This is a genomic window from Roseivirga sp. (genome assembly GCF_034669765.1).
Taxonomy (GTDB): Bacteria; Bacteroidota; Bacteroidia; order Cytophagales; family Cyclobacteriaceae; genus Roseivirga.
The window spans coordinates 1-115,343 of sequence record NZ_JAXMOQ010000008.1 but is presented as its reverse complement, the minus strand read 5'-3'; the positions used below and the strand labels follow the sequence as shown (position 1 = coordinate 115,343).

Genomic DNA, 115,343 nt, shown 5'->3' with positions numbered 1-115,343 from the left:
AACCTAAAACTAAATTCATGATTTGAGGTTGGGAAATGCGACAAATCAAATTTATCAACCAAAGGTCGATTCAGTTCCTGCCAAAATATAGTGTCACCACTAATAGCTTTACTCTGTGATTTCAAAGAGGTTAAGCAAATGATCATTCCAGCTAGAATGTAGAGGCATCTCCATGTTTTATTTTTGTAGATAATCATTAGAACATATTATACCGAAATATGGAGCGACTCAGTTTGGAGTTTAGAAAACACTTTGTGTAGCGCTTCTAAAACACCTGACGGAATCTACGCCCTTATTTTTTCATGAAGTTACTCCTTATGACCAATTAGACTTTAATCAAAAAAGAAACCCCGACCATTCTGGGTTAGGGTTCAATTTTTTATCTCAAATGACAATCTAAAGTCTAAAGTCTAAAGTCTAATTTCTATTATCTAACAGTCTATTTAGCCCAATTATCCCTCAGCGTAATCGTTCTGTTAAACACCTTCTTCTCTGGAGTGGAATCTCTGTCTACCACAAAGTAACCTTGTCTTTCGAACTGGAAAATATCGCCTGCCTGTGCGTCTTTAATCGAAGGCTCTAGCATGGCATTTTCAACTACGGTCAGCGAATCAGGATTGATGTGATTCAAGAAATCATCGTCAATGCTGTTCAGGTTTTCGGTACTGAAAAGTCTATCGTATAAACGCAAGGTCGCTGGTACAGCATGAGGCACTGAAACCCAGCCCAAAGTTCCTTTTACCTTCTTGCCGCTGGTATCGTTACCGCTGCGGGTTTCGGGATCGTAAGTACAATGGATTTCCGTAATGTTACCATCGGCATCTTTCTCTAAGCCTGTGCATTTTACAATGTAACCGTACTTCAAACGCACTTCTCTGTCGGGACCTAAGCCAAAGAATTTCTTAGGCGAAGGCGGTTCCTCCATAAAGTCTTTACTTTCAATATAAACTTCGCGCGTAAATGGCATTTCACGTGTTCCAGCAGTTTCATCCTCAGGGTTATTGATGGCTTGCATCATTTCCGTTTTGTCTGCTGGCCAGTTGGTAATCACCATTTTTAGCGGCTTCTGAATTCCGAAAACACGGTTGGCTTTTTTGTTCAAATCCTCACGAATGCTATGTTCCAAAAGCGCGACATCGGTAATGCCATCTCTTCGGGCTACGCCCACTTTTTTCACGAAATTTTTGATTGAATCAGGCGTATAACCTCTTCTTCTAAAACCAGAAATGGTCGGCATTCTCGGGTCATCCCATGAAGTAACATGGCCTTCTTCCACCAATTGTAAAAGCTTACGCTTGCTTACGATGGTGTAGCTTAAGTTCAACCTTGCAAACTCAGTTTGGTTAGAAGGGAAAATTTCTAATTCATTGATGAACCAATCGTACAGCGCTTTGTGATCTCTGAACTCTAGGGTACAAAGACTGTATGTAACATGCTCAATTGAATCAGATTGGCCGTGAGCGAAATCATAATTCGGGTAAATGCACCAAGTGTCACCAGTGTTGTGGTGGGTCACTTTTTTGATTCTATAAATAATAGGGTCACGCATGTGCATGTTGGGCGAATCCATATCGATTTTAGCACGAAGCACATGGCTTCCCGCATCGAATTCGCCATTTTTCATTCGTTCGAACAAATCAAGATTTTCTTCTACCGAACGATCGCGGAATGGGCTTTTTATGCCCGGGATAGTCGGGTTGGTTTTACCAGCCGAAATTTCTTCAGCCGACTGATCGTCTATATAGGCTTTGCCTTTCTTAATCAGCTTGACAGCATACTCATACAGTGTATCGAAGTAATTCGAAGTATAGCGCGCCTCGTCCGACCAGGTATAGCCTAGCCATTTGATGTCTTCTTTAATCGAGTTGACGTATTCTTCACTTTCCTTTTCAGGGTTGGTGTCGTCAAACCGGAGGTTACAGCTGCCATTGTATTTTTCGGCAAGGCCAAAATTCAATACAATCGACTTGGCGTGACCAATGTGGAGGTAACCGTTGGGTTCAGGAGGGAAACGCGTCTGGACGAATGAGTTTTTTCCTGATTTCAAATCATTCTCAATCATTTGCTCAATAAAGTTGAGCGACTCTTTTGGGTCCTTTTCACTCATTTTTCCTGTATTCAAAAGTTTAAAGTGCAAGTTTAGTAAAAAGCATTCAGAAGGGATTGAAAAATCCGCTTATCCTTTCTTAAAAACCCTCCAAAAGTTCTCATTCATTTTTCAGGTGAATTCAATAACTCCTGATACCACAGAAACCTCAACTTTTGGAGGGTTCTCTTATTCAGTGTGAGTTTCTGACTTACAGTTACTTGGCTTGAAAATCGTGGATAACTAGGTGTATAACCCTGTGGATAGTTGGGTGGGAAAGTTGTTGAAAACTAACTAGTTACAAAGTTTGAGCGTAAAGTTAAGGAGAGTATCTTAGTTATATCAAGTGAGGGATAAAAGTCAGAAACTCGTTTTCAGTCTCTCTTCGGGAGAAGCCCGGAAAAATGTATGCGAAAGGATTATTCTTGAAAAAGATGATCTGAAACAGTCAGCTTAACTGATGGAAAATGCGTGAGCATAAACCAAAGTCCGATTCAGAAGCGAGCGCATTTGGGTGTGTGAGCAGAAATTGGAAAAGGTACAGGGTTCACCCTTATCTTTTCGGCTTGGTTCTTTCTTAGACTGAACCTTATAAAAAGACTGCAAAGCTGCGTTAAACTGTCTTAGCACTATGTGCGGGCAACGGACGAAGCTGAAGAAGACAGCGTTTTTTGTTTATAGCTTGGGCCAATAAATGAAGAGCAAAGACTTGAACAGTAACTTGATGTTGTGAAAAGGCCACGGCTTTTTCATGGCAAGTGGGGGCGAATCTTCGTCCCCCGCTTTTGTTTTTTGGGGGTATTTGTAAAAATACAGATCAAGACCGCTGCCAGGCGGTCTTTTTCGTTAGGGGAAGGCTAAAACTATTGGAGTTATTCTTGGGTATATCCGTAAATTGAATTGACAGCTTCGGCTGAGTTGAAGGAGCATTCCAAGTCTTTGATATTGCCATCTTTTAAGCTGTAGACCCAGCTGTGGATAAATGGAAATTCACCTTGCCGCCATTCTTCTTGTACAAAGGATATTTTGGCCAAATTTTTCGCCTGTTCAATGACGTTCAGTTCTACAAAGCGATCTAGTCGATCCTCTTCATCTACGAGGCCATTCAGTTCTTTGCTGTGATTTTTATAAACGTCCTTCAAGTTCAGTAACCAGTTGTCTAAAAAGCCAAAACTTTCATTGGACATGGCGGCTTTTACACCTCCGCAACCATAATGGCCACAAACGATGATGTGTTTTACCTTCAGTACTTTGACCGCATAATAGACCACGCTAAGCAAATTGAGGTCGGTATTAACGACTACGTTGGCAATGTTTCTACCTACGAAAATTGAACCCGGAGAAGTATTGGTAATTTCAGTGGCGGGCACTCGGCTATCGGAACAACCAATCCAAAGAAATTCTGGCTTTTGCTGATGCGATAACTTTGAGAAGAAGTCAGGATCAACTTTGGTAATGTTCTGGATGAACTGCTTGTTTCCTTCGAGTAATGCTTTGTGTTGATCAGCCATAGCCTAAAGATATAGTATTTTGAAATTGAATGGATGAAAATTTTAATAGACAAAAATAGGGTACAGGCGGCTTACATTCCCGCCCAAATCTTAAAATTTAGCACCCTTTCACGGCTAACAATCACTTCTTCTTTAAAAGTAGGAGAAAGTGTAAGCAGCAATCGGCTATTGAAATAGCTGTGGATTTCCTTGATGCTGGAGATTTTGATGATGAATTGGCGGTTGATTCTGAAGAAGAGCTTCGGGTCTAACTCGTCTTTCAGTTGATCTAAAGTATAGTCAATGGGCAAGGCACTTTCTTCGGTTTGAAGGTAGGTGAGGCCATCGGAGTAGAAGAAGTATTTGATGTCGTTTGTAGCAATGCTTTTGAACTGAGGGCCAATTTTTACCAAAAACCTTTCACGAATGCCAGCAGGGAATTGAGACTTTAGGTTGTCAATGTTCTCTTGGTATTGCGTGGTTTCCGTTGCCTTGATGTTTGCCAATTTTTCGAATGTGCTTTTCAGTTCACTGGCATCAATCGGTTTCAATAAATAATCAATACTGTTGTGCTTAAAAGCGTCCAGCGCATACTGCTCATAGGCGGTAGTGAAGATGATTTTTGGGTAGTCGCTCAATGCTTTGAGAATATCGAAACCGCTGCCGTCATTCAGTTGAATGTCCAGAAAAATAAGGTCGGGCTTAGGGTTTTCTTTGAACCAAACCAGCGATTCACTGACAGATTCTAGTTTGGCTAAAATCTGTGCATTTGGAATGATTTCAGTAATCATTTTCGCTAAGCGCTTGGCGGAAAGTTCTTCGTCTTCAATAATGACCAGTTTCATAGTTCGGCTTTAAATTGAGACACCAAGGGAAGCTTCACCGTAAAGCTATCTGCGTTTTCTTGAATGATAATGCTTTTGCTCAGCAAAAGTTCGTAGCGCTTATTAATGTTTTCCAAACCCAAATGTGTGGTCTTTTCTAAGTTAGGGCGTCTGTTCAGGTTGTTACTCACCACTAAATAATCCTTTCCTTCTGTGAAGATGTTGATAGTCAATGGGTTTTCTTTCGAAAAGTAATTATGCTTTAACGCATTCTCCACCAACATTTGAAGTGAGAGAATTGGAATTTGAGCAGTTCCTGCTTCTAAATCATAATTGACGATAATGCTTTGGCCGTGCCTTGTTTTCAAAACGAATACGTAGTGTTCTAAATATTCCAGTTCGGTACTGAGCAACACCAGTTGCGAGGTGTTTTCCATGAGGTACCTGTAAATTTTAGAAAGCCTGGATACAAAATCCACCGCCAATTTTGGGTCCTCCTCAATTACTGCTGTCAAAACGCTGAAGCTGTTGAATAAGAAATGTGGCTCTATCTGGTCTTTCAGACTTTCATATTTAGATAGCGCAAGTTCTTTTTGAATAATGTCTTTTTCATGTTCCGAGCGTTTGGTGTATTCTACATAAATCATAAATGATTTTGCAGAAATGATTAACCAAGAAAGCACCAAGCCTTGCGCAATGGTGGTGGCCAATGAAATTTCGACAGTACAAGTGGTGCAAGGAAAAGCGGGAATAAGAATTTCGGTATGGAAGGCTGCAGCGCCAATAACAAATGGGGCCGTAACAATACAGTTTCCAATATAAAACTTTGCAAGTGTACGATAGGAAGTGAGGCTACACTTGTAGTGCTTAATTAGGTACTTTCCCGTATACCCAATAATCTCAAAAACAATAAGTACCGTAAGCACGGTACTCGCCATAGATACAAAGGTGGATGTGCCCCATTCAGAAAGTTTGTAGGAGGTAATTTTGAAGAACATAAAGACCAAAAGCCCAATTGCAATTCTTAATCCATATACCTTTCCTTTAGACATGGCTCAATATAAGAAAAGCCCTTAAGTGTAAACTAAAGGGCTTCGATGAAATCAGATTTTTTAGTCGTTTTGAACGACTTTAATTTTAATGGTTGATCCTGTTATGGCGCTTCTTCCTTTGCCCGGCACTTTCAAGATGCAAAGATAATCGCCTACAGGAGTCGATGCGTCTACTTTTACTTTCATGTCGTATGTCAAAGGATCTTCTACTTCGGTTTTTTTCTCGAAGGTAAAGTGGATGCCTTCCTTGCCTGAAGCTTTTGGCTCTTCTACAACGAGATTGTATTTCTTCGCTTTTACTACCCACATTTGAAGATCGATTTCTTCACCTTGGGCTACAGTTACGGTGTAATCTTTCAAACGAATTTCGTTTCCAGATCTTGGCTTTTCAAGGTTTTGGGCGTTTAAATTCCCTAAACCTACAAAAAGGAGTATGACGAATAGTGGTATAATTCTTTTCATGATGGTGGATATTTTGTTTTACATATTTACTCATTAAGAAAAAAAATGAAACACCGCTTTTGGTGGGTTGTCGAAGAATTAGGCTGAACTGTTGAAGGAGATAGTTAAGCCGTTGGCTGGAGCATGATTTATTGATTTGCTTTTTGAATAATTGATACCTTAGCAAAATCTAAGAAACCGATCAAAGTATAAATGAGTAAACGCGCACTTGTTAAGTATTTGCAGACTTTAAAGAAGGATGAACTTGAAACACAGGTGTTGGAGCTTTATGATAAGTTTCTGCCCATTCGTAGCTACTATAGCTTTGTGTTCAATCCCAAAGAAGACAAGCTGATCGATGAGGCAAAAAAGAAGGTGCTCAAAGAGTATTTTCCTCAAACGAAACGAAAGCCCAAAGCCCGGAGGTCGGTAGCGCAAAAAGCGATAAAGCATTTTTCAACACTCGAATTAGATCCTTCGCTGTTGGCGGATTTTATGCTCTTTAATATTGAAACCACAATGCGTTTTAATGCCAGAAAGGAAGTACGGCAAGAAGCTTTTTTCAAGAGTGTTTACAACTCGTTTGTGGAGACTTCTGAATTTGTAATACGGAATGGCTTGAGAGGAATTTACTGGGATCGGTTGAATAAAATACTAGATGAAGCCGAAGCACAGAATTGGTTCAACGCTTCGGCTTTTGAAATTAAACTGGGCGAACTGGCTGACATAACTTAGCTTGAACTTGGGGTTCCGCACCATCCAACTGGCACTCTCTCAAAAGAAATTTCAGTAACGCAGTTTTCATTTGGAGCACATGGCTGAAAAGTGAAAGTGAGTTCCTGATTATTATTACCGAAAGAGATAGTGACCAACTCTTCACTGGTTTGTCCGTTCAAGGTTAAGTCGGTTGGGTTAGGGTATTGTACCTGACTGTCATCATGTTCATAGATTTCCTGAAAGAAAAGGCTTAGCTCATTGTCCTCCAAAGTGAATACACCTGTCGCGTAGTATCTATAGTCAACTATTTCGTTGGTGGATGGGCTGGTAATAACCCGGGCAGACCAGAATGTTCCATCGGATAGAAATGCATAAACGAAAGCACTATTGCCGTCAGTATTTGCCCATCTGGCTAACAGTAAGTTTTCAATGGTGTTGTCAGTCTTTGTATCTTCTAAGTCACAAGAGCTGAGAGCGCATAAGAGAACCAAGCCTAGCAGTTTGATTATTGAGAATTTCATAAGGAAGAACTTTTGGTTTGCCTAGCTCATTGGACACAGCCTTACAATTATTGGTTGTAACCGCACTCAGCTTTTTAGTGCTGAGTTTACCCATTAAGGGTTTCCAGACCAAAGGAGGCCTTGAAATGATTCATTCAAGGCCTCTAATAGCTGATTGATTTTATTTTTATTCACTCGTTTTTCCTTAATTCCCCTTCTTAATTGTTGGATAAGTAACTCCCAATTGCTCTAAGTAACTGCCGTATTTTGTTTCGTCATAGTAGAATTTCTCTAGCTGCGGACGGAATTCATCCATTATTTTCTTGTTCAGGTAAATAGGAGGGGCATCGCTGGCCGAGATCATTGGTTTGTACTGTGTTTCCTTGCTCTGCACATTGTTAAAGTAATCCCAAGCTTGGGTCACCAATTCGGGTTTTAAGAGAAAGTCCATAATGGTCATGGCCTCGGCTTTGGCACCAGCAGTAGCGCCTTTGTGGGCAATAGGAGTGGCCATAGCAATGGCATTGCTCCAGTGGTGACCTTGCAAACCTGGAATGTTGGAAGGAAAACGCATGGTGACTGTGGGTACTTTCCAAGATACATCACCAATATCATCAGAACCGCCACTTACGGGTCTTGTTACTGGCATTCCCAAGTCAGAAAGCTCGGTGCTTAAACCTCTAGGGCTAGAGCCTACTTCTGTTTGAGTAGCCTTGGCCAATTCCTGATCTTCTTCGCTCCAGGTGGGTAAACCTACTTGCTTGATGTTCTCATACATGGTTTCGGCTATCGTTTTGTTGAAGTGTCGCGGCCATGCAGTACCTAATATTTTTGAGCTCATTTCAGTGTCTGTCATTAAAGCCGCTCCTTTGGCAATGTTGTTGGCATCGGCATACATTTCCATAATACCTTCATAGGTTACATCGCGGAAATAATACCATATCGAAGCTTTTGAAGGCACCACATTGGGCTGGTCGCCACCATCTGTGATGATGGAGTGGGAACGTTTTAGAGTCGTCAAATGCTCGCGCTTGTAATTCCAGCCCACGCTCATTAATTCTACTGCATCCAAAGCACTTCTTCCACGCCAAGGAGAACCCGCAGAGTGCGCAGCTTCACCCTCAAAAGTATATTCAACAGAAATAAGCCCTGTACCCGAAGCTTGGCCATAAGAGACGGAAAGGTTGCTGCTTACGTGGGTGAAGATTGAAATATCTACATTATCAAAAAGACCATCGCGGGTGTACCAAGCTTTAGCGGCTACCAATTCTTCGGCAATGCCAGGCCACAAAATGAGTGTGCCTTGAATGCCTTCACGCTCCATGATTTGTTTTACCGCAAGAGCGGCTGTAATATTCAATGGAATCCCAGCATTATGGCCTTCACCATGACCGGGGGCTCCTTCTACCATAGGTTTGTGGTAGGCTACTCCTGGGTACTGAGATGCTTTTGGAATATTATCGACATCGCTGCCTAGGGCAATTGTGGGGCCATCACCTTGTTTCCAAGTGGCAAACCAAGCGGTAGGGATGCCAGAAACACCTTCAACTATATCGAAGCCATTGGCTCTTAAAATTCCTGTGAGGTATTTAGAAGATTCATATTCTTGAAATCCAAGCTCGGCAAAGCTGAAGATCTTATCGATCATCACCTGCGTTTGCTTGTGGTTGTCTTCCACAATTTGAGCAACTTCAGTTTTGAGTTTGGTGATCTGTTTCTCGGAGTATTTCTTTTGCGCAAAGGTGAAACTGTTCGTAAAAAGTAGCGCAATACACAGGAGGGATTTACTATTGAATGGTCTTTTCATGGTTGATTATTTTGGAAGTTGTTGGTTTTCAGTCCTTCCAAAATAATCAATTTCATTAAGAGTTAGAACAAAGTATTATTTGAGTTGTCAATCAGTCGTAATATCGGGGCGTAATTATTACGTGACCACTATTCTAGATGCCCGATTATTTTCTTTTGAGCGCGATACACTCAATTTCAAGTCTTGCGCCCAATGCTAAGCCACTGGTTCCAAAAGCACTTCTGGCTGGTTTGTTTTCTGCAGTAAAATATTTGATGTATTCTTTGTTGAACTCTCCCCATTCGTCAATATCGGCCATCATTACGGTAACCTTGATTACGTTATCAAGAGATGAACCATTGGCTTCTAAAACAGCTTTCATATTTTCTATAGCTTGTTTTGCCTCTGCTTGTAAGCCACCTGGAGCCAATTCTAAACTGCCGGGAAGGTTACCAATCTGCCCAGATAAGTAGATAATGTCATTCACAATTACCGCATCAGAAAAAGGTAGGCCTAGCGTTTTCATTTCTTCTGACTGATAATGCTCGAGCTTTTTCTCTTCTAAAGTGGTTTCTGTAGAAACACTACAGCTGGCTAAAAATAAGGTTAGAAATAGTAGTATGTAGTTTTTCATATGGGTTGGTTAAGGTTTTTTTTGGTTTTAAGGTGTTTGGCCACTGAATTCAATAGATTACTATGACCGCTCTCTAGTATTACCAACTCACTTTTAGGAAGAAGCTGATATAAAGGCTGAATCTCTTTGGTATTAATTACTTTATCGTGCTTACCTAAATAGAAAGTAACTGGTGTATTTCTTTCATTGATTTGGTTAGCGAGATCTTTTAAGCTGGGTAAAAAGTGCCTTAGGTTAACCCAAGAGTGATATACTTGAGATCGCTTAAACTCGGTATCCATTTGGCTTTCGGCAAACCTCAAGCTGTAATTGTTCATGATTTTCAAAGTACGCAATGTCTTTACCAAGGCTTTGAAGAGCCAAGGGTTTTCAATTTGAGTTTTGAACAGTTTTCTAAAAAGGAAGGGGTATGTAGAAAAACGATAGGAAAAATGGGTGGTGATGCCATCAGGTGCAATCAAGTGGAGGTGCTTGATTCGGTCAGGAAAAAGTTCAGCCGTAATCATGGCGTATTTTCCACCCATGGAATATCCCATGACTTCAAACTGGGATATTTCCTCGCTGGCTAAAAATTTCTCCATTAACGCCAACCAGTCTTTGGGTCTTATTGTATGTTCATTTTTAGAAAATTGACTCGTGCCATGATAGGGTAAATCGAAACTATAAATGGTATGTGTCTCTTTTATGGCTTTCCAAACGATCTTAAACGAGGAATGGTCGAGACCGAAGCCGTGAAAACAAAGCATTACATGCTCTCCACCATTCCAAATGGTATAATTTAAAGAGCAATGATTAATTGTAATATTTCTATGTGTTTCGTTTAACATCAATTCCTGTTGAATGTCTTTTGTAAAAATGTAGAATCAAAATTGTAACACAAGAACTTCGGGAGAATAATCTTTGGTTGATAGATGTGTAAGTGCTTGCATTTTTTGTGGGATTTGAAAATATGTAAAACAAAAGGTTAAAAATAAACGTCTGAATGCCGAAGGAAACTTTGGAAAACATTTAAGTTTCCGTAGTTTTGCGACCGAAATGGATGTTAGAGAGAATATTTTAGAGAAGGCAACGGAGCTGTATACCCAGTTTGGTATAAGGTCTGTGACAATGGATGACATCGCCAAGGAGTTGGGTATTTCTAAGAAAACAATTTACCAATACTACAAGGATAAAAGTGAGTTGGTGAGTACAATCACCAAGTTTCACCTTGATACTGAAACACAGCGGTTCTGCGGTTTAACAGAAGAAGGTAAGAATGGAGTACACGAACTCGTGTTGCTTTCAGTTTGCCTTCGAGATTCAATTAGAGATACCAAAATGAATCTCCTTTATGAACTTCAGAAATTCTATCCCAAGGCATGGAAGATGTATGAAGAGTTCAAAGGTAATGTGATGAAGGAATCTATTAGGAATGTAATAGAACGTGGAAAAAAGGAAGGTCTTTTCAGGCCCAGTATAGATGCCGAGTTGATTGCCATTATGAGGATAGAACAGGTTCAGACATTTCTTCTTGGCAATTTGATTCCACGCAACCAATACACATTAGAACAAATACAAATGCAATTATTCGATCATTTTATGCATGGTCTTTTTACCATAGAAGGTCACCAACTTTTTAATCAATACACAACAAACTCAAAAAACAATGAAGAGCAGAATTAACAAATACACGCTTATGCTCGCGCTTTTGCTGCCAGCCATTGCGGTAAAAGCTCAAACGGAATATTCTCTGAATAAGGCATTGGAATATGCTTTAATCAACAATGAGAATGTGAAGAATGCGCAACTTTCTACACTTGATGCAGAAGCACAGGTGTTCGAAACACGGGCTGATGGTTTACCACAGATTACTGCGGGCTTTAACTATACAAACAACATGTTTATCGCCAAAAGCCCAATCCCAACCTCGTTTATTACAGGCAATCCAAATGATGAAGGGGTAACCTTGGTAGGTTTTGGTGCTCAACACATCGGTAATCTTAATGTTGGCTTGGAACAAATGCTTTGGGACGGGTCATTCTTTATTGGCTTACAGGCTGCTAAAGTGCTCAGAGAAAAGGTGATAATAGATAAAGCCAAGGCTCAAATTGATGTTATCGAGCAGGTGACTAAAGCCTATTATTTGGTTTTAGTGAACCAAACACGTATTGATTTGATCAATGCCAACCTATTGACTTTGAACACGACTTTAGATGAAACCAGAACATTGTATGAAAATGGTTTTGCAGAAAGAATTGATGTGAGCAGACTTCAGGTACAAACCAATAACCTATTGGCAGAAAGAAGTGGTGTGGAACAAGCCGTAAAAACCAGCAAGGATCTACTCAAGTTAAGCATGGGCATGCCAGTTACAGAAGAGGTGACACTCACTGATGAACTCGAAGCTCTTGATTTTCAATATGATCTTTCAGAATTGGAAGACTTTAGCTTGGGCAACAGGCTAGAAGTACAGCAACTCAACTATTTGAAAGAATTGGCTGGCCTTCAAATTAAGAACACTACTTCTCAGTACATTCCTAAAGTGACTTTTAATGCAGGTTGGGGTAGAAATACAGGATCCAACGATTTTAGTGATTTAACCAACGGTAAAAATTGGTACTCTAACTCAAGAATTGGTCTGAATGTTAGTATTCCAATCTTTGATGGTTTAAGAAAGAAGTACACTATTCAGCGTAATAAAATTCAGCTAGAAACACTCAACAATCAATACAGTATACTGACCAATAGTTTAACTCAAGAATTTGAGAATGCTAAAAGAAATCTAGAGGTAAGCCTTGAACAATTGGAAGTACAAGAATCGAATATGGAATTGGCGCAAGAAGTAAGCGGTATTACAAAAGAGAAGTATAAAGAAGGGGTTGGTTCTAATCTAGAAGTTACCAATGCCGAAAAGGATTATAAAGAAGCAGAAACCAACTATTTGAATGCCTTATATAATGCCATTATAGCAAAAGTGGATTTAGATAAAGCACTCGGAAAACTACGAAACAATGACAACTAATAACTCAAAATATATCAATCACATGAAAGCTAAATCAATCGCCACAATTTTTCTTGCTGTGCTCACGGTAGCAGCATGTGGGCCTAAATCTGAAAGTGAAGGTCTTGACGCAAAGAAACAAGAACTCACGGAAGCGAGAGTTCAACTTCAAGAAATCAGAAGTAAAATCGAAACCATTGAGGCTGAAATAGCCGAAGCGGACCCTACTTTTTTCAACGGTTCAGGAGCGGCAACTTTGGTGACCACAGTAACCACTGAAAAGAAAAAGTTCGATCATAAAATCGAGGTAAGAGGAACTGTAATGTCTCGCACCAACGTGTATGTGAGTGCGGAGAGCATGGGCCTTTTGACATCTTTAAAAGTGATCGAAGGCCAATCGGTAAAGAAAGGTCAGTTGTTGGCTACTATCGACTCTGAGCAGTTGGAAAGAACTGTTGATGAAGTGAAAAATCAATTGCAGTATGCTACCACTATCTTCGAAAAAAGAGAAAGACTTTGGAAGAAGAATATTGGTACTGAGGTAGATTACCTTACTGCCAAAAACAATAAAGAGTCGCTTGAGAAGCAACTTTCAACTTTAAGTACCCAGTTGAGCAAAACGAATATCGTGGCTCCTTTTTCTGGAAGTATCGAAGAGGTGCCGGTAAAAGCAGGAGAAGTGGTGCAGCCGGGTTCGCCAATTGTATTTTTGGTGAGCAATAGCGATATGTACATTAATGCAGAGGTTTCTGAAGCCTACTTAGGGAAAGTAAAGGTGGGTGATTCGGTAGATATTCAAGTGCCTTCAATGGATGAGAATTTTACCTCAAAAGTTGTAAGCATTGGTAATGTCATTAATCCTGCCAGTAGAACTTTCACCATTGAAGTGAAATTGCCAAGCGCAGCTTCTGACGCAAAGGTGAACATTGTGAGTATTCTGGGTTTGACTGACTATACGAACGATGAAGCCATTACAATTCCTTCAAGAATTATTCAAGAAGACCTCGAAGGTAACTTCGTGTATGTGTTGGATGCATCGAAGAAAGCGAATAAGGTACATGTGAAATTGGGTCTTTCTCATGATCACGAAACAGAAGTGCTTTCGGGCCTTAAGGGTGGAGAAGTGATTGTTGATAAAGGCAATCGTACGATTGCAGATGGTACGACTGTAAAAGTGCAGAATTAATCTTAACCTCTGAATTAGAGCATTATGGCTGAAAATAATCAACAAAATGTGATTGATAAGGAGTTTGGATTAACCTCCCTGTCGATTCGAAATAAAATTACAGTATACGTACTTACGCTCATTATTGTAGCAGCTGGTGTGTATTCTTATATCACTTTACCGAAGGAGAGTTTTCCAGAAGTGGAACAACCAACAGTATATGTGAGTACAGCACACCCAGGTAACTCGCCTGAAGATATCGAGAGTTTGATTACTCGTGAGTTAGAAAAGGAAATCAACACCATTGAAGGTGTAGATAATATCCAATCTACTTCGGTACAAGATTTCTCTGCCATTGTGGTAGAGTTTCAAGTAGGAGTGGATGTAGACAAAGCCTTGAACGATGTAAAAGATGCTGTGGATAGGGCTAAATCAGAATTGCCTACAGACCTCAAGTCTGACCCTAGTGTAATCAAGTTTAGCTTTTCAGAGAACTTCCCAATTCTTAACCTTAACCTTACCGATCCTTCAAAATCTATAGACGAGTTGAATGATATTGCAGAATATCTTGAAGATGAGATTGAGAAGTTCAAGGAAATTTCTAAGGTAAATATTGTTGGGGTTGATGAGAAAGAAGTAGAAGTAAAAGTAGATCCTTTCAAGCTTGAAGCTAGAAAAGTGACTTTCACGGATATTGAAAATGCAATTTCAGCTGAAAACCTTACTCTTTCGGGCGGTAACGTGGTTGCTGATGGTTTAAGAAGAAATGTAAGGGTGATTGGTGAATTTGATGATCCAGCGCAAATCGAAGGAATTATCATTAGTACTGAAGACGGAAACATCGTTTACTTAAAGGATGTAGCAACGGTTACTTTTGGCTATAAAGATAAGATGAACTATGCGCGTTTGGACTTAGATCCGGTGGTGAAGTTGGATGTTATGAAACGAAGTGGTGAAAACCTTTTGATTGCAACAGACAAAATCACAAAGCTGATTGATGAAAGCTACGCAAGTGGTCAAATTCCAGAATCTACAAAAGTAACCACCACTAACGATCAGTCGAAGGACACAAGAGAACAAGTAAGCAGTTTGGGGAACAACATCATCTTTGGGGTAATTCTAGTAGTTACTGTATTGATGTTCTTTTTAGGAACCCGTAACTCACTTTTCGTGGGTATGGCCATTCCATTGTCTATGTTTATGGCTTTGATGATTCTGGGTTTATTGGGGATATCCATTAACACCATGACGCTTTTCGGTCTTATCATGGCCCTGGGGATGTTGGTGGATAATGGAATTGTGGTGGTTGAAAACGTGTATCGTTTAATGGAAGAAGGTTTGAGTCCAATGGCCGCCACTCGTAAGGGGGTAGGTGAAGTGGCTCTGCCAATTATATCTTCTACTGCTACTACTTTGGCTGCCTTTATGCCTCTGGCTTTCTGGCCCGGCATTATTGGTGAGTTCATGCTTTATTTACCAGTGACCTTAATTATAACCTTAGGTTCATCTCTGTTTGTTGCTTTGGTAATCAACCCTGTATTCATCTCATCTTTTATGAATTTAGATGGGAAGAAAGTATATAACCATAAAAAGATCATTATTAGATCTACAATCTCTATTGTGGCAGGGCTTGTTGTTGCTTTTGTTGCTGGAATTCCTGCATTGGGTAATCTTTTGATCTTAATCGGGGCGCTTACGCTGATGAATATTTACGTCTTAGGGCCATTGTCGAAAAGATTCCAATCGGGTTTTTTACCTGCGTTAGAAGGGCGTTATGAAAGAGTGTTAAAGAGTGCTGTGAAGAACCCAGGTCTTTACTTGGGTGGGGCATTTGTGGCGCTATTTATTTCTTTGAGTGTTTTTGCGGCTTTCCAACCTAAGGTATTGTTCTTCCCTGAAAACGAGCCTAAATACGTGAACGTATTTGTTGAATTTCCTGTGGGAACCGACATTGAAGTCACCAATGACTTTTCCAAGACTATTGAAGCACAGGTGCTTGAAATCATCAAGCCTTATGAAGCGGTAGTAGAATCAGTTTCTACGAATGTAAGCCAGGGTGCAGCCGATCCAAACGACCCAACTGCGGTAGGTCAATCGGAAGAGCCACACAAGGCACGTATCACGGTTAACTTTATTGAAAGTAAACTGCGTGGAGACATCAATACTCAAGATGTAATGAATGCTTTACGTGCTCAAATCAAGCCAGAGCCAGGTGTTACTTTAACCATTGATAAAGATGCTGCTGGTCCGCCAACAGGTAAGGCCATTAACCTAGAAATTATAGGTGAAGACCTAGAGACTTTGATCCATGTGAGTGAAGACATTCAACAGAAAATTGATGAGTCTGGAATTCGTGGAATTGAAGAGTTGAAGAGCTCTTTAGAATTGGGTAAACCTGAGTTGGTTGTGGATATCGATCGTGACAATGCCAGACGTTTTGGCTTGTCTACCTATGCAATTGCCAATGAAATTAGAACGGCTCTTTTTGGTAAGGAAGTTTCTAAATACAAAGAAGGTGAAGATGATTACGAAATCAATGTCCGGTTGAACCAAGACTATCGTTACGATATCGATGCCTTGTTGAACAAGAACATTACTTTCAGAAATCAGAACTCAGGTAAACTGGTGCAAGTGCCTATTTCTTCTGTTGCGCATGTGCGTTACGGTTCTACTTATGGTTCAATCAAAAGAAAAGATTTGGATAGGGTGGTGACTTTAAGTTCTAACGTTTTAGCGGGTGCAAACGCTACTGAAATTGTAGATCAACTCAAGGTGTTAATGGCTGATTACGACATGCCTACTGGCTATAACTTCGCCTTTACAGGAGAACAAGAAGAGCAGGCAGAAAACATGGCTTTCTTAGCCAAAGCATTGCTTATCGCAGTGTTCACCATCTTCTTGATCATCGTATCTCAGTTCAATAAAATTACCGCACCATTTATTATTATGGTGTCTGTGTTCTTGAGTACCATTGGTGTGTTCTTGGGCTTGGTAATTTTTAATATGGAATTCGTGGTCATCATGACCATGGTGGGGATTATTGCCCTGGCTGGTATTGTTGTAAACAACGCCATTGTACTTATTGACTACATTGAACTGACCAGAAAGAGGAGAAGAAGAGAATTGGGCTTAGGTGAAGATGATCGTTTACCAATGGAAGAAGTGGTGAACTCAATTATTATTGCAGGTAAAACGAGACTTCGTCCTGTAATTTTAACAGCCATTACTACCATTCTTGGTTTGGTGCCTTTGGCAGTTGGTTTGAACATTGACTTCATTGGTTGGTTTACCAGTTACAATGCAGACTTCTACGTAGGAGGTGATAACGTAGTGTTCTGGGGGCCAATGTCTTGGACGATTATTTTCGGACTTACTTTCGCCACTTTCTTAACACTGATTATTGTTCCTACCATGTATTTATTGGCTGATAAATTGATGTATAGAATAGCAGGGAAGAAGGAAGATAGAAAGGCGAGCGCTTTGAGTTAAAACATAAACAAATACCAAGTTTTGGCGTGATGTTTGTTTAAAATACTATGTGGTGATTTAGGTGTCTGTTTCTCAGACACCATCATAGTTAAGGTTGATTTGGTGGCTCTCGGGGTGGTTCCCGAGAGCTCTTTTTTTGAACTCATATTGGGTTCCTTTGGTTATTAAAGCACATATGAAGTTTAATGTTTTTAGTTTCGTTTTAATAGTTCTATTTCTGAGTTGGATAGAACTTTATGCCTACCAAGCCACGAAAACTCTTTTAAAGAACATTAAGGCCAGTCGGGCCAAATGGTTGAAGCGCATTTACCTTTTTCAAGCTCTGGTAATGATGAGTTTGGTGGTGTATCTCCGTTTTATGCAAACAGGAACCGTAACCTTTAGTTTTATCTTATCCATTATTTTCATGTCCTATGCTGCCAAGCTGGTGGGGTTGATATTTGTCTTTATTGATGACATCAGAAGGGCCATTGCACTTTTCTTTGCGGGGAAAAAACGTAGGAAGGAAAAGAAAATAGCTGCTGGTAAAAAAATATCTCGGTCTGAATTTCTTGCTAAAACTGCCGTTGCGGCAGCCACTTTGCCAATAGTGACCATGAGTTTTGGCATAGTGTCAGGTGCTTATGATTATAGAATCAGAAGAAAGAAATTATATCTTCCTAACCTTCCTAATGGTTTTAATGGAATTAAAATGGCACAGCTGTCCGATATCCATAGCGGAAGTTTCTTCGATAAAAAGGCTGTAGAAGGAGGTATCAATTTGCTGATGGCCGAAAAACCAGATGTTGTGTTTTTTACGGGTGATTTGGTGAACAACCAAACCAAGGAAGTAAACGAGTATTTCGATATTTTCTCTAAAGTAAAAGCGGACCTCGGAGTTTACTCTACTTTAGGGAATCATGATTACGGAGACTATTTGCAATGGTCTTCTGCGCAAGCCAAACAGAGAAATCTTCAAGACATGGTGTTGGCACATGAGAAGTTGGGCTGGAAATTGATGATGAATGAGAATAAATCATTGAAAGTAGGAGGGGATCAAATTTCCCTACTAGGCGTAGAAAATTGGGGTGCTGGCCGTTTTGCCAAATATGGAGACTTAGACCTTGCGCATAAGAACTCAGAAGGTGATGTTAAAATTCTGCTTTCTCATGATCCAAGCCACTGGGATGCGCAAGTAAGACCAAATTATAAAGACATTGACCTAATGTTTGCAGGCCATACCCACGGCATGCAGCTAGGAGTGGAGATTGGCAGCTTTAGATGGAGTCCTTCACAATGGATGTATCCGCAATGGGCCGATTTATATACCGAAGGAAACCATCACCTCTATGTAAACAGAGGCTTCGGCTTTTTAGGCTTTCCTGGCCGAATTGGGATTCTACCAGAAATCACCATTTTTGAATTGACGAATAGGCCTGTTTGACTGGTCTGAATAGCTTTGTGATACGGGGACTTGTCGTTTATCTTATATACCTAAAAATTCTTATAGAGGGATAGAGAGAAGTGTGAGAGGGTCACCCTTATATATAATTAGGTCCGACCTTTGACCTGTTGCGAAAGTGAGTTTTGCTGACAGTGTGAGGGTTAAAAATATGAGAGTTAATATCTTCATAGTGCAGAAGCACTTGCCAACAATTGAGCCAACACATCTATCCGCCATTCCTATTACGTTTTACGCTCAATTTACAGATTTTTGCTTTTATGGAAAGCCTTAACAGCCGTATGGTTCTGTATTTCTTTAACTTTTAAAGCGTTGTGACTTAATGAAGTGTATACCAGTATGGTTGAACCATTCACTTCTGTATTTTGAGGTATTTACATTATTTAATGCGCCACCATTTTTCTTGTTGATAGTCCTCATTTTTAGACCGATACTCTCTGTTTTTAATTACCAATTCATTTTTGTTTAGTCGTTTGCTTCGGTAGCCAAAAAGGTGGAGGATTTGTTTTGGAATTAGACGTGCTATCTTAAGGTCTACTAACATGGTCTCTTTCGAGTCTGAAGACCATTTTACACCGGGGAGTAAAACGAAGAATTTATCTACCATAAGTTTCCTTAACACCATAGATAACCATAAATAAAAGTGGGGGATTTTTCTGATAAGAAAATACCCATCGCTACCCTGTGATTGGTAAAGCGGCATGAAAATGATAGATTTCTCTTTAGCATAAAGGGCCTTACCATTAAGTGTAGCCAAACTTTGATTGCGTGCTATTGGTTGAAAATTTGAAAAACCGGGGTTCATGATGAATTGCTCGTTTTTCTTCACCTCAGTTCGGCTGTAAATTTCGTAGAACACAGAGTGACTTTGGGTAAAAGATTGCCATGCTTTCAGAGAGGAGTCATATTCGGTTAACTCATTTTTATTGAGTGCGCCTGTAAAAACAAGTGATAAATAAATGAAGGTTTTATGAGACTCAATCGAACTAAGTGTGTCATGCTGCCCACCTTCAAAGCCAAAAGAAACATAGCCTAATTCATTAACATAACTTAAAACGGGGCCATCAAGATATTCTTCAATACCTAAAATGAGAGGTACAGGGTATTGGCTTGTGAATTTTCTGTTTAACAAGCTGTCATTCACCGTAATGAATGGAATAGTGTTACTAGAGGTAGTATGAAGGTCAAAAAAGTAAAATGGGCCGTGTTCATTTTTTATAATGTCTTGTAGCAGATTGTATATCTCGAGTTGTTGCTTTTCGTCTTCATTTTTGGGTGTATAGTTTGCTTTATCGAGAGACGCTATTCTTTCTGAAGTCCACAATCGATTTAAGTCAGCTTTATGATATCTGACTGATCTTTCAAGAGCCCACATATTTCCACTTAGGGCAATACATGAACCTGAGAACTGTTCTTGTTTGTTTTTAATTTCCTGAAAAACCTGGTGTAGTGCAAACACACCTGCTGGCTCGTTGCCGTGAATACCTCCAAAAAAAATAAGACATGGTCCAGATTTTTTACCATCAACTCTTCCGATTAAACGGTTAATACTGATTGTCTGATTTAATGCTTTACTGTGAACATCAATCATTATCTAAATGCATTAAGTCCTTGACTGTCACAATCCCAACCAGTTGATCATCTTGTACTACAGGTAAGCAGCCTATTTCATTTTTTTTCATAAGATCTATGGCTTCTTTTATAGGTGTTGAGGTTTGAACTGTGATTGTGTTTTTAACCATTATTTCTTGAGCACTTATTTGGTTACCAGGGTCATTCACCTCTTCCCAAAATTGAATTAAATGCTTCCATGTTATTAAACCTACCAATACATCTCTATTGTCTACCACGGGTAAATGATGAATGTTGTTCCACTTCATATATTGAAGGGTCAGCAGTCCTAGATCCTTAGGGCTTGCTGTCACTAAATTAGTAGTCATAAGATGACCAATTTTACTTGCCGTGGATTTGAAAGATGCTAAGCCTTGAAGATCATCCCATTCACTTACAGGTTTACAAGAACTTTGTTTTTCATGAAGGGCCTCTGTTAAAGCTATTATTGCGTCATCGGTTTTAAGGTCTTGCTTGAGTTTACGGTAATTCTTTACTATCCATTGAGCACCGGTTTGGCCCAAAACTCTGGCTTTAATAATTCCTAGATACTTATTTACATCCTCTTTATCTATCTTCATTTGTTCAAGTCCAGATTTAGAAATTGGCAATAAGTGATTTAAGATTAACTCATTGAGTGGTATTAAATTCCCCATCCAATTTATTATTGACTCAGAACCAGTTCGTGCTGCACGAATAAAGTTGGATTTTGCGTCTCTAAAATCCATGACCTTAGTAAGGTCATCAAATTCAGATGGCCGGCCTTTCATCAACCCCACCCAAAATGCAAAATTTGCCATTTCGTCTATTATTGTTGGGCCAGATGGAATGTATCTATTCTCAATTCTAATATGTGCTTTGCCATTTCCTACCCCATAACAAGGGCGGTTCCATCGATATATGGTGCCATTAAGTAGATTGAGTGCACTTAATTTTGGAATTACACCTTCTTGTAATTCTTCAAAAGAGTTTTTTTCTATGTCTTTAGTAAGCAGCGTTTTAAAACAAGAAATTTCGTTTTTATAATAGTCAATTATATTTCCGGTCAACCACTCATTTCCAAAAGATACTCTGCCTTCTTGTTCGGTTTGAGCCATGGATATATGCCGCGTATCAATACTTTGCTGGAAAAGAGCTATGCGCGTTTCACTCCAAAGTTCCTTGCCTAGCAGCAGTGGGGCATTTGTGCAAACACCAAGCACGGGGCCGGCTATTGCTTGAGCCCAATTGTAACTAGAGGTAAAGTCGCTAGGGTTTACTTGTAAGTGCATTTGAAAACTTGTGTTGCAGGCTTCAAACATCACTGAATTGTGCTTGATAGAAATCTCATCTACGCCAGAAATATGCATTCCAAAATCTTCTCCACGAGCCTCTTTAAGCCGATCATTTAAAGCGTAATAGCGCTTTTCAGGGGTCATGAACTCAAACTCTAATTCATGTTTTGAAATGCTTGGGAGGATGCCTGTGAGTATTATTTTGCAATGGTTATTACTTGCCACTTCCTCTGCTTTTTTTAAAAGCGACCGAACCTGAGTTTCGGCAGCATTAAAAGCATCACCAGAAAGCGTTAATGGATCTAAGTTGATTTCTAAATTGTAACGGGCTAATTCAGCGGTGAAATGCGGCTCATTTATTTCTTTAAGTACCTTGGGTGCTTTTTTTGAAGGGCGCCATTGTTTATTTACAAGACAAAATTCTTGTTCCGCACCAATACGGATAATCCCACTTTCAATCATTTGGTGATCGAGCATGTATTCAAGACTCTTTAAATCAGCGATTAGATGACCTATAAATTTAATTCTGGCCTGATCATCAGATTTAATATTTATTCTTTGATCTCCCATAAGAAATTGCGTTAAATGTTTTTATCATTTTAAACGATGAGGGCAAAGGCTAAATCAGTGTAGGCCAAAAAATGGGCTAGGGTGTTAGTGTAATATCCCTCTATTTCCTAAGGTAGTAAATTAAGAAATAATGATTTCTCAAAAGTTGTTGAAGAGGCTTATTAGTGAAGAATACCAATAGGGGCAGAAATTACCAATTTTGAATTTACGAAAAGATCTGTTTAATGAGTCTTGTTGTGCCCCATAGGATATTGCTTATTTACTGTCCTTGTTGTTATTGTTTGAACTTCTCGTTATACATTTCAAAGCTCTCTTGAAGGATTTTAATGGCAGTTTGCTTGTCAAGAAAATCCTCTACTACCACAGTTTTTTTCTCGAGCTTTTTATAATCCTCAAAGAAATTCCTCATTTCTGAAATGAAATGTGAAGGAAGTTCGGAGATGTCATTGATATGGCTAACGCTTGGATCTCCTGCAGCCACTGCAATTATTTTATCATCTGCTTCTCCATTGTCTTGCATTCTCATAACACCAATTACTTTGGCAGGAACAATACACATGGGTACTATGTCGATTTGGGATAAGATAAGAATGTCTAATGGATCTCTATCTTCACAATAACTCTGCGGAATAAAACCGTAATTGGCCGGATAATAAACGGAAGAATATAACACTCTGTCGAGGATTAAAAGCCCGCTGTCCTTATCAAGTTCGTATTTTGCCCTTGTTCCTTTTGGGATTTCAATGATACCATTTACTATATCAGGCAGATGATCGCCAGGAGATACATCATGCCAAGGGTTGAATTTATTTTTCATAAAGTTGATTTTTCTATTCGTTCAATTTCCTTTGAGATTATACAGCGTAGGTTCTTAGCGCTATTCATTTCGGTATTATACGTAATTAGATCTAATTTGACGTTAAAGCCGCATATTATATACTTCAACGTATAGTTTAAGAATTAGGTGAGGCAAAGTGGGTTTAGGATGATGCTTGACTACTACTTGAAAAGTTAAGCTCAAATTCAATGAATTGCTAAGTGTGAGGCTTAGTGATGTAATAGGCGTACCTATAAAGTTATCACTGGTGGGTCCGTCTACTCAATTAGTATTTTGTTGTTTTTACTTACTTGGATCCTGTTTTTCTTTCAATAAATCGCCCAAGATAGTATGCAATAAGTATAGGTATAAAAGCAAAACTAAGATGTTTTTCTAATAGTCCGTATTGATTTATTATTATTAAAATCATGGTAGAAATTACAATGAAGATCAAATCAAATATTATTTTCTTTACTCTCATTGCTTAAATGATAATGGATTTAGACTCAATCTACTCAATTGTACAGCGTTTATTTTGTTAGTATCCAGTGTACTAGGTCTTTTTCATCAATTATTGCCCAGCTATGCGGGTGTCTATCTCCATTTGCACGGTAGCCTCTGTTTTTAGTTTTAATATAGGTGACTTTGTCTTTTCCGTACAATATGCTCAAATCATTGGCCAATTGTTCGATGTAATAAGCATTCATGTTTTCATATTCTGCCTGCCTATTTTCTTTCCACCACAAGGTGTCTGGTTCGGAATAGAGTCTGATTTTTAAACCGTCTAATTCGGATATATTAATAGTTTCGTTGGTTTTAGAAAGATATGGAGACTTCCTATTGTAGTTCGCAATGGCAGTGTCCCCAACTCCAAATTCTGAATCAAATGATTCGATAATCCAATTTGCTTCTTGTAATGCAGGTTCCGAAAAATTTTTCTCAATGGTTTTGTTAGCACTCTCATATAATGCTAATAAGTCGATAGGAGAGTCCACAATAAAGAGTCCTTTTGGTTGGATTGCGGACTCTGTTGATTTTAAATAATTCGTTAAAAGAAGAGAGATATTCCCACCACTTGAAAAGCCACCTATGTATATATTATTGGGGTTGATATTGTTTTTGGCAACAGCATCAATTATTACATTCTCCAGACCTTCTTTCTCTGTCTTTGAAAGCCATAAATGCTGATTAAAGTTCATCAGTAGAACAGTAATGTTATTAGCAATGGCTATGTCCACAATACTGAATTCAGTCCTTGTATTTTCAGCATTGCAAGGGTAACAGGGGAAAAGAATGAGGAGCCCGTCTTGTTTCTTAGGAATGATTAATTCGTAATCATCAGAAATCACTGTAGTTGATTCAGGAGCTGAAATTTGTTCTTTTTGCTTAACATCCTTATCCTGTGAACAGACCACAAAGACCAATAGCATTGAAATGACGAATAAGCGATTCATTTGAGTTGTGTTTTCAAAATTGAGTATAGGCGATATTTTTTAAGTTATTGGTTTTTAGGTATATGTACGCTCTGTTTAAGCCTATAATCATATTAAATCTTTTTAATAAGTCTCCGCCTATTACACTCATTTGTTGTCGGCCTATTTTCCCTTCAAAAAAGCCCACAGGAACAGCTGTTAGTCCTGTATTTCCTATCCTGAGCGATGGTAATGTGCCCTTTTTCACTTTTATCACATTTCCAAAAGAGTCTTTTAACTCCTGTTCGCTAGTGATCTCTATTCGATCGCCTATGTTGCTTTCCGAGGCAAACTGATCATCATACAAAAGCGCTCCTCCGTAACCTGAATGAATTAGAAATTCATTCTTGTAGTCAACACCAGCTATGGTACTTGTACCTTGAATAAAGAGGTTGTCATTTTTAAAAATGACGGGTATTTTTTCATATTCCGCTGCTTTGCTAGGGAGGGTGTTATGCAGGATCATTAAGCTTTTGTCAAAATCAATTTCGATGAAATACTCCTTAAATAGGTTTGGGCCAAACTTACCATCGGTTGTGGGGCCTGAGTTTTCGTCTTCCCATACCGAAAGACTATCCCAATGGAGTTTGCCTATCGTTAAGGAATTGCTTTCGCTAAACCTAGATGTAGCCCGTCCTCCCCAGCTGCCCACATCGCTTTCCGTTTTCCAATCAATGCTCTTTATTCTTTTTGTTGCTTTCGTGGTCAGATTTATTGAACCAGCTGCTGTATGAAACATTAAATTGAGCGTGTCTACACCTCCAAATACCGCTTTTATAGCGATGTTATTGTGACTAGTCAGTTCAAACGGAATGGTTTCAACGATTGTATTCGTAACGGTAGTTTCTAGCAGTTGTGCTTTACTAAGGTTAGAGGTTAGCAGTATTAATACGATCAAATAATAGTTTTTCATTCGTCTATTGTTGTTGTTTTGAATTCCTTCTTTATTAATCACACATAGGAGTTAAAACTTAAACCCGAAATGTAGCCCCGGTTCTCCAATGAAAAACTTAGACCATTGATCATCCATTAGTTTAAACGAGTTGGGCATTCTTGTGTGATAAGGCCGGTGAGTAATTGCAATTGACGGCTCGATGAAAAACCTGTCATTAAATAGCCTGAAATGATAACCGAGCCTATAAGTATTGAATACTTGAAATCCATTGTCTATTTTCTTACCGCTGTCATCTACGAAAGACTGCCATGCATTCATAACATGTACACCCGTATATAATCCTTTCCATAGAAACCTTTGATAGGTAAGGGCAAAGCCATATTCTCGAATGTATCCCGGAAATTTCTCTTCAGGAGCTTCGTATGATTTTCCATAAGGAATGCCAAGTGACCAAGCGTACTTCCAAGTTTTCAATTCCAGAGAAACTACATCCTTCCTGGTCAGGCGGTACCCTAGGTTAAGTTGTACGAAATCAGGTTTATTCTCTGGTAAAAAATTCCCGAGCATGGCAAAGGTACTGCCAGCAAACCATTTTTTAAAAGTGCTGTCTTGCTTGGTGTATTGAGCATGGAGTTGCGAATTGACAACTAGCATTAAAACGAAACTAAGTGCTAAAATCTTCTTTTGCATATCTTCAAATATTTCTTGTTAGGATATAGCAAAATTGGAAAGACACCTGGCTTCAAAACGTACACTTAAGTTAAGAAGTGAAACTTAGGCCTTACTTTTTTCAAGAATTCTGGCCCTTAGCCTGCTTAGCGATTGGGGCTTAATGCCTAAAAAACTTGCCAACTGATGCTGAGGCACTCGTTGAATAAGGTCAGGTCTTTTTTGCATCATACTCAAGTACCGCTGTTCGGGAGAAGAATTCTTAAAGTCATCGAAATTAACTTGCTCTTTGGCTAAAAGCTCTTCGGACAGTACCCGGCAAAGGGTTTCGAATTTTGGGAATTTCTCAAACATTTCGGCTTCTAGGTCTGGGTTTGAAACGGTAAGTATCGAATCTTCTGTAGTAGCCACATAGTATTCAGAAGGTGTTTTAGTTATTACACAGTTTGGCGTGATACCTTCCATTTCTGTATAGAATGCCGTTGTTTTTTCTTCTCCTTCTATTATGTAATAGCTCCGTATGCATCCTTTTAGAACAAAATAACCATCTTTTGAAGATTGTCCTTCTTCTAGTAAAACTGTGCCTTTCTTTACCGTTCTAAAAATATCTAATGAAGTGAGGACTCTCTTTTCTTCTTCGGTAAGCGAAATGTATTTTGATATAAAGTCAAATAGTATTTCCTGCATGGTTCTTTTTTGTTGTATCGTTTCGTGAGTTGATCTCGGTACCAACACACGAGTGTGTAGGCTTCCATTATTCTTTTGATTTTATAGAACGCTATTACAGCGCTACTCGTTGCTGTAATTTTCTAAACGGTTGGGTAAATAATGCTTGATTGGGTAGAGAAGTAGTTCTTTAGGCAGTCTGTTGACGAAGAGAGGCGGGGAAGAAAGGTCTAAATGGATTCTGTCAAAAGAGACCTGCATTACGCTGCAATACAGAAAAGGGACTTTTAGTGGTAGATTTTAGCCTGAAAAAGAAAAAAGCCAACCCCTTTGGGATTGGCTTTTGCGGAGGGAGGGGGATTCGAACCCCCGGTACGGTTTCCCGTACGCATGTTTAGCAAACATGTGGTTTCAGCCACTCACCCATCTCTCCGTGTTATTAGCTGATATATTGCCCTCGTTTAAGAGGAGTGCAAATATAGGTGATTAGATCAGACTTCACCAAGCGTATTTTAGAAAAATTACCATCAATGTAATTCCATTTTTATAACTCATTAAAATTGAGTCTATTCATTAAACGTTGGCCTCAAAAGGCTGTCTAAATCGAAAATCAACACAACTAAAATATGTATCAACCTAAATGTAAGAATGTCACGAGTTTCCGGACTGGAATGCTCGTGCTTTGCGCTTTGCTGATCAGTTCTTTGTCTTTTGGGCAAAAGATTGATTTCAGTAAGCTAGAAGCAATGAAACCTAGAAGTATAGGTCCTGCAAACATGAGTGGAAGGGTTACTTCTATTGATGTAGTAAACAGCAGCCCGGAAATTATTTATGCCGGTTCTGCCTCAGGCGGTCTGTGGAAATCTGAAAGTGGAGGAATTGCTTGGGAGCCTATTTTTGATGGCAACCTTGCCTTGTCTATTGGAGCTGTAGCCGTTTCTCAGAAAAACCCAAATATCGTTTGGGTAGGAACAGGAGAGGGGAACCCTCGAAACAGCTTAACAGGTGGTTATGGTGTTTACCGCAGTTTAGATGCGGGAAAAACCTGGAAGTTAATGGGGCTTGAAAAAACTAGAAACGTCCACCGTATCATCATCGATCCGAATGATCCTAATACCGTCTATATCGGTGCTATAGGTTCTCCTTGGGGTGATCACAAAGAAAGAGGTGTCTATAAAACTACAAATGGTGGTGAAACTTGGGATCATATACTTTATATAGATGAAAAAACAGGAGTTGGTGACATGGTGATGGACCCTTCCAACCCAAATAAGATTTTAGTAAACATGTGGCAACACAGAAGAGAGCCTTGGTTCTTTACTTCTGGTGGGCCAAGTTCAGGTTTATACATGACCGTAGATGGTGGTAAAAACTGGACAAAGCAATCAGCAAAGGATAATGGAATTCCTGAAGGCGACTTAGGTCGTATGGGACTAGCGTTTGGAACAAATAACCCAAACAGAGTTTATGCCCTTATCGAAGCCAAAGAGAATGCATTGTATCGTTCAGACGATGGTGGGTTTAATTGGGAAATGATCAACAATGGGAATGATATTGGGAACAGACCTTTCTACTACTTCGATATCTATGTAGACCCTAAAAATGAAAACAGGGTATATAGCATTTTCACCAACGTACACAGAAGTGAGGATGGTGGAAAGTCATTCGAAAACATCATTGGCAGAAACCTTATTCATGTGGATAATCACGCATTATACATTAACCCAGACGATCCTAAATATATGATCTTGGGTAACGATGGAGGTATGGCTATTACTCGTGATATGGGCAAGAAATGGCAGTTTGTAGAGAATTTACCTTTGGGGCAATTCTATCATATCAATGTCGATAACGAAATGCCTTACAATGTATATGGAGGTTTGCAAGATAACGGAACCTACACTGGTCCTGCCTATACTTGGAAAAGCGATGGAATCAGAAACGATTACTTCTTCACAATTGGTGGTGGTGATGGTTTTGATGTAATGGCTGATCCTGACGATTCTCGTTATGGTTATTCTCAGTCGCAACAAGGAAACGTAAGTAGATATGATAAACTTACTGGAAGTAGCAAGAGAATTAAACCTACTAGCGATGACCCTAAAGTGAAGTTACGTTTCAACTGGAACTCGGCTATGGCGCAAGACCCGTTTGACAATAGTACTATCTATTTTGGAAGTCAGTTTGTACACAAGAGTACGAACAAAGGCACTAGCTGGACAATTATTTCTCCAGATTTAACGACCAATGATACTACTAAACAAAATCAAGACAAAAGTGGTGGTTTAACAATTGACGCTACTGGAGCAGAAAACCATACAACGCTTTTAGTAATTGAGCCGAGTGCAGTAGAAAAAGGAGTGCTATGGGCTGGATCTGATGATGGTTACATTCATGTAACAAGAGATGGCGGTGCCACTTGGACAAACGTATCAAAAAATATTAAAGGTGTTCCAGCTGGATCATGGGTAAACCAGATCAAAGCTTCTAGATATAATAAAGGAGAAGCTGTTGCGGTAATTAACAATTACCGAAGGTTCGATTTCAAGCCTTACTTGATGAGAACTAAAGATTATGGAAAAACTTGGACTGCAATAGCTACTGAAAATGATGTTTTCGGTTACGCATTGTCTTTCATTCAAGACCCAGTAGAGCCTAAGTTGATGTTCTTCGGGACAGAGCATGGTTTATACATCAGTATTGATGAAGCTAAAACATGGACGAAGTTCGAGAACGGTTATCCAAGTGTTTCTACAATGGATTTAGTGATTCAAGAGCGCGAGAGTGACTTGGTTATCGGTACTTTCGGTAGAGCAATTTATGTACTGGATGATATTAATCCGTTACGTGTTTTAGCTGCTAAAGGACAAAAATCTATTACAGAGTCTGCTGTTACGGCCATTGACGCGGTTACTTCTTACATGGTAAGCACAAGAGCTTCTAATGGCCCTGCTAACCCTGGTAACTCTACTTTTGAAGGAGAAAACAGACAGTCTGGTGTTGCTACGATTAAATTCTTTGCTAAAAAACCTGAAACTCCTGCTGGAGGAGGTAGAGGCGCTGGTGCTCCTCAAGGCCAAGTTAGACCAGCTGGTGGTGGCGGTCAAGGTGGTGGAGGCGGAGGCCGTGGAGGCCGAGGCGGTGCTGGAGGAGGTAATGCTCCATCGGGACCTCAAGCTAAAATCGAAATCTTTGATATGAATGGGAATTTAGTAAGGACATTAAGCTCATCCTATACCGAAGGTTTGAATAGTGCTTCATGGAGATATGATGAAGATCCTCCAGAAGACACTGTTCAGCCAGAAGTGCCTGCTGGCGTTCCTGCTCAGTTTGCTAGTTTCTTTAGAAGAGGTGGTGCTCCTGCGTTGCCTGGTAAGTATACTTTCAAAGTAACAATAGGCAATAGCTCGGATGAGGGTACTATTGAGTTTCAAATGGATCCTAGAGATACATATGATATCAACAACTTAATTGCTAGAAGAGATTTACTGAGAGAAGTAAATGTGCTTACGACTGACGTATCTAATTTAGCTTCTAAAATCACGACTGACATGGCGTCTGTTGATAAAGTATTGGAAGCGCTAAAAACTAAACGTGGACCAGAAGCGAACGCGCTTAAAGCCAAGAGTGAAGCAGTGAAAAAAGAGATGAAAGAACTTTCTGACGCTGTTGGTAGCGGAGGTGGTTTCCGTTTCGGAGGAGGAGGTAATTCTGATGTTACTCCTTTAAACTCTAAAGTTTCTACTCTATCGCGGAGTGTCACAGGTTCATTTGAAGCGCCAGGTGCTGCTGACCGCAAGGACCTAAATGATTTCAATGCGGAGTATGAAGCATTAAAATCTAAAGTAGATGCATGGTTCGCTGCCAACTGGAGTGCTTATTTAGCCGCAGTTAAAACAGTAGATTTCTCTCCAATTGGAGGGTAATTAATAAGTCATCTACATAAATAGGGCCGACCTGTTTAGGTAAAAATGTAATCAAATAGCACCGAGAGAAATCTCGGTGCTATTTCTTTTTATGGCCTATCGACTGAATTTTGTAATACACCAAAAAGGACTTTGAGATCGATGGATTTGAAATTCCGATAGGAGAGTTTTATAAGGAATCCGTTTTCAAGAGACTAGGTTAAATGGCATCCGTTCTAAAAAACAAAAAGGCAACCCCAATCGAGGTTGCCTTTTAAATTGAATTGAGATTGAAATCTTTATTCGTACCGAAGTGCTTTCACAGGATTCTGATTTGCAGCTTTTAACGAATGGAAACTGACCGTTAAGAAGGAAATAACTAAAGCCAATACTCCCGACATACCTGCTGCAAGCAATATCACTTCCTGTAAATTCATTCTATAGGCAAACACATCTAACCAGTCATTAATGAGCCAGTAGGCTGCTGGAGCGGCCAAAACGAAGCCAATCAGCACCAGCACCATAATGTCTTTGAAAATCATGAATACCAGTTGTGGAACTGTGGCCCCTAACACTTTTCTCACACCAATTTCTTTTATTCTGGTGGCAGTGGTGAACGAAGACAAACCCAGTAAGCCCAAGCAAGAGATTAAAATACAGATGTATGAAAGTATACCTGTAAGCTTGCTTTGTCTTTGATCTCCACGGTAAAGCTCTTCTGCTTGTTGATCTAGAAATTCATATTCAAAAGGGTGATTGGGGTCTAACTCAGTAAACTTATTTTCTAAGAATTTCATGGTTGGGCCAACTGCACCGTCATTCATATGAACCATTAAGGTAGGTAGCCCTTGCGCTCCCGCATTTTGTAATTGGTATCTGTAAATAGCGGTAGGCTCTACCTTAACATGAAGCGAAAACGCATTAAAATCCTTAACCACACCAATTACCTTAGTCGGTTCTGGTAGCCCAATAGGAGAAACGGTTTGCCCTATTGGCTCATCCCAGCCCATTGCATCCACAACCGCTTGATTAACAATTACTCCTTGAGTAATGTCCGTAGCCATATTTTCGTCAAAATCTCTACCTTGAACAATTTCAATGTCCATTGTTTTAAAATAGTCTTTCCCAACAGTAAGTACATTGTAGGTATCTTGTGTTATGTTATTTTCGTTGTCGCTAACGCTTAATAGTCGTCTGCCTGCTCCTAAAAGACTGTTACCCACATTACCACCACCTCGACCCACTCCAAAGGCATCAGTAATACCTAAAATACTTGGGTTCTGCATTAGTTCTGCCTTAATGAACTCCATTCTGTTCCGAACAGTGGTGTCTTGCAAAGGAATTAACACCACATTGTCTTTATTAAAACCTAAATCTTTGGTCCTTAAAAAGTCGATTTGACTATTCATTAATAGGGTGGTAATTACCACGGCAATGGAGATAAAGAATTGAAATGCCACCAATACTTTTCTGAGGAAAACACTTTTTGGACCAGTTTTCACACTTCCTTTCATAGCGACCAAAACGGAAATGGCCGATAGGTAAAAAGCGGGATAAATGCCCGAAAAAAGACCGATAACTATGGCCACTCCTAGTGAGCCAAATAGTAGCAACGGATTGCTAAAGAAATGGAGTTGAAGGTCTTTCCCTAAAAGAGAATTTAAGGTTGTACCATGGATTAATATATTGACAATTAATATGGCCAGCATCAACGAAAGGAATGTGATGATCACCGATTCGCTTAAGAACTGAGCGCGCAGTTTTCCTCTGCTAGAACCCAATACTTTTCGCACTCCTACTTCCTTGGATCTGTTGGTGGCCCTTGCTGTGGCCAAATTCATATAGTTGATGCTGGCTAAAAGTAGGATGAAAATACCAATGGCGGTAAATGCCCTAGTGTAGGTTAAGTTACCAGTAGGTAAATCATACTGTACTTTTGAATTAAAATGTATATATGCTAAGGGCATCAATCGTGGGCTAAAACCAGCATCTCCTAGGCCAGCTTGTAGCACCAAAGGCTTCATGTACTTTTCGAAAAAGTCTGGAAACTTGTTATAAATATTGTTTACATCGTAGTTCTTCGGAAGCATGATGTACGAATAAAGAGAGATATTCCACAGTTGATTTGCTTTTTGTTGACTCGTTAGAGCAGGTTGACCAGAAGTAACGGTTGAGATGGAAATCAAGCCTTCAAAAGTGAGGTGAACGTTGTCTGGTAAGTCTTTAATAATACCCGTTACCTTCAAATTATTGTTGTCAGTTTCTAAGAGTTGCCCAATGGCTTCTCCATTACCAAAAATACGCTTTGCGGCTGTTTGGGTGAGTACTATACTGCTAGGTTCAACCAAAGCAGTTTTGGGGTTCCCTTCAATAAATTCATGCGTAAACATGCTGAACACAGAAGAGTCTGCGAAATAGAGATTGTCTTGATATATGTTCTTGTCTCCAATTCTGAATAGTTGCCTCCCAGCGCTCATAAACCTTGTGAAATTCTGAATTTCTGGAAACTCTTCCTTCATCATTTCGGCCAAAACAAATGAGCTAAGAGCAAATTCATCGTCCTTAGGTGGGATTCTGAATTTGGATTCAACCCTGTAGATCCGATCATACTTTTCATGGTGTTTGTCAAAACTCATGTCGCTTTGAACATATAAAAGGATGATAATAGCCACGGCTAAGCCCATAGCTAAACCGAAGATATTTAGGAATGAATAAAATTTATTTCGGAGTAAGACTCTGAAGGCATAGGAAAAATTCTTCATAGTGGTGGTTTATAGCTGATTAACAATAGATTTCTACCACTAAAGATGCCAAAGGATCGTGATAGTTGTAAGGCTTTGTTAATCAAAGGTTTGTGTTGTAGGTAAGTGGCAGCTTAAGTGTTTGTTGTTCGCAAACGAACTTGATTATGAACGTATACGTACATTTTTTTGCTGTATGAGATTTAACTTTTGATTTAGAGTAACGAATTTAAATTTGTGAAGTCTTACTAACAAGAGGGTTTCAGGATGCCTCATGTTTCGAAATATTGTTCACTATTTATTTCAATCTCTTTTGTGTTTAACGTGTTTCTTATATTATTTGCATAATAATAAAATATTAAAATGAAAGGAACGTACTTAGGTGAGTTTGAGGAGGTAGTGCTTTTGACAGTGGCTATGTTAGGAAATTTGGCTTATGGAATAACAGTGAAGGAAGAAGTGGAAACTCGGACCAAGCGTGAAATAAATTTAAGCGCTGTACATGCTACACTTTATAGATTGGAAAAGAAAGGTTTCTTGAATTCTGAATTAGGGGAAGCTACTAAGTTAAGAGGAGGAAAGAGAAAACGCATTTTTAATATAACTCCCTATGGAGTGAAAAGCTTAAAGGAAGCGAAAAGCCTAAGAGAAGGCATTTGGAGCTCCATACCGGAATATGTCTTACAATAACGATATACCAAAGCCGCCTAAATTTCCCTTGTGGTTCTTAAGGCAATTCTGTACTGAAAGATGGGTTGAAGAAATTGAGGGTGATCTCTATGAGGAGTACGCTTTGAATATTCGAAAAGTAGGGCTGAAGAAGGCAAGAAAGAAGTACTCAATTACAGTACTAAAATCTTTTAGGCCTTATCTGATAGTGGATAAAATACATAGTACTCAAAACAATAAACAACACGTCATGATCTCAAATTACATCAAAATCACAATTAGGTCACTAATGAAAAATAAGACCTATTCTTTTATTAACATTTCCGGTCTTGCCATTGGTTTGGCAGGGGCATTACTGATTCTTCACTACGTTACTTTTGAACTCAGTTACGATAACTTTCAGAAGGACTCCGAGAATATTTACAGGGTGAGTCTAGATATTTTTCAGAACAATGAAGAAGTATTCAATAGTGCTGAAAATTACCCAGGAGTAGGCCCAGCCATGGTTCAAGAATTTCCTGAAGTGATTGAATGGGCACATTTATATAATATGGGCTACAAGAATAATGTGGTAATCACTTATGAAGAGGGGGCTGGTCAACCCATTAAATTCAAACAGAGAAAATTTCTTTATGCCAGCCCTAATTTCCTTTCTCTTTTTTCAAATCAAATGTTATTAGGTGATGCCAAAACTGCTTTGGTAGAACCTTTTTCAATAGTCATCTCTGAAAGTACAGCAAAAAAATATTTTGGGGATGAAGACCCAATGGGTAAGCATTTACGATTAAAGGATGATGATTATAATGATGAGAACTGCATTGTCACTGGTGTCTATAAGGATTTACCACCCAACACCCATCTGAAATATGATGTCTTGATTTCTACCGCTACTCTTTACGGACGTTTTGATGGTGCCGTGACAAGGTACAAAACGGGCTGGGGAAGGAAAGATTTTTATACATACATCAAAGTAGCTGAGGGAACCAACGTAAACGCTTTGCAAGCTAAGTTTCCTCAAATGATAGATAAATATAAGCCTGAATTAAAGGAGAATGAAGGTAAAAATGTATTTACATTGCAACCACTTCAAAGAATTCATTTAGACTCCCACTTGAGCGATGAAGCAGAGTTGAATGGAAGCGGAGAACCAATTACTTACCTCTCCATTATCGCCATTTTTATTATCTTAATTGCTTGGGTAAACTATATCAATTTGGCTACCTCCAGATCGTTGGACAGGGCCAAAGAAGTGGGAATTAGAAAAGTACTAGGCTCTCTTCGAAGTCAATTGATTCGTCAGTTTATGTTCGAATCCTTTGTGATTAACCTCTTGGCTGTAGTCCTTGCTGTCGTCATTATAGCCTTGACTTTACCGAGTTTCCATAGCTTAAGTGGTATTCCAGCAGAAGTGAAAATTTGGCAAAATGAGATGATTCTTTGGTCGCTAATTGCGGCCTTCCTTATTGGTTCATTTGCATCAGGTATATATCCAGCTTTGGTGCTATCTTCTTTCAAGCCTGTCAGCACTTTAACTGGAAAGTTCAGGAACTCTGGAACTGGCGTTGTACTTAGAAAGGCTTTGGTTATCTTTCAGTTTGCCGCCTCTACGGCTTTGATCATAGGCACTTTCACTGTTTATAGGCAAATGCAGTATGTTAAAAATGCGGAATTGGGTTTTGAAATGGATCAGATTGTTGTAGTGGAACGCCCAGCAATTTCAAGCGCAGACCCAGAGTTAAGAAACCAGCAAGTTGTTGCTTTTAGTAATGAACTAAGATCAAATTCAAATATCAAAGAGGTAACCAGTAGTGGTATCGTTCCTGGAAAGAAAATTCGATTTAAGGCAGATGTTCGTGCTTATAATCAACCCGCTGGTCAGACCTACCCGCTCAATTTTGTAGGAGCTGATTTCGAGTTCATTCAAACGATGGGAATGCAAGTAATTGCTGGTAGAGATTTTTCTAGAGACTTCCCTAATGATTTGGACACTGCAGCTCTGGTAACAAGATCCGCTTTGCGGCAACTAGGATATGAAAGCCCTGAGGATATTATTGGACAGGCAATCGTGGCAGAAAATTTTGACGCAACGGTAGTAGTAATTGGGGTCGTTGAAGATTATAACCATGAATCTTTGCGTGAGAAAGCAATTCCTTCTGTGTTTATTTTACAGCCATTTTGGGCTGAATATTTTTTGATTAAAGTTCAAGAACAAAATATTTCACCAGCTTTGGCGGCCATCGAAAGTCAATGGGGAAGTACTTTTCCAGGGAATCCCTTCGAGTATTTCTTTCTCGATGAATTCTTTAATCAACAATATAAGTCAGAAGATCAATTTCAGTCACTCTTCTCCGTTTTTGCAGTTTTGGCTATTTTTATTGGCTGTATGGGACTTTTTGGGCTTTCGGCTTTTACCGCAATGAAAAGGACCAAGGAGATTGGAGTGAGAAAAGTACTGGGCGCAACTGTGCCCGGCTTGTTTTTTCTTCTATCGAAAGAGTTTGTTGTGCTTATTCTGATTTCAAGCCTAATCGCTTGGCCGCTAATCTATTTAGCAATGGACAGTTGGCTCCAAGGCTTTGAATACCACACTAGTATCAATTTGTTAGTTTTTGTCCTTGCAACACTGCTGATAATTGGAATAGCACTAATTACGGTAAGTTTTCAAACCGTTAAATCAGCGCGGCTTAATCCAGTAGATTCGTTGAGGTATGAATGATGAAATCGAAAGGAGGTTTTCAATTACCTCCTTTTAAATCCTTTTTTATTACCGAATGAACGTTTCCCTTTGCCCTTATTTTTGATAGGGTCATAAACAGGTGCTTCTCCTAAAAATTCAGGCAAAGCTATTTTACGTACAGGACTACCTAAGAGCTCTTCAATTTTAGAGAATTTGAATTGGTCTTCCTCGTTGATGAAAGTGACTGCCTCACCTTCAGAAGAGGCCCTGGCCGTACGGCCAATACGGTGGATGTAGTCTTCCGCATCGTTGGGTACATCATAGTTGATCACCATGTCGATATTGTCGATGTCAATACCTCTAGAGATTACATCAGTGGCTACTAAAATCTGAAGTTTTCGGCTTTTAAATTCACGAAGAATATCTTCCCTGTCTTTCTGTTCTAAATCGGAAGAAATGGGTTTAGCGTTCATTTTCTCACGCTGTAGTTCCCTAGTAAGTTCTTTTACCTTAATTTTTGTAGAGGCAAAAATTACTAAACTGGGAATGTCATTGAAGCGAAGCAGGTGCTTTACGAGGCCAATTTTCTGGTTATTGTAAGTGTTGAAAGCTACTTGAACGACCTTTTCGGCTGGCTTAGAGATGGCAATGCTAATTTCATGTGGGTCTTGTAGAATATCTTTGGCGAGCTTCCTTATTTTTGGAGGCATGGTGGCCGAAAACATAAGGTTTTGTCTATTCTTGGGTAAGAAGCCAATGATACGCATCAGGTCTTCATAAAAGCCCATGTCTAACATACGGTCGGCTTCATCAAGAATCAGGTGCTCTAAGTGATCGATTTTGGCATAGCCCAAATTGAGGTGGGAAATAAGTTTCCCTGGAGTTCCCACGATAATGTGAGCTCCAGTAGTCAATGCTTTCTTTTCTCTAGAGAATCCATCACCATCACCACCACCATAAATAGGCAATGAAGTGGCAGGAGTAAAGTATCCAAGGCCTTCCAATTGTTGGTCAATTTGGACAGCAAGTTCTCTGGTGGGACAAATAATTAATGTGTTTATTTGTCCATCAGGAATATCGTTTGAACAGATTTTATGTAAGATTGGAAGCAAGAAAGCCGCGGTTTTTCCAGTACCTGTTTGGGCAACAGCAATTAAATCTTTGTTTTCAATTATTACTGGGATAGCTTGTTCTTGGATTGGGGTTGGGGTCTCAAAACCCATGGCGTCTAAACCTTCCAATACACTTTCGTGGAGATTAAGTTCTTTAAATGTCAAGTGTGATTTATCTTTATGAGGCTTAAGGAATTACTCAAGCCTGTTACAATTTAGAGTGAAAATTAAATGAAAAAAGCCGTATATAAAACCAATATTAATTGTGGGATGTGTCTTTCTACAGTAACCCCCTTTTTAAATGAGTTAAAAGAGCTGTCCGAATGGTCGGTGGACATGAGTAGTAAAGACAGGCTATTGACAGTGGAGGCCGAAAATATCGATTCTGACCTAGTTATTCAAGCCGTAAAACAGGCTGGTTTTAAAGCAGAAAAAAAGAAATCAGTATTCGGTAAGTTATTTTAATTTTTCTTCCAGAAATAAGGAGAAAGCAACATAAGCACTGTAAATAACTCTAATCTGCCCAGAAGCATTAAGAAAGAAAGCAGCCATTTGCCCGGTGCCGGTATGTTATAAAAATTGTCCAAAGGCCCAACATTTCCGATTCCGGGTCCAACATTCCCAAGGGTAGTGGCTACGGCTCCAAAAGCTGTATCAAAATCAATATTCATAGTAGAAAGTAAGATTACACCTACAATCATGACTAGGATATAAATCATTATAAAGGCCAGTACATTGGAAACTACTCCTTGGTCAATCGCTTTTCCGCTAATCCTAACAGGAATCACGGCAGAAGGGTGGAGTTGTCTTTTTAGTTCTAGAAAAGAATTCTTGAACAACACTACATGGCGGATGACTTTAACACCACCTGCGGTTGAACCGGCAGAACCTCCTACCAATAATAGTATGAAGAATAATGTAGTAAGAAAAGGTGCCCAAGCGGTGTAGTCAGCAGATACAAAACCTGTTGTCGTAATGATTGAAACGACTTGGAAGAGTGAATCTCTGAAGGATTTTTCGAGGCCACTATCCGTAACGATGAATACGGTAATGGTGACGATAATTGATATTACAATAGTGAAGATGCTGTAAACAATAAACTCTTCGTTCTTGAATACCTTCTTGAAATTCCTTTTTAGTGCGTAATAGGTAAGCGTAAAACTTGTACCCGCCAAAAACATAAACACGATAAGTACATATTGTATAAAGGGAGAATCGTAGTGAGCAGCACTGGCATTCTTTGTAGAGAACCCACCAGTGGCCATGGTCGTAAGCGAATGATTGACAGCATCATAGATAGTCATTCCACCAAAATAGAGGAGAATAGCTTCTGCAATGGTTAGGCCTACATAAATGAACCAAAGTCGTTTGGCTGTGTCTTGAATTCTAGGTTGAAGTTTGTCTGGCGTAATTCCTGGTGCTTCAGCCACAAAGAGCTGCATACCACCAATGCCCAAAAAAGGAAGGATGGCAACGGCTAATACAATAATTCCCATTCCCCCAATCCACTGGGTAAGGCTTCTCCAAAAAAGAATACCTTTCGGTACCGATTCTATATCGTTAAGGATTGAGGCTCCTGTGGTGGTATAACCTGACATGGTCTCGAAAAAGGCATTGGTGAAATCAGGGATGCTATTGCTCAAGACAAAAGGCAAAGCACCAAAAATGGACATGAAAATCCATCCAGAGGTAACTACAATGTATCCATCACGTTTTTTCAACTCCCTATCTGGTAGTTTTCGGGTGAGGAATTTCATTGAAAAACCAACTACTCCGGTAATGGTAGCAGAAAGGGCTATAGCAATAAGATCGTGTTCACCGTAATAGATAGAGACAGGCAGACAAAGTACCATGAAGCCAGCATTCATCATAAGAAGAATGCCGAGGACTTTTGAAATGGCTTTAATATTGAACCTCATCTGCCTTTAAAGATATCAAATAAAGTAGGATTCAACCTTACTGATGCTTTCTGGTTTAGAGAGGACTACTACCCGGTCTTTTGGTCGGAACATGAAATCCCCAGGAGTTGTAAAACCTTTTCCATCTCGGATTACGCCTCCAATGATTGCGGTTTTAGGGAATTCAAGATTTCTAAGCTGATTTTTGGTGATTTTGGAGCCTTCCTTTACTTCAAATTCCAGGATTTCGGCATCTACACCGTGAATACTGGTAATGGAAACAATATCACCTTGCCTAATATGACGGAAGATAAAGTTAGCCGCAATAAGCTTTTTATTGATCATGGTATCCACTCCGATACTTTGAGAAAGGTGGATGTAATCCATGTTTTCCACCATAGCAATGGTTTTTTTAACCCCATTGTTTTTGGCCACTAAACATGAAATGATATTAGTTTCTGAGTTACCTGTTACTGCAATAAATGCGTCAATGTCAGAAATACCTTCTTCATGAAGCAAGTCTACATTTCTTCCGTCTCCATTAATTACCATGGCATCAGGAAGCTGATCAGCAAGCTCAAAGCATTTTTGAGGGTCGCGTTCAATGATTTTGACGTTGTAACGGTTGCTCAAGATTTTAGCCGCATGAAACCCTACTCTTGAGCCTCCCAAAATCAGCACGCTTTTAACAGGTTCTTTTTTCTTGGCTGCTAAAAATAAGAGCTTTTCTACGCCATCTGGCTGGGCTACAAAATAGGCGTGATCATTTACTTGAAACTTAGTATTTCCATATGGAATCAAAGTCTCATCGTGGCGTAATATGGCCACTGTCATGAATTTCTGATCTGGATTTAATTTGGCTACCTCCATCATGGTTTTACCATTCAGAGGGCTATTTTCTTCAATGTTAACACCAATTAAGGAGAGGAGTCCTTTTTCAAATTCAAAGCTATCGGTCAAGGCTACTTCTTTTAGCAACCTTTTAATTTCTTTTGCCGCAAGTGATTCAGGAGAAATAATATCGTCAATTCCTAAATGCTTAAGATTCAGTTTGTCCTTTTGATAAATAAATTCGGTATTTGATATTCTTGCAATCGTTCTTTTTGCACCAAGGTGCTTGGCAATGATAGCGGTAGCAATATTGGCATCTTCTGAGGATGTTACCGCAATAAGGAGGTCTGCTTCCGAAACTCCAGCTTCTTCTAAAACACTATAAGAAGTAGAATTTCCTTTAATGGTAGACGCATCCACAGAATTTGATGCGGCTTTTAACTTGTCTGCTACTTGATCAATCAAGACAATGTCTTGACCTTCAGCACACAGAAGTTTAGCCAAATGAAACCCTACATTTCCAACACCTGCGATTATTACTCTCATTGCTTCAATTAAAAACCGTCAAATATAGTCTAAATACTAAGGGTGCAAGTAAATGCTTTTAACTATACGCCAAAAAGGATTTCTTTCATTTTTGAGGAACAATATTCCCTGATTTTATATGAATGTCCCTTTGAGGGAAAGGGATTTCTATTCCATGCTGACTGAACTTCTCAAAAATCAGAAAATAGAGTTGGCTTTTCAATACGACTGGTCTAGTAATAAATGTACTGGTCCAAATCATTAAATCGAAATTAAGTGAGCTGTCTGCATATTCGAGAAACAAGACTTCAGGACCAGGGTTTTTTAAAACATCAGGATGTTTGTTGGCTACCTCAAATAGAATGGACTTGATCTTTGCTGGGTCTTCATTATAAGAAACACCTATTGGGACGTGGAATCTAATGTTTCTGTCATTGTGACTCCAATTGATTACTTTCTGACTTATAAACTCTGAATTCGGAATGATGATAGAAATATTATCATTGGTACTGACGGTTGTAGCTCTTGCGGCTACTTTTACTACATCTCCTGAGATATTACCTACTTCAATTCTATCACCTACCTTGATCGGCCGCTCAAAAAGAATGATGAGTCCTGAAATAAAGTTATTAGCAATGTTCTGTAGGCCAAAACCAATACCAACACCTAGCGCTCCTGCTAATACGTTGAGAGAACCTAGGTTGATAGTACTTTGAACAATAATTAAACCTCCAACTAATACTGCTACATATTGAATTATGGTACCAATAGATTCACTTACTCCGACATCATCGGAGTATCTACTCAAGATTTGTTTAACGAACACTCCTTTGAGTTTACTGGTAAGAAAAACGAGTAGACTCAAAAAGAATATTACCCTGAACAAGGCAAACAATGTTAATGGGTGTTCAGCCGATGGGTTAAGCTTGACATTTAAGGGGGAGTCGCTTCCTAGTCCAATTGTGGACAGAACAAATGTTATTCCTATAATCAAGATGAAATACTTGGTAGTATTACCAATGGAAAGCACAGTTTTGCGATCTTCGATATAGCGGTTTAAGATCTTGTTGATCAAAACGGATCTTATTATGTTACCAATAAGGTTGATGAGAAATAGAAATGCTATTGGCAAAATGATTTGCGTAGCGGTCATTTCTAACCTTAAAATATGGAAAGGTTCACCTATAAGAGGTATTTGCTCATTGATATAAGTAACAACTTGCTCGTAATCCGAAGCTACTTTTACTAAAGTACTATCCGAAATTGCTTCTTGCATTCTGTCAATTTATAACTTTTATTCAATTATGGCATTAACAAAGAGGAATCTCCGTAACTCAAAAAGCGATAGCCATTGGTGTCGGCTTCTTGATATACTTTGTGCCAATCTTCACCAATAAATGCAGCTACTAGTAAAATCAACGTGCTTCCAGGTTGATGGAAATTGGTGATCAAACCATCACAAACCCTAAATTGATAACCGGGGAAAATAAAAATCTCCGTTGTACCAATAATTTGACTCAATTCGTGTTTGTCCATCCAGGTTAGAATTGCGAAAAATGCCTCTGAACGCGTGGCTTTTTGTGGGCTTTGGTAGGGCTCTAACTTCTCAATAGCAAAATTCTCATTTCCATTCATTAACCGAACTCCAAACCAATAAAGACTTTCCAAAGTGCGCATGGAAGTTGTACCAATGGCAATGATACTCTTTTTGGCTTCTACTACATTTTGGATACTCAATCTATCGACCACCATTTGTTCCGAATGCATGGGGTGCTCCAGAATATTTTCGGTTTTAATGGGCTGGAAAGTACCTGCACTTACATGGAGGGTAAGGAAGCTCTCCTTAATGCCTCGGTCGGCTAATGATTTTAGAATTTCAGGCGTAAAGTGCAGACCCGCTGTGGGAGCCGCCACAGCGCCATCATGCGCTGAGTAGACCGTTTGGTAGCGTGGTTTGTCTTCTGCCTCTGGTTGCCGGTTTAAATAGGGAGGAAGCGGCACCTTGCCAGAGGCTTCCACTATTTCTGAAAAAGAAACAGCCTCATCATTCCAACTGAATTGAATCTGTCGCTTTTCGCGATCATGGATAGAGGCTTGAAGTATAATTTTTTTGTCACCTAGATTTAGTTCCCTCACCAAGGGAATGTCTTCCTTCCATTTTTTGACATTGCCAATCATGCATTCCCAGGTCACGGTTTTCCGTTCTTCCATGACTACGCTCAAGATAGGGGAAGGTGAAATTGGTTTCAGTAGAAATATCTCGATTTGTGCCCCAGTGGATTTATGAAAAATCAATCGGGCAGGAATCACCTTAGTATTGTTGAAAAACAAAGTGGACTGATCAGGAATGAGCCCTTCGATGTCCTTAAAGCTCTTGTGTTCAATAGTGCCTTTATGATAGTGTAAAAGCTTGGATTGATCTCGCTTGGCTAACGGGTATTTGGCAATTCGTTCATCAGGTAACGAATAAGTATAATCGCTCAGGTTGATCTCTTTCTCTGTATTCATCATTTGCGTTGCAATTTATTAATGCACAGCCATAAATGACTTACTATCGAAACTTTTTTCCACCTTGCCAGTAGACTTAATAAGAAGTCTTAAATAATCAATATTATGGGAAAAGGAGATATAAAAACCAAGAAAGGTAAAATCGCCAACGGAAGTTATGGTGTTAATCGTCCTGGTAAATTGGGTAAAACAGCGAGTCCGAAACCAAAGAAGAAGGACTGATTAGAATGTGGAAAAACATAACAATTAAAAAAGAGGCCAGCAGAAACGCTGGCCTCACTGTTTTTGGGTATTCGAAAGTGTTCACATGATCGGTCGTTTCCGTACACTTTTTGAGTAGCTGATCTTCTTGAATTTGTTTAATTACTTGATAATCAAATAGTTTGTTCTTTTGGCACATCTATTGGAAAGAAGTTGGCAAGGTTAAAAACAATAAGGTTAAAATTAACCGCCTTTGGTCGGGCGGTAACTCAAAATATCAACACAACAACATGAAAAATCTAGGTCAAAAAAACATCTCAGCGTTAATCGCACTTTTTTTAGCAGTTACAATCGTTACATCGGTTGACGCTAAATCTAATGATTCCAACACCCCAATTTTCGAAGAAGACTTATCCTATTTAGAGGATGTTCAAGCGTATGTTGATGCATACATGGAACCAAGTCCAATGGTGTTCCAAGAAGCTCCTCAAACCGTCAAAGTATTTGATGCGGAAGGCAACTTGGTTTTACAAGGTATGGTTTCTGAATTGAGTGAAGAAGGTTTGAAAATTTACAGACAGGCAGATTACCTGTCGTCATTGTATAACACGAAATACTATCGATTGAAATAAATAGTATAGCTAGTAGTTTAGTTTAAGGTTGATTAAGGCGATTTCAGACGGAAATCGCCTTGTCTATTTTTAAGGGGTTCTATTTTTCGTAATCGAATACATTAATCACCATAAGACCTTCATTGTCCTTGTCCACAGAAATTTGATTCAACCCTTCCTTTGTAAAGAAGAAAAAGTGACTTCCTTCAAAATCTTTTACTTCACCTAGTGTATTAAAATTTTCATCTTTGATAATGATGTTCTGAATGGGCTTAAAGATTCTCTTCTCCATCCTAGATTCTGGAATAGGCTCATTGGCAAACCTTAAATAATACTTTTGGAATGGGTCGTAGTAAATGGCACCATATTGAGCATATCTGCCTGCTAGTTTTGCCTGATCCAATGGATCTAAAGGCATTTCATCCGTTGTCGCAAATCTGCTTTGATCAATCTCAGAACTGGAAAAATCAATTTTTTCATATTTACCTTGGTGGTCTGTTACTATTACTTCGGGCGACATGGCAAAACTATACAAGTCTGTTCCAGCTTCTATGTTAGGGGCATTGGAAACATTGCAGAGTGAGATTGGCCATCCGCTGTTTTCTGTATAGTATTCTTTAGGGTAATCTACATCAAGTGCGAATGTTTTAGATTTCAAGTCATAAACAGCCGCAACTGGTTTTGGGTCATTACCTTGACTACTGTTGCAGCCCACGCTGTTGTTAATGACTAATTTCCCATTTGAGTAGTAAAAAGGAGTGATGTAATTACCTAAAGGAGCCTTTAACGGATATGTATCAAGTTTTTCGCCTTCACTATTGAATAAATATAATTTGGCATGCTGAAACGCTTGAACAAATATTGAATCTTGATTGTGGTAATAATATGATCTCAGCACTTCGCCAACCCCTTTAGGGCCGACTGCCTCAAAGGGTATTTTATTGATCAATTCTCGGCTGTCATAATCATAAAAATAGAGGGTTTTATTTCTAGCATTCAAAAATGAAAGCGTTCGTTTCTTGCCATTTTCGCTCAACTGATAATCAGCATTATACGGTGGGGTTTCGTTATCTAAAGTGAAGATTTTGGTTTCTATTAACCTCAAATTAAAAGGAGAATTTTCTTCTCCGATATTGCTATTAGAACAGGAGTAGATAAGAGAGAAAGTAATAACGAGGAAAAGTTGTTTGATGAAATGGGAGGTCTTTAGTAAAGTCATTTTATCCTAATTGAACGGATAATTTAGTTTTTTTTAGGAAGAAAAATTAATCAACTCAAACGTCACTGTATCTCCTGGCTTAAATTGAGCCAGTCTATCAAGATCAGTTGAACTTACATTGGCAATTCTTGGATAGCCGCCAGTGGTTTGGGCATCGGCCATTAAAACGATGGGTTGACCTGAATTGGTGATTTGTATCGTGCCGGGAATCACTCCTGATGAGATCACTTCTTTCTTTTGGGTATAGCCCTTAAGCGCTTCTTTTAGTCTATAGCCCATTCTATTTGAATCTTGACCAATGGTGAAGCAATCACCAAAAAAGCTTTGTTTTTCAATGGTAGAAAATGCCTCAAACTCTGGCCCAGGATAAACTTTTATTGGTGCTTCAACTGATAAACTAGGTCTTTCACTTTCAGAAATGGCAAAAATTGATTGCTCCTTGCCACGGATGATCTCTATAATTTGATCTTTGACGATTATACTGTTAGGTGTAGTTAGGGCAGTGTTTGTAGCCGAAGCACTGAAGCTTCCTAACCAACTTTGAATGTCCCACTTTCCATTGATAGCCAAATAAGCCCTGCAACCTGTAACTGGTTTGCTAAAGCTTAGCACATCTCCATGGTTGATGTTGATGGTTTTGAATTGCGGGATTATACTCCCGTTAATTTCCGCAGAAAGGTCAGCACCAGTAATGGCAATTTGACATGGGCCTTCAAACTGAATTTTCGGCCCTAGTAAAGTGATTTCTAAAACAGGAGAATCGGCTGAATTCCTTACCAAATGATTGGCAAGTTGAGCCGAAGCTTTGTCCATGGCTCCATTAATGGGAATGCCCAAATCTTGCACGCCATGTCTACCCAAATCTTGCATGGTAGTTTGTAAACCCGGTTTTAAAAAATGCAGCCTAGCCATAATATTCTTCTAAGTTGAATGTTTTGCCGGATATTTGCTTTTCTATCTCTTCAAATTCTGAAGAAGAAATAGATTTGAATTTCACAGCATCACCGGCTTTAAAAAGCGTAGGGTTTTCTGCTTTCGGGTTAAAAGTAGGAATAGGAGTGCGACCTATAATTTGCCATCCGCCCGGTGCATTCGCTGGATAAACTCCAGTTTGCAAACCTGCTAAGCCTACAGAACCCGCCAAAATCTCTTTCCTAGGTTCGGTTTTTCTAGGGCAGAATAATTGTTTAGGCAGACTTCCCAAATAAGCGAAGCCCGCAACAAAGCCGAGCATGTATACTTTGTAAGTTTCTTGGCAGTGCGTATCAATAACTTTTTGTCGACTTAAGCCTGTTTTTTCCATCACCTCATTCATATCCAGTGCATATGGCGCATCGTAGCAGACAGGGATTTCAATAAGTCTTGGGTTTAAATTAAGGTCAGTCGATTGGCTTTTCTTGTTGAGTTCTTCGATTTGTTTAGACAGTGCCTTGAGCGAAGTTTGTTCACCAAAACCCACTGTGAGTGAGCAATAAGCAGGAATAAGAAAGGTGACTTCTTTTACTTTTTGAAGTTGTTTGTAAAGTGAGAGTACTTGATTGTTGATGGTTTCATCAATTTTTTGCTCAAAGTTGACGAGCAAAGCTGAATCACCAAAGGGTACAATTTTCATGGTGTTGTAAAAGCTTTTTGCGTTATCCCGTTTTCTTCCAAACCTGATTTAATGGCTTTTAGAATTTCTACGGCTTGTGGATTGTCGCCATGAATGCAAAAACTTTGGGCTTTGAGTTCAACCTTTTCGCCATTTAGCGTTTTGGTATAGCCATTATTTACTACTGACAATACTTGATTTACAGCGGCTTGTGCGTCATGAATAACGGAGTTTTCTTTTGCTCTGCTCATCAGCTTTCCATCGGCTTCATACCTCCTGTCGGCAAAAGCTTCGCCAATAAATATCATGCCTTCTGCTTCTACAATGTGCTTCATATGACTGCCTGCTAAGCCCATGATCAAAAGGGATGGATCAATGGATTTAATGGCTTTTACAACCGTGATGGCTTCCTTTTCATTCTTGGCCATTTCATTGTACAGGGCACCATGCGGTTTTACATATTTTAGTTGCCCACCTGCGCTTTCAACCATTCCCTTTAAAGCGGCTACCTGATATTTGATGGAAGCAGATAGTTCTTCGGCAGACATTGAGACAACTCTTCTCCCAAAACCTTGCAAATCGGGATAACCCGGATGCGCACCAATTTGGACACCATGGGCAATGGCCATTTCTATGGTTTTCTGAATGTGGTAAGGGTCGCCAGCATGCATGCCACAGGCAATGTTGGTGGAGGTGATGTGAGGGAAAATAGCCTTGTCATTGCCAACTGAAAAGTTGCCGTAGCTTTCTCCCATATCGCAATTGATGTCTATTTCTTTCATTTTTTCATGTACTTATGAAGCGATGATAAAGCCGTTTTTCGCACTTTGTTTTTCATAAAACCACTCCAGCCTAATAGCATTCCAGGTAAGCCCAGTGCCATCGAACACCATTTCCACATATTAAAATGGTCTTTGTGGTAAACAATCTTTCCTTCTTCAATAATAAACTCAGCAGTAATTTTGTTGTGCACCACTCGCTGCGTTTTGCTGAAAGGGTAAACTGCCGTCCATTGAGCTTTGGCTTTACCGTTGGTTACCTCAAGTATTTTGTGGGTCACCGTTAAATCCTTCCCACCTCTTTCTATCAACATCGACCACATGGAAGTAATCTCAGAATCATTCAGCCTACCAAAGGCTGGATCTTCAAATACGGCTTGCTTGGCATAACAAGCATTCATGGCTTCGGCATCCTTTTGAGCAAAGGCGGTGTAAAATCTATCGATCAGTTCACGGTTCTCTTGTATCGACATAAGGTAATGGAGTTAAATTTTACTCAATATAACCTTCTTTCTTGAACCAATTGTAGGCTCGGCTGATGGCATCTTTTATGGTAAGGTCAGGCTCGTACCCCAATTCTTCTTTGGCCTTACTTCCGTCCAAATGCTGGCCATAAGCTAAAATGGCAACTGCCGTTGAAGAAAGTGTTGGGGGAGTGCCTCTAAACAGGGTGTATTTAATTTCTTGTGATTTGGAAATAAACTTCGCCATGTTCAATGGAATGGTCTTTTTGATCATAGGCACTTGGGCAACCTCACATACCATTTTAATGATTTCTTCTATCGAAGTATTCTCACCAGTAATGAGGTAACGCTCTCCAAAACGACCTTTTTCTAGCGCTAATAGCAAGCCACGGGCTGCATCACCTGCATAAACCGAATTCCGAAGACCATGAACATAAGCGGGTACTTCTTCATTGGCGACATCCTGAATCAGTCGGCCTGTAGTGGGTGCATAATCATATTCACCAAAGGTCATACTCGGAATTCCAATTACAAGCGGGAGGCCGTGTTCAGCATTCATTTTTGCCATATTGTCCATCAACCATTTCACCCTTAAATAGGCGTTGGTACTTTCTGGTTCTTGGGGATAATCGAGACTTTCGTTACCCAATCCATTCGGGTTTTTAGGCAGAACAATGGAGCCACCCACATAGAGTGCTCGGCTTACTTTGGCTTCGCGAACGCCATCCATAAAGAACTGCATTTGTAAACGTGCAGTTTTCATTTCTTGGGCCAGTGGTTTAGGAACAGTAGGGTAGTAGGCAGCGCAATTGGCTACGTAATCCAACCCTTCCATGGCCCTAATCATACTTCCTCTGTCGTTGAGGTCGGCAATTCTGCTTTCGAACTGAAGGTCTTTAATATGGGATAGGTTGGAGCTTTTGCGATGGATAATCACCACTTCGTATTGCCGCAATTGAGCAGCAATGGCCAAATGGTGACCCAACATACCTGTGCCACCAATAATGCCAATTTTCATAATGTATAGGAAGTAGTGAGTTTGGAATTAGAGTTTTAAAATAGGGAGTGAAGATTAATCTTCGTCCTCGTCTTCACCCTCATCATCTGCTATATCGAAACCAGTGCTTTCGTCTTCGTCATCAATATCATCAGCGTGCTTTTCTTCATACTCCTCTTTGATCTCATCTTTGAGGTTACCGTCTGCATCGTAATCATCATCATCTTCGATGATCTGTTGCGCTTCTTCAACGGTCATTCGAACGAGGTAATATTTCTCCTCAGTTTCAAAAGGAAGAGCAGAAACACGTTTACCCTCTTTGTTGGTAAAGTAAATAAGGTTGTCTTCAAAGCCTTCAGGGTACGTGAGCTTAATTTGCTCTTGGATTTCTACATCGAGCTTGTCAAAATCTTTAATTACCCTTGGTTTGGAACTGGGAGCGTTCATAGTTTATTTCTCATTCAATTTTAAGGCAATTTCTATTTAAAAGTTAAAAAGTCAAGGGCTAGGGCAAATAAAAAGAGAATATCTGTTTTGGCTTCATCCTTCATTCACCTTATTTCACTTGCCTAGCCACAATTTTTAATTGCTGTTCTCTTTCAAACCTTTCCACACCAAACTGAATGAGCAGTTCAATTAACTCAGCATAACTCACTCCGGTTGCTTCCCACATTTTAGGGTACATGCTAATAGGAGTGAAGCCCGGGAGGGTATTGATTTCGTTGACCATAATGGTGCCATCGGTGCTGATAAAGAAATCAACACGGGCGAGGCCTTCACAGCCCAATGTTGTATATGCTCTTTTCGCCATTTCCCGAATTTCTTTGGTTTGATCATCGGTGAGTTGCGCAGGAATATGAATGCTCGAAGCATCTTTACTCACATATTTCGATTCGAAATCATAAAAACCAGCTGTGTTCACAATTTCTCCGGGCAATGAAGCCTGAGGTTTTTCATTGCCCATTACCGCTACTTCGATTTCGCGTCCGTTGATATTCTGTTCAATAAGCACTTTGCTATCGTATTTGAGAGCATCTTGTAATGCAGATTCGAATTCCGTTTTGGAATTTACCTTATGCACGCCTACGGAAGAACCTAGGTTAGCGGGCTTGATGAAAAGTGGAATACCAAGTTCTTGTTCTACTTTGTCAAAGTTGGGTTGATAGGTCCATGTAGCACAAACATATGGTGCGATGGCAATATTGGCATCACGCAATAAACGCTTGGTTACATCTTTGTCCATACAAGTGGCCGAAGCCAAAACTCCGCAACCCACAAAGGCCACATTGAGCATTTTCAGTAAACCTTGAATGGTTCCATCCTCGCCAAAAACACCATGGAGCACAGGGAAAACAATATCGATTTCTTTTAAAATTTTTCCAGAACCATTTTCCAATACCGCAGCTCCTTTATCACCTTGAATCAGGGTAACTGAAGTTCCTACTTTATCATATGTATTTTCGGTATCCTGTAAAAACCAATGTCCTCCAATGTCAATCCTCAACGGAATGACTTCATACAATGATCTGTTGATATGCTTAAGAATACCTTCTGAAGAAATAAGAGAAATTTCGTGCTCGGTAGATCGCCCACCGAAAACCACCGCAACTTTAATTTTTGACATCGAAAAAGGTAAATGAATTTGTACACGTGAATAACGCCAAGAGAACTAAATATTCATATTGGTTTAAGAAATTTATTCAAGTTCGGTTTACACAAGAGAAGGTGTTTACTGATTTCCCTCGGTCTTAAACCTTGTATTGGCCTTTTCCATTGGCCATACCAAGGACTGAACAGGGTTGGCATTTTCTGATGCCCTTACTTTTAAGTTATAAAGTGTGCTGTTCAATCGTTTTCTAATTTTATTGATCACTATGCTGTTGAGGTTAATGACCATTTTTTGATCTTGATAAACCCCCAAATAACTAACTTTTACATTATTTGCGCCATGTTTCTGCACCTTCCATTGAGCAGAATAAAAATCAACTAAATCGTAATCTTCGTTTCTATTATAATTCCTTATTTGTGTAGATCCAGTATAAAAAGTTTCATCCTTGTAGTGAACATCCACTTTTATACGTCCAGTTCTTTTAACAAAGAGCCAAGGAACATTAACAAAGAAGTCGAAGGTGAACGTAGAGTCGTGATGGTCAATTAGCAGCATTTCTGATCTGCTTTCACCTTCTACCCAATCATAGCCATCCACATCTAAAATGAGATTCATTACCTCGTAAATACTTGAGTTTTCAATTGTGAAAGTACCTCGAAGTGATTCGTATCCGTCACCTAAAGTGTCTAATTGGGTAATTGAAATACCTTTATCTACCCAGGTTTTTTGGGAAAACAGATTGGCTGTGGAAAGAGAAATGATGAATAATACTGCTAAAAATCGTTGCATAGTCTTATTGAAGTTCTAATATAGTGGAATTTAAGGATTTCGGACATTTTTTAGCTAAACGGGTTTTTTGCATTTACTTTTTAACTTGCTGGAATGAAATCAAAACTGTGGAGCTTACTTTTTTGGATGGTGATTGCTGCGGCCTTTATTGGGCCTGGTACTGTAACCACTGCTGCGGCTGCTGGCGCTGGCTATGGTTATAGCTTACTTTGGGCACTGGTCTTCTCCATTTTCGCTTGCATCATATTACAAGAGTCTGCTGCCAGAATTACCATTGCGTCTGAACTGACTTTGGGCGAAGCCATTAAAGATAGATTTAAGTCGCAAGGTGTAGCACTGAGCATTGGAGTGGCCATATTTTTGGGCTGTGCGGCTTATGAAGCAGGGAATATCTTGGGTGCGATTTCTGGTGTTGCGCTAATTTTCACGGGTGTACAACCTTCTGTTTTTACCTTGATTATTGTAGGAGCAAGTACCCTTGTTTTGTGGAGTGGTAAAACCAAAACCGTAGCCAATATTATGGGCTTTGTAGTAGCCATTATGGGAGTCGCCTTTCTGATTTCTGGATTAAGCACTCCGATCAATGGAGCTGATTTATTGAAGGGCGCTTTAGTTCCTTCCTTTCCCGAAGGCTCCATTTTGATCACCTTAGGTTTGGTAGGAACCACGATTGTTCCTTACAATATTTTCATGGGATCGGGCTTGGCGAAAGGGCAAAGCTTGTCATTTATGCGTTTTGGTTTGGTGCTGGCCATCTTAATTGGCGGATTGATTTCTACGGCCATTATGTTAGCGGGCGCTTCGGTAGAGGGTGGTTTTAGTTTCGAAAACTTAGCGGCTACCTTAACTAAGAATAACGGTGTTTGGATGTCCTATACTTTTGCCATTGGCCTATTTGCAGCGGGTTTTACTTCCAGCATAACAGCACCACTGGCGGCTGCTATTACTTTAAAAAGTGTGGCCAAAAGCGAAAAAGGTTGGGAAGCCAATGGTTTAAAATATAGACTCGCCTGGGGCAGTGTAATGCTTACGGGCTTGGTTTTCGGCATGACTGGTGTGAAGCCCATTCCCGTAATAATTTTGGCCCAAGCCGCCAACGGTTTGATTCTCCCTGTGATCGCTATTTTTCTTTGGCTGATTTGTAATAATGTATCGTACCTCAATGTTCATAGGAATGGATTGGTCATGAATTGGGCCATGTTGATTACGGTTTTCGTTGCCAGTGTTCTTGGTTTTATCAATGTATTCAAAGCTGGTTACGCTACTGTGGGAAGTAGTTTTACTTTTGAAGGCTTAAATCAAATGGCTATTCTTGCCTTGTCCGTTTTGGTTACTTTTCTGGCGGGTTGGCGAGTGATGAAAGAGAGGTCGTTAATAGTTGTTGAATAAGAAAAAACACTTCGAAAAATGGTTTCTAGAATTTTTTTAGGTCTATGCCTAGTACTGGCTTTTGTGCTCTTGATCAGTGCCCAACTTCCCAAAGTTCATCAATTAAAACATGCGCCAAAACTTACACTGACCGAGCTTGATTTTGGAACAGAGGCCGTTACATTTTGCATGCACGAAGGAGTCAAAATTAGGTTCAAGCTCGCTTTGGACGATTTCGAAACCGAAGATGTAAAAGTGAAAATATCCAAAGGTGAAGTAGACTTGAAAACTTGGGAAGCAGCCACTTTTACTTATTTAATCAATCCTAAAGTGGAAGCTTTTGAGGTGGAGGTTTGGGTTAGAGTGAAGGATATTGATCAAATTCAAGTGCCCGTAATAAATGGAAAGGTTGCAAATTATGATGCCTCTGGAGCTTATGACACGACAAATGCCAAATGGAGGCCAATCAATGAAATTTATGAAGTCGAAGGAGATTACGTGAAATTGATTTCTAACTCGAAGCTATATGGTAGAATTTGTGAGTGAGTCTGTGGTTTTAAGTGAATTGAAAAAGAAGTATGAAGCAAAACGTAATGTTGGCTTAACACGATTTGACCAAAATTAACCTGACAATACATGAAATATCACTTAATTTTACACAAAAAAGAAAGCGATATGAAGTTGTGGAGATTAGTGGTAGTGATTTGTTTTTTGGCAACGGCTTGTGGAGGAGGAGGGGATACTCCAACGCCAGATCCAATTGTGGAATCTTCCATTTATGAGGCTTGTTTGCCAGAAGTTGGAGAAAGTACTTTAGAAGTAGTGACTTGGAATATCGAAAATTTCCCGATGCACGCCAATACTGCTGATGCAGTAAAAGAAATTATAGCAGACACCGATGTGGATGTGATTGCACTTCAAGAGATCACATCAAAATCAGAATTTAATGCACTTGTTGATGGTTTAGATGGCTGGTCTGGTCATGTTGAGGATTATGCAGGTTCTCAATGGGTGGGCTATATGTATAAGACTTCTGAAATCACTGTGTTGACACAACCTGAAAATTTGTTTGCTGTAAGCAGCAATGACGATTACAATTTTGCTTTTACTTCGGCAAGAAGGCCTTTGTACATGAAATTTCAGCACAACAATGGGTTGACAGTGAGCATTATCAATATACATATGAAGTGTTGCAGTGGCTCTGAAGACAGAAGAAGAAGTGGTGCTGTATTGCTGAAAGACTATATTGACACCAATTTACCGAATGAGAATGTGATTTTACTCGGAGATTTCAATGATGAAATTGTGGATCAAGCAGATAACGTTTATCAGAACTTTATCGATGATAATGCGAACTACAAGTTCACTACCATGCCCATAGCGCAAGGCGCTTCAAGTGGATGGTCCTACCCTTCGTGGCCAAGCCAAATTGATCAGATTCTAATTACGAATGAGCTGTTCACAAAGGCAACTGAAACCTTGGTTTTGACATTAGACAACTGCCAAACCACTTTTGGTTCTCAAGTTTCCGACCACAGGCCTGTAATGATTCGTTTGAATAATAATTAGTACCAATATTTTTAAAGAAATCGCCCTTCCAAGAATTCCTTGGAAGGGCGATTTTGTTTTATAGCCTTTGTAAGATGCTTTAACCTGGTTTATGCAATAGAGATTATTATGAGGGCGTAAGTCGCAAAGAATCAGTAAGTTTGGCTTTGAAAGCATAGCATCGCTATGGTGAAAAGACAAATGAAGCGTAGCGACTGATTTAAAGTGAGTTACGTCCGTAATAGATAGTCTATTGCATTATCCGGGTTTAAGCTACAACTTGATCAACTCAGCCATGAATAGATTCTGATTTACCGTAGCGTTGAATAATCTCGGCTTCAATTTCAATCAGTTCTTTCCATTGCTTATCTACATCTAAACCTTCACCATACTTTCTAGCGAAACCTAGAAATGTGGTGTAGTGCCCAGCCTCACTTACCATCAGCTGGTAATAGAATTTAGACAATTCTTCGTCCTTGATGTTTTCAGAAAGTACTTTAAAACGCTCACAGCTACGGGCTTCAATCATGGCAGAAAATAGTAGTCGATCAACTAAGTTTTGTTGCCTATTTCCTCCTTTGATTCGTGCTTTGAACAGTTCATTGACATAACTGTCTTTTCGCTCTCGTCCCAAAGTGTAGCCACGTTTTTTGATAATATCGTGCACCATTCTAAAGTGATCCAGCTCTTCTTGTGCCAATAGGAGTAGTTCAGTCACCAGATCGGTATGTTCTGGGTTGTTAGCTATAATGGTAATGGCATTTGTAGCTGCCTTTTGTTCGCACCAAGCATGGTCGGTTAGAATCTCTTCAATGTTAGTTTCTGCTAAATGTGCCCAACGTGGATCAGTAGCGAGTTTTAAACCCAGCATATCAATTTGATTTTTTAAGAAGCGCAAAAATAGGCTTAAGCCTCATGGATTAATAATTATGCAGCGGTTTTATCTGAGTGCTCTTTCGTAAATGATTGAGCAAAAACTGGTTATTACTTCAACAACTCCTCAAATACCTTCTGAACATAGACTGTAATTGTCCCTAAGTATTCAAAATTGATGGTTTCAAAAGTATCAGTGGGCTTGTGGTAATGTGGAGTAGTGTCTTTGTTTACGTATTCTTCGGTCAATCCAATGGCATTAAAGCCCACATTTCTGAAAGAACGGTGATCGGTAGAAGTGACAGTGGACATGTGGATAGGAAACTCATAACCATAGTCTTTGGCCACTTTTAAGTAATGACCTTTTAGTGCTTCTGTAGGCATTTCTAACTCAAAACCACGATCACCATCATTGTCCCAACCCATTTGGTCAATGGTGTGTACCGAAACAATATTGAAGTTCTCATCCTTTAGTTTCTTCGCATAGGCCTTACTGCCTATTAGGCCGCGCTCTTCTTCATCGAAGAAAACAATCTTGACATTGTACTTGCGCAAATTTAAACCTGCAATATGCTTGGCTACGGAATAAACTAAAGCAGTTCCAGAAGCATTGTCGTTCGCCCCAGGACAATCTTTTACAGAATCATAATGCGCACCTAAAACTACCCATTCATCGGTTTTTGTTGTGGCCATAATGGTTCCTACCACGTTGTTTCCTGTGGCGCTATAATTTTCAATTTCAACCTGATCGATGAATTTTGAAAGTTCCGTTTTTAGAAATTCAGCTACCATTTCACGTGATTCTTGTGATTGACGGTCTTTTAGTTTTATATCGCCCTTGATGGGAGTATGTCCCGTAAGCTTAGAAGTTAAGTCTACTTGTTCAGGAAGTTTTTGCTCCTGAAAGGCCATTGAATTGAAAGAAAAAAGAAGGATTAAAGCGATTAGGAAATTCAATTTACGGAACATGACTTCGAGTTTTGTTGAGTCGACAATTTAGAATATTCCGCATTGATAAAAATAAAAATGTCGGTTGAAAGGCATTTCATTTCAACTTATGGACAGAAGGAACAGCCTCAGATGTAAATTTCCAATTTTCTGTTTGCTTTAGAAAAATCCTTTCCTAGATTTGGGGCATAATGAGAAACACAAATTTACATAGCGCATGGTGGTGGCATTTAACTGAACTCAGTTGATGTGAACTCACGCTATATGTAATCTAACGATATTCAAAAGCCTGCTTCACGCAGGCTTTTTTTTGTTTTAGGCCATTCAAGAACCGAAAAATGAACAAGATTAAATTAAATACTATCTCGCAAAAACTACTGGCAGATACAGTCACTCCGGTAAGTATCTACTTAAAGTTGCGCGACAAATACGAGAACCCAATTTTATTGGAAAGCTCTGATTATCATGGGAATGACAATAGCTTTTCTTACATCTGCTGCGAACCTCTTGCCAGTTTTAGGTTGAAGGATGGTCAATTGACAAAGCAGTTGCCCGGCCAAGCGGAAACGCAATATCAAGTAGAAAATAGTAAGGTAGGCGATGAACTGAGTGCTTTTTCCCAAAGCTTCGAATCGGATGATAACCCTTACAAATTCATCAATAATGGCCTTTTCGGTTACATTGGCTACGATGCTGTCAAGTATTTCGAGAACATTCCGGTAAACGAAAAGAAGGAGGATCAATATGGAATTCCCGATGTGCTTTACCATGTGTACCGCTATGTCATCGCCATCGACCATTTCAAAAACGAACTTTATGTTTTTGAGCATTCACCAGAAGGAAGCGAGCCCAAAGGATTAGAACCAATTATTAATTTGGTGAACAATAAGAATTACCCGTCTTACGAATTCAAAACGGTAGCCGAAGAGAGTTCCAATTATACAGATGATGAGTTTTTGAACATTATTCAAAAGGGAATTGACCATTGCCACCGAGGAGATGTATTTCAGATTGTGCTTTCAAGAAGATTCCAGAAAGGCTTTAAGGGAGATGAGTTCAACGTATATCGCGCCCTAAGATCGGTAAATCCTTCGCCTTATCTTTTCTACTTTGACTATGGTAGCTTCAAAATATTCGGTTCTTCTCCCGAAGCCCAATTGGTCATTAAAGATGGTGAGGCCACTATTCATCCGATTGCCGGTACTTTTAAACGTACTGGAAATGATGAAGCAGATGCGGAATTGGCCAAAGCACTGCACAACGATCCAAAAGAAAATTCGGAACACGTTATGTTGGTGGATTTGGCTCGTAATGACCTAAGCCGCGCTGGGTCGAATGTGAAAGTGGATACCTACAAAGAAATTCAATACTACTCACATGTCATTCATTTGGTATCGAAGGTAACTGGAACACTTAACCCAGATGTGCTTTCAACCGACATGGTAACGGGCACATTTCCAGCCGGAACACTTTCTGGAGCTCCGAAAGTACGTGCCATGCAGTTAATCAACGAATATGAAAAAACTAGACGAGGCTATTACGGTGGCGCTATCGGTTTCATGGGTTTCGATGGCAATTTCAACCATGCCATTATGATCCGTTCTTTCCTGAGTAAAAACAGCAACCTACATTTTCAAGCAGGAGCAGGCGTAGTCGCTAAATCAGATAAAGCGTCTGAATTACAAGAAGTAAACAATAAACTAGGAGCGTTGAGAAAAGCCATTGAAATGGCGGAGGAAATTAGATAGTAGTTATTGGTTAAAAGTTAAGAGAAATGAGTATTCACAGTTTTACGGATTTGGAGGTTTGGAAGAAGGCTAGGGTGCTGAGAAAGAGTATTTCTACTTTAACTCAAAAATTCCCTTCTGATGAGAAGTTCAAATTAACTGATCAGATAAAACGATCGAGTAGGTCGATTACAGCTAATATTGCTGAGGGTTATGGCAGGTTTCACTACCAAGAAAATATTCAGTTCTGTAGAGTAGCAAGAGGTTCTTTAACCGAGACTTTAGACCATTTAATTGTTGCCTTCGATGAAGGGTATATCGATGAACAAACTTTAAAGAATTATGAATCTTAATTGACCGAGGTTAAGAAAATATTGAATGGGTATATCAAGTATCTCGCAAAGGCGAAACAATTGCCATTAGATACCGATGAAACTCCCCCTAATAACTGATTTCTAATTACTCATAACTAAAAGTGAGCAAAGCGAACGATGAAGATATTAATACTAGATAACTACGATTCATTCACCTACAACTTGGTGCATTACCTGCGTGAGTTGGCCAAGGGTGCAGAAATGACCGTGGTACGAAACGATCAAATAACACTAGACGAAGTGGAGGCTTATGATAAGATTTTACTTTCTCCTGGGCCGGGAATTCCAGAAGAAGCGGGAATTATGCCCGAACTCATCAGGCGTTATGGCGCAACCAAAAGCATTTTGGGGGTTTGTTTGGGCCATCAAGCCATTGCCGAAGCCTATGGAGCCTCACTCTATAATATGACTGAAGTATTGCATGGCGTGTCGAGCAAAATTAAAGTGGTGAAGCCCGAGGATCGACTCTTCAATGGGATTCCAAGCGAATATGAAATTTGCCATTACCATAGCTGGAATGTGAGTAAGGAGGATTTAGGCGATGAACTTGAAGTCACCGCCTATGACGAACTCGGTGAGATCATGGCGATCAGTCATAAAGAATATGATGTAAAGGGCGTACAGTTCCACCCAGAATCCATCATGACGGAGTATGGGCATAAATTGCTTGAGAATTGGCTGAAAGCAGGGCCCAGTAAAGAGTAAATAGTTATTGGTTATGAGTTCTGACTCGATAGCAAGCACTCATAACTAATTTCTCAATAACTAATAACTAGTTAAAGAAGATGAAAGACATATTAAACCAACTTATAGAATACAAATCGCTGGATAAAACCACAGCAAAAGAGATTTTGATGAACCTCACGCTGGGGAAATACAATCAAAGTCAGGTGGCGGCATTTCTAACCGTTTACCTAATGCGTAGTATTACAGTCGAAGAACTAGAAGGTTTTCGCGATGCCATGCTGGAACTTTGCGTGCCGGTAGATATTCCGGAATATGATGCCATTGACCTTTGTGGTACGGGCGGAGACGGAAAGAACACCTTTAATATTTCCACACTAAGCTCTTTTATTGTGGCAGGTGCAGGGCAAAACGTAGCCAAGCACGGAAATAATGGTGTGTCCTCTGTTTCTGGCTCTTCGAATTTGATGGCGCATTTCGGTTACGAATTCACCAACGACATTGGTAAGCTGAAAAAGAGTTTGGATGAAAGTGGAATTGCCTTTTTGCATGCACCACTTTTTCACCCAGCCATGAAAAACGTAGCGCCCATTCGAAGAGACTTGGGCGTAAAAACCTTCTTTAATATGTTGGGGCCAATGGTGAATCCTTCATTTCCCAAAAAACAATTGGTAGGAGTGTTTAGTCTAGAGTTGGCCAGATTATACGGCTACCTTTACCAAAAAACAGATAAGCAGTTTGTGATTTTGCATGCGCTTGATGGCTATGACGAAATTTCATTGACAGGAGGATTTAAGAAGATCACGCATTTGCAGGAAGAAATTGTTCAACCCGAAGATTTAGGGTTAAGCCGAATTCAACCCGAAGCCATTTTTGGTGGCGAAACGGTGGAAGAATCAGCCAAAATTTTCGAGAAGATCTTAAAAGGAGAAGGCACAAAAGCCCAAAACGAAGTAGTGATTGCCAATTCGGCCATGGCTTTACAATGCGGTAAAGGCTATAACACCGATGATGCAGTGGGTTACGCACGGGAATCACTCGAATCGGGGAAGGCATTGAAGGCGTTTAAAAAGATACTTGACTTGTAGTTATTAGTGTATGAGAAATGAGTTATGAGGAAAAGGGAATCCTTCTTTTTGATTTCGAGTTCAGCAGAAAAGATTGAACTACCTCTGTGACTTAATAACTAATAACTAATAACCAATAACTAACACAGAATGGATATACTACAAAAAATCATTGCACACAAAGAGAAGGAAGTAGCCGAACGAAAAGGGCTTTTCCCTCCTAAGTTATTAGAGCAGAGCATTTACTTCGAGAGCAAAACAGTTTCGTTGAAAAAGTATTTGCTGCGCGAAGATAAATCGGGAATTATAGCCGAATTCAAGCGTAAATCACCTTCAAAAGGAGTGATCAACGCGCACGCCATGGTAGAACGTACTACAATCGGGTATATGCAGGCAGGCGCTTCGGCACTTTCTGTACTGACCGATTCTGAGTTTTTCGGAGGAAAGAACGAAGACCTTTCTACAGCCAGAAAATTCAACTTCTGCCCTGTACTAAGAAAGGACTTTATCATTGATGAATACCAGATCATTGAAGCCAAATCGATTGGAGCTGATGCTATTTTGCTGATTGCAGCTGCTTTGACTCCTGAAAGGTTAAAGGAATTGGCGGCATTTGCCAAAACGCTTCATTTAGAAGTGCTGATGGAAATTCATAATGAAGAAGAGTTGCATCCTTATCTCTCTCCAGATTTGGACGCAGTAGGAGTAAACAACCGCAATCTCAAGACTTTTGAAACCAGTATTGAAACTTCAAGAATGTTGGTGGACAAAATCCCGAATGAATTCGTGAAGATTTCAGAAAGCGGTATTAGCGACCCTGCTACAATTGTTGAGTTGAAAAAGGCAGGCTTTCAAGGCTTTTTAATTGGAGAAACCTTTATGAAAACGGGCAGGCCAGAAAGAGCCGCTGCTGAGTTTATTGAGGCGGTTCAGAAGCAGTTGATCGGTTGATCAGAAAACAGGAAATCGGGGAACCCATATTCTCATTGAAAGTTCTATCTAACTACTAACTACTAACTACTAACTACTAACTATGAAATTGAAAGTCTGCGGCATGCGAGAAAGCACCAATATCAGTGAGCTGTTAAAGCTACAGCCTGACTATATGGGCTTTATTTTCTACGGAAAGTCGAAGCGTGATGTAGCGGATGGTTTGGATGTTGAATTGTTAAATGCCTTTCCTTTCAGTACAAAAAAGGTAGGGGTGTTTGTAAATGCGTCACTTGATTTTGTGAAAGGAAAAGTAGCTCAGTTTGGGCTGGATTTAGTCCAGCTACACGGTGATGAAACGCCAGAATATTGTGCTGTGCTTAAAGCGAACGGAGTTAAGGTAATGAAAGTGTTTTCTGTGGGAGATAGCTTTGATTTCGGTGAATTGGAAGCGTATAAGCCTCATGTTGATTTCTTTCTCTTCGATACCAAAGGGAAAGAAAGAGGAGGGAATGGAGAGCTGTTTAACTGGGAAATACTGAATGAATATGATGGTACAATTCCGTACTTTTTAAGTGGAGGAATTGACATAGAAAATATTGAATCGTTAAGCGATTTGAAAGTTCAACCTTATGCGATTGATATCAACTCAAAGTTTGAGGTTGAGCCTGGACTGAAGGATGTGGAGAAGTTGAAGGAGCTAAAGAATTTGATTTAGAATCGTCATTGCGAGAAACAAACCTTACGATAGTGAAGGTTTGTGACGAAGCAATCTCAGTGTATCTAAAAAAGAGATTGCTTCGTCAACTTTCTTTGCTGTCGCAAGAAAGTCCTCTCGCAATGACAATCGGTGACCGTCACTGCGAGTTCTTTTCCGACCAGAGGGAGATAAAGAACGTGGCAGTCTCAAGGTTAAAATAAAGTTTAGAAAACAAGAAAGATGAAAATACAAGTAGACGAAAGAGGGTATTACGGTAATTTTGGAGGAGCATTTATTCCAGAGATGCTTTATCCAAACATAGAAGAGCTACGAGAGAACTACGAGCAAATTGTTCAGGCGCCTGATTTTCAAAAGCAGTTCAATCACTTGCTTCGCGATTTTGTTGGTCGTCCAACGCCACTGTACTTAGCAGAGCGTTTGTCTGAAAAATATGGAGCGGAGATCTACCTCAAAAGAGAAGACCTTTGCCATACAGGAGCGCATAAAGTGAACAACACAGTAGGACAAATTCTATTGGCGCAAAAGCTGGGCAAACAGAAAATCATTGCAGAAACTGGCGCAGGCCAGCACGGGGTGGCGACCGCTACGGTTTGCGCTTTAATGGGCATTGAATGCATCGTGTACATGGGCGAAGTAGATATGGCGCGTCAAAAGCCAAATGTGGAGCGCATGCGCATTTTGGGTGCTGAAGTTCGGCCAGCTAAAAGTGGGAGCAAAACCCTAAAAGATGCCACCAACGAAGCCATGCGTCATTGGATCAACAATCCAACCGACACGCACTACATCATCGGTTCGGTAGTAGGGCCTCACCCGTACCCTGAAATGGTCGCTCGTTTTCAGTCGGTCATTAGCAAAGAAATTAAAGCCCAACTGTTAGAAAAGAAGGGTAAGGAAAATCCAGATTACGTGATTGCCTGCGTAGGCGGAGGAAGTAATGCTGCTGGTGCTTTCTATCATTACTATAATGATGAAGACGTGAAACTGGTAGCTGTTGAAGCTGCTGGTTTAGGAAATCACACTGGACACTCGGCAGCGACCACAGTTTTAGGGAAACCAGGTGTTCTTCACGGTAGTAAAACACTTTTAATGCAGACGGAAGACGGTCAAGTCATAGAGCCCTATTCAATTTCTGCGGGGCTGGACTATCCAGGTATTGGCCCAGTGCATGCCCATTTGTTTGAAACGGGTAGAGCGAAATTCTACAGCGTAACGGATGAAGAAGCCATGAAGGCGGGAGTACTATTGAGTCGAACAGAAGGCATTATTCCTGCCGTGGAAAGTGCACATGCTTTTGCAGCGCTTAATCAAATGACATTCAATTCTTCTGATGTGGTGGTCATCAACCTTTCTGGCCGTGGCGATAAGGATTTGGAGACCTATATTAAATGGGGGAAATATTAGGAGTATGGAGTACATAGTATTGGGTATTGAGCGGCTAGCTCAAGACTCACTACGCAAGACCCAAGACACACAAAAATGAACAGAATAGATAAATTATTTCAGGACAAAAAGGAGCGCGTATTGAACGTGTACTTTACTGCGGGTTATCCTCAGCTGTACGATACCACGACAATTTTAGAAGCGCTTGAAACTTCGGGTGCCGACTTAATTGAAATTGGAATTCCGTATTCCGATCCCATTGCCGATGGCCCGACCATTCAAGAAAGCAATGGGGTGGCTTTGGAGAATGGCATGAGTTTGAAAGTGCTTTTTGATCAATTGAAAGACATCAGAGACAAGGTTTCGGTGCCGATTGTGCTGATGGGCTATGTCAACCCAATTGTGCAGTTTGGTATGGAGAACTTTTGCGCGAAGTGCGAAGAAGTAGGGGTGGACGCGGTAATTCTACCCGATCTGCCGATGTTTGAGTATTTAGAGATTTATAAACCGATGTTCGAAAAACATGGGCTGTACAATATCTTCTTAATTACTCCGCAAACTTCAGAAGCGAGAATTAGGCAAATAGATGAGAACTCAAACGGCTTTATCTACATGGTATCGTCAGCGAGTACCACTGGGGCAAAGACCAGCATTTCTCTAGATCAATCCGACTATTTCGCTCGCGTAAAAAATATGAACTTGAAAAACCCGACCCTCATCGGTTTTGGTATTTCGAATGCAGAAACCTTTGACAAAGCCTGCGAAAATGCCAATGGAGCCATTATTGGCAGTGCTTTTATTAAAGCCATTTCGGAAGAAGGGAGTTTAGAAGAGAAGATCTCTGGTTTTGTTAAATCTGTGATTGAGTGAAGAGTTATTAGTAAATAGTGTAAGAGGTGTTAACTCAGTAGCTATTTCACTTAATAAATCATATTGCAAATAATGAAGGGAGTTACGTACATCATAAATCGTATATCGTAAATTAAAAATATACCATCATAGTCAAGTTTATAGCTCTCACTATCGACCAATGACTATTGACCAATGACTAAATCATGATTATACAATTCGAAAAAGACATTAACACGGCACAGAAAGAGGCCATTGTCAATAGAGTAAAAGGTTTGAAATATAAACCGACCACCGTGATTACCCAAAAAGGAGAATACCTGATTGGAACGGGGAAAAAGGATTTTGATATCCGTGAAATCGGCCATATGGAAGGTATCAGCGATATTCATATCGTATCGGATGACTACAAACTGGTATCGAAGAAGTGGAAGGTAAAACCGACCATTATCGATCTTGGTGATGGGGTTGTGATTGAAGAAGGCGGTTTCCAGATTATGGCTGGTCCATGTTCTATCGAAAGTGAAGACCAGATCAGAAAGGTGATTGCTCACTTGAAAGAAAACGACATTTCTATTATGCGAGGTGGTGTGTACAAACCTAGAAGCTCGCCTTACTCTTTCCGTGGTTTGGGAATCGAAGGTTTACAACTCTGGTATCAATTGGCCAAAGAGGCAGGCATTAAAATCATTACCGAAGTAATGCAGGTTTCTCAAATTGCTGAAATGTATCCATACACCGATATCTATCAGGTAGGGGCGAGGAACACCCAGAACTTCAATCTTTTGGATGAACTGGGTAAAGTGGATAAACCTGTAATGATCAAGCGTGGTATTTCTGGCACCATTGACGAACTGCTTTCTTCTGCCGAATATGTTTTCAGTGGAGGAAATGAAAGGCTTTTGCTTTGCGAAAGAGGTATCCGTACTTATGAAAGCGCCACAAGAAACACCATGGACTTGAATGCGATTGCGGTATTAAAAGAGAAAACACATTTGCCTGTGATTTCAGATCCTTCGCATGGTATTGGTATCCGTGACTTTGTAGAACCTATCGCTTTGGCCAGTATTATGGCAGGTGCCGATGGCGTAATCTTCGAGACCCATGAAAAACCAGAAGAAGCCTATTCTGATGGTCAGCAAACGCTAAATTTCGAAGAATCTACAAAGATGATCAACAGAATGCGCAAGACTTTTGAGCTGAGAGAGAGCTTTTGAATTGAGAGAGAACTATGATTTTTAAACCTGTGAGTCTTCTAGACTGACAGGTTTTTTTGTTTAAAGGCAATGATTGAACTCTTGGTTGACTAGATATTCTCTGAAAAATGTTTTTCAATGATTTTATCCAGCATATCAAAAGTCATTGGTTTCTTCTCAAACTCAGAAATTTCAGAAATTTGCAGTGCTCTTTCCTTATCATCAGGATCATAAGATGTAGTGAGCATCACAATAACCATCTGTTTTTTTATATCCTCGGATAGCGCCTGATAAGCTTCTATAAATGCCCACCCGTCCATTACAGGCATATTGATGTCAAGGAAAACTAAAGAGGGTAGCGTTTTTTGTGCATCGCTGTATTTGCCACTGCTAGTTAAATATTCGAGGGCCTGTTTTCCGTTTAAGGTGGTGACTATCTGCTCTACCACATTGGACTTTTTTATAATTACTTGGTGAATGAAGTTGGTAGCATCATCATCATCGATCAATAATATGCAGTTCAACTTTTTGTTCACAGATTTTTAGTTTTGGTAATGGTAAAATAGAAAGTACTACCTTCAAACAATTTCGAATTCACCCAAATGTTTCCACCATGCAATTCCGCTATCTTTTTGCAGTTCGACAAACCAATGCCTGTTCCTTCGTAATTGTTCCTATTGTGAAGCCTTTTGAAAATTACAAAAATCTTCTCTTTATCTTTTTGATCAATACCAATTCCATTGTCTTTTATGGAGAATAACCATTCTTGATCAAGTTCCTTAGCTGAAATATCTATTTCTGGTGCTGTGTCTTTGTCTATGAATTTCATCGCATTAACGATCAAATTTTGAAATAGCTGCCTCAATTCTGTTCTATAGCCTTTAACGATAGGCAGGTCTTCAATTATGATTTTTGCATTATTTTCTTTTATTGAAAGTGAAATATCTAATAATACCTCTCTGAGGACCTCATTACAATCAATTTCGATTAAATCTCCTAGTTTTCCAATTTTCGAATAGTCCAACAGTCCTTTAACTAGCTTTTGCATTCGATTGGCCGATTCGTTGATGAATTTGAGATAAGTATTACCTCGTTCATCTAATCTTCCTTTATACTCATCTTGGAAAAGCTGATTGATACTCGTTAATGTCCGAAGTGGTTCTTGCAGATCATGGGAAGCGATATAAGTAAACTGTTCGAGTTCTTTATTCTGTCTTTCCAGTGCCTTGTTTTTAGCAATAAGCGCTTGCTCAAAATTGTTCCGTTCTATTTCATGAGCTACTCGAACGGCTACGATTTGTAGAATGGTTTCAATTTCTGAGGCATTTGTAATAGGCTTAGTGTCTAATAAAGCAATCAGCCCAATGGCTTGTCCCTTCGAATCCCATAAAGGAATTCCTATATAGCTTTCAGCTTTCATTTGTGCCAGCATGTCATCTTCAGGGAATAGCATTTGAACATTGCTGGTATAAACACAGAGACTTTTACCAACTACATTCTCGCAAGGAGTGTTTAGGAGCGGGTATGAAATGTTCGTTTTCACTACTCCAGAATCAACAAATGTAATCGTCTCTACATTACCTTCTTTGTCACTAATCCTATCAATGAGTACATAAGCCATTTCTAAATTCTCACTTAAGAACATAGCAAGCGAATCATAGAATGAAGATTCATTTATTGTCCAGCCTTTTTGAGCAATAAAGAACAGGGTATCGTCAACTAATTTTTTATAGTCGTTCACATTTTTGAACTTTGTTTGAGATAGAGTATATACACTTCCATTTGCGACAATGTCAAATATATGGAGATGAAGGAAGTTAGTTTTATTTAATGTCTGTTCCTAAATTTCAGCTTAATCCGCGTTACTTCCTTTTCCTTTTGTTTCTGAAACTCTTAATAAAACCCAACTATGGCGAAAATTCGGTGTACCTTTGCATTGCACTTCGAAATGGCTTGTGAAATTGACCAGACATTTCTTCTGCTTAATATTTTAACATAGTCAAATCATCAAGTGGCAAGCCTCACCGTTTTGTGTGCGCTCTCGTTCACTTGTTTCGTAATTAATTTATATGTCATTTAAGTCATTAGGGCTTTCTGATTCGCTTTTACATGCGATCACAAAAAAGGGTTATACTGAGCCATCTCCCATCCAAACAAAAGCAATTCCACCAATTTTAGAGCGAAAAGACATTTTAGCGTCAGCTCAAACAGGAACAGGAAAAACGGCAGGCTTTGTCTTGCCAATGCTTCAGATTTTGTCTGAAGCGAAACAAGCGAAGAGAAGGCCAATTAGGGCTTTGATCTTAACGCCTACACGTGAGCTCGCAGCTCAGGTATATGAAAATGTAAAAGAGTACAGTGAATTCTTGAGTATTGAATCTACAGTGATTTTTGGTGGAGTAAACCAAAACCCACAAGTACGTGCTTTGCGTATTGGAGTAGATATTTTGGTAGCCACACCAGGTCGTTTACTCGATTTATACAACCAAAGAATGCTTTCTTTAAGTCAGGTAGAAATTCTAGTATTAGATGAAGCCGATAGAATGCTCGATATGGGTTTTTTACGCGACATCAAGAAGATATTGGCCTTAATGCCTGCAAGGCGACAGAATCTATTGTTCTCCGCTACTTTTTCTACAGAAATTAAGCAATTGGCAGGCAGTTTTATGACTGACCCAATTTTGGTGGAAGCTACGCCAAAGAACACCGCAGCTGAATTGGTAATTCAGAAGGTATATCATGTAGATAAACCCAAGAAAACCTCTTTAGTGACTAAGCTGATTAATCAAGGCAACTGGAGTCAGGTATTGATTTTTACCCGAACCAAGCACGCGGCCAACAAGCTAAGTGAAAAACTAACCAAGAGTGGAATTACCTCTTTGGCGATTCATGGTAACAAAAGCCAGGGCGCAAGAACGAAGGCTTTGGAAGGTTTTAAGAATGGAACCACGCGAGTTTTGGTTGCCACGGATATTGCAGCCAGGGGTTTGGATATTCCTTTACTTCCTCATGTTATCAACTTTGAGTTGCCGAACGTGTCTGAAGATTACGTGCATAGAATTGGACGTACAGGTAGGGCAGGAGCAAGTGGAGAAGCCATCTCTTTGGTGAGTCATGATGAGCACGATTTGGTGCATGGTATTGAGAAGCTATTAAGGCAAAAGCTTGATATCGAAGTGATGGAAGGTTATGAGCCAAGTGCGACTCCTCCATCACCAAAAGATGAACCAAGAAGGTCAAGTGGAGGCAGAAAACCAGACTTCCGTAAAGGAGGCTCAAGCGGAGACAGTCAGCGAAGAACTGGCGGTCAAGGTGGTCAGCGTAGAACTGATGGACGAGACGGAGGCCAGCGTAAATCTGGTGGTACTGGCGGACAACGTTCAGGCGGTGGAGGTAGCCCAAGAGGCAACTCAGGTGGTCAACGTCCAAGTGGTGAAGGATCAAGAGGAAATTCTGGTGGCTCACGTTCTGGCGGTGGTGCTCCAAGAGGTAATTCTGGCGGCCAACGCAGTGGAAATTCAAGACCGAATAAAGGAAATAGAGATTAAGGTTAAACCCCTGATCAAGTAAAATATAAGGTCTGCTGATTTATTTCAGCAGACCTTTTTTTGTGGTGTTTAAGCTGAGGCTATTAATCGCTTGTTGGTGAAGAACACCAACAAGGGTGAAGTAGAACTGTTTCTTTTCTTTCCTTGAGGATACGAAGGGTCTAAAAACTACACCGCCACCTCAGGCATATACTTCTCCCACTTTTCGTTTACCGTGGCAATGCCCCATTTCAGCAAATCATAATTGATGAAAACGGTAAGCGAGGTTAACACAAAGCCAGCAATAAATACATAAATAAATGCCTCAGAACCTTGCTCATAGAGTGTTTCAGTAGCGACACCAAAGACATGACCAAATAGAAACTGAGTAATGTACAGACCATAAGCACTCATTTTAACAAAGCTTGACTTTTTGTCCCATCGTTTCATCTTTTTCCAGAATAGTAAGTACGGTATTACGGCCAAAAGAAACCCATAAACCATGAAGCCAGTGCGGAGAAAGGCTCCTCTTTCGTTAGCCGGATATTGGGTTAAAAGAAAATAGCTTATGGCGGTCAATGCAATAGGGATGAAGATTTTAGTGCTACTAAAATAGGAGAGAAGCTCTTTAAAGAACTGTCGCTTGAAACGCTGAAGCAAACCACCCTCAATTGATTCTGCCAAAGTAGATAAACCATAAATCCCGAAGGAGGAATGTGCTTTCGTTATGGCCAAATCAAAGTTTATGTATGGCTGCTCTTCGAGCAATGCCTCTACCTTACTCGCCATATGGTCGAGCGCTTCCATTTCCACTTCGATGGTATTGAAGCCTCTTTTGTTGATAAAGGTTCTAATGGCTGCAATCTGGTCTGTTGTTAGTGGTGTGCTAGGCATATTTCAACCATTTTTCAGTGAATGAATTTATGGACCATTTCATAATAGAGACGCTAATCAATGCGGATAGGGTTATCAACACAAAAGTGAGCGTGAATAGAAATGGAAAAGCACGACTTCCATCCGTGAACTCGATACGCGTAATATCACCTAAACCTCTAGCGAATAGAAAAAAAGTAATATAAAAGCCGACTATGGAATTCTGAATCACAAGTGATTTCTTACCCCATTCCTTAAATGTCGTCCAATAATTATAGATAGGTATTGAGCTTAATAGCAAGCCATAAAAGAAGAAGCCACCCATAATGGTTATGGCTGTAAGGTTTTCAAAAAAAGTTTGTTGAATGGAAAAGCCTAGAATAATCAATCCAAGGAGCACCAAAGCTTTAGGGGTAGTGAGATAAGAGATTAATTCTTGTTTGAACTTCCTTCTGCTCCCCACCTTAATACCTTCAAGAATAGCATCCTCAAAAGTAGCAAAGCCAAAAATGCCTAGGTCTGCATGTGCTTTAGTTATGGCCAAATCAAAGTTCATATCGGGTTTTTCTTCGAGCAATGTTTCTACCTTACTGGCCATATGGTCGAGCGCTTCCATTTCCACCTCAATGGTGTTGAAGCCTCGCTTATTAATAAACGCCTTGATTGCTGCTATTTGCTCAACGGTAAGCGACATGGTACTTTGATTTTGAACTAGTTTCATGAGAGTTCTAGTTTAAAAATGAACCTCTCTTTTAAAAGCTTGAGGTAAGTGAATCCGAAAAGCAAAAAGAGAGTGGATAAGCAGACCGTCACTATAGGGTAGGCGTTTAAAAATATTTTGAAATTATCTCTTCCAATGAAAATTGGAATGACTAAACTTCCACCAACATTCAGAAGGGCAATAGGGAGGTTTACAGCGGTTAATAGCCATGAATTCAGGTTGTTACTAGTGTAGGGTAGTTTTTGTCTTTTGCAATGAAGATAAAAACGGATTAAACCATAAAAAACCACAAATATTGGTAATACTAAGCCAATACCAAAAGAGAAAAGTACGATGAACCTATCCCCAAATTGCTGAGCTCCGAACTGAATGAGCATGAATGAAACCATAACAAAGCCTATCGCTGGCCAGCCAAATAAGCCAAAGAAAATTTCTTTAGCACGTTTCCAAATCATGTTTTTTCTGATTATATTTTGCTCATTTACGATTTTCAGCATGCCCTTTGTGCCTCCAAAGGCAGGTTGGGCTACATCGCGGATGTAGGTGCTTAGGTCAAGCACATGGCTCTTTTCAAAACCAGTAGCAATATGGTCGTAAAACTCTTCGAAGGGCTCTTGGTGTTTTATTTCTACTGCCTTGAGGTACTTCACTAATATGTCGTGCTGTGCTGTGGTTAGGCTCATCCCATGCCTAATTTAGGGTTCAATAACTTATGTAAATTCAACAGAAACTCTTCTAGTTCGGCTACTTTGGTTTGGGCTTCGGCATTTCCTTCTTTGGTAAGGGAGTAGTATTTTCGGATGCGATTATCTACCTTTTGTGTTTCGGTAGAAAGCATTCCTTCGGCTTCTAATTTATGAAGGGTAGGGTATAAGGCGCCTTCTGTGATTTTGAATTCACCTGCGGTAATTTCCTTTACCCGTTGCGTGATTTCGTAACCATACATTTTTTCGTTCTCTTCCAACAGCTTGAGAACAATGGTGGCCAGACTTCCTTTTAATAATTTACTCGATGACATACACAAGTATACATAATTTTCTTATGCATAAGAAACTTGGGTATGTAAATTTTTATCGTGGGTAAGAGATTAACATTCTGAGTCTAATTTTCTACTTACTCAGTTGACAATAAAAAAATCACCGTCATTCCGATGAGCCTGTAGTGCAACGAAAGGTGAAGAAGGAATCCGTCTATAAAAGTTAGCCTATGCTAAGAACAGACGGATTCTTTCTTCCTCGTTCCTCGTCATCAGAATGACGCTTCGAATGGGCCTATTTAGACGTCATCCTGAGCTAGACTCAGGATCCGTTTATAAGAGCTTTGAACCTTCCTATTCCTGAATTGCCAAAGAACTAAAAGTCAAATCTTCATCTCAGGAATATCTCCCTCGATGATTAGTTTACCTGCGGTGGCGGCTTTGATTTCTTCTAAAGTTACGCCTGGTGCCCTTTCTAAAAGTCTAAAACCACCTTCGGGAAGGATATCTAAAACAGCCAAATCGGTTACAACTTTCTTAACGCAACGCAAACCCGTGATGGGTAAACTGCATTCGCTCAAAAGTTTGGAATCACCACTGCGGCTGCAATGCTGCATGGCCACGATAATATTGTCGGCAGAGGCTACAAGGTCCATAGCACCACCCATTCCTTTCACCATTTTACCTGGAATTTTCCAGTTGGCAATATCTCCATTTTCAGACACTTCCATGGCTCCCAAAATAGTAAGATCTACATGACCGCCTCTAATCATCTCGAAGCTCTGAGAAGAGCTAAAAAGCGCAGAGCCTTTAGCAGTGGTTACCGTTTGCTTGCCTGCATTGATCAAATCTGCATCTACCTCATCTTCTTCCGGAAAAGGGCCAATGCCCAATAATCCATTCTCAGACTGAAGCACCACACTAATGTTTTCGGGAATAAAATTGGCTACAAGGGTGGGAATGCCAATCCCCAAATTGATATAAGTACCATCTTGAACTTCCTGTGCTATTCTTTTCGCAATGCCTATTTTATCGAGTGCCATGGTGTTAATTTGAAAATTGGTGACGTATTAACTTGAAGATAAGGTAATTTGATGATTTAAGAATGTGTTGATCCGATGTGACTTTAGTTCATTGATTCATTAACTCAATCATTAATTATCAAATTAACACATCATCAAATCATCTAAGCCTAGTCGTTCTCTGTTCTATTCGCTTTTCATAATCTTTACCTTGGAAAATACGCTGAACGTAAATACCGGGAGTGTGAATATGATTCGGGTCTAACTCGCCCGGTTCTACCAGTTCCTCCACTTCGACTATGGTGATTTTACCTGCCATAGCCATCATTGGGTTGAAGTTTCTGGCGGTTCCTTTGAAAATCAAGTTGCCTGAAGTATCGCCTTTCCAAGCTTTTACTAAAGCGAAATCAGCCTTAAGCCAGTTTTCAAGCAAATACATTTTGCCATCGTATTCTCTGGTTTCTTTGCCTACGGCCACTTCGGTGCCGTAGCCTGCCGGGGTGTAAAAAGCAGGAATTCCAGCCCCACCAGCCCTGATGCGCTCGGCTAAAGTGCCTTGCGGAATAAGGTCTACTTCCAATTCACCAGAAAGTAATTGTCTTTCGAATTCAGCATTTTCTCCTACATAAGAGGAAATCATCTTCTTTACCTGACGGGTTTGAAGCATTAAGCCAATCCCGAAGTCATCAACGCCTGCGTTGTTTGAAATACAAGTCAGTCCGTTTACTCCCGTTTTCAACAGGGCAGAAATACAGTTTTCTGGAATACCACAAAGCCCAAAACCACCTAACATCAATACTGCATTATTAGGAATGTCTTTTACAGCTTCATCAGCATTAGCAACTACCTTATTGATCATGATTTTTTGATTTATAATTTGACAAACAAGCCTTTACAGCAATCTCGTCTTTCTTCAGTTGGTCTTTAAGTGCATTCACCGAACTGAATTTTTCTTCTCTACGAATCAAATCTATAAACTCTACGCTAATTTCAGAATCGTAGATGTCTTCATCGAAATCGAAAATGTGTACTTCGATGGTTTTGTCATCGCCACCAATGGTTGGGCGGTTGCCAATGTTGAGCATGCCGTCTCTTTTTTCGTACTTGTTACATACCTGAACGGCATAAATGCCATCGGCTGGAATAAGTTTATAGCTTTCTTTTACGTGAATATTGGCAGTAGGATAACCAATGGTTCTTCCAATTTTCTGTCCGTGCACCACCATTCCTGCTACTGAATACGGACGGCCAAGGTATTCGTTGGCAGTTTTTACATCTCCGGTTTCTAAAGACCTTCTGATCTTGGTAGATGACACCCCGATTTCGTCAATGTCTTGTCTTGGAATCTCTTCCACTTCGTAACCATATTTTGGAGCAAACTCTTGAAGTTCTTTCAATCCTCCATCCCTGTTTTTTCCAAAGCGGTGGTCGTAGCCAATGATCAATTTTTTGGTATGAACGCGCTCACTCAAAATGATACGAATGTATTCTTCGCTGTTCATTTGGGCAAACTCTTGGGTAAAGGGGATTTTGACCAAATGGTCGATACCGTACTTTTCTAAAACCGTGGCCTTTTCAGGAAAAGTGGTAAGGAGTCTTAAGGAATTATCCCAAGGCTTGAGTACTTGGCGCGGATGTGGCCAGTAGGTAATTAACACGGTTTCCCCACCAATTTTGTCGGCTTCTTCGCGCAAGCGGGCGAGTATTTTTTGGTGGCCTACGTGTACGCCATCAAAAGTACCGCTGGTAACTACTGCATTGCGTAGCTCTGTAATATCATTTGTTCCGAGATGAATTTTCATTCTATCGTTTTCACGTAGTTTATAAAGTCTTCAAGTTGCCAGGCTTCATCAACCGAATGTTTACCAATTTTAGTTCGCCTTAATGAACTTAAATGTGCGCCAACCCCCAATTTTTCTCCAAAGTCATTGGCCAACGTACGAATATACGTGCCTTTTGAGCAAACCACCCTAAAGTTGACTTTAGGTAAATCTAAACTTACTATTTCAAATTCCGAAATGGTTATTTGCCTTGATTTCAATTCAACGTCTTTACCAGCTCGTGCTAAATCATAAGCACGTTTTCCATCTACTTTAATGGCTGAGAAAATTGGAGGTGTTTGGGCAATTTCACCAATGAAATTTTTTGTGTTTTGGTGAATTTCTTCTGCTGTTAAATGTGAAATATCAACAGCGGGTGTTGGTTCGGATTCCAAGTCATAGCTGGCGGTAGTGCTGCCCAAAGTAAAGCTGCCCGTGTATTCTTTCACATCGGCCATATAGCTATCAATCGTCTTTGTTTTTTTACCTGTGCAAAGGATCAAAAGCCCAGTAGCTAAAGGGTCTAAAGTGCCAGCATGGCCTATTTTCTTAATTCCGATGTTGTACCTGATTTTCTTAACAACCCCAAAAGATGTCCATTCTAAAGGCTTGTCGATTAGAATGACCTGACCGTTTTTGAAATTTTCTTCTTTGCTGAGGGATGGATCTATTTCTAAGGACTTCGGCATTATATAAAGGTGTAGATTATTGCACCTAAACCTACGGCTAAACAATAGAATGAGAAATATTTCAATTGACTTTTCTTCACCAAGGCGATCATCCACTTACAAGCAACAAGGCCTGCTAGAAAGGCAGCTAAAAAGCCAACGATAAGGGAAGTACTTTCAATTTGACTTGACGCGATGTCGCCACTAAGGATGTCTTTGGCTACTTTCCCTAAGATTAACGGGACCACCATTAAGAAGGAGAAACGAGCGGCCTTTTCTCTGTCGATACCCAAAAGCACAGCTGTAGAAATGGTAGCTCCGGAGCGGGAAATGCCCGGTAAAATGGCAATGGCTTGTGCAATCCCAATGGTGACCGCATTGGGCATTGAAACCGCTTTGTCTGTTCTTTTGGCTTTGTCGGCTAAGAATAGTAGGCCAGCAGTGAGAATTAGCATACAGCCTACCAATAGTAGCTGTCCGCCAAAAAGTGATTCAATTTCTTCATCGAAGAGCACGCCAATAACGGCTGCAGGAATCATGGAGACTACTATTTTCAGGGAGTATTTGAACTGGTCGTTGTTCTTGAACTGGAAAAGACCAGTAACCAATTCGGTGATTTCTTTTCTAAAAATGACTATTGTACTTAGGGCAGTGGCTGCGTGGAGCACTACCGTCATCAATAAACTTTCTTGTGGAACGCTGGTGTCACCTAAAATTGCCTTGACGATTTCTAAATGACCACTGCTGCTTACCGGTAAAAACTCTGTTAATCCTTGAACGATACCAAGGATAATGGCTTCAATAATGGTCATTAATCGTTCTTAGCTTTCTTGAAAATGGCGAAAAACTCAATGATAAAGCCAGCGAGAATGATGATTGGACCTAATGTCATTCCCAAGAAACCTTGGCCTTGAGGATTGCTTTCCAAAGACATTACGATGAAACCTAAGAGCAAAACGCCTAACCCAATGAGCATCCACTTATAGTTTTCTTTCCCGAAGGCGAAATTGTTTTTGTTTTCAGACATATCAGTATAGTTCGTCTAGTGACATTTTTAAATATTTATTCATGGCCCTATAGGTGCTGATAAAGGCAATAAAGCTTCCCAGAATAATGAGCAAGCCGTAAAGCGCCATGATGAAAACCTCTTGCTGAAGTTCTACTAACCTTTCTATTTTGGTATTGGCAAATTGAAGCAACCCATAAAGCAATAGGGCAGAAATAACTCCGGCTATGGCTCCGTGGAAAAGGGCTCTTTTCAGAAATGGTTTTTTAATGAAACCACTGGTGGCACCCACCAACTGCATACTACGAATTAAAAATCGCTGAGAGAAAAGTGCAAGTTTAATGGTGTTGTTGATCAACATGACCACCACAATTAGAAGAATGGTGGCAAATCCCATCAGGATCAATCCGATGTTTCTAAGGTTTTTATTGATGGAATCTACAAGGCTTTCCACAAAGGTGACTTCGAATACGCCACTAATGGCTTCAATTTTATTACCAATGCTATCGAGTTTAGCATTGGTCTGGAACTCAGGAGCAATGTTCACCACTAAGGCATCACGCAGTGGGTTGTCGCCTAAGAATTCTGAAAAATCCTCGCCTGTATCTTTTACAAATTGCTTGGCTGCTTCCTCTTTCGAAATGAAAACGATTTGAGGATTTTCTTCTTTTTTGAGAACGTAAGGACTTGTGGAAATTTCACGCTGAATGCGATTACGCTGGTTTTCTGAAGTGTTTTTGTTGAGGTACACCTGAATCTCGATATTCTCTTGAATCACCGAAGTGAGTCGGTTGGTATGTAAAAGGAGCATTCCGAAAAGCCCCACCACAAATAAGGCCAAGGCCACACTAAATATGACACTGCCGTATTGGTATGAACCAACCTTTTTCTTCCTTCTGACTTTCTTTTCTTGTTTGTTCACGATCGCTTAAACTCGTTCAAAAATAGTAATTTATTCATTCAGAGAACTGTCTATTCCAGTTAATATTATTTAATGTGAGATAGAATTGAAGAGTAGAGGTAGAGTTGAATTTATAATGCGGTCATATGAAAAATGTGTCTGATAATTTTGCGCTCTATAGATAAGCGATTATTTCGCGAATGAATTAAAGCCTTGGCAGGTTTTTTGAATACGCACAATCTTTAATCAAAGCCTTCGTCTTTTAGAACAATAGATCGCTTGATAAGGTTGAAACAGAGTTATTACCTATGAAATTAATTGTCACCGTATTTTTTTTAACGATGTCTGTTTTTAAAGCACCATCTGATACTTCAGATACCATTTTGGGTGTTTGGTGGACAGAAGGGAAGAAGGCGAAAGTGAGTATTTATAAAGAAGACGGCCGCTATTCGGGTGAAATTATTTGGTTAAATGCCAGTGCCAATGGCGATCAAATCATCCGAGATTCAATGAATGAGATAGAAAGGTTGAAGGAAAGGCCACTTTTAGGTGTTGATTTGATTGAGGGTTTAACCTTCAAAGATTCGAAATGGGTGGGAGGAAAAGTATATGACCCTGAAAAAGGAAAATCATATGATTGCATTATCAAACTTGATGGCGATCAACTAGAGGTAAGGGGCTATATGAAAATGCCCATGTTCGGTAAATCGGTATTTTGGAAAAGGGTGAATGAGGCCAACTGATTTGCTTACCAGGAAGTGGGTTTGTAGTCTTTTAAGAATTTTCCGCACCAGTGTTTTCCAGTATTAATTCCATCAAACAAAGGATCCATTACTCTTGCCGCACCGTCCACAATATCTAATGGCGGCTGAAAATCATGCAGTTCTTCTTTTCTTCTGGCCAATTCTGCTGGGTCTTCGTCTGTTACCCAGCCCGTATCTACCGCATTGGTGTAAATCCCATATTTAGCCAAGTCCGATGCCGAAGTTAGCGTCATCATATTCAAAGCAGCTTTGGCCATATTGGTGTGCGGGTGGCGCGATTCTTTATGAAACTGGTGGAATTTACCTTCCATGGCCGACACATTGATGATGTGTTTGATTCCAGTATTTTCCTTTTTCATCAGGTTTACCAAACGGTTGCACAATACAAAAGGAGCAACGGAATTCACCAATTGTACTTCCAGCATTTCGTTGGTGTGTACTTCGCCTAGTTTCAATCGCCAACTGTTGGTTTTTCTTAAGTCCACCTGCTGTAAATCTGCATCCAGCTTCCCTTCAGGGAAGACCTCTTTGGCGGTAAGCGAATTGTCAATGCTGTAAGGGATTTGAGAGAGCTGGGCCGAAGCGCTTAGGCCAATGCCCAATTGTTTGCCGTGCCAGCTTACAGGTAAATTCTTGTTTTCGCCTTCAGCAAAACCAGCACTTAAAGTTCTTAATTCTTGTATACAGTCGTTGTGATCAGCCAAAAGGTCTTGAGCGAAAGGCATCAATTCTTCAAACTTGAGCCTTTCATTGGGCATCAAATGCGAATAGAAACCAGAGGGACGTCTTACGGTTTGTGCCGCATTGTTGATCAATATGTCGAGCCTGTCGTATTGCTGTTCTATGAAATTGCAGAAGATTTCTACGCTAGGGATATGCCTTAAATCTAAGCCGTGAATGTTTAAACGGTGCCCCCAATCTTTGAAATCGGCTTCTTTAGAAAAGCGCAAAGCTGAATCAATAGGGAAGCGGGTAGTGGCGATTACGGTAGCTCCTGCCCTCAGCATCATCAAAGTAATGTGGTAGCCGATCTTCAACCTAGAACCCGTGACCAGGGCGACTTGGCCGGTGAGGTCTGCGGTTTGAAAACGTTTGGCGTAATTGAAGTCACCACATTCCTTGCACATGGTGTCGTAGAAATGGTGAAGCCTATTGAAAGTGGTTTTGCAGACGTAACACTCTCGTGGAGATTCCAGTTCGACTTCTTTTTCATGTTCCTTGCCAGTAAGGTCAATCATGGTTGGAGCAATAAAGATGGAGGCTTCCCGCGCACTTCTAATGCCAGTGGCATTTCTCGCGTCTTTGTCTTTTGCTGCTATTTTCTTCTTGATTACTTTTTTAGCGCCTCTTTTACGACTTAAAAGTTCCTCTTTGCTCGGACGAGAAAAGGTGCCTGCCGCTATAATCAAAGCCAGTCGTTCTTCTTTAGGGATATCGAAGATTTGGTTAGTGTTGCTATTCAAAGTCTCCAATACCGCAATACACTGGCGAATCTGTTCTGGACTTAATTTGGAGGACTCTTCTTTCGACATGTTTATTACTTAGCCCGCAAAAGTAAGATTATAAGCGTTGATTTCCATTTATCGAAGAGAGTGTTTTCCATTATACCAATCCTCCCAACCTCCTTCTCCAAGGAGGAGTGGTCGCAGTATCATTTATGCTGCATAACCCTGAGGTGCGTTATCTGTTAGGTGATCTCTATGAGAGGAAGTGAATTTTAGTGAGAGCAATTAAAAAGCCCTCCATTATTGAAAGATCAACGCTGGAGGGCTTTTGTTAAGGCTTCTATTTTAGTCGCTTCTAAGGCTCTTGACAGGGTTTGCTCTTGCAGCCTTAAAGGTTTGTAAGCCTACGGTAAGCCAAGCAATAATTAGAGCCGCAAGGCCAGCCAATAGGAAATACCACACTTCAAGATCGATATGATAGGCGAATTCATTGAGCCATGACTTCAGTAGGAAATAGCTTAATGGAAGCGCAATTAGAATTGCTAACCCGATCATTTGGTTGAAGTCAATAGAAAGTAACCTAACAATGCTTGAGTTACTTGCGCCCAAAGCTTTCCTCACTCCAATTTCTTTAGAACGTCTTTCTGCGGTAAAAGCAGCCAATCCAAAAATGCCCAAGCAGGAAATGATAATCGCGATTCCCCCAAAGTATTTTGAGAGGGTAGCAACACGTCCTTCCGAAGCATATTGAATGGCATAATCCTGGTCTAAAAAGGTGTAATTGAAATCGAAGCCAGTGTTATACGCTTTGTATAGCTCGGAGATTCTATCAATGGTGCTGCGTTCTTGTCCAGATTCAATTCGAACCAAGAGATTCATCATCCTCTGGTCTTCTAACTTAAAGAACATTGGGGTAATAGGCTCATGTAGTGAGCTGAAATTGAAATCTTTCACCACGCCAATAATCTGCATGTCTTTGCCCCAAAGTCTTACGGTTTGGCCTATTGGATTGGTCAACCCCATTACCTTAACTGCTTCTTGGTTTATGATGAGTTTAGAAATATCCGTGGAGAAGTCTCTAGAAAAGCTTCTGCCTTCAATAATGTCTACGCCAAGGGTTTCTATAAAATCATTGGTAACTGTCATATTACCGAATCGGGTTTGCACCTCTTCGTTTTTTTCTGGCCAGTGCACATCGGTAGTGTAACTTCCTCCACTAATGATGGTGTGTTGTGTGCCGCCAGCATTGATTACTCCAGGTGTGTTTTTGAGTTGATCGATAAATGTGTCTAAGTTTTCTGTCACTTTACCTTCGTTGGCAAAGAGAATCAGATTTTCCTTATTGTAACCTATGTTCTTGTTCTGTACGAATTCAATTTGTTTTGAAACCACCAATACCGCTGCAATAAGGACTACAGATAAAGTAAACTGAAACACGACCAAGCCTTTTCTGACCCAAAGTTCGCCCAATGAATTCTTGATTTTCCCTTTAAGGATAGTGGTGACTTTGAATCCAGACAAGTAAAGCGCAGGGTAACTTCCCGCTATCAATCCTGTGATTACCAAAATAGCAAAAAGCAAAATGAGCAAATTAGAACTGAGTTGAAAAACGATCTGCTTACCTGTAATTACATTGAACTGAGGAAGAATAAGCATTACCAAAAACAATGCTACCAGAATAGAAATAAAGGTCATGAGAAATGCTTCTTCCAAATACTGCCAAATTAAGGCTTCGCGTTTGGCGCCAATGGCTTTCTTTACTCCAATTTCTTTGGTCCTGCGCGAAGCTTTGGCCGTAGACAGGTTCATGAAATTTATGCAAGCGATTAGCAGAATGAAAATTGAAATGATAGAAAAGAGTCTTACGTATTCTATTCTACCGCCCGACTGCACGCCATTTTCATAATTGGAAAATAGGTATTTATCCGAATAGGGACGTACAAATGGAGTTACATTAGATTTAGGCGCTTTTTCTTTTACAAATGGCGCAAGCTTTTCATTGAGTTGATCAACATCTGTTCCTTTGGCTAGTTTCACATAAGTAAGCGCATTATAATTGCCCCAATGTTTTCCATCTCCTAGTATATCAGCGAAGATGTCGAAGGGTAAAACAAAGTCGAATTCTTCGGTAGAATTGGCGGGTACATCTTCGAAAACTCCCGAAACTTGAAGGTCTCTACTGAACTCAAGTACCTGCCATTTTACGTTTTGTCCCATGGCTTTTTGTGGGTCACCAAATAGGCTTGTGGCCAGGCTTTCAGAAATAGCAATGGACTCTTTATTTTCTAGTGCGCTGGTGGCTGAGCCATAAATCAGCGGAAAGGTGAAAAGCTCGAAATAGCGTTTTCCGGCAAATCTGCCTGAAGCTTTAATCGTTTTCTCAGAAGTCGTTAGTGGCATTTTCCCGAACCAAAAAGAGGGGGTGGCCTGTAAACCAATTTCTATTTCTGGCACTTCTTGCTCCAAGGCTTCGGCCAGTAGGGATTGTGTGTCTTCTTGCGTATTGAGCGTGCCCGACTCTTCATGGTGAAGCATGACTTGATAAAGCTGGTCATCGAGCTTGTGGAATTTGTCTACGCTGAGTTCATCGGTTACCCAGAGGTAGATGAGTAGGGTGCAGGCCAGTCCGCTGGAAAGGCCAATTAAATTGATCAGAAATGCGCTTTTGTAGCGCAGAAAATTTCTGTAGCTGACTAATAAATTGTGTTTGAACATGCCGTAATAATTGAGTTTTTGATTTCCTTCTAATTTTCGGATCATGCTGGGTCTGAACAGCTTCAGCACGTCTTTTTTGAATACCTTTTTTGCCTTTTGTACTCCGTGGTTTTCGGCATTCACCTCAAACCGTTCTAATAAATCACCTTCAATATCTTCTTTGTACTCCGCCCTACAGAACCACCTGAAGAACCTGAGCCAAAACTTTGAAGGCTGAATATTGTCATGTGACCGCATGACGATTAATCGTTAAGTGCTATTTCTGGAATGGCATTCCACAAGCCTACGCGCTGTTCTTTTGCTTCGCGAAGGGTGGTTTTGCCTAAACTTGTCACCGTGAAAAAACGTTTTCTTTTTCCGCCTCGCATTTTGGTGGCTTCGCCAAATTCAGAAGTGAGAAAACCTTTGTCTTCCAATCTTCTTAATACCGTTTGCAAAGCGCCAATGCTTACCGAGCGTCCCAAGCGCGACTCCATTTCATCAATAATTGCCACTCCGTAGGCCTCACCATGTAAAATGGCTACGGTTAAGAGCACTATCTCCTCGAATTCACCAAGGTTATGTTTACCCATTGCTTTATTATTTACCTTAAATGTAGTTAATATAAAAATGGAAGCAAGAGGAGTGATGAATTATTTTTACCTGTATTGTAGTTTATATGTTCTGAAGGGGTGCCAAATTAGTCCAATCACTCCGGGTGGTCGGACGAATAATGGAGGTACAATTTAGTAGTGTATTCCGCCATTCAGGGCTTAAGTAGGAGAGGTGGTTTTTACGAAGGGTTGCACCCTTCGTTTGGGTATTGCGCCCTTTCAGGGCTGGGAGAAACCGCATTCCTTTGCTCTTTATGACTTTTAAGATGCTAGATTTTCTTGAACTGAAAGCCCTGTAAGGGCGAGATATTGCAGGGACGGGTGCAGCCCGTCCCTAGTTTAGTACAAAATTGAATGAGCGGGATAACTCTAGTTTCTTCCCTCGAAGCGATCGTGGTCAGAATGAAACGTAGTGTGTGAATAACGGACTAATGTAGTAGATATGCTGGTGAAGAATATTCACAGTGGTGAAAATCCTCATTGTAAACCAGAATTAGTGGGTAAATCGGCCTCTTTTCTTTCCTTGAGATACGAAAGGTCTAAAATCCATATTCTACGAATTATTCATTCCAACTTCGCGACTCTCTGTGTCCTTTGCGGTTAATCGTTTAGTTTATTTGGACGGATACTTTCGGTTTGTCTTACACATGCTATGTGAAAGCTTCGAGAAGGCAAGAAAGGCTACATCTCAGGGTGATGCCCTTTTTTGTATACCTATTTCAGTTTGATGCTACCGCTAAAAGTTTAGAAAATACCGAGCCTAAATTTGCGTCTGCATTTCCTGATGAATTAATTAAAATCATAATTACCACATCACTTGGCATCAGGTGCAGCATAGTGGCTTGAATGCCATCCGAGCCTCCTGTTCCTCCAAAAAAGGTAATGCCTTTGTCTTCGGAAGAGTTTAACCGAATAAGCATTTTCTGAGTATCATCATTGAGTAGCTCATTATTTCTCATTGAAGCGAAGAATGATCTTAGGTCATTGAGATTGGATGAAATTCCCCCAGCTGCCCAAGCCCAACTGTTAAACTGATCGTATGTTTGACTTAAATTAATGAATTGAGATCCTTTAGCTTTTTGTAAGTCGTGCTTCTTTACTGCTGATTTTAGAAAAGAAGAATTTGCAATCGCATAGCTGTCAACAGGTTTTCTATCTTGGCTGTCATAACCTTCTAAAAAGGTGTCGTTCATTCCGAGCGGTGTGAAAATGCGGTTTTGATACTCCGCATTCAATAAATTGCCAGTGACTTTTTCAATGATCATTCCTAACAAAATATAATTTGTATTGGAATAGAGTTTTTTAGAAAAGGGTTCTAATGGCTTACTAACAGGTTTCTTATTTTCGATATATTGAAGTATTTCATTTGGGCTCCAAGTTCTTGACATGCCTCCGTTGAGATAGCATTCTTTCCAAAAACTATTGTTTTCTGTAAAACTGTATATTCCGCTGCTATGACTTAGAAGGTGAAGAACAGTTATTGAATTTACATTTGGGATTATGGCTTGTGTTTCTGCATCCAAGTATTTCGAAATACTGTCTGAAAGCTTTATGCTATTTTCATCAACCAACTGTAGAACAATGATAGAGGTGAATATTTTTGAAATACTGGCTAAACGAAAATTTTGATTTATATCTAGCGGTATTGCATTTTCTATATTCCTGAACCCAGATTTGCCTCTCCATTCCTTTTCTCCAGGAGATTGAACTAAGGCGGCTATACCAGGCAAACCATTTCTTTGGGCTTCATCAAGAATTTCTTGGTATCTATCACTGTTTGACTGCGCATAGAGTGTGTTAACCGATAAGGTAGCGGCTAACAGCATGGGCCAAATTTTATTCATAGCCAGTTAAGTAAGGTTAATTTGTGTTATCAATATTTCTATCAATTGGGTTCATTTTTCTCTGAAATTAAAGAATTTTCGGCTCTTAATGAATCACACAATTTTGGGATACGACTAGTTAGGCTAGTATTTATTATTTTTCCTTTGTTTTTTCACACTCTTCGTCAACTTACCGAAATCCTTGTCCTTCTTTTTTCGCTCTTTGGCATCCGCTTCAAAATGCATTTTTTCTTTACCCATCTTCATGAAATTGGCATAAGCATCAGCATCTAACGCTTCATTTTCAACTGCGTCTAATACTGCACACCCATTTTCATTGGTATGCGTGCAATCACTGTATTTACAATCTTGAGCTAGATTCAAGATTTCATCAAATGTCATTTCGAGACCATCCGAAATATTAGTTATACCCACTTCTCTCATTCCAGGATTGTCAATTAAGATTCCATTTTCCATAACAATCAACTCTCTATGGCTGGTAACATGTTTACCTCTCTCAATACTCTCACTAATCTCTCCTGTTTCCATCAAATTGGTCCCATTCAAAGAATTAATTAATGTGGATTTTCCAACACCTGAGGAGCCTAGTAAGCAATAAGTACGGCCTTTAATTAATGCGGCTTTTAGCTTTTCAATCCCCAAGTGTGACTGGTTACTTATTGTAAACAAGGGTATGTTTTTAACTCTCTCTCTTACTTGAGTCAATAGTGCCTCTAATCTTTCTTCATCCGCTAAATCGACTTTGCTTAAGATAATAATGGGGTTGATTTTAGAGGCGTTACAAATGGTCAGATAGCGTTCTAGTCGATTGATACTAAAATCTCTGTTCACAGACTGAACAATTAGCCCATAATCAATATTGGTGGCAATAATTTGGGTTTGCCCCAATTTACCAACAGCCTTTCTTTCTACTATTGATTTTCTAGGGAATACCGCATGGATGAGCGCCTTTTTGTCATGATATTCTGATATAGCAACCCAATCACCAACAGCTGGCAAATCATTTCTGTTTTCAGCCGTAAACCTCAAATTCCCTAATAACTCAGCATCGAATTCGTCCGTCTCAGTCTTGACACTATATCGATCTTTATGTTCAGAAGTGACTCGCCCAATTCCAAAAGAAGCAAGATGATGTTCGTTTCTATATTCTTCTAATACGCTGTTGTATCCTAAATTTTCAAGTGTCATTTCTATTTTTTTTCACATTCTTTTTTCAGTAAGTCAAGCCAATTTTGCATCCCTTTTTCAAGATTTTTACTTAAAGTCTTTTTGAATAATCCTGCCAAAAATCCCTCCATACTTTCTTCTACTTGAACAATGGTGGTGCCTTCTGTTTCGGTTAGTTTCCAGTTGTGAATTGCAAACATCCCGAAGGTTTTGCCTGTCCAGCCTAATTGGCTGTAAGGTTCCACAGTGTGTAAAGTGGAGTGAATTTTTGCGCCTCCGGTTTTCCAGTCAAATGTTGATTCAGGTTTTAATTTTCCATTCAGTTTTGGTTTGCTAATCTCGGTTTGCCAAGCTGCCCAATGGTTGATGTTGGACATTACTTCCCATACTCTTTTACTACCTCTAGGAATAGTGATTGTCTTGCTACATTTTACTGGTGCGTTGTTGTTGATATTTTTCATTTTTGAATTGATTTGGTAAAAATTGACCGTTGTTTTACTAACAATTCAAAGGTCTTTATAAAATCAATTCGTGCTCTTGACAAATGTCAAGAAGTTCAATCAATGGCTTTTTTTCTTAGTCGGCTTAATGTTTCAGGGGCCATGCCAAGCATAGAAGCTAAATATTGTAATGGTACTTGGTTAAATAATTCTTTATTAAAATTGAAAAGTTGGTGATATCGTTCTTCGGCAGTCATGGATAGATGCGTGATAATTCTATCTTCCAACACAGTAAAACATTTGGCGATAAAAAGCTTTTCTAGTTCTGTCCAGCTAGGAATTACCTGTCCTATTCTTTGGTAGTCTTTATTGTCAATGATGTAAAGTTCACAATCAGTCAATGCCTGAATGTTCCAGCGGGCTGGGATTTTAAACATAAAACTGGCCAAGTCAACAACAAAATAGCCTTTAGTCGAAATCCACTTTGTTATTTCTTTGTCGTCAATGAAAACGAACTCTCTAATAATGCCAGTTTGAACAAAACCAAGTCTATTTGAGTGGCTCCCGGTTTTAATGAAATAGTCACCTTTTTTCATTGTCACTGGTTTGAAAAACGAGCTAATTTTTGTCAAGTCATCTTTGTTGACACCGAAGTAAGTGTGTATGTATTTCTCGAGTTCGGTCATGGGCTACTTTCTATATTGAAATGGTCTATAGCGCTTCGCATACGTCATATTTATAGTGTTTATCAGTTGCGTAATTTATTAAAAATTCCTTTAGATAAGTTATGTGCTTTCTATCCTTCTAAAAGCAGTTCTTTCCTTTGGTTGTGAAAATATCTTTGAAATAACTGTGATGTTTCACCCGCTCTCGCGAATAATAAGTCGAAGTGCGAGGCTAAATCGCTGTGCGCTAAAGTATGAAACGAGAAAAAATCACAACCATCCAAATACTTAAAATCATGAAAACTAAAATCAACCAATCACTCAAAGTCATTACTGCCTTTGTTTTTATCGCCTTAACTACTCTGGTAAGCTGTGGAGACAAAAAATTGTCTACCCAAGAATCTGCCAAAGCTGAAAGTAAGGTTTCAGCTCCTAAAATTGATATTCATACTGCTGTGGTGACCGATGATATGGAAGCGCTCAAACAACACATTGCTGCAGGTTCCGACATCAATAGAAAAGACCCAATAGGAGGCTCGAGTCCCTTGATCACTGCGTCTTTATTTGGTAAAACGAAAATGGCCATAGCATTGATCGATGCTGGTGCGAATATCAACTTCACAAACAATGAAGGTTCTACGGCTCTTCATACTGCAGCATTCTTTTGCCGAACAGAAATTGTACAATTGCTCTTGGACAAAGGAGCCGACAAAACCGTGAAGAACAACTACGGAAGCACAGCTTATGAGTCGGTGGCAGGGCCTTTCAAGGATATTAAAAGCACCTATCAAATGATGGAGCAAATGCTTGCGCCTATGGGACTCAAAGTTGATTATGACTACCTCGAAAAGACGAGGCCTGTTATTGCCGAAATGTTGAAGTAGTCTCAATCAATTCTTAAGCCTAGAAAGATGCCAGCAATAAGCAGAAGATACGATATTGATTGGGTAAGAGTAATTGCCATTGGCTTGCTGTTGATCTATCACGTAGCCATTGGCTTTCAATTTTGGGGTGGGATGATTGGGTTTATCACCAATAGTGAGCCTTGGGGAGCATTATGGACGCCCATGACGATGCTTAACATTTGGAGAATACCGCTGTTGTTTTTCGTGTCTGGAATGGGCGTTTATTTCGCTATTCAAAAGAGAAATTGGAAGCAGCTTTTGAAAGAGCGTGCAGGTAGAGTTCTTGTGCCCTTCATCTTTGGCGTTTTCGTTATTGTTCCCATTCATGTGTACCTCTGGCAAAGCTATTATCACTGGGATTTGAGTTATAACGCAAACCCCGCACATCTCTGGTTTTTGGGTAATATTTTCGCTTATGTAGTGATTCTGGCGCCTGTTTTCTTTTACCTCAAGAAGCATCAAGATGGAAGATTAGTAAAAGGCATCAAGAAAGCATTCAGTAGCCCATTGGGTTTGGTGCCTGTGATGCTTGCCTTTATTGTCGAAGCACTCATTATTGATCCCATTCCCTTCGAATTATACGCCATGACATGGCACGGTTTCGTTTTGGGTCTGTTGGCATTTTTTTTCGGCTTTTGCTTTGTATTGAGCGGGGTCGCTTTCTGGAAGATGCTTTTGAAATGGAGATGGCTGTTCCTTTCCATGGCCATTCTGCTTTATGTGATTCGGTTTATTGAATTCGAAACGGTTGCTCCCGGTTATTTGATGGCCATTGAATCAAACCTGTGGATCTTTTCAGTTTTCGCGTTTAGCTACAAATATTTAAACAAGCCCAGCAAAGCTTTAAGCTATTTGAGTCAGGCGGCTTACCCGGTTTACATTCTGCATATGATTTTCATTTATCTAGGGTCATTTATTATATTTCCGCTAGAGATGGCTGTGCCCTTAAAATTTGTTTTGGTGCTATTGTTTACGGTGTTGGGTGCTTTCGCTGTCTATGAACTCATCATTAGAAGAGTGAAAATCATTCGGCCATTGTTTGGGTTGAAAGTGAAGTAAGATCAAGTGTATAGTGTGAGATGATACCTCAGGGGATGACTCTTTATGTAGAGTGATTTATAATAAATGGTTTATAGTTCTCATTAAGAGGTAAGTTGTTTATGGCATATTATTTGTTTTGAAAATCATATATAATTAACCAATTAGTTATTTTTATATTTGTATCGGTCGACTGGATGGTTCATTCCTTCTTAAGGATTCTTCTGGTTCGAAACTTAAAACTCAATAATTTTTTAACACAACAACACAAAACAATGAAAAAACAATTATCTCTGCTCTCAATCATGGTAATGACCATGGTTTTATCGAGCTGTGCCAGTATTTTAAGTAAGAGTACTTACCCGGTCAGCATTAACAGTAATCCAGCCTCTACTATATCAGTAACTGATACAAAAGGCATGGAAATTTACAAAGGCAACACACCTGCCACAGTAATACTGAAGTCGGGTGATGGATTCTTCAAAAGAGCGGCTTACCAAGTGAAGTTCACAAAAGCAGGTTATGATGAAAAAATTGTACCTATAGCCTTTAAGGTAGATGGTTGGTATTGGGGGAATTTACTATTAGGTGGAGTAGTAGGTATGCTGATAGTAGATCCTGCCACTGGAGCCATGTATAAACTCGAAAATGAATTCATTAATGAAACACTTCTTCAATCATCTGCAAGTGCTTCTCAAGCTGGATTGAATGTTTATGGAATTGATGATATTCCTGCTAATTGGAAAGCACACTTAGTGCTATTAAAGTAGGATATCTTTATAATGAGCTAAAGAGGTTCTAAGGCTTAAAAATAAGAAAGGCCATTCTAGTATTTAGAATGGCCTTTCTTATGTCTTATAATGAGTAGAATTAAGGGTATGATTGCCCTATCGTCAGGCAAGTTCCGTTGGGGTCGATAATCGAGAATTCCTTCTGCCCCCAAGGTTTAGACTCTAGTTTGACGCTAATCCTGATGGGAGGACTGCTTTTTAATAAATTATCATACAGAGCTTCAATGCCTTCATCCATTCTCAGGTAAATCATAAAGTCAGATTTGGTCGGGATAAGTGTTGGAAAGGAAAAGAATTGAAGTTCTACATCTCCTAAATCCATGATCAAATAATGGCCATAATCTGATCGGAGAGTGAAGTCCAGGTGGTTCACATAAAAGTCAAGCGTTTTTTGCTTGTCAATAAAAGGGAGCTTGGGTACTATAGACTTAATCATACGTGGGTTTTTATTGTTTCAATAATCCATCCAATACACCAAAAGCTTCTTCTGTACTTCCTACAAACCTATTAATGATCTTGCCTTCTGGGTCTAGAATGAACTTGGTTGGGAAGCCTGCAACGTTGAGTTTTAACACAAGGTCTTCTGTTTCATTTTGAGCCAAAACTTGCTGCCAATCATATCCGTTTTTGTCAAGGAATTCAACCATTTTCTCCATACTGTCTCCACTGTTGATGCCTAAAATCACCAACTGATCTTTGTATTTCTCTTGGTATTCTTTCACTGTTGGCATTTCGGCAATACAAGGACCACACCAAACGCCCCAGAAATCTACCAATACGTACTTCCCTTTTAGGCTGTAGAGTTCGAAAGTCTCGCCATCAGGTGTGGCATTACTGATGAAGTTTGGAATAATTTTCCCTTCCATAGTAGACTCAATTCCTTCTACTCTTTGGGCAACAGCCTCATAGTAAGTGTAATTCGCTAAGCTTTTATCGAAAGACTTGAAGATTTTAATGGCTTCATCTTGAGAGACTTGGCTACGTACCATCATGTCTGACAAATACCAAGCAGCGGCTTCTGACTTTGGGTTTGAAGTCACGAATTCCTTTTTCATTTCGTCCACTTTCTCGTTCAGCAAGTTCATTGAATCGGTAAGGACATCGTAACGTGGATCGGTACCCTCTAACTTGTTTTGCTCCAGCTGCATGTTCACTGCTTGATTTAGCAATGGGAAGATTTTACTGTTGATGCTGGCTAAATCGTCATTGGCTTGGGTGCCTGTAGGGTAGGCGTCTACAAAATCGGTTACTTCTCCTTTGAATTCAATACGGTCACCAGGGCTGGCCAAGAAGGCAAACTGAGAAGACTTGGCTGGATAATAGCCTCTGTCGGTTCTTTTGATAGTGTTTTCTACATTCGGCCAAAAAATGATATGCTCTGGCTCACTAATTTTTGCGGTATAAGTAAACTTGCCGTTGACCACGAAAATAGAATCAGAAACTCTATTGCCTTCCGCATCCTTGTAGCTTCTCGACATGTATTGGGTATCCAGCCCCTTGAGGTTTCCAGTAACAGTGAAACTATCTGACGGCACTTTTACTTCTGGTTTACAGGCGAAAAACAGAGTAGAGAGTAAAAGCAGGAAGGTGGTTTTTTGTATTAAGGTTTTCATAGTGGTTTCTTAATGAACTTGAAGGTCAATTTTTTAAAGCAATTCGTCTATCATTGTGCGTACTTTTTCTTCTGATGGACGAGGAGCAAAGGCGGTAATGATATTGAAATTTTCATCAATGAGGAGGTAACGTGGAATGCCGTTGATTTTGTAATCTGCCAACTCTGCCTGACTGATCAAATAGGTCTTTTCCGTCCAGCCTTTCTTCTGAATGTAGTTTTCCCACGCCTTAACATTGGTGTCGATAGAAATAGAAAGGAACTCAATGTCTTTTCCTTTATAGTCTTCTTTTAGTTTTTCATAGGCTGGTTCTTCGGCAATACAAGGGCCACACCAAGTTGCCCAAAAATCGACATAGATGACTTTGCCTTTATATTGAGAGAGTGGATGCTTTTCACCGCTTTCGGTGTTCATTACAAAATCATAAGCGGCATGCCCTGGATCAAGCGTATTGTAGGAAGAAAGGGTGTATTCAATCGCGTTTTGGTAGTCAGGGTTGCTCAAGTCAGCCATTACGGTTTTCGATTGAACCACAATGCTATCCACTAAGCCAGCATTTTTAAGTGTATACAAAAACGACTCTGTCTTCTGAAATTCCTTCATTTCAGGGCTTAGGGTGAAGCCTGTAAAAAAACCACTACTTCTGAATTTCTCCTTACCGAATACCCCGAGCATATCTCTGAAATTAGGATGCTCCAGGTGTTTGTTCTGGTCTAAATTGGCGGTTTTTTCATTCAGGAGCTCCTGAACTGGCGTCATGGCCTTTATCCAATTTTCATCGCTAAATTCGAAGTAGTCTTTAAAACTTGCGTAAATAGGGAAGCTTTCAAGGGTATTGATGTAGTCCAAATCAAGTCTTAGTTTTTCGAATTCTTTGAACTGTGCCGAAGCATTTTTTACATTCTCTAGTTTAGTTAATCTGGTTGCATTTTCTGTTTCGGCCAGGGTAATAATGTCTTGCACATTGGGAGATTTAACTTCTCTTCCACCAGAAAGGTAGGAGCCGCTTTTGGGAAAAGGAACATCCATTAAATAGCGGTTCATTTCTGCGCCTTTGCCTTCGAAAGTAGCCTTGTTCGGATCCATATAATCAAGGCTGACCACCAAGCTGTCGCCAGGGCTTAAGTAGAGTTGATTTCTTCCAACGCTATAGTACCCTTCTTCTTCTAGCCAGAATGAAGTGGAGAAACGATTGTTGGCGTCTACAGAAAGTTCAATGTTTTGATCGCCCGTTAAACTTGCAAGGCTGCTTCTAGCGCTTAGGGTTTTGGTAGCGTTATTGAAGTTGATCAGCTCGCCTTGGATGACCACTCTTTTTGAAGTTTCTTCTTTTTGAGGAGAACAACCAGTGAAGATGAGAAAGGCTAATAGGGAGATAGAGAATGCTCTGAGTTTGATCATGGACTTTGGACAAAGGATTAAATGGAAAACGGTTTAATATTAGCCATTTATGCGCCTAATATCAAGCCGTTTTGTTTGGGTGGCCAAGTATTGCCTAAGGAAGACTGCTCTCTTTTTTCAAAGTTTTAATGTCTGCAATCAGTTGATTTATAGCTACTTTGTTCAAGCCGTTATAGATACCTCTGATGTGTCTGTTTTGATCTACCAAAACGAAATTCTCAGTATGAAGAAACTCGGCCGCTGTGCTGTCGAGGCTTTGGTTTTTATTAACGTTTTCTATCATAAACCCGCTTTACTGTACAAGTTTCTGTACTTCCTGAATTGAGTGGTTCAGTGGTTGTAATCACCAAGTTAGGGCCCGTTAGAACATAGGTTGAGTTGATGTCAAGACTATTGGGGAAAATAGGAGGAGTAAAAGTTATTTTTTCGCTTAAGGCAATGAAACTACCACTTTGCACTAGTTCACCATTTACAGAGTACTCATAGGTAGAGTTTCTTAATGTCTTTAACTCCATACTCTGGCCTTGACTATTATTGGGGTAGGTACTGCCCTGACTACATACAGCCTCCTCTTTTGAAAAGATCCAAGTAGTAAAAAAATCGGGATTTGTTATGTGTGATATAGGAGGCTCCTCGTATCGACAAGATGTAAGGAAGAAGCAGAACAGCATTATAGATAATAATAGTAATGTACTCTTCTTAAATATGAACATAGAAATTCTTTATCCTTGTAGGACTTAGTAGTTGTTTTGTTAAACAGCGTCAAGCATAAAAAGTTACAAAATCTAAGATGGTTAATAAGAAAATTGAATTACTGTTCCGACCAGATTAAGTGGTCGGAACAGTAGGCCTGTTACTCGGATCTGAGACTATTTACTGGATTGGCCACGGCTGCTCTAATTGCTTGAAAACTCACAGTGACTATGGTAACCAGTAAGGCTCCTGCTCCCGCGGTGGCATATACCCACCAATACAATTGGGTCTTTACTTCGTAGCCGTCCAGCCAGCCTTGGAGTACATTATAAGAAACTGGAATAGCTATAAAGCAGGATATTATAACGAGTAAAGCAAAGTCTTTCGATAACAATCTCCAGAGATTTAATACACTAGCGCCAAGCACTTTTCTGATACCAATCTCTTTGGTTCGCTGTTCCGCAACAAAGGCCGATAGTCCAAATAAGCCCAAGCAACTAATAAGAATAGCAAGGAGTGTAAAAAAACTTGCTAGACTGCCAATTCTAAGCTCAGCATCAAACTTTCTATTGTAGTCGTTATCTGCAAAGTGATAGTCGAAAGGAGCTTCTGGCAGAATTTCTTTATAAACTTTTTCAATAGCTGGCAATGACTGACTCGCGCTTACATTTGGGTTGAGCCTGATGTACATATAGCTAGTATATTCCTGATCGAGGAACATTATAGATTGATCCGTTTCCTGAAAAGGCGAACCCTTGATCATGTCTTTCACTACACCAATAATGGTGTAGTTCATAGCTGGTTTCCAGCCTGGATCATATCGAATCACAGTGCCAACAGGGTTTTTCAGTTTCATCTCATTTAAGGCTGATTCATTAATGATGATGGAGTTCTTGTCTGTTTTAAGGTTGGGGTTAAAGTCTCTTCCCACTATGAATTCCAAACCTACGGCATCTGCATAGCCATTAGAAATGGCAATGGTGTTGAATGATTTATCATAACTGGGGTCCATGTCTTCCCAAGTAAAACCTCCATTCCAGCCACGAGTGCTGGTTACCGAATAATCAGAGAAGCCAATAGCTTTAGCCATTCCTGTGTTAAGGATTTCGTTTTTTAATAATTCTTTTTGATCCTGAAACTTTGGGGAAGCAGGAGCCAATGAAACCATCCCTTTAGGCGAGTACCCAATAGGTCTGTCTTTAGCAGCCTGAATCTGGTTATTGACTGTTATAGTACCAATAATGAGAGCAATAGAAATAGTAAATTGGAAGACCACAAGTATCTTTCGCGGAATGGATGCGTTCTTCCCAAATGTAAATCCTCCTTTGAGTGCTATTAATGGTTTAAAACTTGAGAGGTAAACAGCAGGGTAGGAGCCAGCAACGAGTGCTGTAAAAAACATGAAACCAACACCAAGTAACCAGAATCCAGATATCCCCCATGGAGCGGCAATGGCTTTTCCAGAAGTCTCGTTGAACCAAGGGAGTAATGTTCTAAGTAGTAAAATAGAAATTAAAAAGGCAGCCAAGGTGTAAAGAAATGACTCAATGTAGAATTGAGAAATAAGCTGTTTTCTTAATGAACCCAGTGTTTTTCTAATGCCTACTTCTTTGGCCCTTTTCTCTGACCTTGCTGTGCTTAGGTTCATAAAGTTAATGCAAGCCAGTAGCAACACAAAAACACCTATAACACCATAGAGTCGAACGAACTTCATTTCCTTGCTTAACACATTTCTCCCATCTTTCCATTCAGATCTTAAGTGCCAGTCTTTCATAGGATGGAGAAATAGTGTTTGACCCGATTCTTTTGCCCAGTCGTTATAATGGTCTTTTACTTTGTCAGCAATCAAAGAAGAGAGATGGTTTTGGTCAACGTTTTCGGCCAGCTTTACATAAATGTCTATGTTATAATTATTCCAAACATTAAAAGCTTCAGTTGTTTCTCCAAGCAATAACGACAGGCGGGAAAAAAAGGTAGCATTTGAGAATTTTGAGTTTTTCGGTAGGTCTTTATAAACGCCACCGACTAACAGATCGATAGAAGCGTTGAGTTGAACGTTCAATCCAACTGGGTTTTCCTTTCCGAAAAGTTTTTCAGACAATGATTCAGAAAGAATAATTGACCGTTGTTCTTTGAGTCCTCGGGTGGTTCCATAAATCATTTTGAGCCCAAGTACTTCAGGGCCTTCTGGTTGAAGAAAAATGCCTATTTCTCGAAATTTTAGTTCTCCATTACCAACTACTGGGGCTTGTGTTCTAGATCTGACCATAAAGAGGTTTTCAATTTGATCAGGAAAGGACTCTCTTATTAAGGTGCCCATACCCGTAGTCACAGAATTGCTTACAGAAATGCCTCCTTCGCCATCCGACTCTGCGCGAAGCACCTGCGCAATTTGATCGTAATTCTTGTGATACTTATTGAAGTTCAATTCATCTTGAACCCAGAGGCCGATAAGCATAGCGACCACCATGCCCATAGCCAAGCCTCCAATATTGATGAACGAATAGCCCTTATTTTTTAAAAGCTGTCGGTAACTGATTTTAAAGTTGTGTTTGAACATGGCGTTGTTGTTAGAGTTTTTGTTTTTGAATAATCTGAAAGCAAAGGGTCGCAAATAGTTAATGACCTGATACCAATAGTTGCGCCTTGCTTTTCTTGTTGAATATTTTTCTGCTGTTGAATAGAATTTCTCGTCCAAATCACCCAATACCTCTTCTGCCAGTTCATTTTTAATGAACCAGAGCAGCAGCTTCTCAGCTAATCTGGGAGGGGTGATATGGTTTTTGGAATTTTTCAAATCCTATTCATTTCTTAATGCGTGAACGGGGTTGCGCTTGGCAGTAGATAGTGATTGACCAATCACTGTTATTAAAGCCAAGAGCGTGACCATAAATCCTGCACAGGCAAAGATCCACCAGCTTAAATTCGTTTGGTTAGCAAAATTGGCTAACCATTTGTCCATAACATACCAGGCAATTGGTGCCGCAATAATGAAAGCCAATAGCACCCATTTGATAAAGTTACCGCTGAGTAATGTTATAATTTGGCCTACACTGGCTCCAACCGCCTTTCGAATACCGATTTCTTTTATGCGCTTTTGTGTTTCATAAAGGGCCATAGTAAATAGCCCAATGGATGAAAGTATTAATGCCAATATTGTAAACAATATAAAGGTTTGAGAGAGCTGTTTTTCGTGCTCGTACTGCTCCTGAAGTTGACTTTCTAAAACAGTGTAAGTGAAATTGCCATCAGGGTAAATTTGTTGAAATAGCGCTGATACCGCTTCAAGGGTAGGTTTAAATCGCTCTTCATTTATTTCCAGGGTGAAATTCTCTTCAGAATCCTGAAAGTAGGCTATTATTAGGGGCTCTATTTTTCTTGATAAATGTTCAAAATTGAAATCATCGATGACCCCGATTACCTGATATGGATCTTTTTCTCCACCCCAAGAACTATTGGCCAATTTAGCATCATCTACATTTTTAATGCCCCAAAATTCCATAGCAGCTTTATTGATTACAACTTTGTGTTGTCTGTCTCTGTCCAATGAATCTGTAAAGAACCTTCCTTTGAGCAACTTTAAATCTAGGGTACTCAAATAGTCGGGGTCAGCAGTCATGAACTTTATATCTCTGTATTCAAAAGAGCTATTTGCCAGCTTCCATGACATGCCATAAATATTTCCGTCAATAGGTAAATTGCCTTGAGTGAAATGTTCAACACCTGGAATTTCGCTTAGCTCGTTCTTGACATACTCATAGCTCTTACGTTGCTCTTCTGACTGTTTTTTAAACTCTTGGAAATCTCCAGTATAAGGAATCCTCTCAAAAAAATTAATGCTCACTAAATTCTTTGAATCAAAACCTAGGTCTTTATTCTGCATGTACATAAACTGCTTGTATACTACTCCAGAAGAGATGATAAGGACGATAGCAAATACATATTGCACTGTAGTGAGGGCTTTGCCAGCCTTAGAACGCTTTTTACTATTGAGTTGTCCTGCGAGTGCCTTGGTGCTGGAGACTTTGGTTGACTGAATTAAGGAAATGAAGGTTGTTAGAATTAGAAAACTGATGGTGCAAATAGCAATTATCCCAACTGCCTCAATTAAACGATAATTAAGTGTCAACGCTAGAAAACGTAAGTAATATGGCTTGACGAGTACAAAAAGCCCCGAAATGAGCAAAATGCTTGAAATGGCAAATATTGACCTTGAGGCAAGTAGTTCTAGTAAAAAGTCAATGCGTTTAGCTCCATGAACTTGCTTTATTCCTCTATTCTTTAGTTGAGAGAAGATTAAGGTGGACTGCATATTGGTGAAATTCAATATGCTTATGATTAGGATAACGATGGCTACCAAAATCATGGTTTTGACATTAGCTGTATCACCTCTTTTGGCTATTAGATCAGTTTCAAGAGTATTATTAAAGTAAACGTCACTAAAGGCTACTGTCGATAAAATACTTTCTTTGAATTGTGAGTGAGACCTTCCTAACGCCTTTATTTTTTCATCAAACACGGATTGATTAAAGCTATTATTCGTCAAAAGAAATTCAATCCCTGACATGTCCCAATCCTCTTGTGAATGCTTTGGTAATATGAAATCGAATGATATTGAACTGTTTGATGGAATGTCTTTCAAAATCCCCGCAACTTGGTATGTTCCTGTTTGATCTACTTCAATGGTTTTTCCAATTGGATTGATATCTCCAAATATCCTCCTGGCGAAGGATTCTGTGAGGATAAGGTTGGTAGGTGACATCAAAATATTCTCAGTATTTCCTTCGACAAGTTCAAAGTCAAAAATATCAAAGAACGTACTGTCGGTTATTAAGCCGCCTGCTCTATAATCTTGATTATTGTATTTTAATTTAATTTCATTAGGGTTAAAATAGATAGCCAATATAACCTTGTCTATTTCTGGGAACTCTTGATAGTTAATATTGAAAAATAAACCGCTTTCAATAGGCTTGCTATCATCAACAAGGCTTTGTTTAACGACTGGAATGTACAGGTTGCTGTAGTTCGAGTGAAATTGATCGGTTGAAAGTTCAGCGTCTACCCAAAGGTATATAAGGAATGTACTAAGTACCCCTACAACTATACTAGTAAGGCTGGCAAAGGTGATAAGAGAGTTTTTTCTAAATACGCGAGTGGCAAATTTGAAATGAATTTTCATTGGGCTGATGATTAGGTTTTTGACTTTTGTTGACTTAAGTGCAAATGGACGCAAGTAATTAATGACCTGATACCAATAGTTGCGCCTTGCTTTTCGGATAGAATCTGTTGTTATAGTTGAGTGAAATTTTTCATCCAAATCACCTAATACCTCTTCTACTAGTTCATCTTTGATGAACCAAGTCAGTAGCTTTTCTGCCAAGTGGGGAGGGGTGATATGGTTTTTTGTATTTTTCATTGTTTATGAACCGTCATTGCGAACGCTTACGCCTTAGCTTCAGCGTTGGCGCAGAAACAAACTTCGCGGTAGCAGAAGGGTGTGACGAAGCAATCTCTAATTCTTCTTTATAGTCAGTGAGATTGCTTCGGTCATGGATTTATCTATCGAACATCCATTCCCTCGCAATGACGCCTAGATGTTAAAATTCAGTTTACCGCCAGCAAATGCCGGGAATTGATTCCATAAAGCGATTTTAAAGTCTCTTGATTCCTGCAGCGTTCTCTGACCAGAAGCTGTTATGGTGTAAATTCTTTTTCTCCGTCCACCACGTTCAGCGGTAGATTCACCCATTTTCGATTCCAGAAAACCTTTTTCTGTAAGGCGGTTGAGGGTTGAGTGAACCGCACCAATTGAAACGGCCCTGCTGGTTTGCGATTCAAACTCCTCGGCAATTTTAAAAGCATAAGCTTCTTTATCTAAAATGCCAACCAAGAGCAGAAGTGTCTCTTCAAAGTCTCCTATTTTTGTTTCTTTCATAACCTACTAGATTGTAGAACAAATATATAGAAGATTTTTTAATTTGTTCTACTTTTTAGTAAGTAATGATTTGGTGATGGGGATTGACATGAATTCAGCGTTCAATACGGATTGAAAGAATGCTAAAAGACGCTGGGGAGATTGGATCAACTAGGTCAGAGAGCCTTGAACCACCGTCTAAAGCAAAAAGAGACCACTGTTTGGTGGTCTCTCTGGGTTTTGTTTCCTGTTGTAGTTTTTCGTTATGATTTACAAAACCGGATGATTGGTTAATTCGAAATACGCTCGCCTTTAATGGGAGAGTAATCAGTTTTTACTTTTCCATTTACCTTAATACTTTCAAAATAGCTTTTGGCTCCAGTTGCCTGACTCATCTCTTCCATGTTTTGAATGTGAAAATGTAGGTGGGGTTCAGAAGAATTTCCTGAATTTCCACTAAGCCCCAATACCTGTCCTTGAGTTACTCTATCGCCTTGTTTTACTTTAATGGAATGCTGCTTAAAGTGAGCTAGAAGTAGGTATTCATTGTTTGCAGTTTTAATAATTACGGTATTCCCAGGGATATAAATAGGGTTCATTGTACCCGGTTTGTTGTCTTTAATCCCATCAACCACTAGTACCACTTCCCCGGCCGCAGGGGCAATAAGTTCTTTGCCAAAAGCATAGTAATCTTCGTTTTTACTTCCGTCACCGCTATACGACTTGCCGCTCTCGTCCATAATTAGAAAGTCAAAAGCGCCTTTTTGTGAAGTTGTAGTGACATGGTAATTAAGGGCCTCGGTGTCGCCTCCCCAGAATACTGTCCATTCACCATTGAAAGGCAGGATTAAACTCGAAATATTGCGTTCCAATTTGGGCTGGCTATTGTCTTGATAGGGCTTTAATAGCATGCCGTTGATTTTTGAATTTTGATCTGTTGAAAGATTTAGGCCGAGTACTTTACGGTCAAATTGAGCTTTGTATAAGGCGACCATACCTTGCTCGTACTTGACAAACTCAAGGCTTTTAAGTGCGCCAGCCTGTGACTTTACGTTTTGTAGAAATGTCAAAGTTTGATCTGAAGGCAAGGCGATTTTCATCTCCGGTGAAAACATTTCGAAGATTGAGTTGTACTCACTTTGATTAAATAGTCTTTTGAATTCTGAAGCTGTCTTTTTTGAAACTTCCTTTTCTCCCTGTGCGAAAGCGATGGTGCTAAAGCCAAGAATAATGAGTGATGCGATTAGTTTTTTCATGAGTTCTATAATTAATGTTGATATGAGTTTTCTAGGTCGACTATGATGATAGCCTAGCGTTAGTTTGAAATGAATTTGATTTTTTTGAATTTATTCTTCCTCTTCCAGTTGATCTTGAATACGCTGAATATCAGCAATGAGTGGATTAAGCGTTTTCTTTACAGCACGTTTATTCAGCCACACCACAAAGGCGTAGAAGAAAGCCAAGCCTACAATCAATGTGATTTTACTTGCTGAGTCAAAGGGTAAATGATCCTTCAAGCCAGAGGAATAACCGAATATCTCTGGGTTGCCTAAGCCTAGTATGAATGTAATATTCAGTAGAAAAGGCGGCCCCGCATACCAATACAGAACTGTGTCTAAAAACCTATGCTGCGCCATCATATTGGTTTTTTGGTTTTCCAATTGAGCCTTGAAGGGTAGCGTTAGGTCTTCATTTTTTTTGCTCAGCTGAAGTTTTCTAAAGCGATAAATCACATAAACGGACCACACTACAGTAAGTATGCTTGCTATTCGGGTAATAGGAAAAGGAATGTCATAAGCAAAGTAGGCAAACATTGGAATGCCGATAAATGCCGCTACAATCTCACGGATGTCTCTGTTCCGGATTACCTTTTCAATGTGATTGAGTTTGCTTTTTAAATCCACTACCAGCCGCGTTAAATCGACCTGAATTCTCTCTGTTTGAGAGGAGCTCATCCATATTTCTTTTAATTCTTGTTCTGTCATCTTATGCCAATTTTGGGGTGATACAGTCGAATAATAGTTTTCTTATCCGTTTCATTTTTACCGCTACATGGTTATCCGTTAAACCGGTAATGGTAGCGATTTGCTTATAAGGCAGACCTTCTAAAAGCAGTACTAATAAAGATTGATCCGCTTCATTTAAAGTAGCAATGCAATCGTGGAGCGCTTTGTACCTTTCTTGCTGACTTTTGTCTGGTCCAACATCTGCCGGAACAAACTGCATTGAATCCAGCCGTATCGTTTTCTCTTTGCCTTTGTCCAGTTTCAGTTTAGATCGCTGACAAACGTTTAGGGCGATTTTATACACCCAAGTGTCAATATCAGCATTGCCTTTAAAGGTGGAAAAGGACTTCCAGATTTGATAAACCACTTCCTGAAATAAATCCTGCGGCTCTAAAGGAGCAACGGCATAAACACGACTGATCCTATAGATTTTCTCCTTGTTGGTTTCTAGTACTTGTTCAAAAGTCATTGCCTCACTGTCCTCATGTCCGAAGTTTTCCATTGTCTATTAATATTAGTGACAGGGCCTTAAAAAATATGACAGCATTTTTGAAATTTATTTTCTTAAGCATAGTACGTCTTTTGTAAAAGTGAACCAAAATAAATTAGTTTCTCGCTTCAACTTAGGATACAAAAGGGAGTGCAAATAGCTCGCTTCATCGTCACTCTGAGGTTGAGCTTGAAGAGCGAAACCGCGAGAGTCTGTTTGTACGGAGGGGAAGTGCTAAGTACAGACACTCCGAAGCCTCGGAGCTCGCGGTCAATCAATTCTCTATCGAGAATCGTTCTTCCTCAGAATGACGCTCCAATTTGGTTTTATCTTTATTGAACCGTAATCCTGAATTAATTTCAGGATCCGTTAGCTAATCAGGTAAAACAGCATAAACATGAGAATTGCACGGATGTCCGCCCTCGGGGGCGGTAGGTGGGGGATTTACACTAAAGAAATTGAACAGCATCCTTAATGAATAGATTGTCACAAATTATTGCCTATTAGTAGATAAATCGGAGAACCTAGGATAGGAGCTTTTGATCTAAATTTTTATGGTTTTTTGTTTTCTATCTTGAAAAGAACGGCTTTTCTAATATCATTGTAAGCGAAAGCAATATATGTTAAAGCAGCATTACCCATTCGACCCCTCGATTAAACATCATGTACTGATTGCCCTTGGTTTAGCGGTGTGGGTTTTTGTGTTTCTCTTTTTCACAGAGCCGCTTGATGTAGGCCAGCTTTATTTGGATGAAAAGTTGACTTATCTGCCGCTCTACGGTCTTTTTGGCTCCCTTTGTTATCTGATATGCTTGCCATTCCAGCATTGGCTGTCTAAAAAAGTTGGGCAGTGGCCGGTTTGGGCGGAACTCACTTTTATGTCTTTCGTCATCATTATTGGTTTTGTTGCTACCCGCTTGGTGTACTATTATTTGGTGGTGGACTCAGACCCATACGCCTACACCATTTCTTATTTTGCTACCGCCATTTATTTGCCTGCTGCACTTACCGTTTTCCCTATTGTGGCTATTGGCCGTTGGTCTTTCGGTAAGTACAAAGAGAAGCGTTTGGAGAATGATAAAATCGAAATTAAAGGCACTGGAAATTACGAAAGCTTGCGTCTGCAATTGAATGATCTCATTTGCATTCAGTCGTCTGATAATTATGTGGAAGTGACCTTTAAAGAAGGTGAAAAATTAAAGACACAGTTGATTAGAAATAAGCTGACGGAAGTAGAAGAACAACGGCCAGAATTGATTCGAACACACCGTTCTTTTTTGATCAATGCTTATCATTTTAGACAATGGAAAACGGGAAACCGTAAGGTGAATGTGATGCTCACAGGCGATATTGAAGTACCCGTTTCAAAAACTTATCAGGCTGCAGTAGAAACAGCCGTCAATTCCGCCACAGAATAGTGTGATTTCGCCACAAGCCTTATTAAATAGGTTTAAAGGCCGATTTCTGTTTGTACGTTTGAACCAGTCAAACACTAAAACAAACAGATATGAAAAATTTAATGACCCTAATTCTCCTTATTACTTTAAGTTTCAACCTTTCAGCACAAGCCAATTGCGACTGCAAACCTGAGCTTGATTTTGTGTATGAGCAGATGAAGGGGATGAACTCTTTTAAGCATCAGGTAAAAGGAAATAAGAAAACTGAATTCGAGAATTTATACCAACAACTTCGTGGCGAAATGGCCAATGAAATGACCAAGGTAGATTGCTTTTGGAGGCTTAATCAACTAGAGCATTTTGTGAATGATAAGCATGCCGAGGTGTACGAGCCAAGGCCTGATTATACAATGGACGATATCTTCGATTCTACATTTATAAAAAGCTACAGGGCCAGCGATACCTTCAAAAGCCACCCCAAGGTGGACTTGGATTTAACGCAATTGAAAGCCCAATTGAAATCTAAACCGTCAGCAGGTATTGAAGGCATCTACAATGCGGGCAGTAGAATGAAATTAGGTGTGTATCGTATCGATGCCGATAGCTTGGTAGGCGTGGTGTTAGAATCTCAAATCAGCATTTGGGAGCCGGGGCAGATCTATGCTTACATCAAGGAATCCGATTCGCCTTCACGTTTTAATATTGTCTTTTACAGTCAGTTGTATAAGAACCTGGTTTTTGCCGAAGAGCAGCTTTTCGAAAATGGCCAGCTGTTTTCTACTACGAGAAAAGAAGGAAGCGATGAGGCCTATGATATTGTAAATGTCACTTCCGATGAGGCTGAAAGCTTTGAGCTGACTAGATTAAATGAGAATGTGCAATACGTTTGGATGAACAGCTTTAATAGAAGCACCATGCGAACAAATAGAGACCAATTGATCGCTCAAATCGAAAATGAGCTGAACTCGCCTTACTTGATTGTTGATTTGAGAAATAACGTGGGCGGTTCTGATAAAATATCTAAGCCCATTATAAAGGCCATAAAGAAGAGCAAAGCGCATGTTTATGTACTTACTAACTTCTACACAGGCAGTAACGGAGAACTTACGACAGGACGTTTAAGAAACCTCAAAAACACGGTTCATTTAGGACAGACCACTTATGGAGCATTGGGTTACGGTACTAATTACGGAAGAACCTACACTTCACCATCAGGTATGTTCACATATGCGCCAACAGATATGCGTCAAGCTTCTTTTCTTCCCTATGAAAATCAAGGAATTGCCCCAGAGATTAAACTAGACGCCAATACCGACTGGGTAAAACAGACCTTAAGCATCATTGAAAAGAAGTAGTTAGAATATTATTCAAGAATTATTAAAGAGACTGGGTCAGATGTGTTTGACTGCTGTCTAATCCAAAAGAGACTACCGAGAGGTGGTCTCTTTGCTTTTGTTGGTGGTGATGTACACATAAAACGACCAGTTTGACATAAATGAGATTAGTCAAAAACTTTAAATCTTCCGATTGACGATTCTATTTTTAGATCCTTCGCTTCACTCAGGATGAAAAGCAGGGTGCATATAAATGCAGTTGAGCTTAATTTTAACAGCATAACATTTAATCAAAAAACAATGAGGCTTACTCTTACTTCACTGCCAATAATTGTTTGGAAGTAAACGGCCTATTTTCATTTCCTGAGGCACGAAGGATCTAATTTTTCGATTTGCTATACAGTTTTTAATTCCTTCGCTTCTCATCCGCTGAAGTTTCTGCGAACACGGTAACACTCAAGATGAAAGGGAGAGTGCAAATAACTTGCTCGATCGTCATACAGTACCGAATCTCTTTTTCAGAAATATAGATTGAATGAGTAAACAGCAAAGCCCTATCATTTACCGTCACGCTGAGGTTGAGTTTGAAAAACGAAACCACGAAAGTCTGTTGGTTGGGAGAGGAGGTGCTAGAGACAAACAGCCTCAAGAACAACTAGGGCGGAATTTAACCCGTTTTTTAGAGAGGGTTCAATTAGAATTATCTCGTTTTGAAATCAAGCGATCTTTCAGAAAAAGAAACCATCCTTTAGTCTTAGGCCTTATCATGCCAGGCCAACTTATAACCGTTGATGCAAGAAATTTCCTACGTTTCAAGTATCTTTTTGGAAAACGATAAGGCCTCCGTTGACGAGATGAAATTAGGCTCATTTTTTAAGGTTAAAATTCGAAATATAGGCAGATGATGACCTGCCCAACCTACTCCTTGTTCCTAAGATATTTATAAAACCATGTTATCCCTAATTTTCGCCCACATTACCGTAATAGCTAAGTAACTGATTTTCTCTAAAATTTAATTTTTTTAGTTCCTTCCTTATTATTGATGGAAAGTAGATTTTAGACTACTTGTCAATGAAGAACATGAACTAGTACATTGGTCAGATGTGTTTGACTGCTGTCTAATCCGAAAGAGACTACCGAGAGGTGGTCTCTTTGCTTTTTTGCTAATACTCTGGTGAAATAGCAAAGTGCGCTGAGTAGCGCAAAGCCCTATCACTTACCGTCACTCTGAGGTTGAGTTTGAAAAACGAAACCGTGAGAGTCTGTTGATTCGGAGAGGAGGTGCTAAGTACGGACACTCCGAAGCATTGGAGCTTTCTTCCTCGGTGTTTGTTGGGAGAGAATGCACTAAGTACAGACACTCCGAAGCCTCGGAGCTCGCGGTCAATCAATTCTCTATCGAGAATCGTTCTTCCTCAGAATGACGCTCCGAATGGGCTTTATTGAACCGTCATCCTGCCCGCGAAACTTGGGGGAGTTTCAGGATCCGTGGGCTATTCCTTTTAGATCCTTCGCTTCACTCAGGATGAAAAGGAGAGTGCAAATAACTTACTTTATCGTCACTCTGCTCCAATACTTCGGAGGTCTTTTTCAGAAGCATAGATCGAATTAGTAAACCGCAAAGCACGCTAAGCAGCGCAGAGACTCATCACTAACCGTCACTCTGAGGTGGAGTTTGAAAAACGAAACCGTGAGAGTCTGTTGGTTCGGAGGAGAGGTGCTAAAGAAAGTGAACAGAGTCCTTTGTAGTAAGCTATTTTCTTACCTAAACTGTTTGGGCTTTAAGTTTTCACTGGCGTTTGCTGCGATTTCTGAAACTCTCTTTTGTCTGGTCTCTGGTCTTTTCGCAGAGATTACCCAGTGCAACAAAATCTTTTTTGCTGACTTACTTAGGCCATCAAAGAAGTCTGTGGCGCCTTTGTAATTGGTCAATGCTGCTGCTAAGTCTTCTGGAATGACAAGGGCTTCAATTTCATCTAAGAATGTCCAAGAACCATTCTGCTTGGCGGTTTCTATACTGGCCAAACCGGCTTGGGTCATTTGGTTGTTTTGAATGAGTTGGTCGACCTTTTCTTTGTTTACTCTAGACCACATGCTATTCGGCTTTCTTCTGCTGAAATACTGCATGTACCTTTCTTCGTCAATAGTCCTTCTGGTGCTGTCAATCCACCCAAAGCAAAGTGCTTCATCTACTGCTTCGCTCCAAGTCAAAGAAGCCACTTTTGTGGATGACTTAAAATGAATAAGCCAAACTGATTGTTCGGACTGATGATTTTTTTCTAACCATTTTCGCCAATCTGCTCTGCTGTTAGGGCAATATGTTTCTGTTTCCTTGTTACTCATTTCATTTACTATTCTGAATAGAGGGGCTATTGCCTTATCTGGGTTAAAGATTCATTGGCACAAACCTATACCTGACAAGTGACAACCCTATGTCAGTAGTGAGCAGCAATTAATGATATTGGTGGAGAAACATCAAAAATAAACTGGTAATAGGTCTTTGGCTGCTATCAAATCGAAAAAAAACACCACTGAATGCTGATTTTACAAATACACAATGAGCGGCAACTCTGGTTCTAAATCAAATGATTTTTGTTATTTCTCTTCCAAATAGTTGGTCAATAATTCCTTCAGCGCTTTAGCATCGCTCAGGGCTATCTTATGAATATTTAGTACCATTGATTTTAAGGCTTGTCTCATCGAAATAAGGTTTGCCAGTTCTTTTACTTTTGGAGATTCAATGGGCTCATAAAAAATAGAATTATCAAATTCATCTAATTCCTGTTTACCAAACTCTGGTATCATTGCTTGAAATGAAGAATTGATATCAAGGTAGGTGCCAATTTTGACACTTACATCTCTGATTGAGACATCGTTTTTATCAAATACACCATTCATATTTTCCATGTTAGCATAATAGTCTTCAACCGCATCCCTTATCGAATCATTAGCTAGATAATTGATTTTTCCGTTATTCTTTAGGTCTTCATAAAAGGTTTTAGATACCGTAAAGTCGATAGTAAGAAGGCCATTGGCTATTTGTTTCTGGATTAGTGTTTTGTTATTTCTAATAGAGTCTGTGGTAAATGCTGCAAGAATGGTTCTGTCAGAAATGATTTGTAAACTATCATATGTATTAATAATCTCAAGGAGATGTATGTCTTTACCTAAATCTCTAATCAAGCCAGATATCAAGTCCTTTTCTTGGTTGCGAACCTTTCTGTCTTCGTTCAAATTATTGATTTGGAGCGCTAGCAAAATTCCAATAACGACTAGAATTATCTCTCCGATTGCATAACTGAAGTACATTCTCAACTTGTTTTCAGTCAGCATCTTTTGTCTAATTTTCCTAAAGAATTTGATCATAGGTTGGCGGTTTCTGATAATGATGCCTAACGTTTGCTATCGCTCGCTTACCAAGATAACTGTTTTCGATAATTATGCCTTAAAAGGAGAATGCTCTTTTTGAGCGAATATGGCTTGTTGGTGCTTTGGTGAAACCGCAAAGTGCGCAAAGTAGCGCAGAGGTGAATTGAGGGATGCCGAGACCTCCGACCCTTGGGAGTCGGCATGACGCTTCGAATAGGCTTCATTGAACCGTCATTCCGATGAACCTGAAGTGCAACGGAAGGTGAGGAAGGAATCACTTAGTTTAATCACCTCTATTGCTTTTTCGTATGGTTTTTTCCTCCGTTTAGTTGGGAGAATTTAGACCGAGTTTATTTCCTTCTGTATCTAAAAACAACGCGAAAAACCCGCTCTCATCTGCGTGAGCCGTTTTTGGGACAATGATTTTCCCACCATTTTTTTCAACCTTATCTAAAATGGTTTGAAGATTGTCTCCGCCATTCAGGTATATGGTTACCCCATCAGCCATAGGTTTAAAACCTTCTCCTTTCATTATAACTCCCGTATCCATTTGCCCTTCGTATGGGAATATTCCCATCTCCATTCCAGGCATTTCCATTTGCTCAATGTGAATGTCCAAAATGGCCTGATAAAAACTGATTGCTCGTGAAATATCCGTTGCTGGAATTTCAAAAAGGGAAATAAAACTTTTCATATCGTTTGTTGTTTGCGTGGCGTTTGAATCAATCTGTGGCTTATCTGAACTAGTTGTACTTTGGCTGTTACAAGCTACCAGGCTAAAAGAGAGCACTAGGGCAGAACAGAGTATCGTCTTTTTCATATTGTCTTTAAATTGACAATACAAATTTGCGCTACTCTTAATGGCTGAAATTGTAAAAATGCGACACTCAATCTATTTATAGAAAAGCGCAGAAAGGGCCATGTTTTCATTTCCTAAAAACTCTTTGGGATTAGTTCCAGTAAACTCCTTAAAGTCTTTGATGAAGTGTGCTTGGTCGTAATATTCACTTTCATAAGCGATATTGGTTAAGCTTTCGGAGTCTTTGTTAAGTAGCATTTTTAATGCAGTTTGTAATCGAATTAACTTACCTAACTGTTTGGGGCTAACGCCAATTTCTTTTGCAAATTTCCGTTCAAGTTGTCTTCTTTTGGTCAAGTCATCTTTAAGAATCGTTTTTATCGGTGCGTTTCCGTTTGTCGATAAAAGGGCATTAACGGTTGTTTTTACAATGTTCTCAACGGTTGATTTGTCGTTTAGCCTTTCCAATAGAAACCCCTCTATGATTTCTATTCGTTGTTTAACATCTTGCGCTTGGATTATTTTTTCTTCTAATTCCTTGGCGATTTTTTCTTCAAACAATAATGCTAAAGGCGTCTCTTTATTGGCTAAGTTTTTAATTGGTTCCGTTACAAAATTAGCAAAGCCGTAAGGGTAGAATCGGATTGCGAAGGTTTTTACATTGCCTGTTGGTTCGATAAAAAATGGTTCAATGGTTTGTCCAAGCACCATTGCACGGGGTTGTAAAATGAATTCTTCTTCCGAGGTATATCGCTTTATGTCATCACCAAGAATAAAAGCCATTTCAATACAGCCATCAGGAACGATTCGTTGTTTTTGAGAATCATTATCATGAGGTACTTCCAAAGTCCAATAGCAACTTACTAAAGCATCTAAATCTGGACTTGGCTGAAATGTTTGATAATCCATATATGGGTAGTTTTTTCAAGTGACGGACAAGCTTATGTATAAGCCATAATTATGGTCGTTATATCTCACGTAATTTATCAAAACTTCCTTATGGCAACCAATAATGTTGATGATAAGGTATGGCCTCACAAAATCAAGTTAAACAGATAGCCTGAAATGATAATACAAAGGGTAACTACACTGAAGAAGATGGCAATGAGCTTTAGAGTCATTACTTTCTTAAGAAGCATTGCTTCTGGCAATGAGAGCCCTACTACGCCCATCATAAAGGCAATAGCAGTACCCAACGGGATCCCTTTCGCTACTAATACTTGAACGACAGGTAGTATTCCCGAAGCATTAGAGTACATCGGTACAGCCAAAATGGTGGCAACCGGTACGGCAAACAGATTGTCTTTGTCCATGTACTTCTCGAAAAATCCTTCTGGAATATAACCGTGCATTAATCCACCAATCGCAATGCCTATCAATACATAAGGGATAATGCCTTTGAGAATTTTAACCACCTCCGACCAAATAATAGGCAAACGTTGTTTGAATGATTGTTTTTCGGCCTGAAACAGCTCTTGATCGCGTTGGGCATTGGCTAGCACTTCCTTCACCCAAGGGGTGAGGTAACGTTCTAACCTGAGTTTTTGAAGGATGACACCAGAAATAGTACCCAGCAGCACACCACTCACTACATAGATGATGGTAGTTTTCAACCCAAACAAACCAATAAAAAGACCAATGGCAACTTCATTCACCAATGGGGAAGTAATTAAAAATGCAAAGGTTACGCCCAATGGAATGCCACCTCGTACAAAACCGATAAACAGCGGCACAGATGAACAAGAACAAAAAGGGGTGACTACTCCAAAAAGACTGGCCATCAGGTATTCTAATCCATATAATTTATTTCTTGAAAGGTAATTTTTCACCTTGTCAATAGGGAAGTAGCTATTGACCATTCCCATCAATAGAATGACGACAACCAGTAAGATTAAAATCTTGGCAGAGTCGTAAATAAAGAAATTCAGGGCTTCTGCTAAATGCTGCCCTTTGTCCAAATGCAAAACATCATAGACAAACCAATCGGCAATATTTTGAATCCAATCAAACATTTCCGTTGAGGCTCATAGTAAATGAAGTGGTTCCGAAAACTACATTTGAAGCCTTGATGTGATAATTCATGATATTCGAAACAGTTAGTTTAAAAGCACCAATACTTCATCTTTTGAAGGAACTCTGCCCTTGATGGTAATTACACCATCTACTACCAAAGCAGGCGTGGTCATTACATTGAACTTCATGATTTCCATGATGTCCTCTACTTTTTCGATGCTTGCATCAATGTTGTTTTCTGAAATTACTTCCTTTACAACCCCGGTCATGGACTGGCATTTTGGACAACCTGTGCCTAATATTTTAATTTCTTTGGTCATGATCTTTAGTTATTTGATGTGCCATCAAGTAACAACAAGTGCTCGACATGCAATGTGACTTTAATCATGTTTGAAGATGTTTTTTGTCGGTTATTGGAGATGGCACATGGGAGAATGATCTTCATGGTTTTATAAGGCAAGAGGCAGTATCAAGGGGAGCTGAGTTTGCATGCTTGGTTAGAGTTACTATGGCCTTATAGGCTAATGAATGCCTTACATCATCAAACAATCAATATAATCAGTAAGCATATGAAAGAGTAAACCAATGCCGATAATTCTGAAGGGCTTTTTGAAAAATAGAAGAAGCACATAAAAGCCCATAGCATAATAGGTGTGCAGGAAATGAAAATTGATGCTGCATCGGCCAGGATCGAAAATTGGGTTGGCAAATAAGTGATCCAGGTCCACCAGCATAGTTGCCAGCAAAATCAAATAAGTCTTCTTCCATTCCTTTTTAAAAAAGACAAAGGCAATCACCAAAGGAAAACCGAGGTGCAAAAAGTAGTGAATTATTGACTGCATGGCGCTTTTTGTCTGGGTTCGAGAACTTAATTGTCTTTATAAAACTCAAGGATGTCTTCCAATTTGGCCGCAGAGTCTTGCAGGCCACCTTCTCTATTCCTGACCAGCCAAAGTGCTTTGTGCTGCGCAATCAGGAGTTCTAGTTCTTCACTCAGTGCTTTTCTTTTTTCGGCCGGAATGCTTTTGGTGTCGAAGTTTTCTGCCTTCAATCTGGCTACTCCTAAATGAATACCATGGCGGGCCAATGCGGCTGCTTGCTGCAATTCATCGATGGTGATTTGGGCATCCTCAGACTCAGGTTTGGCTAAACTTAAGATGTCCAAACCACGCTGAATGGTGCTGTCCGCAGCCCATAGGTTTTCTTGGGTCAACTCTTTTGTTTGATCGTTGCCTTGCATGGTCCATAAATACCTTCTTAGCAGCAAGTGAAAAGCATTGGCATTGCCTTTTGGAATCTTGGTGTCTAAATAAGCATTGCCCAGCATTAAAACGGATTTGGCGGTGTTGCCCGTTTTGTCCTGAAACAGGTAGTGGTTGAGCTGAAACTCAAGGTGATCGAGAGATTCATCTTGATAATTCCATGCATAGCTGGCGCCCAAAAGCATACTCGGGTAAACCACGGAGAGCGGTTGCCAGTGGCCATAATCACCCCAATTGGTATTGAGGTAGCCTTTGGCCTCGTTTTCCTGTCCCGAAATGGCCGCATTCTTCAGGTTCAAAAATGCATTATGATTACGCCCGATCAATGAACGCCACGAAGAAGTGCCGGGACACACATAAAAGTCCAAACCCGCTGCTTTGAACTTTGGCAGCTGCTCATCAAAAGAATGGTCGTCACTGTAGCCCCAAACCAATGCCGTCATGTCTTTGGGCAGTTCGCTGATCAATTCTGGATGATTCAAAATAATATCTCCCCAAAACTGAGTTTTAAAACCTAGGCGATTGGCTTCGTTATTTAACTTCACGAGGTAGTCTAAATAAACCCTCCCTTGGCCTAGTTTCTCGCATTCCTCTTCCGACTTCCCTTCGCATAATTCTACAGTTTCATCTCCGCCAATATTGAAGAAGTTGCTAGAAAAGTTAGGGAGGGCTTCTTCATATAAAGACTTCATTAAGTTGAAAGAAGCAGGATTGGTGGGTGCTAAGCTTGTTCGCTTACTTTTGCCCCAAATCGTTTCGCAATCGTCTGGGCATTCCGCTAAATCGAGGTATTCATCGTGTTTTAGCCAGTTTTCCATGTGCCCGAAGGAGTTTTGGTTGGGCACCAAATCGATGAATCGCGCTTTGCAATACTTGTCTAGCAGTCTAATTTCTTCAGCCGTTAAGGGGCTTGAGTTCTCCCAAACTACTTTATGGTCTTTATAAGCGAAGGTATGCTCTGTGTACAGTTGCAACTCGTTAATTTTCCATGAAGCCAATTGGTCAATCAGGCGATAAAGGCTTTCCATGGTTGGTACTTTATCTCGGCTGATGTCGAGCATATAACCCCTGCGCTCAAAATTTGGCCAATCATTAATGGTTAGGCAGGGGAGTGTGGAATTTTCTTCCGTAGCATAAGCGACAAGCTGTAACAGTGTGAGTTTGGCGTAATAAGCTGCGGCAGGGTTTTGGGCGGAAATACGGATGTTGCCCCGACTTAATTCTAGCGTATAGCCTTGTGCATGCGTTAGGGTAGAATCAACTGAAACGGAAAGATTTAGCTTTTCTCCTTTTAGGTCAAAACTCAAATTGCCTGTTAAAGTAGAAAGCTCAGTGGATTTAATAAAGTCAGCGAATTGACGGATTTGCGCTGCCGAAAAAGCCTCACAACCTTCTGTGAGCACCAGTTCTTGAGGTGGGTTAATGAGGTATTTATCAAAATCATTGGCCAAAGCCAGGTTGCTTACAAAAAAAGCGAAAAACAGTAAGTTGAATTTGATAGTATTGAAGGTCATGCTTAATCCGAAATCAGTTAGGCAAGAGTAGCCTTATTTTGATAAAGAATCAAGTTTGGGTATTGGTGGTAGCTAAAAGTAAACCTTGTATGGCTTGTTGGTGAAGAACACCAACAAGGGCAGAATAGTTAATTAAGCTCCTTAGAGGTGAAACTTTGGAGCACATGCGACAGTAGACGCCTTGCCAAAAACCTTTCTTATGGCGATGACCAGGAAAATCATGGAGGTGTAGTAAATAAAGAAAGGGATAATGAATTCACTTAGTCCTAAAACCAAAAAGATACTGATGATCAGCAGCTGAGAGCCTAAGCCGAGCAGTGAAACGATCGTCATAAACCAATTTGGAAACCAAGTGCTTTTCACGGCACTTCTGTCAAATAAGTAAATGGCTTTATCGAAAATGCCGTATAGGCCTTTGTAGAGGAAAAATAGAATGTTCACGTTTTGCTGTTTTTCACCTTCCATTGCCAATGGAGGATGCTTTTCAAAAATCCTACTTGTGGTGTCTCCATCAAATCTATTCCTGAGAATGACATAGTAGTAATTATAAATGGTGCCTTGCAATTGCATGCCTAAAAAAGCCAAAACGGTATATAGAAAACTAGCATCAGTAAGGAACCATAATGTGCCTAAAAGAAGGGCATTCAAAAGAATATCGGCAACAGAATCCAAATAGCGACCAGTGTAGGAAGGTGTTTCTTTCACCCTGGCCAGTTCACCATCTGCCGCGTCTAAAATAGATTTTAAGATCAAGAAGAAGGCAGCTGCCCATGCGTAGCCATTCACGATGCACCAAATGGCCAATAGCCCAGAAATTGTGAACGCAACCGTAACATGGATAGGCGTAATGGCAGTGGCTTTGAGTAAGTGCGCAATCGCTTTGGCTGCTGGCCTGCCGTAGTCAGAAATATCTACGAATTGATTTACTTTGGGTAATTTGGACACTTAAGGTGGTTAAGATTTCAATTGTCAAGTTATGGCTTTCAACTTGGGGTTAAATGTATTTGTTTAAACTCTGTGTATAATAAATATCAAACACTTCCCATCGTCATCATTCGAACCGCAATCGATTGTCTTATACTCTTATTTTAGAGAAGGGTTTATTCTTGACTATATTAAGAGTCTATTAATTCATTACTGTTCATCAATAATTCACAAACAGATAACCCTTTAACCATTTCATTTGGTCCATAGCTTTTGTTTATTTGAAGGTGAAATGAAATCCAAACGGTTATGAAAGGCATTGAATCAAATAATTCAAGAAGGGAGTTTTTGAAAAAGAGCGGCTTAGTTACATTATCTACCTTTCTGCCACTTTCGATCTATGCTTGTCAACCTGACAAAACCTCAAAAATCACATTTGGACTCACTACCGATTCACACTATGCCGACCGAGAGCATTCTGGTACTCGCTATTACCGTGATTCCATAGCGAAAATGAATGAGTTTGTGGAGGTGATGAATCGTGAGAAAGTAGATTTCGTAGCCCATTTAGGTGATTTTAAGGATGAAGACTTGAACCAAGTAGAAAGTGATACACTCCGCTATTTAGAAACGCTGGAGAATGCTTATAGCAAATTCGAAGGGCCTCGCTATCACTGCGTTGGCAACCACGATGTAGACAGCATTAGGAAGGGCCAATTCCTAAGCTATATAGAGAATACAGGTGTTGATAAATCGAAGAGCTATTATTCTTTTGATAAGGAAGGCTTCCACTTTATTGTTTTAGATGCGAACTACCATGCCGATGGGAGAGATCAGTTTTATAAAGAAGGAGCCGATTGGCAGGACGCCAATATTCCTGAAATAGAGTACAATTGGCTTCAACAAGATTTAGAAGCGAACAAGTTGCCCACCATTGTTTTCTGTCATCATCCACTTTATAAATTCAATGAAGAAGGCGCAAAATTTCATGTCAATGATTATCAGAAATTTCAGCAACTGTTTGAAGCCTCTGGTAAAGTATTGGCTGTATTCCATGGCCACGTCCATGCAGAGGAGCACACTCAAATCAATGGAATTCATTATGTTACCCAGTTAGGTATGGTGGATTACCAAGGCTTGGAGAACAACAGCTTTGCCATTGTTGAAATTGATGATCAAGCCATTCATATTAAAGGCTACAAAAGGGTAAGCGATCAGACGCTGGAGGTTTAGCACTGTATCGTCCTGAAATAGGTTGACTCAATTTAGTGATTTAAATGATTTATAGTTTTTCCATTTTCTCTCTAAGTAGCCTTGTTTTTTATGGGCTTCATTAGGTGTTAACATCTCAATACTTCTATGG

General features: G+C 39.8%; 107 protein-coding genes, 1 tRNA gene and 1 pseudogene (1 of these 109 running past the window's edge). 34 read left to right on the top strand and 75 right to left on the bottom strand.

The features are described from left to right. The 6 genes from VOI17_RS15710 to VOI17_RS15685 all read right to left on the bottom strand — a co-directional run. Positions 1 to 197: the 5' portion of a hypothetical protein gene (locus tag VOI17_RS15710; RefSeq protein ID WP_323758180.1), read on the bottom strand. It extends 1,036 nt beyond the left edge of the window; the window shows 197 of its 1,233 coding nt (coding positions 1–197); it begins with the start codon at positions 195 to 197; its stop codon lies beyond the left edge, outside the window. Between the two features lie 242 nt (positions 198 to 439). Further along, on the bottom strand, positions 440 to 2,107 hold the full coding sequence (locus VOI17_RS15705) for a glutamine--tRNA ligase/YqeY domain fusion protein (protein ID WP_323758179.1): 1,668 nt from the start codon (positions 2,105 to 2,107) through the stop codon (positions 440 to 442). An 851-nt stretch (positions 2,108 to 2,958) separates the two neighbouring features. Further along, on the bottom strand, positions 2,959 to 3,597 hold the full coding sequence (locus VOI17_RS15700) for a carbonic anhydrase (RefSeq protein WP_323758178.1): 639 nt from the start codon (positions 3,595 to 3,597) through the stop codon (positions 2,959 to 2,961). 71 nt (positions 3,598 to 3,668) lie between these two features. After that, positions 3,669 to 4,421, bottom strand: a complete 753-nt coding sequence (locus VOI17_RS15695; RefSeq protein ID WP_323758177.1) for a response regulator transcription factor — start codon at positions 4,419 to 4,421, stop codon at positions 3,669 to 3,671. Then, complete coding sequence (locus VOI17_RS15690) at positions 4,418 to 5,452, bottom strand: sensor histidine kinase (RefSeq protein ID WP_323758176.1); 1,035 nt, start codon at positions 5,450 to 5,452, stop codon at positions 4,418 to 4,420. Before VOI17_RS15690 ends, VOI17_RS15695 begins: the two co-directional genes overlap by 4 nt. Before the next feature lie 60 nt (positions 5,453 to 5,512). Further along, on the bottom strand, positions 5,513 to 5,914 hold the full coding sequence (locus VOI17_RS15685) for a hypothetical protein (RefSeq protein WP_323758175.1): 402 nt from the start codon (positions 5,912 to 5,914) through the stop codon (positions 5,513 to 5,515). Between the two features lie 192 nt (positions 5,915 to 6,106). Here VOI17_RS15685 and VOI17_RS15680 point away from each other — a divergent pair, with 192 nt between their 5' ends. Beyond that, positions 6,107 to 6,628 carry a DUF6155 family protein gene (locus VOI17_RS15680; RefSeq protein WP_323758174.1) on the top strand — a complete coding sequence of 174 codons (522 nt, stop codon included), beginning with the start codon at positions 6,107 to 6,109 and terminating at the stop codon, positions 6,626 to 6,628. Here the strand turns inward: VOI17_RS15680 and VOI17_RS15675 are convergent. The 4 genes from VOI17_RS15675 to VOI17_RS15660 form a co-directional block, all read right to left on the bottom strand. Then, positions 6,625 to 7,131, bottom strand: a complete 507-nt coding sequence (locus VOI17_RS15675; protein WP_323758173.1) for a hypothetical protein — start codon at positions 7,129 to 7,131, stop codon at positions 6,625 to 6,627. The two genes, VOI17_RS15680 and VOI17_RS15675, sit on opposite strands and share 4 nt — an antisense overlap. Positions 7,132 to 7,315: 184 nt before the next feature. Further along, the gene (locus VOI17_RS15670) at positions 7,316 to 8,917 is read right to left on the bottom strand and encodes an amidohydrolase (protein ID WP_323758172.1); all 1,602 of its coding nucleotides are present in this window, start codon (positions 8,915 to 8,917) and stop codon (positions 7,316 to 7,318) included. Between the two features lie 145 nt (positions 8,918 to 9,062). After that, entirely contained in the window at positions 9,063 to 9,530 is a 468-nt protein-coding gene (locus tag VOI17_RS15665) for a RidA family protein (protein ID WP_323758171.1), read from the bottom strand. Next, positions 9,527 to 10,357, bottom strand: coding sequence for an alpha/beta hydrolase (locus VOI17_RS15660; protein ID WP_323758170.1), 831 nt, complete (start codon positions 10,355 to 10,357; stop codon positions 9,527 to 9,529). Before VOI17_RS15660 ends, VOI17_RS15665 begins: the two co-directional genes overlap by 4 nt. 208 nt (positions 10,358 to 10,565) lie before the next feature. Between VOI17_RS15660 and VOI17_RS15655 the strand changes: the two genes are divergently transcribed. The 5 genes from VOI17_RS15655 (at position 10,566) to VOI17_RS15635 (ending at position 18,587) form a co-directional block, all read left to right on the top strand. Continuing rightward, positions 10,566 to 11,192 (top strand): TetR/AcrR family transcriptional regulator, encoded by a 627-nt coding sequence (locus tag VOI17_RS15655; RefSeq protein WP_323758169.1) that lies wholly within the window; start codon positions 10,566 to 10,568, stop codon positions 11,190 to 11,192. After that, a complete protein-coding gene (locus VOI17_RS15650) occupies positions 11,176 to 12,531 on the top strand; it encodes a TolC family protein (protein ID WP_323758168.1) in 1,356 nt (451 codons plus the stop codon). The genes VOI17_RS15655 and VOI17_RS15650 overlap by 17 nt, the downstream gene beginning before the upstream one ends. Positions 12,532 to 12,553: 22 nt before the next feature. Next, positions 12,554 to 13,696, top strand: a complete 1,143-nt coding sequence (locus VOI17_RS15645; protein ID WP_323758167.1) for an efflux RND transporter periplasmic adaptor subunit — start codon at positions 12,554 to 12,556, stop codon at positions 13,694 to 13,696. 24 nt (positions 13,697 to 13,720) lie between these two features. Continuing rightward, positions 13,721 to 17,164 carry an efflux RND transporter permease subunit gene (locus VOI17_RS15640; protein WP_323758166.1) on the top strand — a complete coding sequence of 1,148 codons (3,444 nt, stop codon included), beginning with the start codon at positions 13,721 to 13,723 and terminating at the stop codon, positions 17,162 to 17,164. 175 nt (positions 17,165 to 17,339) lie between these two features. Continuing rightward, on the top strand, positions 17,340 to 18,587 hold the full coding sequence (locus VOI17_RS15635) for a metallophosphoesterase (protein WP_323758165.1): 1,248 nt from the start codon (positions 17,340 to 17,342) through the stop codon (positions 18,585 to 18,587). A gap of 397 nt (positions 18,588 to 18,984) precedes the next feature. On the opposite strand, the gene VOI17_RS15630 is transcribed toward VOI17_RS15635, so the two are convergent. From VOI17_RS15630 to VOI17_RS15595, 8 genes are all read right to left on the bottom strand, one after another. Next, a complete protein-coding gene (locus VOI17_RS15630) occupies positions 18,985 to 20,196 on the bottom strand; it encodes a succinylglutamate desuccinylase/aspartoacylase family protein (protein ID WP_323758164.1) in 1,212 nt (403 codons plus the stop codon). Beyond that, entirely contained in the window at positions 20,189 to 22,060 is a 1,872-nt protein-coding gene (locus tag VOI17_RS15625; protein ID WP_323758163.1) for a CBS domain-containing protein, read from the bottom strand. The genes VOI17_RS15630 and VOI17_RS15625 overlap by 8 nt, the downstream gene beginning before the upstream one ends. A 274-nt stretch (positions 22,061 to 22,334) precedes the next feature. After that, the gene (locus VOI17_RS15620) at positions 22,335 to 22,877 is read right to left on the bottom strand and encodes an inorganic diphosphatase (protein ID WP_323758162.1); all 543 of its coding nucleotides are present in this window, start codon (positions 22,875 to 22,877) and stop codon (positions 22,335 to 22,337) included. Positions 22,878 to 23,407: 530 nt separating this feature from the next. Continuing rightward, on the bottom strand, positions 23,408 to 24,331 hold the full coding sequence (locus VOI17_RS15615; RefSeq protein WP_323758161.1) for a hypothetical protein: 924 nt from the start codon (positions 24,329 to 24,331) through the stop codon (positions 23,408 to 23,410). A 13-nt stretch (positions 24,332 to 24,344) separates the two neighbouring features. Beyond that, positions 24,345 to 25,304: a hypothetical protein gene (locus VOI17_RS15610; RefSeq protein WP_323758160.1), complete on the bottom strand. Its 960-nt coding sequence runs from the start codon at positions 25,302 to 25,304 to the stop codon at positions 24,345 to 24,347. Positions 25,305 to 25,313: 9 nt separating this feature from the next. Then, positions 25,314 to 25,934, bottom strand: a complete 621-nt coding sequence (locus tag VOI17_RS15605) for a hypothetical protein (protein WP_323758159.1) — start codon at positions 25,932 to 25,934, stop codon at positions 25,314 to 25,316. 84 nt (positions 25,935 to 26,018) lie between these two features. Then, on the bottom strand, positions 26,019 to 26,600 hold the full coding sequence (locus tag VOI17_RS15600; protein ID WP_323758158.1) for a Crp/Fnr family transcriptional regulator: 582 nt from the start codon (positions 26,598 to 26,600) through the stop codon (positions 26,019 to 26,021). A 325-nt stretch (positions 26,601 to 26,925) separates the two neighbouring features. Further along, positions 26,926 to 27,012 (bottom strand) — tRNA-Ser (locus VOI17_RS15595). Between the two features lie 193 nt (positions 27,013 to 27,205). Here VOI17_RS15595 and VOI17_RS15590 point away from each other — a divergent pair. Beyond that, a complete protein-coding gene (locus tag VOI17_RS15590; protein WP_323758157.1) occupies positions 27,206 to 30,505 on the top strand; it encodes a WD40/YVTN/BNR-like repeat-containing protein in 3,300 nt (1,099 codons plus the stop codon). Between the two features lie 278 nt (positions 30,506 to 30,783). Here the strand turns inward: VOI17_RS15590 and VOI17_RS15585 are convergent, their stop codons facing one another. Next, positions 30,784 to 33,246, bottom strand: a complete 2,463-nt coding sequence (locus tag VOI17_RS15585) for an ABC transporter permease (protein ID WP_323758156.1) — start codon at positions 33,244 to 33,246, stop codon at positions 30,784 to 30,786. Positions 33,247 to 33,588: 342 nt separating this feature from the next. On the opposite strand from VOI17_RS15585, the gene VOI17_RS15580 reads away from it, so the two are divergent. From VOI17_RS15580 to VOI17_RS15575, 3 genes and pseudogenes are all read left to right on the top strand, one after another. Then, on the top strand, positions 33,589 to 33,915 hold the full coding sequence (locus tag VOI17_RS15580; RefSeq protein ID WP_323758155.1) for a PadR family transcriptional regulator: 327 nt from the start codon (positions 33,589 to 33,591) through the stop codon (positions 33,913 to 33,915). Beyond that, positions 33,902 to 34,090: pseudogene (locus VOI17_RS18005) on the top strand (permease prefix domain 2-containing transporter); the annotation flags it as partial. The gene VOI17_RS15580 and the pseudogene VOI17_RS18005, both read left to right, overlap by 14 nt. A 93-nt stretch (positions 34,091 to 34,183) precedes the next feature. Next, complete coding sequence (locus VOI17_RS15575) at positions 34,184 to 36,610, top strand: ABC transporter permease (protein WP_323758154.1); 2,427 nt, start codon at positions 34,184 to 34,186, stop codon at positions 36,608 to 36,610. A 23-nt stretch (positions 36,611 to 36,633) separates the two neighbouring features. On the opposite strand, the gene VOI17_RS15570 is transcribed toward VOI17_RS15575, so the two are convergent. Continuing rightward, positions 36,634 to 37,848, bottom strand: a complete 1,215-nt coding sequence (locus tag VOI17_RS15570) for a DEAD/DEAH box helicase (protein WP_172796078.1) — start codon at positions 37,846 to 37,848, stop codon at positions 36,634 to 36,636. Between the two features lie 66 nt (positions 37,849 to 37,914). Here VOI17_RS15570 and VOI17_RS15565 point away from each other — a divergent pair, with 66 nt between their 5' ends. Then, positions 37,915 to 38,148 carry a heavy-metal-associated domain-containing protein gene (locus VOI17_RS15565; protein ID WP_323758153.1) on the top strand — a complete coding sequence of 78 codons (234 nt, stop codon included), beginning with the start codon at positions 37,915 to 37,917 and terminating at the stop codon, positions 38,146 to 38,148. Here VOI17_RS15565 and VOI17_RS15560 read toward each other — a convergent pair. The 4 genes from VOI17_RS15560 to VOI17_RS15545 form a co-directional block, all read right to left on the bottom strand. Next, the gene (locus VOI17_RS15560; RefSeq protein ID WP_323758152.1) at positions 38,145 to 39,602 is read right to left on the bottom strand and encodes a TrkH family potassium uptake protein; all 1,458 of its coding nucleotides are present in this window, start codon (positions 39,600 to 39,602) and stop codon (positions 38,145 to 38,147) included. The genes VOI17_RS15565 and VOI17_RS15560 overlap by 4 nt on opposite strands. Before the next feature lie 15 nt (positions 39,603 to 39,617). Continuing rightward, complete coding sequence (trkA, locus tag VOI17_RS15555) at positions 39,618 to 40,958, bottom strand: Trk system potassium transporter TrkA (RefSeq protein WP_323758151.1); 1,341 nt, start codon at positions 40,956 to 40,958, stop codon at positions 39,618 to 39,620. Between the two features lie 85 nt (positions 40,959 to 41,043). Further along, on the bottom strand, positions 41,044 to 42,213 hold the full coding sequence (locus tag VOI17_RS15550) for a mechanosensitive ion channel family protein (protein ID WP_323758150.1): 1,170 nt from the start codon (positions 42,211 to 42,213) through the stop codon (positions 41,044 to 41,046). Positions 42,214 to 42,239: 26 nt separating this feature from the next. After that, a complete protein-coding gene (locus VOI17_RS15545; RefSeq protein ID WP_416376056.1) occupies positions 42,240 to 43,445 on the bottom strand; it encodes an S-adenosylmethionine:tRNA ribosyltransferase-isomerase in 1,206 nt (401 codons plus the stop codon). A gap of 105 nt (positions 43,446 to 43,550) precedes the next feature. On the opposite strand from VOI17_RS15545, the gene VOI17_RS15540 reads away from it, so the two are divergent. Further along, a complete protein-coding gene (locus tag VOI17_RS15540; protein WP_323758148.1) occupies positions 43,551 to 43,667 on the top strand; it encodes a 30S ribosomal protein THX in 117 nt (38 codons plus the stop codon). Positions 43,668 to 43,936: 269 nt separating this feature from the next. After that, on the top strand, positions 43,937 to 44,278 hold the full coding sequence (locus VOI17_RS15535) for a hypothetical protein (RefSeq protein ID WP_323758147.1): 342 nt from the start codon (positions 43,937 to 43,939) through the stop codon (positions 44,276 to 44,278). Positions 44,279 to 44,357: 79 nt separating this feature from the next. Here the strand turns inward: VOI17_RS15535 and VOI17_RS15530 are convergent, their stop codons facing one another. The 9 genes from VOI17_RS15530 to VOI17_RS15490 form a co-directional block, all read right to left on the bottom strand. Then, positions 44,358 to 45,476 (bottom strand): DUF4221 family protein, encoded by a 1,119-nt coding sequence (locus VOI17_RS15530; protein WP_323758146.1) that lies wholly within the window; start codon positions 45,474 to 45,476, stop codon positions 44,358 to 44,360. A gap of 33 nt (positions 45,477 to 45,509) precedes the next feature. Next, positions 45,510 to 46,388, bottom strand: coding sequence for a biotin-dependent carboxyltransferase family protein (locus VOI17_RS15525; RefSeq protein WP_323758145.1), 879 nt, complete (start codon positions 46,386 to 46,388; stop codon positions 45,510 to 45,512). Further along, on the bottom strand, positions 46,381 to 47,088 hold the full coding sequence (pxpB, locus tag VOI17_RS15520) for a 5-oxoprolinase subunit PxpB (protein WP_323758144.1): 708 nt from the start codon (positions 47,086 to 47,088) through the stop codon (positions 46,381 to 46,383). The genes VOI17_RS15525 and pxpB overlap by 8 nt, the downstream gene beginning before the upstream one ends. Beyond that, on the bottom strand, positions 47,085 to 47,849 hold the full coding sequence (locus VOI17_RS15515) for a 5-oxoprolinase subunit PxpA (protein ID WP_323758143.1): 765 nt from the start codon (positions 47,847 to 47,849) through the stop codon (positions 47,085 to 47,087). Before VOI17_RS15515 ends, pxpB begins: the two co-directional genes overlap by 4 nt. Beyond that, positions 47,846 to 48,319 carry a nuclear transport factor 2 family protein gene (locus VOI17_RS15510; RefSeq protein WP_323758142.1) on the bottom strand — a complete coding sequence of 158 codons (474 nt, stop codon included), beginning with the start codon at positions 48,317 to 48,319 and terminating at the stop codon, positions 47,846 to 47,848. The genes VOI17_RS15515 and VOI17_RS15510 overlap by 4 nt, the downstream gene beginning before the upstream one ends. A gap of 19 nt (positions 48,320 to 48,338) precedes the next feature. Then, positions 48,339 to 49,328: an NAD-dependent epimerase/dehydratase family protein gene (locus VOI17_RS15505; protein ID WP_323758141.1), complete on the bottom strand. Its 990-nt coding sequence runs from the start codon at positions 49,326 to 49,328 to the stop codon at positions 48,339 to 48,341. Between the two features lie 54 nt (positions 49,329 to 49,382). Then, positions 49,383 to 49,754, bottom strand: a complete 372-nt coding sequence (locus VOI17_RS15500; RefSeq protein ID WP_323758140.1) for a hypothetical protein — start codon at positions 49,752 to 49,754, stop codon at positions 49,383 to 49,385. 109 nt (positions 49,755 to 49,863) lie between these two features. Continuing rightward, positions 49,864 to 50,931: a D-alanine--D-alanine ligase family protein gene (locus VOI17_RS15495; protein ID WP_323758139.1), complete on the bottom strand. Its 1,068-nt coding sequence runs from the start codon at positions 50,929 to 50,931 to the stop codon at positions 49,864 to 49,866. 105 nt (positions 50,932 to 51,036) lie between these two features. Continuing rightward, the gene (locus tag VOI17_RS15490) at positions 51,037 to 51,705 is read right to left on the bottom strand and encodes a hypothetical protein (protein WP_323758138.1); all 669 of its coding nucleotides are present in this window, start codon (positions 51,703 to 51,705) and stop codon (positions 51,037 to 51,039) included. Positions 51,706 to 51,798: 93 nt separating this feature from the next. Here VOI17_RS15490 and VOI17_RS15485 point away from each other — a divergent pair, with 93 nt between their 5' ends. From VOI17_RS15485 to VOI17_RS15475, 3 genes are all read left to right on the top strand, one after another. Then, positions 51,799 to 53,094, top strand: coding sequence for an NRAMP family divalent metal transporter (locus VOI17_RS15485; RefSeq protein ID WP_323758137.1), 1,296 nt, complete (start codon positions 51,799 to 51,801; stop codon positions 53,092 to 53,094). An 18-nt stretch (positions 53,095 to 53,112) separates the two neighbouring features. Then, positions 53,113 to 53,619 (top strand): hypothetical protein, encoded by a 507-nt coding sequence (locus VOI17_RS15480; RefSeq protein ID WP_323758136.1) that lies wholly within the window; start codon positions 53,113 to 53,115, stop codon positions 53,617 to 53,619. Between the two features lie 129 nt (positions 53,620 to 53,748). After that, positions 53,749 to 54,642 (top strand): endonuclease/exonuclease/phosphatase family protein, encoded by an 894-nt coding sequence (locus VOI17_RS15475; protein WP_323758135.1) that lies wholly within the window; start codon positions 53,749 to 53,751, stop codon positions 54,640 to 54,642. Between the two features lie 268 nt (positions 54,643 to 54,910). Here the strand turns inward: VOI17_RS15475 and VOI17_RS15470 are convergent, their stop codons facing one another. Beyond that, positions 54,911 to 55,492, bottom strand: a complete 582-nt coding sequence (locus VOI17_RS15470) for a tRNA-(ms[2]io[6]A)-hydroxylase (RefSeq protein ID WP_323758134.1) — start codon at positions 55,490 to 55,492, stop codon at positions 54,911 to 54,913. A gap of 113 nt (positions 55,493 to 55,605) precedes the next feature. Next, entirely contained in the window at positions 55,606 to 56,463 is an 858-nt protein-coding gene (locus VOI17_RS15465) for a M28 family metallopeptidase (RefSeq protein ID WP_323758133.1), read from the bottom strand. A gap of 317 nt (positions 56,464 to 56,780) precedes the next feature. Here VOI17_RS15465 and VOI17_RS15460 point away from each other — a divergent pair, with 317 nt between their 5' ends. The 9 genes from VOI17_RS15460 to aroF all read left to right on the top strand — a co-directional run bounded on the left by VOI17_RS15460 (position 56,781) and on the right by aroF (position 65,391). Next, positions 56,781 to 58,190 carry an anthranilate synthase component I family protein gene (locus VOI17_RS15460; RefSeq protein ID WP_323758132.1) on the top strand — a complete coding sequence of 470 codons (1,410 nt, stop codon included), beginning with the start codon at positions 56,781 to 56,783 and terminating at the stop codon, positions 58,188 to 58,190. Between the two features lie 26 nt (positions 58,191 to 58,216). After that, complete coding sequence (locus VOI17_RS15455; protein ID WP_323758131.1) at positions 58,217 to 58,522, top strand: four helix bundle protein; 306 nt, start codon at positions 58,217 to 58,219, stop codon at positions 58,520 to 58,522. Positions 58,523 to 58,660: 138 nt separating this feature from the next. Further along, complete coding sequence (locus VOI17_RS15450) at positions 58,661 to 59,248, top strand: aminodeoxychorismate/anthranilate synthase component II (RefSeq protein ID WP_323758130.1); 588 nt, start codon at positions 58,661 to 58,663, stop codon at positions 59,246 to 59,248. Positions 59,249 to 59,328: 80 nt separating this feature from the next. Next, a complete protein-coding gene (gene trpD / locus VOI17_RS15445) occupies positions 59,329 to 60,315 on the top strand; it encodes an anthranilate phosphoribosyltransferase (RefSeq protein ID WP_323758129.1) in 987 nt (328 codons plus the stop codon). Positions 60,316 to 60,444: 129 nt separating this feature from the next. Beyond that, positions 60,445 to 61,245, top strand: coding sequence for an indole-3-glycerol phosphate synthase TrpC (gene trpC / locus VOI17_RS15440; protein ID WP_323758128.1), 801 nt, complete (start codon positions 60,445 to 60,447; stop codon positions 61,243 to 61,245). Between the two features lie 82 nt (positions 61,246 to 61,327). Beyond that, entirely contained in the window at positions 61,328 to 61,942 is a 615-nt protein-coding gene (locus VOI17_RS15435) for a phosphoribosylanthranilate isomerase (RefSeq protein WP_323758127.1), read from the top strand. Positions 61,943 to 62,164: 222 nt separating this feature from the next. Then, complete coding sequence (gene trpB, locus VOI17_RS15430; protein WP_323758126.1) at positions 62,165 to 63,346, top strand: tryptophan synthase subunit beta; 1,182 nt, start codon at positions 62,165 to 62,167, stop codon at positions 63,344 to 63,346. A gap of 75 nt (positions 63,347 to 63,421) precedes the next feature. Then, positions 63,422 to 64,195: a tryptophan synthase subunit alpha gene (trpA, locus tag VOI17_RS15425; protein ID WP_323758125.1), complete on the top strand. Its 774-nt coding sequence runs from the start codon at positions 63,422 to 63,424 to the stop codon at positions 64,193 to 64,195. Positions 64,196 to 64,380: 185 nt separating this feature from the next. Then, positions 64,381 to 65,391: a 3-deoxy-7-phosphoheptulonate synthase gene (gene aroF, locus VOI17_RS15420; RefSeq protein WP_323758124.1), complete on the top strand. Its 1,011-nt coding sequence runs from the start codon at positions 64,381 to 64,383 to the stop codon at positions 65,389 to 65,391. Positions 65,392 to 65,480: 89 nt separating this feature from the next. Here aroF and VOI17_RS15415 read toward each other — a convergent pair whose 3' ends face one another. Further along, positions 65,481 to 65,906: a response regulator gene (locus VOI17_RS15415; protein ID WP_323758123.1), complete on the bottom strand. Its 426-nt coding sequence runs from the start codon at positions 65,904 to 65,906 to the stop codon at positions 65,481 to 65,483. Continuing rightward, complete coding sequence (locus VOI17_RS15410; protein ID WP_323758122.1) at positions 65,903 to 67,111, bottom strand: ATP-binding protein; 1,209 nt, start codon at positions 67,109 to 67,111, stop codon at positions 65,903 to 65,905. The genes VOI17_RS15415 and VOI17_RS15410 overlap by 4 nt, the downstream gene beginning before the upstream one ends. A 328-nt stretch (positions 67,112 to 67,439) precedes the next feature. On the opposite strand from VOI17_RS15410, the gene VOI17_RS15405 reads away from it, so the two are divergent. Then, on the top strand, positions 67,440 to 68,918 hold the full coding sequence (locus VOI17_RS15405; RefSeq protein WP_323758121.1) for a DEAD/DEAH box helicase: 1,479 nt from the start codon (positions 67,440 to 67,442) through the stop codon (positions 68,916 to 68,918). 168 nt (positions 68,919 to 69,086) lie between these two features. On the opposite strand, the gene VOI17_RS15400 is transcribed toward VOI17_RS15405, so the two are convergent. From VOI17_RS15400 to VOI17_RS15350, 11 genes are all read right to left on the bottom strand, one after another. Next, complete coding sequence (locus tag VOI17_RS15400; protein ID WP_323758120.1) at positions 69,087 to 69,791, bottom strand: hypothetical protein; 705 nt, start codon at positions 69,789 to 69,791, stop codon at positions 69,087 to 69,089. Continuing rightward, on the bottom strand, positions 69,784 to 70,491 hold the full coding sequence (locus tag VOI17_RS15395) for a hypothetical protein (RefSeq protein ID WP_323758119.1): 708 nt from the start codon (positions 70,489 to 70,491) through the stop codon (positions 69,784 to 69,786). The genes VOI17_RS15400 and VOI17_RS15395 overlap by 8 nt, the downstream gene beginning before the upstream one ends. Next, complete coding sequence (locus VOI17_RS15390) at positions 70,488 to 71,174, bottom strand: hypothetical protein (protein ID WP_323758118.1); 687 nt, start codon at positions 71,172 to 71,174, stop codon at positions 70,488 to 70,490. The genes VOI17_RS15395 and VOI17_RS15390 overlap by 4 nt, the downstream gene beginning before the upstream one ends. Beyond that, entirely contained in the window at positions 71,171 to 71,509 is a 339-nt protein-coding gene (locus VOI17_RS15385) for a PadR family transcriptional regulator (RefSeq protein ID WP_323758117.1), read from the bottom strand. Before VOI17_RS15385 ends, VOI17_RS15390 begins: the two co-directional genes overlap by 4 nt. A gap of 341 nt (positions 71,510 to 71,850) precedes the next feature. Further along, on the bottom strand, positions 71,851 to 72,510 hold the full coding sequence (locus VOI17_RS15380; RefSeq protein ID WP_323758116.1) for a 3-oxoacid CoA-transferase subunit B: 660 nt from the start codon (positions 72,508 to 72,510) through the stop codon (positions 71,851 to 71,853). A 139-nt stretch (positions 72,511 to 72,649) separates the two neighbouring features. Further along, positions 72,650 to 73,348, bottom strand: a complete 699-nt coding sequence (locus VOI17_RS15375; RefSeq protein WP_323758115.1) for a CoA transferase subunit A — start codon at positions 73,346 to 73,348, stop codon at positions 72,650 to 72,652. Beyond that, positions 73,338 to 74,291, bottom strand: coding sequence for a bifunctional riboflavin kinase/FAD synthetase (locus VOI17_RS15370; RefSeq protein WP_323758114.1), 954 nt, complete (start codon positions 74,289 to 74,291; stop codon positions 73,338 to 73,340). Before VOI17_RS15370 ends, VOI17_RS15375 begins: the two co-directional genes overlap by 11 nt. Then, a complete protein-coding gene (gene truB, locus VOI17_RS15365) occupies positions 74,288 to 74,998 on the bottom strand; it encodes a tRNA pseudouridine(55) synthase TruB (RefSeq protein ID WP_323758113.1) in 711 nt (236 codons plus the stop codon). Before truB ends, VOI17_RS15370 begins: the two co-directional genes overlap by 4 nt. Further along, entirely contained in the window at positions 74,998 to 75,789 is a 792-nt protein-coding gene (locus VOI17_RS15360) for an undecaprenyl-diphosphate phosphatase (RefSeq protein ID WP_323758112.1), read from the bottom strand. The genes truB and VOI17_RS15360 overlap by 1 nt, the downstream gene beginning before the upstream one ends. Further along, the gene (locus VOI17_RS15355; protein ID WP_323758111.1) at positions 75,789 to 76,004 is read right to left on the bottom strand and encodes a DUF3098 domain-containing protein; all 216 of its coding nucleotides are present in this window, start codon (positions 76,002 to 76,004) and stop codon (positions 75,789 to 75,791) included. The genes VOI17_RS15360 and VOI17_RS15355 overlap by 1 nt, the downstream gene beginning before the upstream one ends. A gap of 1 nt (position 76,005) precedes the next feature. Next, complete coding sequence (locus tag VOI17_RS15350; RefSeq protein ID WP_323758110.1) at positions 76,006 to 76,905, bottom strand: cell division protein FtsX; 900 nt, start codon at positions 76,903 to 76,905, stop codon at positions 76,006 to 76,008. A 320-nt stretch (positions 76,906 to 77,225) separates the two neighbouring features. Here VOI17_RS15350 and VOI17_RS15345 point away from each other — a divergent pair, with 320 nt between their 5' ends. Further along, a complete protein-coding gene (locus VOI17_RS15345; protein ID WP_323758109.1) occupies positions 77,226 to 77,627 on the top strand; it encodes a DUF2147 domain-containing protein in 402 nt (133 codons plus the stop codon). A 5-nt stretch (positions 77,628 to 77,632) separates the two neighbouring features. Here VOI17_RS15345 and VOI17_RS15340 read toward each other — a convergent pair whose 3' ends face one another. From VOI17_RS15340 to VOI17_RS15310, 7 genes are all read right to left on the bottom strand, one after another. Next, the gene (locus VOI17_RS15340) at positions 77,633 to 79,180 is read right to left on the bottom strand and encodes an SDR family oxidoreductase (protein ID WP_323758108.1); all 1,548 of its coding nucleotides are present in this window, start codon (positions 79,178 to 79,180) and stop codon (positions 77,633 to 77,635) included. A 258-nt stretch (positions 79,181 to 79,438) separates the two neighbouring features. After that, positions 79,439 to 82,045 (bottom strand): ABC transporter permease, encoded by a 2,607-nt coding sequence (locus tag VOI17_RS15335; RefSeq protein ID WP_323758107.1) that lies wholly within the window; start codon positions 82,043 to 82,045, stop codon positions 79,439 to 79,441. Positions 82,046 to 82,050: 5 nt separating this feature from the next. Beyond that, positions 82,051 to 82,380, bottom strand: a complete 330-nt coding sequence (locus tag VOI17_RS15330; RefSeq protein ID WP_323758106.1) for a PadR family transcriptional regulator — start codon at positions 82,378 to 82,380, stop codon at positions 82,051 to 82,053. A gap of 740 nt (positions 82,381 to 83,120) precedes the next feature. Further along, positions 83,121 to 84,245 (bottom strand): serine hydrolase domain-containing protein, encoded by a 1,125-nt coding sequence (locus tag VOI17_RS15325; protein WP_323758105.1) that lies wholly within the window; start codon positions 84,243 to 84,245, stop codon positions 83,121 to 83,123. 123 nt (positions 84,246 to 84,368) lie between these two features. Next, the gene (gene rsgA, locus VOI17_RS15320; RefSeq protein WP_323758104.1) at positions 84,369 to 85,433 is read right to left on the bottom strand and encodes a ribosome small subunit-dependent GTPase A; all 1,065 of its coding nucleotides are present in this window, start codon (positions 85,431 to 85,433) and stop codon (positions 84,369 to 84,371) included. Between the two features lie 2 nt (positions 85,434 to 85,435). Further along, a complete protein-coding gene (locus tag VOI17_RS15315; protein ID WP_323758103.1) occupies positions 85,436 to 85,873 on the bottom strand; it encodes an SRPBCC family protein in 438 nt (145 codons plus the stop codon). 95 nt (positions 85,874 to 85,968) lie between these two features. Further along, positions 85,969 to 86,448, bottom strand: a complete 480-nt coding sequence (locus tag VOI17_RS15310) for a Crp/Fnr family transcriptional regulator (RefSeq protein ID WP_323758102.1) — start codon at positions 86,446 to 86,448, stop codon at positions 85,969 to 85,971. Between the two features lie 365 nt (positions 86,449 to 86,813). Here VOI17_RS15310 and VOI17_RS15305 point away from each other — a divergent pair, with 365 nt between their 5' ends. The 3 genes from VOI17_RS15305 (at position 86,814) to VOI17_RS15295 (ending at position 89,230) form a co-directional block, all read left to right on the top strand. Beyond that, positions 86,814 to 87,401 (top strand): ankyrin repeat domain-containing protein, encoded by a 588-nt coding sequence (locus VOI17_RS15305; RefSeq protein ID WP_323758101.1) that lies wholly within the window; start codon positions 86,814 to 86,816, stop codon positions 87,399 to 87,401. Between the two features lie 27 nt (positions 87,402 to 87,428). Next, positions 87,429 to 88,481, top strand: a complete 1,053-nt coding sequence (locus VOI17_RS15300) for an acyltransferase family protein (protein WP_323758100.1) — start codon at positions 87,429 to 87,431, stop codon at positions 88,479 to 88,481. A 254-nt stretch (positions 88,482 to 88,735) separates the two neighbouring features. Further along, on the top strand, positions 88,736 to 89,230 hold the full coding sequence (locus VOI17_RS15295) for a hypothetical protein (protein ID WP_323758099.1): 495 nt from the start codon (positions 88,736 to 88,738) through the stop codon (positions 89,228 to 89,230). Between the two features lie 100 nt (positions 89,231 to 89,330). Here the strand turns inward: VOI17_RS15295 and VOI17_RS15290 are convergent, their stop codons facing one another. The 11 genes from VOI17_RS15290 to VOI17_RS15240 form a co-directional block, all read right to left on the bottom strand. Continuing rightward, a complete protein-coding gene (locus tag VOI17_RS15290) occupies positions 89,331 to 89,687 on the bottom strand; it encodes a VOC family protein (RefSeq protein ID WP_323758098.1) in 357 nt (118 codons plus the stop codon). A 10-nt stretch (positions 89,688 to 89,697) separates the two neighbouring features. Continuing rightward, positions 89,698 to 90,864: a TlpA disulfide reductase family protein gene (locus tag VOI17_RS15285; RefSeq protein ID WP_323758097.1), complete on the bottom strand. Its 1,167-nt coding sequence runs from the start codon at positions 90,862 to 90,864 to the stop codon at positions 89,698 to 89,700. Positions 90,865 to 90,897: 33 nt separating this feature from the next. Then, positions 90,898 to 92,265 carry a TlpA disulfide reductase family protein gene (locus VOI17_RS15280; RefSeq protein WP_323758096.1) on the bottom strand — a complete coding sequence of 456 codons (1,368 nt, stop codon included), beginning with the start codon at positions 92,263 to 92,265 and terminating at the stop codon, positions 90,898 to 90,900. 94 nt (positions 92,266 to 92,359) lie between these two features. After that, entirely contained in the window at positions 92,360 to 92,548 is a 189-nt protein-coding gene (locus VOI17_RS15275; protein ID WP_323758095.1) for a hypothetical protein, read from the bottom strand. Continuing rightward, complete coding sequence (locus tag VOI17_RS15270) at positions 92,532 to 92,780, bottom strand: hypothetical protein (RefSeq protein WP_323758094.1); 249 nt, start codon at positions 92,778 to 92,780, stop codon at positions 92,532 to 92,534. The genes VOI17_RS15275 and VOI17_RS15270 overlap by 17 nt, the downstream gene beginning before the upstream one ends. Before the next feature lie 338 nt (positions 92,781 to 93,118). Continuing rightward, positions 93,119 to 95,755, bottom strand: a complete 2,637-nt coding sequence (locus VOI17_RS15265; RefSeq protein ID WP_323758093.1) for an ABC transporter permease — start codon at positions 95,753 to 95,755, stop codon at positions 93,119 to 93,121. A gap of 3 nt (positions 95,756 to 95,758) precedes the next feature. Next, positions 95,759 to 98,374, bottom strand: a complete 2,616-nt coding sequence (locus VOI17_RS15260) for an ABC transporter permease (protein ID WP_323758092.1) — start codon at positions 98,372 to 98,374, stop codon at positions 95,759 to 95,761. A gap of 174 nt (positions 98,375 to 98,548) precedes the next feature. After that, a complete protein-coding gene (locus VOI17_RS15255) occupies positions 98,549 to 98,893 on the bottom strand; it encodes a PadR family transcriptional regulator (protein WP_323758091.1) in 345 nt (114 codons plus the stop codon). Positions 98,894 to 99,162: 269 nt separating this feature from the next. Further along, entirely contained in the window at positions 99,163 to 100,128 is a 966-nt protein-coding gene (locus VOI17_RS15250; protein WP_323758090.1) for a peptidoglycan DD-metalloendopeptidase family protein, read from the bottom strand. A gap of 90 nt (positions 100,129 to 100,218) precedes the next feature. Further along, complete coding sequence (locus VOI17_RS15245; RefSeq protein WP_323758089.1) at positions 100,219 to 100,857, bottom strand: hypothetical protein; 639 nt, start codon at positions 100,855 to 100,857, stop codon at positions 100,219 to 100,221. Between the two features lies 1 nt (position 100,858). Next, positions 100,859 to 101,380 (bottom strand): sigma-70 family RNA polymerase sigma factor, encoded by a 522-nt coding sequence (locus tag VOI17_RS15240; protein WP_323758088.1) that lies wholly within the window; start codon positions 101,378 to 101,380, stop codon positions 100,859 to 100,861. 608 nt (positions 101,381 to 101,988) lie between these two features. Here VOI17_RS15240 and VOI17_RS15235 point away from each other — a divergent pair. From VOI17_RS15235 to VOI17_RS15225, 3 genes are all read left to right on the top strand, one after another. Beyond that, on the top strand, positions 101,989 to 102,786 hold the full coding sequence (locus tag VOI17_RS15235) for a LytTR family DNA-binding domain-containing protein (protein ID WP_323758087.1): 798 nt from the start codon (positions 101,989 to 101,991) through the stop codon (positions 102,784 to 102,786). 89 nt (positions 102,787 to 102,875) lie between these two features. Beyond that, positions 102,876 to 104,120, top strand: a complete 1,245-nt coding sequence (locus tag VOI17_RS15230; protein WP_323758086.1) for a S41 family peptidase — start codon at positions 102,876 to 102,878, stop codon at positions 104,118 to 104,120. A 514-nt stretch (positions 104,121 to 104,634) separates the two neighbouring features. After that, entirely contained in the window at positions 104,635 to 104,937 is a 303-nt protein-coding gene (locus VOI17_RS15225; protein WP_323758085.1) for a hypothetical protein, read from the top strand. Positions 104,938 to 105,860: 923 nt separating this feature from the next. On the opposite strand, the gene VOI17_RS15220 is transcribed toward VOI17_RS15225, so the two are convergent. The 9 genes from VOI17_RS15220 to VOI17_RS15180 all read right to left on the bottom strand — a co-directional run bounded on the left by VOI17_RS15220 (position 105,861) and on the right by VOI17_RS15180 (position 114,001). Continuing rightward, a complete protein-coding gene (locus VOI17_RS15220) occupies positions 105,861 to 106,442 on the bottom strand; it encodes a YdeI/OmpD-associated family protein (protein ID WP_323758084.1) in 582 nt (193 codons plus the stop codon). Between the two features lie 252 nt (positions 106,443 to 106,694). Then, positions 106,695 to 107,465: a hypothetical protein gene (locus VOI17_RS15215; protein WP_323758083.1), complete on the bottom strand. Its 771-nt coding sequence runs from the start codon at positions 107,463 to 107,465 to the stop codon at positions 106,695 to 106,697. A 328-nt stretch (positions 107,466 to 107,793) separates the two neighbouring features. Then, a complete protein-coding gene (locus VOI17_RS15210) occupies positions 107,794 to 108,288 on the bottom strand; it encodes a VOC family protein (RefSeq protein WP_323758082.1) in 495 nt (164 codons plus the stop codon). A 72-nt stretch (positions 108,289 to 108,360) separates the two neighbouring features. Continuing rightward, the gene (locus VOI17_RS15205) at positions 108,361 to 109,176 is read right to left on the bottom strand and encodes a helix-turn-helix domain-containing protein (RefSeq protein WP_323758081.1); all 816 of its coding nucleotides are present in this window, start codon (positions 109,174 to 109,176) and stop codon (positions 108,361 to 108,363) included. A 125-nt stretch (positions 109,177 to 109,301) separates the two neighbouring features. Further along, positions 109,302 to 110,279, bottom strand: a complete 978-nt coding sequence (locus tag VOI17_RS15200; protein WP_323758080.1) for a permease — start codon at positions 110,277 to 110,279, stop codon at positions 109,302 to 109,304. Positions 110,280 to 110,363: 84 nt separating this feature from the next. Continuing rightward, positions 110,364 to 110,600: a thioredoxin family protein gene (locus VOI17_RS15195; protein ID WP_323758079.1), complete on the bottom strand. Its 237-nt coding sequence runs from the start codon at positions 110,598 to 110,600 to the stop codon at positions 110,364 to 110,366. Positions 110,601 to 110,813: 213 nt separating this feature from the next. Next, positions 110,814 to 111,122, bottom strand: a complete 309-nt coding sequence (locus tag VOI17_RS15190) for a DUF6122 family protein (protein WP_323758078.1) — start codon at positions 111,120 to 111,122, stop codon at positions 110,814 to 110,816. 26 nt (positions 111,123 to 111,148) lie between these two features. Beyond that, positions 111,149 to 113,056 carry a beta-N-acetylhexosaminidase gene (locus VOI17_RS15185; RefSeq protein WP_323758077.1) on the bottom strand — a complete coding sequence of 636 codons (1,908 nt, stop codon included), beginning with the start codon at positions 113,054 to 113,056 and terminating at the stop codon, positions 111,149 to 111,151. 141 nt (positions 113,057 to 113,197) lie between these two features. After that, complete coding sequence (locus VOI17_RS15180) at positions 113,198 to 114,001, bottom strand: CDP-alcohol phosphatidyltransferase family protein (RefSeq protein WP_323758076.1); 804 nt, start codon at positions 113,999 to 114,001, stop codon at positions 113,198 to 113,200. Positions 114,002 to 114,289: 288 nt separating this feature from the next. On the opposite strand from VOI17_RS15180, the gene VOI17_RS15175 reads away from it, so the two are divergent. Beyond that, positions 114,290 to 115,213, top strand: a complete 924-nt coding sequence (locus tag VOI17_RS15175) for a metallophosphoesterase family protein (protein ID WP_323758075.1) — start codon at positions 114,290 to 114,292, stop codon at positions 115,211 to 115,213. Positions 115,214 to 115,343: the final 130 nt, after the last annotated feature.

Coding starts and splice junctions, on each gene's coding strand:
- VOI17_RS15705 (WP_323758179.1), bottom strand. CDS start 2,107: ATGAGTGAAAAGGACCCAAAAGAGTCGCTCAACTTTATTGAGCAAATG.
- VOI17_RS15700 (WP_323758178.1), bottom strand. CDS start 3,597: ATGGCTGATCAACACAAAGCATTACTCGAAGGAAACAAGCAGTTCATC.
- VOI17_RS15695 (WP_323758177.1), bottom strand. CDS start 4,421: ATGAAACTGGTCATTATTGAAGACGAAGAACTTTCCGCCAAGCGCTTA.
- VOI17_RS15690 (WP_323758176.1), bottom strand. CDS start 5,452: ATGTCTAAAGGAAAGGTATATGGATTAAGAATTGCAATTGGGCTTTTG.
- VOI17_RS15685 (WP_323758175.1), bottom strand. CDS start 5,914: ATGAAAAGAATTATACCACTATTCGTCATACTCCTTTTTGTAGGTTTA.
- VOI17_RS15680 (WP_323758174.1), top strand. CDS start 6,107: ATGAGTAAACGCGCACTTGTTAAGTATTTGCAGACTTTAAAGAAGGAT.
- VOI17_RS15675 (WP_323758173.1), bottom strand. CDS start 7,131: ATGAAATTCTCAATAATCAAACTGCTAGGCTTGGTTCTCTTATGCGCT.
- VOI17_RS15670 (WP_323758172.1), bottom strand. CDS start 8,917: ATGAAAAGACCATTCAATAGTAAATCCCTCCTGTGTATTGCGCTACTT.
- VOI17_RS15665 (WP_323758171.1), bottom strand. CDS start 9,530: ATGAAAAACTACATACTACTATTTCTAACCTTATTTTTAGCCAGCTGT.
- VOI17_RS15660 (WP_323758170.1), bottom strand. CDS start 10,357: ATGTTAAACGAAACACATAGAAATATTACAATTAATCATTGCTCTTTA.
- VOI17_RS15655 (WP_323758169.1), top strand. CDS start 10,566: ATGGATGTTAGAGAGAATATTTTAGAGAAGGCAACGGAGCTGTATACC.
- VOI17_RS15650 (WP_323758168.1), top strand. CDS start 11,176: ATGAAGAGCAGAATTAACAAATACACGCTTATGCTCGCGCTTTTGCTG.
- VOI17_RS15645 (WP_323758167.1), top strand. CDS start 12,554: ATGAAAGCTAAATCAATCGCCACAATTTTTCTTGCTGTGCTCACGGTA.
- VOI17_RS15640 (WP_323758166.1), top strand. CDS start 13,721: ATGGCTGAAAATAATCAACAAAATGTGATTGATAAGGAGTTTGGATTA.
- VOI17_RS15635 (WP_323758165.1), top strand. CDS start 17,340: ATGAAGTTTAATGTTTTTAGTTTCGTTTTAATAGTTCTATTTCTGAGT.
- VOI17_RS15630 (WP_323758164.1), bottom strand. CDS start 20,196: ATGATTGATGTTCACAGTAAAGCATTAAATCAGACAATCAGTATTAAC.
- VOI17_RS15625 (WP_323758163.1), bottom strand. CDS start 22,060: ATGGGAGATCAAAGAATAAATATTAAATCTGATGATCAGGCCAGAATT.
- VOI17_RS15620 (WP_323758162.1), bottom strand. CDS start 22,877: ATGAAAAATAAATTCAACCCTTGGCATGATGTATCTCCTGGCGATCAT.
- VOI17_RS15615 (WP_323758161.1), bottom strand. CDS start 24,331: ATGAATCGCTTATTCGTCATTTCAATGCTATTGGTCTTTGTGGTCTGT.
- VOI17_RS15605 (WP_323758159.1), bottom strand. CDS start 25,934: ATGCAAAAGAAGATTTTAGCACTTAGTTTCGTTTTAATGCTAGTTGTC.
- VOI17_RS15600 (WP_323758158.1), bottom strand. CDS start 26,600: ATGCAGGAAATACTATTTGACTTTATATCAAAATACATTTCGCTTACC.
- VOI17_RS15590 (WP_323758157.1), top strand. CDS start 27,206: ATGTATCAACCTAAATGTAAGAATGTCACGAGTTTCCGGACTGGAATG.
- VOI17_RS15585 (WP_323758156.1), bottom strand. CDS start 33,246: ATGAAGAATTTTTCCTATGCCTTCAGAGTCTTACTCCGAAATAAATTT.
- VOI17_RS15580 (WP_323758155.1), top strand. CDS start 33,589: ATGAAAGGAACGTACTTAGGTGAGTTTGAGGAGGTAGTGCTTTTGACA.
- VOI17_RS15575 (WP_323758154.1), top strand. CDS start 34,184: ATGAAAAATAAGACCTATTCTTTTATTAACATTTCCGGTCTTGCCATT.
- VOI17_RS15565 (WP_323758153.1), top strand. CDS start 37,915: ATGAAAAAAGCCGTATATAAAACCAATATTAATTGTGGGATGTGTCTT.
- VOI17_RS15560 (WP_323758152.1), bottom strand. CDS start 39,602: ATGAGGTTCAATATTAAAGCCATTTCAAAAGTCCTCGGCATTCTTCTT.
- trkA (WP_323758151.1), bottom strand. CDS start 40,958: ATGAGAGTAATAATCGCAGGTGTTGGAAATGTAGGGTTTCATTTGGCT.
- VOI17_RS15550 (WP_323758150.1), bottom strand. CDS start 42,213: ATGCAAGAAGCAATTTCGGATAGTACTTTAGTAAAAGTAGCTTCGGAT.
- VOI17_RS15545 (WP_416376056.1), bottom strand. CDS start 43,445: ATGAATACAGAGAAAGAGATCAACCTGAGCGATTATACTTATTCGTTA.
- VOI17_RS15540 (WP_323758148.1), top strand. CDS start 43,551: ATGGGAAAAGGAGATATAAAAACCAAGAAAGGTAAAATCGCCAACGGA.
- VOI17_RS15535 (WP_323758147.1), top strand. CDS start 43,937: ATGAAAAATCTAGGTCAAAAAAACATCTCAGCGTTAATCGCACTTTTT.
- VOI17_RS15530 (WP_323758146.1), bottom strand. CDS start 45,476: ATGACTTTACTAAAGACCTCCCATTTCATCAAACAACTTTTCCTCGTT.
- VOI17_RS15525 (WP_323758145.1), bottom strand. CDS start 46,388: ATGGCTAGGCTGCATTTTTTAAAACCGGGTTTACAAACTACCATGCAA.
- pxpB (WP_323758144.1), bottom strand. CDS start 47,088: ATGAAAATTGTACCCTTTGGTGATTCAGCTTTGCTCGTCAACTTTGAG.
- VOI17_RS15515 (WP_323758143.1), bottom strand. CDS start 47,849: ATGAAAGAAATAGACATCAATTGCGATATGGGAGAAAGCTACGGCAAC.
- VOI17_RS15510 (WP_323758142.1), bottom strand. CDS start 48,319: ATGTCGATACAAGAGAACCGTGAACTGATCGATAGATTTTACACCGCC.
- VOI17_RS15505 (WP_323758141.1), bottom strand. CDS start 49,328: ATGAAAATTGGCATTATTGGTGGCACAGGTATGTTGGGTCACCATTTG.
- VOI17_RS15500 (WP_323758140.1), bottom strand. CDS start 49,754: ATGAACGCTCCCAGTTCCAAACCAAGGGTAATTAAAGATTTTGACAAG.
- VOI17_RS15495 (WP_323758139.1), bottom strand. CDS start 50,931: ATGTCAAAAATTAAAGTTGCGGTGGTTTTCGGTGGGCGATCTACCGAG.
- VOI17_RS15490 (WP_323758138.1), bottom strand. CDS start 51,705: ATGCAACGATTTTTAGCAGTATTATTCATCATTTCTCTTTCCACAGCC.
- VOI17_RS15485 (WP_323758137.1), top strand. CDS start 51,799: ATGAAATCAAAACTGTGGAGCTTACTTTTTTGGATGGTGATTGCTGCG.
- VOI17_RS15480 (WP_323758136.1), top strand. CDS start 53,113: ATGGTTTCTAGAATTTTTTTAGGTCTATGCCTAGTACTGGCTTTTGTG.
- VOI17_RS15475 (WP_323758135.1), top strand. CDS start 53,749: ATGAAGTTGTGGAGATTAGTGGTAGTGATTTGTTTTTTGGCAACGGCT.
- VOI17_RS15470 (WP_323758134.1), bottom strand. CDS start 55,492: ATGCTGGGTTTAAAACTCGCTACTGATCCACGTTGGGCACATTTAGCA.
- VOI17_RS15465 (WP_323758133.1), bottom strand. CDS start 56,463: ATGTTCCGTAAATTGAATTTCCTAATCGCTTTAATCCTTCTTTTTTCT.
- VOI17_RS15460 (WP_323758132.1), top strand. CDS start 56,781: ATGAACAAGATTAAATTAAATACTATCTCGCAAAAACTACTGGCAGAT.
- VOI17_RS15455 (WP_323758131.1), top strand. CDS start 58,217: ATGAGTATTCACAGTTTTACGGATTTGGAGGTTTGGAAGAAGGCTAGG.
- VOI17_RS15450 (WP_323758130.1), top strand. CDS start 58,661: ATGAAGATATTAATACTAGATAACTACGATTCATTCACCTACAACTTG.
- trpD (WP_323758129.1), top strand. CDS start 59,329: ATGAAAGACATATTAAACCAACTTATAGAATACAAATCGCTGGATAAA.
- trpC (WP_323758128.1), top strand. CDS start 60,445: ATGGATATACTACAAAAAATCATTGCACACAAAGAGAAGGAAGTAGCC.
- VOI17_RS15435 (WP_323758127.1), top strand. CDS start 61,328: ATGAAATTGAAAGTCTGCGGCATGCGAGAAAGCACCAATATCAGTGAG.
- trpB (WP_323758126.1), top strand. CDS start 62,165: ATGAAAATACAAGTAGACGAAAGAGGGTATTACGGTAATTTTGGAGGA.
- trpA (WP_323758125.1), top strand. CDS start 63,422: ATGAACAGAATAGATAAATTATTTCAGGACAAAAAGGAGCGCGTATTG.
- aroF (WP_323758124.1), top strand. CDS start 64,381: ATGATTATACAATTCGAAAAAGACATTAACACGGCACAGAAAGAGGCC.
- VOI17_RS15405 (WP_323758121.1), top strand. CDS start 67,440: ATGTCATTTAAGTCATTAGGGCTTTCTGATTCGCTTTTACATGCGATC.
- VOI17_RS15400 (WP_323758120.1), bottom strand. CDS start 69,791: ATGCCTAGCACACCACTAACAACAGACCAGATTGCAGCCATTAGAACC.
- VOI17_RS15395 (WP_323758119.1), bottom strand. CDS start 70,491: ATGAAACTAGTTCAAAATCAAAGTACCATGTCGCTTACCGTTGAGCAA.
- VOI17_RS15390 (WP_323758118.1), bottom strand. CDS start 71,174: ATGAGCCTAACCACAGCACAGCACGACATATTAGTGAAGTACCTCAAG.
- VOI17_RS15385 (WP_323758117.1), bottom strand. CDS start 71,509: ATGTCATCGAGTAAATTATTAAAAGGAAGTCTGGCCACCATTGTTCTC.
- VOI17_RS15380 (WP_323758116.1), bottom strand. CDS start 72,510: ATGGCACTCGATAAAATAGGCATTGCGAAAAGAATAGCACAGGAAGTT.
- VOI17_RS15375 (WP_323758115.1), bottom strand. CDS start 73,348: ATGATCAATAAGGTAGTTGCTAATGCTGATGAAGCTGTAAAAGACATT.
- VOI17_RS15370 (WP_323758114.1), bottom strand. CDS start 74,291: ATGAAAATTCATCTCGGAACAAATGATATTACAGAGCTACGCAATGCA.
- truB (WP_323758113.1), bottom strand. CDS start 74,998: ATGCCGAAGTCCTTAGAAATAGATCCATCCCTCAGCAAAGAAGAAAAT.
- VOI17_RS15360 (WP_323758112.1), bottom strand. CDS start 75,789: ATGACCATTATTGAAGCCATTATCCTTGGTATCGTTCAAGGATTAACA.
- VOI17_RS15355 (WP_323758111.1), bottom strand. CDS start 76,004: ATGTCTGAAAACAAAAACAATTTCGCCTTCGGGAAAGAAAACTATAAG.
- VOI17_RS15345 (WP_323758109.1), top strand. CDS start 77,226: ATGTCTGTTTTTAAAGCACCATCTGATACTTCAGATACCATTTTGGGT.
- VOI17_RS15340 (WP_323758108.1), bottom strand. CDS start 79,180: ATGTCGAAAGAAGAGTCCTCCAAATTAAGTCCAGAACAGATTCGCCAG.
- VOI17_RS15335 (WP_323758107.1), bottom strand. CDS start 82,045: ATGCGGTCACATGACAATATTCAGCCTTCAAAGTTTTGGCTCAGGTTC.
- VOI17_RS15330 (WP_323758106.1), bottom strand. CDS start 82,380: ATGGGTAAACATAACCTTGGTGAATTCGAGGAGATAGTGCTCTTAACC.
- VOI17_RS15325 (WP_323758105.1), bottom strand. CDS start 84,245: ATGAATAAAATTTGGCCCATGCTGTTAGCCGCTACCTTATCGGTTAAC.
- rsgA (WP_323758104.1), bottom strand. CDS start 85,433: ATGACACTTGAAAATTTAGGATACAACAGCGTATTAGAAGAATATAGA.
- VOI17_RS15315 (WP_323758103.1), bottom strand. CDS start 85,873: ATGAAAAATATCAACAACAACGCACCAGTAAAATGTAGCAAGACAATC.
- VOI17_RS15310 (WP_323758102.1), bottom strand. CDS start 86,448: ATGAAAAAAGGTGACTATTTCATTAAAACCGGGAGCCACTCAAATAGA.
- VOI17_RS15305 (WP_323758101.1), top strand. CDS start 86,814: ATGAAAACTAAAATCAACCAATCACTCAAAGTCATTACTGCCTTTGTT.
- VOI17_RS15300 (WP_323758100.1), top strand. CDS start 87,429: ATGCCAGCAATAAGCAGAAGATACGATATTGATTGGGTAAGAGTAATT.
- VOI17_RS15295 (WP_323758099.1), top strand. CDS start 88,736: ATGAAAAAACAATTATCTCTGCTCTCAATCATGGTAATGACCATGGTT.
- VOI17_RS15290 (WP_323758098.1), bottom strand. CDS start 89,687: ATGATTAAGTCTATAGTACCCAAGCTCCCTTTTATTGACAAGCAAAAA.
- VOI17_RS15285 (WP_323758097.1), bottom strand. CDS start 90,864: ATGAAAACCTTAATACAAAAAACCACCTTCCTGCTTTTACTCTCTACT.
- VOI17_RS15280 (WP_323758096.1), bottom strand. CDS start 92,265: ATGATCAAACTCAGAGCATTCTCTATCTCCCTATTAGCCTTTCTCATC.
- VOI17_RS15275 (WP_323758095.1), bottom strand. CDS start 92,548: ATGATAGAAAACGTTAATAAAAACCAAAGCCTCGACAGCACAGCGGCC.
- VOI17_RS15270 (WP_323758094.1), bottom strand. CDS start 92,780: ATGGAGTTAAAGACATTAAGAAACTCTACCTATGAGTACTCTGTAAAT.
- VOI17_RS15260 (WP_323758092.1), bottom strand. CDS start 98,374: ATGAAAAATACAAAAAACCATATCACCCCTCCCCACTTGGCAGAAAAG.
- VOI17_RS15255 (WP_323758091.1), bottom strand. CDS start 98,893: ATGAAAGAAACAAAAATAGGAGACTTTGAAGAGACACTTCTGCTCTTG.
- VOI17_RS15250 (WP_323758090.1), bottom strand. CDS start 100,128: ATGAAAAAACTAATCGCATCACTCATTATTCTTGGCTTTAGCACCATC.
- VOI17_RS15245 (WP_323758089.1), bottom strand. CDS start 100,857: ATGACAGAACAAGAATTAAAAGAAATATGGATGAGCTCCTCTCAAACA.
- VOI17_RS15240 (WP_323758088.1), bottom strand. CDS start 101,380: ATGGAAAACTTCGGACATGAGGACAGTGAGGCAATGACTTTTGAACAA.
- VOI17_RS15235 (WP_323758087.1), top strand. CDS start 101,989: ATGTTAAAGCAGCATTACCCATTCGACCCCTCGATTAAACATCATGTA.
- VOI17_RS15230 (WP_323758086.1), top strand. CDS start 102,876: ATGAAAAATTTAATGACCCTAATTCTCCTTATTACTTTAAGTTTCAAC.
- VOI17_RS15225 (WP_323758085.1), top strand. CDS start 104,635: ATGAGTAAACAGCAAAGCCCTATCATTTACCGTCACGCTGAGGTTGAG.
- VOI17_RS15220 (WP_323758084.1), bottom strand. CDS start 106,442: ATGAGTAACAAGGAAACAGAAACATATTGCCCTAACAGCAGAGCAGAT.
- VOI17_RS15215 (WP_323758083.1), bottom strand. CDS start 107,465: ATGATCAAATTCTTTAGGAAAATTAGACAAAAGATGCTGACTGAAAAC.
- VOI17_RS15210 (WP_323758082.1), bottom strand. CDS start 108,288: ATGAAAAAGACGATACTCTGTTCTGCCCTAGTGCTCTCTTTTAGCCTG.
- VOI17_RS15205 (WP_323758081.1), bottom strand. CDS start 109,176: ATGGATTATCAAACATTTCAGCCAAGTCCAGATTTAGATGCTTTAGTA.
- VOI17_RS15200 (WP_323758080.1), bottom strand. CDS start 110,279: ATGTTTGATTGGATTCAAAATATTGCCGATTGGTTTGTCTATGATGTT.
- VOI17_RS15195 (WP_323758079.1), bottom strand. CDS start 110,600: ATGACCAAAGAAATTAAAATATTAGGCACAGGTTGTCCAAAATGCCAG.
- VOI17_RS15190 (WP_323758078.1), bottom strand. CDS start 111,122: ATGCAGTCAATAATTCACTACTTTTTGCACCTCGGTTTTCCTTTGGTG.
- VOI17_RS15185 (WP_323758077.1), bottom strand. CDS start 113,056: ATGACCTTCAATACTATCAAATTCAACTTACTGTTTTTCGCTTTTTTT.
- VOI17_RS15175 (WP_323758075.1), top strand. CDS start 114,290: ATGAAAGGCATTGAATCAAATAATTCAAGAAGGGAGTTTTTGAAAAAG.